Annotated in this window: 91 protein-coding genes and 4 pseudogenes; 21 read left to right on the top strand and 74 right to left on the bottom strand. The window is 36.3% G+C overall.

The genetic code is table 11. The features are described 5' to 3' along the window. Positions 1–16 precede the first annotated feature (16 nt). The 12 genes from CRO45_RS00720 to CRO45_RS00660 all read right to left on the bottom strand — a co-directional run bounded on the left by CRO45_RS00720 (position 17) and on the right by CRO45_RS00660 (position 18,271). Entirely contained in the window at positions 17–1,237 is a 1,221-nt protein-coding gene (locus CRO45_RS00720; protein ID WP_097147710.1) for a DHHW family protein, read from the bottom strand. A gap of 22 nt (positions 1,238–1,259) precedes the next feature. After that, positions 1,260–2,693, bottom strand: coding sequence for an MBOAT family O-acyltransferase (locus tag CRO45_RS00715; protein ID WP_097147709.1), 1,434 nt, complete (start codon positions 2,691–2,693; stop codon positions 1,260–1,262). A 183-nt stretch (positions 2,694–2,876) separates the two neighbouring features. Then, positions 2,877–5,381 carry an S-layer homology domain-containing protein gene (locus CRO45_RS00710; protein WP_097147708.1) on the bottom strand — a complete coding sequence of 835 codons (2,505 nt, stop codon included), beginning with the start codon at positions 5,379–5,381 and terminating at the stop codon, positions 2,877–2,879. A 1,136-nt stretch (positions 5,382–6,517) separates the two neighbouring features. Continuing rightward, positions 6,518–8,050 (bottom strand): stalk domain-containing protein, encoded by a 1,533-nt coding sequence (locus CRO45_RS00705; protein ID WP_097147707.1) that lies wholly within the window; start codon positions 8,048–8,050, stop codon positions 6,518–6,520. Between the two features lie 162 nt (positions 8,051–8,212). Beyond that, positions 8,213–9,646 (bottom strand): hypothetical protein, encoded by a 1,434-nt coding sequence (locus CRO45_RS00700; RefSeq protein ID WP_097147706.1) that lies wholly within the window; start codon positions 9,644–9,646, stop codon positions 8,213–8,215. Between the two features lie 334 nt (positions 9,647–9,980). After that, positions 9,981–12,740 (bottom strand): S-layer homology domain-containing protein, encoded by a 2,760-nt coding sequence (locus CRO45_RS00695; protein WP_097147705.1) that lies wholly within the window; start codon positions 12,738–12,740, stop codon positions 9,981–9,983. Between the two features lie 587 nt (positions 12,741–13,327). Next, positions 13,328–14,182, bottom strand: coding sequence for a hypothetical protein (locus CRO45_RS00690; protein ID WP_097147704.1), 855 nt, complete (start codon positions 14,180–14,182; stop codon positions 13,328–13,330). Between the two features lie 306 nt (positions 14,183–14,488). Further along, positions 14,489–14,770 carry a coiled-coil domain-containing protein gene (locus CRO45_RS00685; protein ID WP_097147703.1) on the bottom strand — a complete coding sequence of 94 codons (282 nt, stop codon included), beginning with the start codon at positions 14,768–14,770 and terminating at the stop codon, positions 14,489–14,491. Positions 14,771–14,835: 65 nt separating this feature from the next. Next, positions 14,836–15,117, bottom strand: coding sequence for a hypothetical protein (locus tag CRO45_RS00680; RefSeq protein WP_097147702.1), 282 nt, complete (start codon positions 15,115–15,117; stop codon positions 14,836–14,838). A 131-nt stretch (positions 15,118–15,248) separates the two neighbouring features. After that, entirely contained in the window at positions 15,249–16,613 is a 1,365-nt protein-coding gene (locus CRO45_RS00675; protein WP_097147701.1) for a TraB/GumN family protein, read from the bottom strand. A gap of 156 nt (positions 16,614–16,769) precedes the next feature. Beyond that, positions 16,770–16,976 (bottom strand): hypothetical protein, encoded by a 207-nt coding sequence (locus CRO45_RS00670; RefSeq protein ID WP_097147700.1) that lies wholly within the window; start codon positions 16,974–16,976, stop codon positions 16,770–16,772. Between the two features lie 788 nt (positions 16,977–17,764). Continuing rightward, entirely contained in the window at positions 17,765–18,271 is a 507-nt protein-coding gene (locus tag CRO45_RS00660; protein ID WP_097147698.1) for a competence protein ComK, read from the bottom strand. Between the two features lie 257 nt (positions 18,272–18,528). On the opposite strand from CRO45_RS00660, the gene CRO45_RS00655 reads away from it, so the two are divergent. Then, positions 18,529–19,488, top strand: a complete 960-nt coding sequence (locus tag CRO45_RS00655) for a 2-hydroxyacid dehydrogenase (RefSeq protein ID WP_097147697.1) — start codon at positions 18,529–18,531, stop codon at positions 19,486–19,488. Positions 19,489–19,659: 171 nt separating this feature from the next. Here the strand turns inward: CRO45_RS00655 and CRO45_RS00650 are convergent, their stop codons facing one another. The 3 genes from CRO45_RS00650 to CRO45_RS00640 all read right to left on the bottom strand — a co-directional run bounded on the left by CRO45_RS00650 (position 19,660) and on the right by CRO45_RS00640 (position 27,130). After that, a complete protein-coding gene (locus CRO45_RS00650; protein WP_097147696.1) occupies positions 19,660–19,890 on the bottom strand; it encodes a hypothetical protein in 231 nt (76 codons plus the stop codon). A 259-nt stretch (positions 19,891–20,149) separates the two neighbouring features. Next, entirely contained in the window at positions 20,150–21,718 is a 1,569-nt protein-coding gene (locus tag CRO45_RS20325; RefSeq protein ID WP_097147695.1) for an S-layer homology domain-containing protein, read from the bottom strand. A gap of 291 nt (positions 21,719–22,009) precedes the next feature. Then, the gene (locus CRO45_RS00640; protein ID WP_097147694.1) at positions 22,010–27,130 is read right to left on the bottom strand and encodes an S-layer homology domain-containing protein; all 5,121 of its coding nucleotides are present in this window, start codon (positions 27,128–27,130) and stop codon (positions 22,010–22,012) included. Between the two features lie 476 nt (positions 27,131–27,606). Between CRO45_RS00640 and CRO45_RS00635 the strand changes: the two genes are divergently transcribed. Together CRO45_RS00635 and CRO45_RS00630 are read left to right on the top strand one after the other, a co-directional pair. Continuing rightward, complete coding sequence (locus tag CRO45_RS00635; protein ID WP_097147693.1) at positions 27,607–27,789, top strand: hypothetical protein; 183 nt, start codon at positions 27,607–27,609, stop codon at positions 27,787–27,789. Continuing rightward, the gene (locus CRO45_RS00630) at positions 27,782–29,197 is read left to right on the top strand and encodes an amidase (protein ID WP_097147692.1); all 1,416 of its coding nucleotides are present in this window, start codon (positions 27,782–27,784) and stop codon (positions 29,195–29,197) included. The genes CRO45_RS00635 and CRO45_RS00630 overlap by 8 nt, the downstream gene beginning before the upstream one ends. 368 nt (positions 29,198–29,565) lie before the next feature. Here the strand turns inward: CRO45_RS00630 and CRO45_RS00625 are convergent, their stop codons facing one another. After that, a complete protein-coding gene (locus CRO45_RS00625) occupies positions 29,566–30,603 on the bottom strand; it encodes a zinc-binding dehydrogenase (protein ID WP_328588566.1) in 1,038 nt (345 codons plus the stop codon). Between the two features lie 150 nt (positions 30,604–30,753). Here CRO45_RS00625 and CRO45_RS00620 point away from each other — a divergent pair, with 150 nt between their 5' ends. Then, the gene (locus CRO45_RS00620; protein WP_097147690.1) at positions 30,754–31,449 is read left to right on the top strand and encodes a response regulator transcription factor; all 696 of its coding nucleotides are present in this window, start codon (positions 30,754–30,756) and stop codon (positions 31,447–31,449) included. 363 nt (positions 31,450–31,812) lie between these two features. Here CRO45_RS00620 and CRO45_RS20245 read toward each other — a convergent pair. Then, positions 31,813–32,175: pseudogene (locus CRO45_RS20245) on the bottom strand (CAP domain-containing protein); the annotation flags it as partial. A 111-nt stretch (positions 32,176–32,286) separates the two neighbouring features. Continuing rightward, positions 32,287–32,853: pseudogene (locus tag CRO45_RS20240) on the bottom strand (S-layer homology domain-containing protein); the annotation flags it as partial. A 254-nt stretch (positions 32,854–33,107) separates the two neighbouring features. Between CRO45_RS20240 and CRO45_RS00610 the strand changes: the two are divergent. The 3 genes from CRO45_RS00610 (at position 33,108) to CRO45_RS00600 (ending at position 36,124) form a co-directional block, all read left to right on the top strand. Further along, complete coding sequence (locus CRO45_RS00610) at positions 33,108–34,355, top strand: flavin-dependent oxidoreductase (RefSeq protein WP_097147688.1); 1,248 nt, start codon at positions 33,108–33,110, stop codon at positions 34,353–34,355. Between the two features lie 10 nt (positions 34,356–34,365). Further along, positions 34,366–34,662 (top strand): Dabb family protein, encoded by a 297-nt coding sequence (locus CRO45_RS00605; RefSeq protein WP_097147687.1) that lies wholly within the window; start codon positions 34,366–34,368, stop codon positions 34,660–34,662. 85 nt (positions 34,663–34,747) lie between these two features. Further along, on the top strand, positions 34,748–36,124 hold the full coding sequence (locus CRO45_RS00600) for an MFS transporter (protein WP_097147686.1): 1,377 nt from the start codon (positions 34,748–34,750) through the stop codon (positions 36,122–36,124). Positions 36,125–36,262: 138 nt separating this feature from the next. On the opposite strand, the gene CRO45_RS00595 is transcribed toward CRO45_RS00600, so the two are convergent. From CRO45_RS00595 to CRO45_RS00545, 10 genes and pseudogenes are all read right to left on the bottom strand, one after another. Then, on the bottom strand, positions 36,263–37,711 hold the full coding sequence (locus CRO45_RS00595) for a hypothetical protein (RefSeq protein ID WP_097147685.1): 1,449 nt from the start codon (positions 37,709–37,711) through the stop codon (positions 36,263–36,265). 305 nt (positions 37,712–38,016) lie between these two features. Beyond that, positions 38,017–41,955, bottom strand: a complete 3,939-nt coding sequence (locus tag CRO45_RS00590; RefSeq protein WP_097147684.1) for a S8 family serine peptidase — start codon at positions 41,953–41,955, stop codon at positions 38,017–38,019. Between the two features lie 570 nt (positions 41,956–42,525). Next, positions 42,526–46,635 carry a DUF4073 domain-containing protein gene (locus CRO45_RS00580; protein ID WP_170949371.1) on the bottom strand — a complete coding sequence of 1,370 codons (4,110 nt, stop codon included), beginning with the start codon at positions 46,633–46,635 and terminating at the stop codon, positions 42,526–42,528. A 215-nt stretch (positions 46,636–46,850) separates the two neighbouring features. Continuing rightward, positions 46,851–46,937, bottom strand: a complete 87-nt coding sequence (locus CRO45_RS20415) for a hypothetical protein (RefSeq protein ID WP_141400312.1) — start codon at positions 46,935–46,937, stop codon at positions 46,851–46,853. A gap of 1,107 nt (positions 46,938–48,044) precedes the next feature. Continuing rightward, positions 48,045–48,364 (bottom strand): annotated as a pseudogene (locus CRO45_RS00570) (JAB domain-containing protein). A 250-nt stretch (positions 48,365–48,614) separates the two neighbouring features. Continuing rightward, positions 48,615–49,148 (bottom strand): tyrosine-type recombinase/integrase, encoded by a 534-nt coding sequence (locus tag CRO45_RS00565; protein ID WP_235864496.1) that lies wholly within the window; start codon positions 49,146–49,148, stop codon positions 48,615–48,617. Positions 49,149–49,530: 382 nt separating this feature from the next. Further along, positions 49,531–49,830: a hypothetical protein gene (locus CRO45_RS00560; RefSeq protein ID WP_097147680.1), complete on the bottom strand. Its 300-nt coding sequence runs from the start codon at positions 49,828–49,830 to the stop codon at positions 49,531–49,533. A gap of 13 nt (positions 49,831–49,843) precedes the next feature. Then, the gene (locus CRO45_RS00555) at positions 49,844–50,308 is read right to left on the bottom strand and encodes a JAB domain-containing protein (RefSeq protein ID WP_097147679.1); all 465 of its coding nucleotides are present in this window, start codon (positions 50,306–50,308) and stop codon (positions 49,844–49,846) included. 192 nt (positions 50,309–50,500) lie between these two features. Next, positions 50,501–51,256 carry a pectate lyase-like adhesive domain-containing protein gene (locus CRO45_RS00550; RefSeq protein ID WP_097147678.1) on the bottom strand — a complete coding sequence of 252 codons (756 nt, stop codon included), beginning with the start codon at positions 51,254–51,256 and terminating at the stop codon, positions 50,501–50,503. Between the two features lie 1,299 nt (positions 51,257–52,555). Further along, positions 52,556–54,703 (bottom strand): S-layer homology domain-containing protein, encoded by a 2,148-nt coding sequence (locus tag CRO45_RS00545; RefSeq protein WP_097147677.1) that lies wholly within the window; start codon positions 54,701–54,703, stop codon positions 52,556–52,558. Positions 54,704–55,746: 1,043 nt separating this feature from the next. On the opposite strand from CRO45_RS00545, the gene CRO45_RS00540 reads away from it, so the two are divergent. Beyond that, complete coding sequence (locus CRO45_RS00540; RefSeq protein ID WP_097147676.1) at positions 55,747–57,756, top strand: S-layer homology domain-containing protein; 2,010 nt, start codon at positions 55,747–55,749, stop codon at positions 57,754–57,756. 240 nt (positions 57,757–57,996) lie between these two features. Here the strand turns inward: CRO45_RS00540 and CRO45_RS00535 are convergent, their stop codons facing one another. Beyond that, on the bottom strand, positions 57,997–58,632 hold the full coding sequence (locus CRO45_RS00535; RefSeq protein ID WP_097147675.1) for a hypothetical protein: 636 nt from the start codon (positions 58,630–58,632) through the stop codon (positions 57,997–57,999). A gap of 247 nt (positions 58,633–58,879) precedes the next feature. Here CRO45_RS00535 and CRO45_RS00530 point away from each other — a divergent pair, with 247 nt between their 5' ends. The 6 genes from CRO45_RS00530 to CRO45_RS19870 all read left to right on the top strand — a co-directional run bounded on the left by CRO45_RS00530 (position 58,880) and on the right by CRO45_RS19870 (position 64,963). Continuing rightward, a complete protein-coding gene (locus CRO45_RS00530; RefSeq protein ID WP_235864495.1) occupies positions 58,880–59,620 on the top strand; it encodes a WecB/TagA/CpsF family glycosyltransferase in 741 nt (246 codons plus the stop codon). Further along, complete coding sequence (locus CRO45_RS00525; RefSeq protein WP_097147674.1) at positions 59,617–61,173, top strand: putative polysaccharide biosynthesis protein; 1,557 nt, start codon at positions 59,617–59,619, stop codon at positions 61,171–61,173. The genes CRO45_RS00530 and CRO45_RS00525 overlap by 4 nt, the downstream gene beginning before the upstream one ends. Positions 61,174–61,188: 15 nt before the next feature. Beyond that, a complete protein-coding gene (locus CRO45_RS00520; protein ID WP_097147673.1) occupies positions 61,189–63,132 on the top strand; it encodes a DUF5693 family protein in 1,944 nt (647 codons plus the stop codon). Between the two features lie 35 nt (positions 63,133–63,167). Further along, on the top strand, positions 63,168–64,247 hold the full coding sequence (csaB, locus tag CRO45_RS00515; protein ID WP_097147672.1) for a polysaccharide pyruvyl transferase CsaB: 1,080 nt from the start codon (positions 63,168–63,170) through the stop codon (positions 64,245–64,247). A gap of 14 nt (positions 64,248–64,261) precedes the next feature. Further along, entirely contained in the window at positions 64,262–64,414 is a 153-nt protein-coding gene (locus CRO45_RS19960) for a hypothetical protein (RefSeq protein ID WP_170949370.1), read from the top strand. 156 nt (positions 64,415–64,570) lie between these two features. Next, entirely contained in the window at positions 64,571–64,963 is a 393-nt protein-coding gene (locus CRO45_RS19870; protein WP_141400307.1) for a hypothetical protein, read from the top strand. A gap of 435 nt (positions 64,964–65,398) precedes the next feature. On the opposite strand, the gene CRO45_RS00505 is transcribed toward CRO45_RS19870, so the two are convergent. The 3 genes from CRO45_RS00505 to CRO45_RS00495 all read right to left on the bottom strand — a co-directional run bounded on the left by CRO45_RS00505 (position 65,399) and on the right by CRO45_RS00495 (position 67,684). Beyond that, entirely contained in the window at positions 65,399–65,872 is a 474-nt protein-coding gene (locus tag CRO45_RS00505) for an IDEAL domain-containing protein (protein ID WP_097147670.1), read from the bottom strand. Between the two features lie 323 nt (positions 65,873–66,195). Next, entirely contained in the window at positions 66,196–66,531 is a 336-nt protein-coding gene (locus CRO45_RS00500; RefSeq protein WP_097147669.1) for a hypothetical protein, read from the bottom strand. A gap of 190 nt (positions 66,532–66,721) precedes the next feature. Further along, a complete protein-coding gene (locus CRO45_RS00495; RefSeq protein ID WP_170949369.1) occupies positions 66,722–67,684 on the bottom strand; it encodes a nuclease-related domain-containing protein in 963 nt (320 codons plus the stop codon). Positions 67,685–67,723: 39 nt separating this feature from the next. On the opposite strand from CRO45_RS00495, the gene CRO45_RS00490 reads away from it, so the two are divergent. The 4 genes from CRO45_RS00490 to CRO45_RS00475 all read left to right on the top strand — a co-directional run bounded on the left by CRO45_RS00490 (position 67,724) and on the right by CRO45_RS00475 (position 73,582). Further along, on the top strand, positions 67,724–68,263 hold the full coding sequence (locus CRO45_RS00490; protein ID WP_097147667.1) for a hypothetical protein: 540 nt from the start codon (positions 67,724–67,726) through the stop codon (positions 68,261–68,263). Then, on the top strand, positions 68,260–69,063 hold the full coding sequence (locus CRO45_RS19865) for a hypothetical protein (RefSeq protein ID WP_097147666.1): 804 nt from the start codon (positions 68,260–68,262) through the stop codon (positions 69,061–69,063). Before CRO45_RS00490 ends, CRO45_RS19865 begins: the two co-directional genes overlap by 4 nt. A gap of 107 nt (positions 69,064–69,170) precedes the next feature. Continuing rightward, the gene (locus tag CRO45_RS00480) at positions 69,171–70,745 is read left to right on the top strand and encodes a hypothetical protein (protein WP_097147665.1); all 1,575 of its coding nucleotides are present in this window, start codon (positions 69,171–69,173) and stop codon (positions 70,743–70,745) included. Continuing rightward, the gene (locus CRO45_RS00475) at positions 70,745–73,582 is read left to right on the top strand and encodes a DEAD/DEAH box helicase (protein WP_408057104.1); all 2,838 of its coding nucleotides are present in this window, start codon (positions 70,745–70,747) and stop codon (positions 73,580–73,582) included. Before CRO45_RS00480 ends, CRO45_RS00475 begins: the two co-directional genes overlap by 1 nt. A 402-nt stretch (positions 73,583–73,984) precedes the next feature. Here the strand turns inward: CRO45_RS00475 and CRO45_RS00470 are convergent. Then, a pseudogene (locus CRO45_RS00470) lies at positions 73,985–74,380 on the bottom strand (single-stranded DNA-binding protein); the annotation flags it as partial. A gap of 247 nt (positions 74,381–74,627) precedes the next feature. On the opposite strand from CRO45_RS00470, the gene CRO45_RS00465 reads away from it, so the two are divergent. Together CRO45_RS00465 and CRO45_RS00460 are read left to right on the top strand one after the other, a co-directional pair. After that, positions 74,628–75,053, top strand: a complete 426-nt coding sequence (locus CRO45_RS00465) for a YwpF family protein (protein WP_097148077.1) — start codon at positions 74,628–74,630, stop codon at positions 75,051–75,053. Positions 75,054–75,189: 136 nt separating this feature from the next. After that, positions 75,190–75,513 (top strand): hypothetical protein, encoded by a 324-nt coding sequence (locus CRO45_RS00460; protein ID WP_141400306.1) that lies wholly within the window; start codon positions 75,190–75,192, stop codon positions 75,511–75,513. 444 nt (positions 75,514–75,957) lie between these two features. Here the strand turns inward: CRO45_RS00460 and CRO45_RS00450 are convergent, their stop codons facing one another. The 13 genes from CRO45_RS00450 to CRO45_RS00390 form a co-directional block, all read right to left on the bottom strand. Beyond that, positions 75,958–76,362 carry a hypothetical protein gene (locus CRO45_RS00450; protein ID WP_097147660.1) on the bottom strand — a complete coding sequence of 135 codons (405 nt, stop codon included), beginning with the start codon at positions 76,360–76,362 and terminating at the stop codon, positions 75,958–75,960. A gap of 236 nt (positions 76,363–76,598) precedes the next feature. Then, the gene (locus CRO45_RS00445; RefSeq protein ID WP_097147659.1) at positions 76,599–76,985 is read right to left on the bottom strand and encodes a hypothetical protein; all 387 of its coding nucleotides are present in this window, start codon (positions 76,983–76,985) and stop codon (positions 76,599–76,601) included. A gap of 171 nt (positions 76,986–77,156) precedes the next feature. Beyond that, complete coding sequence (gene fabZ / locus CRO45_RS00440; protein ID WP_097147658.1) at positions 77,157–77,594, bottom strand: 3-hydroxyacyl-ACP dehydratase FabZ; 438 nt, start codon at positions 77,592–77,594, stop codon at positions 77,157–77,159. 241 nt (positions 77,595–77,835) lie between these two features. Further along, a complete protein-coding gene (locus tag CRO45_RS00435) occupies positions 77,836–78,156 on the bottom strand; it encodes a DNA-directed RNA polymerase subunit beta (RefSeq protein WP_097147657.1) in 321 nt (106 codons plus the stop codon). A gap of 125 nt (positions 78,157–78,281) precedes the next feature. Beyond that, positions 78,282–79,112 (bottom strand): flagellar hook-basal body protein, encoded by an 831-nt coding sequence (locus CRO45_RS00430; RefSeq protein ID WP_097147656.1) that lies wholly within the window; start codon positions 79,110–79,112, stop codon positions 78,282–78,284. A 60-nt stretch (positions 79,113–79,172) separates the two neighbouring features. Then, positions 79,173–80,009, bottom strand: a complete 837-nt coding sequence (locus tag CRO45_RS00425) for a flagellar hook-basal body protein (RefSeq protein WP_097147655.1) — start codon at positions 80,007–80,009, stop codon at positions 79,173–79,175. Between the two features lie 186 nt (positions 80,010–80,195). Continuing rightward, a complete protein-coding gene (mreB, locus tag CRO45_RS00420; protein WP_097147654.1) occupies positions 80,196–81,194 on the bottom strand; it encodes a rod shape-determining protein in 999 nt (332 codons plus the stop codon). 312 nt (positions 81,195–81,506) lie between these two features. Continuing rightward, the gene (locus CRO45_RS00415) at positions 81,507–81,764 is read right to left on the bottom strand and encodes a sporulation transcriptional regulator SpoIIID (protein WP_097147653.1); all 258 of its coding nucleotides are present in this window, start codon (positions 81,762–81,764) and stop codon (positions 81,507–81,509) included. Positions 81,765–82,082: 318 nt separating this feature from the next. Continuing rightward, the gene (locus CRO45_RS00410; protein ID WP_097147652.1) at positions 82,083–82,754 is read right to left on the bottom strand and encodes a M23 family metallopeptidase; all 672 of its coding nucleotides are present in this window, start codon (positions 82,752–82,754) and stop codon (positions 82,083–82,085) included. Between the two features lie 66 nt (positions 82,755–82,820). Continuing rightward, complete coding sequence (spoIID, locus tag CRO45_RS00405) at positions 82,821–83,771, bottom strand: stage II sporulation protein D (protein WP_097147651.1); 951 nt, start codon at positions 83,769–83,771, stop codon at positions 82,821–82,823. Positions 83,772–84,031: 260 nt separating this feature from the next. Beyond that, on the bottom strand, positions 84,032–85,351 hold the full coding sequence (gene murA, locus CRO45_RS00400) for a UDP-N-acetylglucosamine 1-carboxyvinyltransferase (protein ID WP_097147650.1): 1,320 nt from the start codon (positions 85,349–85,351) through the stop codon (positions 84,032–84,034). A gap of 547 nt (positions 85,352–85,898) precedes the next feature. After that, entirely contained in the window at positions 85,899–86,141 is a 243-nt protein-coding gene (locus CRO45_RS00395) for a DUF1146 family protein (protein WP_097147649.1), read from the bottom strand. Between the two features lie 309 nt (positions 86,142–86,450). Next, on the bottom strand, positions 86,451–86,717 hold the full coding sequence (locus CRO45_RS00390) for a hypothetical protein (RefSeq protein ID WP_097147648.1): 267 nt from the start codon (positions 86,715–86,717) through the stop codon (positions 86,451–86,453). A 544-nt stretch (positions 86,718–87,261) separates the two neighbouring features. Between CRO45_RS00390 and CRO45_RS19860 the strand changes: the two genes are divergently transcribed. Then, positions 87,262–87,720, top strand: a complete 459-nt coding sequence (locus CRO45_RS19860; protein ID WP_141400305.1) for a hypothetical protein — start codon at positions 87,262–87,264, stop codon at positions 87,718–87,720. Between the two features lie 124 nt (positions 87,721–87,844). Here the strand turns inward: CRO45_RS19860 and CRO45_RS00385 are convergent, their stop codons facing one another. The 28 genes from CRO45_RS00385 to CRO45_RS00250 form a co-directional block, all read right to left on the bottom strand. Beyond that, entirely contained in the window at positions 87,845–88,252 is a 408-nt protein-coding gene (locus CRO45_RS00385; RefSeq protein ID WP_097147647.1) for a F0F1 ATP synthase subunit epsilon, read from the bottom strand. A gap of 24 nt (positions 88,253–88,276) precedes the next feature. Beyond that, positions 88,277–89,692: a F0F1 ATP synthase subunit beta gene (gene atpD / locus CRO45_RS00380; protein ID WP_097147646.1), complete on the bottom strand. Its 1,416-nt coding sequence runs from the start codon at positions 89,690–89,692 to the stop codon at positions 88,277–88,279. Positions 89,693–89,803: 111 nt separating this feature from the next. Next, positions 89,804–90,667 (bottom strand): ATP synthase F1 subunit gamma, encoded by an 864-nt coding sequence (atpG, locus tag CRO45_RS00375; RefSeq protein WP_097147645.1) that lies wholly within the window; start codon positions 90,665–90,667, stop codon positions 89,804–89,806. A 52-nt stretch (positions 90,668–90,719) separates the two neighbouring features. After that, positions 90,720–92,228, bottom strand: coding sequence for a F0F1 ATP synthase subunit alpha (gene atpA / locus CRO45_RS00370; RefSeq protein ID WP_097147644.1), 1,509 nt, complete (start codon positions 92,226–92,228; stop codon positions 90,720–90,722). A 26-nt stretch (positions 92,229–92,254) separates the two neighbouring features. After that, positions 92,255–92,791 carry a F0F1 ATP synthase subunit delta gene (locus tag CRO45_RS00365; RefSeq protein ID WP_097147643.1) on the bottom strand — a complete coding sequence of 179 codons (537 nt, stop codon included), beginning with the start codon at positions 92,789–92,791 and terminating at the stop codon, positions 92,255–92,257. Next, a complete protein-coding gene (gene atpF / locus CRO45_RS00360; protein WP_097147642.1) occupies positions 92,788–93,309 on the bottom strand; it encodes a F0F1 ATP synthase subunit B in 522 nt (173 codons plus the stop codon). Before atpF ends, CRO45_RS00365 begins: the two co-directional genes overlap by 4 nt. A 238-nt stretch (positions 93,310–93,547) precedes the next feature. Beyond that, positions 93,548–93,772, bottom strand: a complete 225-nt coding sequence (gene atpE, locus CRO45_RS00355; RefSeq protein ID WP_097147641.1) for a F0F1 ATP synthase subunit C — start codon at positions 93,770–93,772, stop codon at positions 93,548–93,550. A gap of 80 nt (positions 93,773–93,852) precedes the next feature. Then, on the bottom strand, positions 93,853–94,566 hold the full coding sequence (gene atpB / locus CRO45_RS00350) for a F0F1 ATP synthase subunit A (RefSeq protein ID WP_097147640.1): 714 nt from the start codon (positions 94,564–94,566) through the stop codon (positions 93,853–93,855). A gap of 14 nt (positions 94,567–94,580) precedes the next feature. After that, positions 94,581–94,964, bottom strand: coding sequence for an ATP synthase subunit I (locus tag CRO45_RS00345; RefSeq protein WP_097147639.1), 384 nt, complete (start codon positions 94,962–94,964; stop codon positions 94,581–94,583). A gap of 484 nt (positions 94,965–95,448) precedes the next feature. After that, the gene (gene wecB / locus CRO45_RS00340) at positions 95,449–96,570 is read right to left on the bottom strand and encodes a non-hydrolyzing UDP-N-acetylglucosamine 2-epimerase (RefSeq protein ID WP_097147638.1); all 1,122 of its coding nucleotides are present in this window, start codon (positions 96,568–96,570) and stop codon (positions 95,449–95,451) included. 123 nt (positions 96,571–96,693) lie between these two features. Continuing rightward, entirely contained in the window at positions 96,694–97,323 is a 630-nt protein-coding gene (gene upp, locus CRO45_RS00335) for a uracil phosphoribosyltransferase (protein WP_097147637.1), read from the bottom strand. A 179-nt stretch (positions 97,324–97,502) separates the two neighbouring features. Then, positions 97,503–99,674 carry a bifunctional diguanylate cyclase/phosphodiesterase gene (locus tag CRO45_RS00330; RefSeq protein ID WP_097147636.1) on the bottom strand — a complete coding sequence of 724 codons (2,172 nt, stop codon included), beginning with the start codon at positions 99,672–99,674 and terminating at the stop codon, positions 97,503–97,505. A gap of 228 nt (positions 99,675–99,902) precedes the next feature. Next, positions 99,903–101,147, bottom strand: coding sequence for a serine hydroxymethyltransferase (glyA, locus tag CRO45_RS00325; RefSeq protein WP_097147635.1), 1,245 nt, complete (start codon positions 101,145–101,147; stop codon positions 99,903–99,905). A gap of 81 nt (positions 101,148–101,228) precedes the next feature. Next, on the bottom strand, positions 101,229–101,774 hold the full coding sequence (locus CRO45_RS00320; protein ID WP_097147634.1) for a TIGR01440 family protein: 546 nt from the start codon (positions 101,772–101,774) through the stop codon (positions 101,229–101,231). An 81-nt stretch (positions 101,775–101,855) separates the two neighbouring features. Further along, complete coding sequence (rpiB, locus tag CRO45_RS00315) at positions 101,856–102,293, bottom strand: ribose 5-phosphate isomerase B (protein ID WP_097147633.1); 438 nt, start codon at positions 102,291–102,293, stop codon at positions 101,856–101,858. Positions 102,294–102,807: 514 nt separating this feature from the next. Continuing rightward, entirely contained in the window at positions 102,808–104,115 is a 1,308-nt protein-coding gene (locus CRO45_RS00310; protein WP_097147632.1) for a methyl-accepting chemotaxis protein, read from the bottom strand. Between the two features lie 4 nt (positions 104,116–104,119). Further along, entirely contained in the window at positions 104,120–104,560 is a 441-nt protein-coding gene (locus CRO45_RS00305) for a low molecular weight protein arginine phosphatase (RefSeq protein WP_097147631.1), read from the bottom strand. 34 nt (positions 104,561–104,594) lie between these two features. Next, positions 104,595–105,098: a manganese efflux pump MntP gene (locus tag CRO45_RS00300; protein WP_097147630.1), complete on the bottom strand. Its 504-nt coding sequence runs from the start codon at positions 105,096–105,098 to the stop codon at positions 104,595–104,597. Between the two features lie 182 nt (positions 105,099–105,280). Beyond that, positions 105,281–105,565 carry a hypothetical protein gene (locus CRO45_RS19855; RefSeq protein ID WP_141400304.1) on the bottom strand — a complete coding sequence of 95 codons (285 nt, stop codon included), beginning with the start codon at positions 105,563–105,565 and terminating at the stop codon, positions 105,281–105,283. Positions 105,566–105,950: 385 nt separating this feature from the next. Next, positions 105,951–106,988, bottom strand: a complete 1,038-nt coding sequence (locus CRO45_RS00290) for an L-threonylcarbamoyladenylate synthase (protein ID WP_097147628.1) — start codon at positions 106,986–106,988, stop codon at positions 105,951–105,953. A 116-nt stretch (positions 106,989–107,104) separates the two neighbouring features. Beyond that, positions 107,105–107,704 carry a stage II sporulation protein R gene (locus CRO45_RS00285; protein WP_170949367.1) on the bottom strand — a complete coding sequence of 200 codons (600 nt, stop codon included), beginning with the start codon at positions 107,702–107,704 and terminating at the stop codon, positions 107,105–107,107. A gap of 68 nt (positions 107,705–107,772) precedes the next feature. Further along, complete coding sequence (prmC, locus tag CRO45_RS00280; protein ID WP_328588564.1) at positions 107,773–108,609, bottom strand: peptide chain release factor N(5)-glutamine methyltransferase; 837 nt, start codon at positions 108,607–108,609, stop codon at positions 107,773–107,775. A gap of 2 nt (positions 108,610–108,611) precedes the next feature. Then, complete coding sequence (gene prfA / locus CRO45_RS00275; RefSeq protein WP_097147626.1) at positions 108,612–109,682, bottom strand: peptide chain release factor 1; 1,071 nt, start codon at positions 109,680–109,682, stop codon at positions 108,612–108,614. A gap of 230 nt (positions 109,683–109,912) precedes the next feature. Continuing rightward, positions 109,913–110,494: a thymidine kinase gene (locus tag CRO45_RS00270; protein WP_097147625.1), complete on the bottom strand. Its 582-nt coding sequence runs from the start codon at positions 110,492–110,494 to the stop codon at positions 109,913–109,915. A 167-nt stretch (positions 110,495–110,661) separates the two neighbouring features. Then, complete coding sequence (gene rpmE, locus CRO45_RS00265) at positions 110,662–110,862, bottom strand: 50S ribosomal protein L31 (RefSeq protein WP_097147624.1); 201 nt, start codon at positions 110,860–110,862, stop codon at positions 110,662–110,664. 383 nt (positions 110,863–111,245) lie between these two features. Beyond that, positions 111,246–112,529 (bottom strand): transcription termination factor Rho, encoded by a 1,284-nt coding sequence (gene rho, locus CRO45_RS00260; RefSeq protein ID WP_097147623.1) that lies wholly within the window; start codon positions 112,527–112,529, stop codon positions 111,246–111,248. A gap of 274 nt (positions 112,530–112,803) precedes the next feature. Beyond that, positions 112,804–113,766, bottom strand: coding sequence for a class II fructose-bisphosphatase (glpX, locus tag CRO45_RS00255; RefSeq protein ID WP_097147622.1), 963 nt, complete (start codon positions 113,764–113,766; stop codon positions 112,804–112,806). 86 nt (positions 113,767–113,852) lie between these two features. Continuing rightward, positions 113,853–115,133, bottom strand: a complete 1,281-nt coding sequence (locus CRO45_RS00250; RefSeq protein ID WP_097147621.1) for a UDP-N-acetylglucosamine 1-carboxyvinyltransferase — start codon at positions 115,131–115,133, stop codon at positions 113,853–113,855. Between the last annotated feature and the right edge of the window lie 210 nt (positions 115,134–115,343).

Raw genomic sequence — 115,343 nt, 5'->3', positions numbered from 1 at the left:
CCAAGAGGATATCCCACTAAAAATCATATGAGTCTGGTTCCATATTGAAGTTATACATTCTAGGGAACACAGTCGTATCATTATATAAAAATACAATCATATCGAATTTATTTTCTTCAAGATATTGATATAATGGTCGATCTTGGTTATGTCGTATATCATAAAATGTCGTTTGATAGAAATGTTGAGATAACCAGAAAGTCATCGGATTGGCATACGAATCTTTTATAAATAAAACCTTCGTCCCCACTTCTGCCTTCGCAGGATTGATAATGCTGAACTCTCGATAATCGTCCGTAAAGATGTCACCATAAGCAACAACACGTTGATTTTTATTTAAACCTGTTCCATATATGTCAGTCCAAGGCACCTGAAACTGTTGCTCAATGGGACCCTTATAAACTTCTACATCGTTGAAATCAAAGTTTGTTGGCATGATCGTACAAACCGCATCATCGGTTTCAATTAATTCATATAATTGACGATTGTAACTTCCGAGGAAGTGCTCGTCCTCATAACAAACTTTCTCAAATTCATTCTCATTAAACGAAGGCTCATCAAAATACGCAGATTCTTCATTTAAAATATTGTAAATCGTCTTATATCCTACAAAGGCACCATCTACATTCCAATGATGGTCAGTTTGATAGTACATATCTTTCAATTCCTCATGTGTAAATTGATCTCTGAACGTCTGTGCCAAATTAAACACACGAAGACCTTCTATTTTGCTAAACTGATTCAAAAAATATCGTTTATTCGCAAATTCAACACCACTGATGACATGGGATGGATACTCCGGATCTAAAATTAAAAACCGATTCGGTAAAGAGAATAACATTAACTCAATGTTCCTCTCTCTCGTATATTCAGCAAACTCATTCATATACTCCACCGTTTTATTTATATTTTTATAAGTTCCGGGTTTAGGGTAAATCCAATCATCTTCGTCGATAAAATAATCTTGTATGAATGTTTGGCCCGTTAATCTTTGCCATTGAATATACCCCTTCACCCATTCCCCTTTTTCATAAAAGTGGTCTGTAAAATACGATTCATAGTCCTTTGAGAAACTAGCGTCCACTACCTTTTCAATAGACAATTCAGGGCTTTTTGCCAATGTCCGATTTTCATAAAACGAGATTTCTTCTTTCTCACCAAACTGCATATAAGCACCGATACCGAAAATAAAGCCTATGAACAATAGAGTGAGCAAATAATTACCTAACTTTTTCATGAAAAAACCTCACATTTTAACGTTAGAATCGGAAGTAAATAAATGGATTGTACGTCGAGTTCACTAAGAACATCGTCACTAAAAGTAATAAAGAGAAATAAACAACCGGACCCGCAAGATAGCGCGCAATCCCTAAAGAAATTTTCCCTTTTCCAGCTTCCATCAATTGATCCATTTTACTAGTTACCCAAGGGTAAATAGGAATGCTGAAGATTACCGCTAATACAAATAAATAAGTGTAATCATGGATATAATGCGCCGCTGTGTAGTTAAATAGCTCCGTACCATTTAAACCAAACATTGTTTGGATAAATTCTGCTGAATACGAGAAGCTATCAGCTCTAAAGAATACCCAACCAATCATCACTAATAGTAATACATAAATATGTTGTAGCGGGCTCCAAAGTTTAGCCAATACTTTTCCAAAACCAAGTCGCTCGATACAAATAATTATTCCGTAGTAGAAGCCCCACGCCATGAATGTCCAGCTTGCACCATGCCAGAAACCGGTAGCTGTCCACACAATGAGTAAGTTCCGATAAGTTTTCCAAGGACCTTTACGATTCCCTCCAAGTGGAATGTAAATATAATCACGGAACCAAGAAGATAATGAAATATGCCATCTTCTCCAGAATTCACTTACGCTTTTTGCGATATATGGATAGTTAAAGTTGATTAAGAATTTAAATCCGAACATCTTCCCTAATCCAATGGCCATATCACTATAACCAGAGAAATCAAAATAAATTTGAAGGGAATACGCTATAATCCCAATCCAAGCAGTTGTCACACTCATATTTTCAGGATTCATCGCAAAAATAGCATCAGCTACTTCACCTAATGGATTTGCAATAATAACCTTCTTAGCTAATCCGATGATAAATTGACGTACTCCGTCTGAAAACAGTTCTACATTATGAATGCGGTTTTTGATTTGATCCGCAATAGTGTTATATCGAACAATCGGTCCTGCAACAAGTTGCGGGAACAGTGAAATATATAATGCTAAGTCAAAAATATTTCTTTGAACTTGTGCATCTTTTCTATAGACGTCAATAACATAACTCATCGCTTGGAAGGTGAAGAATGAAATACCAATTGGCAATGGTAATGGTTCACTCACAATATCTAGTCCAAATACAGCGTTAATATTTTCAATTAAGAAGTTACTATATTTATAGTAACCAAGTATTGCTAGGTTCGCTAAAACAGATATGACTAAATATGTTTTCTTAAGTTTTAGTCGATCTTTTGTCTGCTCAATAAGTAAACCGAATATATAGTTAATTAATATAGAAAAGAGCATTAAGAACACATAGATCGGTTCGCCCCATGCATAAAAGAATAGACTAAAAATAAGTAATATGAAATTTTTCAGAACTTTTGGTACTAAAAAGTACACAAGTAATACAATCGGTAAAAATGCAAAAATAAATACTAGATTACTAAAAACCATGGCTCCACCTCAAGTTTGGAATTAAAGCGATTCTGTTATAAAAACTACAATGATACTACAAAACTTTATGATAAATGTAAAGAAAAGCTCTCTCATTATTCTACCTTATCTTACATCATTCTACATTATATGAATGAAAAAATGGAACCATCTTCTCAGGATGATTCCATTTCTATGGATAAATTACTTTCGATTTTGTAAAGCACGATCTAAAAATACTGCAAATTCCGCACGAGAGATTTGAACATTAGGTCTAAATGTATTATCAGTGTACCCACTTACTAAGTTGTTCGAAACTAACGCTTGAATATTGCCATATGCCCAGTGGGATGAGTTGATATCTTTAAAGTTCACCGTACTCGTTCCAACTAACTTAAACGCTCTTGATAAAATCGCAGCTGTTTCAGCCCGAGTCAGTTTACCTTCCGGACTAAATTTCCCCACTTCACGGCCTGTTAATATTCCATGCTCACTTACTGCCGCGATGGCATTGTAAGCATAGTAGTTAGCAGAAACGTCAGAGAAGCTTGGAGCTTTAGTTGCTTTTAAGTTTAGGGCTCTTGCAATAATTGTTGCTGCTTCCCCACGAGTTATTGTATTACCTGGTTTAAAAGTACCATCAACATAACCTTTAATAAGTTCTTGGTTGTTTAAATTCACAATCGATGCATATGCATAATAGTTTGGATCTGTAACGTCTTTATAAACAATTTCTTGGTGACCATCTTTATACACCGCTTGTAATTGGTCGAAGTAAACTTTGCCTTTATTTTGCAATGAAGCAGTTGGTTGCGCTACATAGATTTGTTCAAACTTCAATGGAAGAGTAATATCTGTAGGAATATTTGCTGAAACATACTTCCAGCCAGTCCAATTCAGACCACCTTCACTAGTGAAATCAATCGTATGTTTTACACCCGCGCCGTCAATAACAGTACCTCTTAACCAATGATTTCCACCTTCAGCATAAACCCAAACACCAATGTTTTTAGGTTTGCCAACAATTGAAATTGGCGTCTTCGCTGCTGCATAAGCTGCTTTCGTTCCAGAATCCGCTGTCGTGAAATCATAGTTCAGTCTTAAACTTGATGAACCTTGACGAATTGGTTCACCCTTTACACTCGTTGCAATTGTTGCTTTGGCTTTTGCTGCCTCAGCTGACCAATTACCAGATGAATCCATGCTATCTAGTAGAATTGGTTTATCGTTACTAATTATTTCTACAGCAATCTCTGCTCTTACGCCTTGGTATTCACCAATGATTTTCCCTTTACCTTGTTTCGTTGCAGTAAAGGTTGCCCCGTTCACTGTACCGATATCGCCTTCTACGTACCAATTCATACTAAATGGATCAATTGTCATTGGATTTAAGAATTCATCATAAGCTCTCGATACTTTCAAATCAATTGTTTCATCTTTCACAATAACACTTGCACTACTATCCACTTTAAAGGACTTCACTTGTCCTTGTGGAGCTGTGTTAACAACTTGTAAAATTGCTGAAACTCTTCGTTCCGAACCATCAGATGATTTATTGACCATCGATGGATATGTGAATCCTGGAGGACGAACTACCATTGTCGTTGAGCCCCCACCATCGAGGTTAATAGCTGAAGTTGCGCCTAATGAAATTAAATAGGATGAAAGATCATTTAGGCTAGCACCTTTACTATGGCTTTGTCTTCCATCAACTGTTACTAAAAATACTCTTGTTCCAGTAGAATCAATAGCTACAGCCGTACGAGGTTGCGGAGTTTTCGCAAATTGACTCGTTGTCGGCATAGAAATATTTACTTGTCCATTTTTAACTAATAAAGGACCTGCAGCTAAAATATATTGGGCATCCATCCATTGTTCATCAATGGATAGAGTAACTTTAATGTCATCACCTGCTGCAATCGTGTTTTGAATTTCCGTTGCTAATGCTTTGTTTTGAACTGAAATAACAAATCCATCAGATGGAATATATGAATTTCCTCCAACGCCATATGTTGTCACATCGGAAACTTGCCCTGTGATAACATCGCCAAAATGTAGCCTCGTCATATCTTGCGATGCAGAAGTGACTACGATTTCGACTCCCCACTCGTTTGTACCAGTGCTACCCTTTTCAGGTGTATAAAGAACATTTTTATCTGCAGTTCTTTCACTATTAATAAGATCTAAAGGATATACTTTTCCGTTCACAGTAAAGTGAAGTTTCGTAGAATAGTAGTCTGCAATGGCTTTTCCGTATTTATCGATCCCGAAAGCAACTCGCTGCTGTGTCGGACTTTCCGTACTAGTTCCGATGATGCCGTAGTTAATAATTTCATTGTTTTCTGCTAATAGGTTCGCAGGAAGGCCATTTCCTAAAAAGTAGGAAGCGTTCACGGCACCAACAACATAATGCCCAGGAGCACTATTTTCTCTTGCTAAGTTCGTCGTTGTTTTCAATGAACCAAATGGATTCGGAAGTCCCATTTCTAACTTTGTATATGTATTTGATAGATTAACATCTAGCACATTTACAAATTGTTTGGTTGAACCAGATTGATAACTTTCTTGAATATGTTTTACCTGTGGCGCGATTTCTAACGTGTTTCCATTCACTTTTGTACCAAATACGGACGCTTGTGCATACGTCTGGCCAAGTAAAATCGACACGAAAAGAAAGGTTACGACAACTATCCCTAATTTCCTTGCCAATGTTTTCACTCCAATATGTAGAAAAATATAATGTTAACTAGAATATACCACACTATTAGGGAATTTTGGCAGATTACTAGAAAGATAGGATTGATTTACTAGTTAATAGGAAAATGTTTTCTATTAGTGGTTTTGATTGGGGATTTGAAGGGGGATTCGGGCTAGGTTTTCGGGGACGAAAATTGCTCGGATGATTGGCGAAGATTTGTAGAAATTAAGTTAGGAAACGCGTTCTGATTGAGAGATATTAGAAAAAATTCGGGGAACTCGTTCTAGTTGGGGGATATTAGAAAATACTCGGGTGTTATTAGAAAATTTGCTGGAGTTATTAGAAAAAATTGATTAGATATTAGAAATGAAATCACGGGTCGCATTCTGATCAAGAGTTATTAGAAAAAATTCGAGTGTTATTAGAAAATTTGATCGAGTTATTAGTGAAATATGAGGAGTTATTAGAATTTAAATCAGGAAACGCCTTCTAATTGGAGGATATTAGAAAAATCTTAGGTGATATTAGAAGATTTGATGGAGTAATTAGAAAAACAAGACCAGTTATTAGAATTCACATCAAGAATCACTTTCTAAATGAAGGATATTAGAAAAAACTTGGGTGTTATTAGAAAGTTTACTGGAGTTATTAGAAAAAGTTGAAGAGTTATTAGAATTTAATAAACGACCATCAGAAAAAATCAGGTGGTTACTATAAATTAGTACGAGTAGTTTGGAAAAATTGATACATTAACAGAATCTCAACAAGTTTTAATAATGCTACAGATGAATATTCGCCAAAATCTGGGTGTTATTCGTCAATCTAAGGAAGTTAATCGCTAGTTTGCATTAGTTATTGGTAAATTAGTCAGTATCCGTTTTTACGAAGATTCGATATTCGCCAAGATTGAAGACTTTTTCGCCAATCCGCGCATGTTATTCGCCAGTTTGCCTTAGTTATTCGCCAAGTTATTAAGTATCCGGTTCCTAAGTCTCGATTTTCGCCAAAATCGAAGTCTTATTCGCCAATCGGCACAAGTTATTTGCCATTTCACTTCTTTTATTCGCCAAAGATTAAACCCAGATTTATTTATACACGGAAAAATAGCCCTGCAAAATGCAGAGCTATTCATCGCAATAAACTTTCATTAATTACCTTCCACATATATCGCTAACGGGAGAAAGCTGCCGCCTGCATGCATGATTTCTAACTCAATTGTTTCAGAGCGGCCGCCTTCTACAGTTATTGGTGGGAGCTCGGCGTAGTTCTTGCCTGGTTTTACATCTGGAATTACATACACTTGTCCATTCACCTTTACAGCTCCACTATAAATGCCGCCTTGACCAGAAAGTCGTACATAAACCTGCCTCGACTCTTTTGTTGGGTTCGCTACGGGGATCTTCACTTTATAATCCACTCCATAATGCCCAATGTTCCCAACAGCTCGATACGTTGGCGAAATGGAATTTTCCTCAGTCAATACATAATCGGTTACTCCATTTGAAATTCCATACCCTACGATTGGTGAACCAATTTTATATTCCGGTAGCTCGGCCTCAATGGCAGAATACTCCCATGCCCCTCTTGGATAACTCAAATCAGTCGGTACAGGATCAGTTTGAATTGCCGTTAAATCACCATTCGATTTAGATAACACAGTTCGAATTTTATAATCCATCTTCTTGCCTTTCACAGTACGAACATCCAAATCATAGTTAAAACCTAGAAGACGTCCATCATTTAAACTAAACGAATCAATAACCTTTGTCTCTCCAGGCTCAATCACAATTGGATCGCCTGAAGCATCCTTTGATTTGTCATGGTAAATAGCATCCACAATCGCAAGACCTACTTCCAAGGACATTCGAACAGTATCACTTGTCGCACTCGCCTCTTTCATTGGCTTAACCTCAATCGGAGTGTTACTCGATGTATTTTCAATCGTAATTCCAATCTTAACGGGGTTACCAAGCTCATTTACATGCCACCCGAAAACACGATGCTCCTTTTTCTTATCAGAAGCTTGAACATGATACATGGACAATGTGGATTCATCCTCAGGCACTAACTCATGCGTCAACGTCTCCGGATTATCACTAACCATTAAATCCCTAGACTCCACGAGTGTTGCATTCGGAACTTTCTCCGCTTTCGGCAAATTCCCTTCCACAACTTTTATAAATGGATTTTTAAACAAATAATCATCTAAATAAACAAGCATTTCCCTACTATCCGTTTTAAATCGTGTATGCCCGCCCAAACTACTCACTATGAAATGAACAGGCACATACATCTTTTCATTATCAATAAACGCCCTAACATCCATTAAAGTAGGAATATCATTCACAAAAGCCACTTGATGGTCATTAAAAAACACAATAGAATTACCTGCTATATTTAAATGAAAAATCTCATCTGATAACCAATCACCAGAAGATTTTTCAATATGTTTGTAAAAATACTCAGCCGGAACAAAATTTCTTCCATGTCTTTGGATGATTGGATCAGACATTTCTACTCTTTGATTGTTAATTTGAAAAATAAAAGGGGCCTCTTTTGAATGGTTTTGTCCAGATTCAGAAGAAGTGATTTCCGGTTCAGCAGCTTCTGCAATTGTCCAGTGACTACCAAAAAAAATCATTACAACAACAGCTAATAAACTCTTGAATCTCTTTCTCATTTTCTCTCCTTTTAATTATCTATTTTTTCATGTCTCTAAACATTGTTTGCAGAAATGATGATATTATCATGACTATTTTTTGGCTCTAAGAGCGAAAAGTGGACATATACTACTGCAAATAAAAAGAGAATAGCTATTCCGGTAGCCATTCTCTTAATGTTTTCATTCATTTAATAAATCTAATGTATCGCTCTTTTTCTTATTGGGAGATATATAAAGGTGCTCATCTTCTTCACCAGCTACATCTATTGTTAGGTAATTTTTCTGCATATTTGCGATTTTCTCTTCATCAGCATTTTCAATATCTTTCTTAACCTGACTTAAACTTGTGTATACTGATTGTTCTTTTCGAAACCAAACATACTTGGAATTAATCTCGTTAATTTCACTATAATTGAAAATGTTCTTTAATATTTTTGCCATTTCATTTGAAGTAGAAGCTTCATTTATTTGTTGTAATTTTTCATTTCTTTCATCGATCATCGGCTGAAGCAAAGCTTGAACTTCAGCAAATGATTGATACTTATTTGATTCATGATGGTGTTGTAGAAAGAACTGTTCACAAATACTAATTCTATCTCTTCCTAAATTAATGTATGGAGCGTACTCAAAGTAGTTAATACCTTTATTCAACTGTTCAAAGTTTGAAGCCTTATTAATTAGATAAATTCCCACTGTTTCATTTATGACTTTATTCCATTCCGTTAAGTCACTCAAGGATTTCCCATTATTTGCTTGAACGAAATACTCCGCAAATTCACCGGAATCTAAAACATCTTGATACATAGGTTCATTAATTAGTCTTAAGATAACCAGGACATTTGAAACATCCAAATAATTGTTCAAAGTCTTAACAACTTGCTCATTGAAGTGAGAATCTGTTTGAGAAAGTTCTTTCAATGCAGCCTTTAATTCTTTTTTCTCCTGTCTATCAACACTTAATGATTGGCTTACTTTAGATTTCACTGATTTTAGTTTGTTTCTAAACTCATATAAAAGATTCAAGAATGACTCTACTTGTGTCATGTTCGACTCAATCTGTTTTACATCGTCTTCTAATTTAGCAATCATTTCTTTTAAATCTTGATAGGTGTAAATTGATTTAAGTTTCTCTTCAAGTTCAACAAGTTTATTCATTAGTTCAGATTTAGTTTTGATTTCTGGGTAGAATTTTAATAAACTCTTTGCCTCACTGATGTCTTTCGAAGCCTTCTTATAAATTTCATGATTTGACTTACCTTGAAGCATACTTTCTAAGTCAACAACGATTTCAGGTAATTTAAGTGACTTTTTTAAATTTGCTATTTCGTAATCTAACTCGTCATATAGGTAGTCATCATAAATTAAATTTATTTCTTTTTCAGCACTTTCAATAGCAGTCTGATCTCCGGTTTCTTTAGCTTGATCGACTATTCTACAAGCATTCGTAACAAGAGTAATTAATGGTTTAGTAATGGTTATATTAAAATCATCTAGCTTTAATGGCTCTAAATTACTTTCAGTAGCAATAGTACCCTCTATCCCCTGTATAATAGGAAATTCTAATTGACTTAACCTGTGTTTTACAAATGGGTATTTTTCTAATACTGAATTCATAGTAAGTAGCCCTCAACTTTCTTATAGATACCTTCTTTTAGTATGTACAAATAGAAATTATTAAAGACATGGAGATAATTGTAATCAAATACTAATACTAATAAATTTAAATTATCTGCATGCACAAGATTAAATAATATAGTTAAAAATTTATTAATCATTATCAATTTGGGTTTTTTAAACTTTATATATTAATTGTAAATATCCTTTTTTATTAATTCTTAACAACAACAATAGAAAAACACCTCATGTTTGATAGAACTGCTAGAAGTTCTTATCATCATGAGGTGTTATCACTTTTTATTTCACTAGATTTCTAGTTTAAGCTTAATAATTATTCAGCAGGAGTCATAGCAGAAACTGCTTCAGTAATTGTTTTAAATTGAGTTGGTGTTTTACTGTTGCGTAATTCATTTAAAGCATCAAGTACATTTTCAGCATCGTCAGATGATACTTTACCAGTAATTGGATCAACTTCATTTACATCTTCTTTATCATACACTTGAAGTGCAACGTCTGCTACAGCTTGTAAAGCATCTTGCATTCCAGTAATTGTTGTAGCAGCGTTAATATCTGCAAGTAATGCTTTGTGAGATGCAATTGCAGCGTCTACAGCAGCTTTAACTTCTGCAGTTGTTGCAAATTCTGTTTCATTAGCAACTTCATTTAAGTAGAAGTTTGTTGCTACTTCTGGACGTAATGTAGAACCAAGGTTAATGAATGCTGAGTATTCTAAAGCATTTAATGCAGTTTCAGTACTTCCTACACCATCAAGTGCAGCATTAACTGGTGCTACTAATTCAGCATCTTCAAATGCTTCTGTAACTTCTTTAATTGAAGTGAATGTTACTTTACCAGCTGTTGCAGCTTTAGCGAATACGCCTGCTTCTTCTTTAGATGGAGAAGTAATACCTGCGTTTCTTAATGCAGCCATTAAATCTGCATTTTGATCACCAGGTTCAGCTACTTTAGCGTTAACTGTATCAAGTAAACCTTTTGAAGCTGTAGCAATTTTTTCTTTAACAGCTGTTAATGTTTTAACGAATTCTGTTTTTTCATCACTGCTTCTTAATGCATTTACTAATGGTTGAACATCATCGAATGTTTCTTGAGCTGTTTTGATATCAGCAATATTATCTACAGATAAACCATTTAAGTTAGTTAATTGACCTTCAATTTCAGCAGTAATAGCAGTATAAGTGCCTTCTAACTTAGTTTCAAGTGCTTCTTGACCAGCACCAGCTACCATAGCTTTTACAGCATCTACACCGTTATAGTACTCACCGATTACAGCAACAGATTTTTCTACTAGATCTTCTTCAGTAGCTGCTTCAAAAGCAGTAATTGCTTTTTCAATATCATTATCTACTGATAATAATTCATTTAAGTAGTCGATAGCATCTTGGATATCTGAAAGTTCTAATGAACCGTTAACATTTGATAAGAAGTCAGCTAAAATTAGACCAGCAGTTTTTCCTTCAAATACAGCTTTTTCTTGTGCTTCTTCACCAGTGTAGCTTACTGGTTTAAATGCAGCGTCAGTATCTTCTGAATCTACTGCTTCTGTAAATCTAGCTTCGTCTTCAATGCTTGCACTTAGAGCGTTAATTGCAACGTCTAATTCGATTAAAGAAGTTTTTAATTCTGTTGCGTTAATTGCGCTATCATAAGCTTTTACAGCTTCAGCAACATCAGCAACACCTTCTGCTACTGTTTCAGCGAATTTTGCGTTAGTGTAGTCAACGATATTTTTTTGTACTTCTGCACGGTCTTTAGCAAAGTTTGCTTTGTTTGCTAAGTAGTTTGCAGCTAGATCTTCGTTAACGTCAACTAAGCTTAAAACTGGAGCATTTAATGCAGCAAGAACTTGGTCATTGTCAATTGCACTTCTGATTGAAGAAATTGCAGTTTCTTCAGCTGTTTCGCTGTAATCAAATTCTTTTTCTACACCATTAATTGATACAGAACCTTTTGTTAAGTATAAGTCGTTTTCTAATTCTACAGTATAAACTGTGTTATCTTCATTAGCTGTTACTTTTACAACTTTAGCAGTTGTTGTTTCTTCGTCAACTGTAACTTCTACTTCGAAGTCTTTAGCAGTTAAGCCTTCAGTTGCTTCTTCTAATGTAACGTTGAAAGATTTAGTGTTGTCTACAGCAGATACTGAAACTACTTCAAATTCTACTGGAGCTACTGGAGCTTGTACTTCTACAGCAGTTTCTAATTCAGTACCGTTAACAGCTACTAAGTTGTAAGTAGAGTCTGCATCTTGTTCTTCAGTAGTTAATACTACAGTTGTAGATGTTGTAGCAGCGAAAGTTTGTACTTCTGCAGCTTTGCGTTCTACTTTAGTTACTTCTAAAGATGGGTCGAATTCGAAAGTTAATGCTGCGATTTGCTCGTCAGTTAATTCACCAGCGATTGTTACTTCCATAGTTGTAGCGTCGATTGCGCTTACTGAAGTTACTTCTGGAACTTCAACAACTGGAGCTTCAGCTGCGTCGATTGCACGTTTGATCATAACAGCAAATTCAGCGTTAGAGATGTTATCAGTTGGAGCTAATTTACCATCTTTACCTTTGATAACGTCGTTAGCTACAGCTGTTTCGAAAGAAGCTTTTGCCCATGTAAGTTCTTTAGCGTCAGCGAAGTTAGTTAAATCTGCAGAACCTTTTAAGTCGAAAGCTTTAACGATGATTTGAGCCGCTTCTTGACGAGTTAATTGTTGAAGAGGATTGAATTGGCCTTGGCCGTTACCTTCAAAAATTTCTGGAGAAGTTGCTACTACTGCTTTGTAGAACCAGTCTTTAGATTCAACATCAGAGAAATCTTCTGTTCCGTCTGCTTTAAGATCTAATACTTTTGCAATGATTTCAGCAGCTTGTGCACGCATTAAAGTGCTAGCTGGTTTGAAGTTACCGTCGTTATCACCTTGTACGAAATCATTGTCAGCTAAGAATTTAACTGCTTCTTTAGCATAACTAGGAACTGAATCAAAATCTTTAAGATCAGCTGCTGATGCTGCTGCAGGTACGATTGCTGATGCAACTAAAGCTGCAGTTGCAGTTGTAGCGAAAAATTTGTTTTTAGACATTACTATATTCCTCCAAATAGGTTTAATAAATTGTTATTCTAGGAAATTAAATTCGTAGATATGTATAGATGTTTCCAAGAAGAATAACAATGTTGTTAGTTGTTTTTCGTAACAGCTCTTTGTTACAAATCTATAATAATACGAATAGAATAATAGGTAAATGCTAAAAACATGGCATGAAATTATATTATTGGTGAATAAGGATTGATTTTCCAAGATTATAACAAACAGATTAATTTCTTATCCTTACAACGACAAAGTTATATTAGAAATAACATTAATTAAACCGAAACAACAATTTATTTTCATAAAGATAAAAAAATAAAGCAAACACCCAACTAATATGGCGTTAGCTTTATTTCAATAGATCAAAAGTCATGGGAAATCAAATAGCTTTCGCAAATAAAACTCCAATTTCCGTTAGTATTTAGCTCATATTTGCAAGAAATTTTAGTTTCTAAAGCAAATATTGCTACTATTTTTTAAAATATTACATTTGAATAATAAAAGTTTTACATAAGCAAATAAAAATAGGAACGGTAATTTCAATTAATTACCCGTTCCCATTTGGAGTTTCTACTATATAATTATTTATACAATTCCTCAACTACATTCAAATTCGGTTTAAATGCAAATTTAAGATTATGTAAGAAAATTGATTGTAAGCTTATGTCGTCTTCAGTAGCTTTAGTCTCTTCTTGTTCAGCTAGAGTTACTTGCTCTGGTTCAACTTTTTCTGCCACTTCGACAGCTTTAGGTGTTTTTACTTCATTCGCAACCTGAACTTGATCGTTGAATTCCTTCGATGTAGGGAAAGTACCTGCAACTAATGTTTCAACATGTTGTTTTAACTCTTTGTCCTCAGCAAAAATTGCGTTGTCGTACCACATGTTTTGTTCGAATTTCCCTTGACTTGCCACAATATTTGAATTCCATTTGCTATCAAAGTAATCATCGCCTGGTTCAGGTACACCATTTGCGGCTGCTGTTTGCTCGTTGTGATTCAGACCAACTACGTAAGGAACAATCCCCGGTGCATTATTGAAATCTTCAATCGCTTCTTCTAAACTTTTCGACCAAATTTCGATTTTCTCTTGATCGTTTTCAGCTTGCGCTTCTTTTAATGCACGAATTTTAGATTCGATCAGGTTGCCGTAATAGACTTTGTTTGGTTGGTACGTTCCATCTACTTTTTCGTACCACGCAGGATGTTGCTTCGCCTCAAATTCGTTATAAGCTGACCAATCGTCATTTTGAATTGCACTTGTGATCAGGTTATTACGACCAACGTTTACATCGTGTAGAGGATTTATTTTTCTCGCTTCGTCACCAAACACGAGCTTCCAACTGTTTTCTTTACCATTGCCATTGTTGGTACCTACATACATACCATTGGAAGGAATACGGTTTCCAGTGATTCCTTGAGTTTGAAGATAACTCATTAAATCCCACCTTTAAACTAAATTACCAATATTATAACATACCTTTGATAGAACACTTTGCGAAAGTTCAGGGGCATACTAGACTATTTTTTAGAGAAAGTGAAGGTTCGTGAGGTAGGCTATTAATAGAAGGTAGTTAAAAAGTCGTGGAAAGATTTGCTGGCAAATGCTTTCCACATTTGCATTTGAAATTACTTTATTGGGGAATTATTCGAAGTAATATAAAAGAAGTCGACCGCCATGATGAAAAATAATAAATCTCATATCATTAATTATTGTCTTTTTATTAGCTCTATTTCTCTCTCGTTATGCACAGCTTTCTCCCAGATAAAATCCTGGTCTGCAGCCATTTTGCATTTCTTTATAATAAAGGTCCAGCTTTTGTTCTAATTGATCTAATCTGCTGTTTGTGTTTTGTAGCTCTACTTTTAATTCTTGAAGTTCTGTTTTCATTCCTTGTTGTTCTAATTTCATTCCTTGCTGCTCATCTTTAATTTCCTTTAATTCTGATTTAATATCTTCTTGACCAGCTTTCAAAGAGCCAACCATTCTTAGCAATTGTTCTAGTAAATCTTCTGTATTGTTCAATTTTCTCACCTCCTTTTTTCTATTATATAGCAGCTCTTAAAAGAATAAAATATCAATTGAACACTCTAACTTTCTTTCCTATTGAATTGAATTACTTTCTGCAATTCCTCATTTTGCTGCTCCATTTTCGACTCTAGTGTTTTTAATTTTCTTTCCATTTCGGATATGTCGGATTTCATGTTAATCTGGTCAATCATTACTTGGAATAAATCAAGTTTTGATTGATCTATATCCGTTGAGTTTTTTGAGGCTTCTTGTGGCGAAGTATTTCCTATCTGTGATTGAAGTAAAAGAGTAACAATATCCAATAGTTTCAATACAAGCTCTTGTGTTTTTTCATTGTCCAATTTAGTGACCTCCTCAATGTAAGTTGCCACTAGGATTTCCAATTGTACATGAAATATTCCAGCCTCTCACTAAGCATCAGCGAAATCAAAAAACCACTTCTGAGCAAAAGTCAAAAGTGGTTTTTGAGATCTTATTGATAAAGCGGTTCTACTGTATAACCACTTTGTTCTAAATGATAACGGATGTTTTTATCAACAATAAAGTGACCAGCACCAACGACTACAAAGTATGTGCCTTCTTGCTCTTCTAGTAAAGTAGCAATCTTTTGTGCCATTTGTTCATCGCGATCGCCGAATAGCATTGCATCGTATTCAGAAGCAGTAGCATTAGCTTCAGCTACTGATGCATTAAAGCTCTCTGTCCATGCTGCCACATCACCATTTTTCCAATAGTCAAACCATTCTTTTAACGAATCATATTCTGATTCTGTCGAAGGGTCTAAAATGCTATCAAGCGCAGCAACTAAAACTTCTTCTTGCGCTTCTGGAGATAATCCAGTAAACATATCTACTTGTGCTTGCATGCCTTCTAATTCAATGACTGGCTTTCCTTGAAGCATTGCATTTAATAGGAAGTACATATCTATACCATGCATTGACATTTCCTGTGGAGATATTCCAAAAGAATCATCCATTGAAAGGATCGCTAAATCACTTGATAATGCCCAAGGTTGGAACATTACTAATTGTTCTAGTGGGATTTGGTACATTTCTGCTACTTGTTCAACCTTTGCAAAAGTTTCTTCACTCACTACATCTTTAAGTGTTGTTCCTTCTTCAAACATAGCATTTTCCAGATAGTATTCCATACCCGCTTGATCTAGTACATTAGCTTCAACTAATAGCGCTTCGGATTCCTCAAAAGCATTTAGTAATTTTTCGTTGAACGGGTACAAATCAGGTGTTCCAAGGTGAATTGAACCTAATAAATACACCAACGTATCCTCATCTTCCACTGTCCAAGCCACACCTTTTGAACCTTCACCAGCTAAATGGTATGTATCTTTAATGAATCGAACAGCTAAAATAACAGCGTCTTCTGTTGTCGCGTTCTTGTCTAAAGCTAAACCAGTCCCAGTACCTCTAAGAATATTTCTTTCTGTCATATGAGCAACAGGATCTGCCCCTACAGGTAAATCATATTGTGCGACTATGTTGTAAAGTCTGTTAACGATATCACCACGAGTTGTATCCTCTTGGATGCTAACTGGTTGAAATTCTGTATTTGCTGGAAGCTGTAATGATGCAATTTTCTGTTCCGTTAAGCTGATTAATTGGTTTACTCGATCAATCGAAGCTTCCGTTCGAAATCCGTCATAGTACCATTCCATTGGGTAAATGCCGTATTTCTCACCTTCGTTCAATGTTTCAATCGCCCAGATACTAATGTCCGGTGCAGTTGCAGTTTCCTCAGCTTGGATTGTTGGAACAACCGTCGACAGAACCAACGTCGCCCCTAGCACTGGAGCCATCAAATGTTTGAGAATTTTTTTCATCGTTTATTCTCCCCTTTCAAGATTTATTGGTACGTATTGAGTATGGTGTTTGGTCAATTCTAGATGGGGAACAAAACTCTTCCTCAATAGTTAAAAATTACCTTAGTTAGTATAACATATACTATTTAGTGAATGTTACCAATTGCTCCTGTTTTTTTAGATTAGTAGAGTTGCGTGATGTTTGTGAGCGAGATTAATGAGTTTACGAGCGACTTTTGCTGGGTTATGAGCAAATTCGGGGGCTTTTTGAGCAACTTTTGGCAATTTATGAGCGACTTTTCGAGCAACTTTTGCTGGGATATGAGCTACTTCCGGGGCCTTTTGAGCAACTTTTCTATGGTTACGAGCGACTTGGGATTTCATCCGACTTTTCGAGCAACTTTTGCTGGGATATGAGCAACTTCGGGGGCTTTTTGAGCAACTTTGGGCAATTTATGAGCGACTTTTCTGTGGTTACGAGCAACTCGGAAATCCATCCGACTTTTCGAGCAACTTTTGCTGGGTTATGAGCAACCTCGAGGGCTTTTTGAGCAACTTACCATTAAACTTGAGTAGATATAGCATCCATAAGCGGAAAAATTCCCTCTATTGGAACAAGTCGAGGCTTTGAAGGCAGAAATAAGAGGAGAAATTCCCCTTATTAGCAAAAAAAAGAGGAGAAATTCCCCTTATTAGCAAAAAAAAGAGGAAAATCCAAGGTTTTAGAGAAGATTAGCGGAAAAAGTGCCCTTATTTTGGGAGAATTTTATGTTTATTTAACTTTAGACGGAATTTTCCCCTTTATTTTCATTAAAGTAAAAGAATTATGAAACAATTCCCTCCGCGGAACAGCTTAACCAAATAGTTTCGCAATCTTTGCAAATACTAGTGTATGAATCATTAAATTGGAGGAGAACTTATGTCTGCTACAAATATAATTGGAATATTGTTTTCCTTAATATTGTTTATTTTTGGGATGATGTTTACGGGAATTGGTATGGCCTTTTTTGTTGTAGGAATAATAGGGTTAGTTTGTACGATTTTTTTTGTCGTACGCATAGTTTCAAGCATTTTGAAGGAGTTTCGTAAAAGAAATACTTGAATATTTTTCAAGTCTGCCCTTATTTTTCAAGTCTGCCCTTGTTTATTGAGCATATTAAAAAAGCGAGAACTTAAAAATTCTCGCTAAAATATTCGTCAACATAGTATTTCAGATACTTAAAAACAAATGAATCTAAAACATGATGGGCTCTATTTTTTTGTTCAATAATGTAAGATTTTGAAACTGGAACGTCAAAGCTTAAATTGGCAATTGTAATTTTACTATTAGATGGTCCAAGTTCCACCACATCGAAATTTGTTGTAAAAATCCACATACAATCCTTTTTATTCCCAGCAACAGGTAATGGCAACGCCACAATATATGTTGGAGATGGAGATGCTAAAACCAAAACAGGTACTGGTTTTTTAGTTTGAAATAAATCTCTGGCAGCGTTTATTCGTCCCTGTAAAGTTGAACCAAAGAGAACGCAAATTTTATTCATCACCACATCAACTCTCTCAACTAAATAGGTAGAACTTTGCTGTGTATAAACGACTGTTGAATAAATGTTGTTATTGAGAGGTGCTACGACTAATACGCTTTTTTGTAATGCTAATTTTTGTACTTCTTTTAACATCAACGAATCCTCCAATTAAAATAGTCTATTCAAGTAACTTCGAATAATAAGAGAATAATTTACCTCCTTAATTTTCACTTCTATGTAAATTAATAAATAATTCTAAATAAATTTTATATTCAGATAAAACTTTCGTCAACGCCTTCATTATTTATGTTTCATAGAATTTTTAGAGGAAAATAAAATTTGATAGTGAATATTAATTGTAGAGAGTGCCAATGTTTATTCTCTGTGTAACAATCGAAAGGGGTCCAAAAATGAAACCAAAAGTAATAGTCTATAAAAAAGTCGATCAAGAGGTACTAGATTTTATCCAAGAAACTTGTGAAGTTGTTAGCTTTGAAAAACTAGATTCAGATACATATCCGCGATTTTTTCAAGAACTTAAAGACGCGCAAGGTTTACTTGGGTCGGGTTTGAAAATTAATAAAGAATTGTTAGACCAAGCCCCGCAGCTAAAAATCGTGAGTAATTTTTCCGTTGGCTACGACAATTTAGATATTGCGGAATTATCAGCACGCGGGATTATGGCGACCAATACGCCAGATGTATTAAATGACACGGTGGCGGATACGATGTTTGGTTTACTTTTAGCGACCGCAAGAAGAATGCCAGAGATGGATCAGCTGGTTAAAAATGGCCAATGGAAAACCATGATTGGTGAAGAGCTTTATGGCGTAGATGTTCATCATAAAGTTTTGGGTATAATTGGAATGGGTGGCGTAGGAAAAGCCATTGCAAAAAGAGCTCACTTTGGCTTTGACATGCCTATCCTCTATCACAACCGCTCTCGCAATGAAGAAGCAGAGGAACTTTTCGGAGCTACATATTGCTCACTTGAGGATTTATTAAAACAATCGGATTTCGTTTGTCTAATGACGCCATTAACTCCGGCTACTGAAAATCTTATGGGTAAAAGAGAGTTTGATTTAATGAAGAAAACAGCAATTTTTATTAATGGATCTAGAGGTAAGACTGTGGATGAGGAAGCGTTAGTGGAAGCTTTGAAAACTGGCGAAATTCTAGCCGCGGGACTGGATGTATTTGTGCAAGAGCCGGTCCAACCAGATCATCCTTTATTGTCATTGAAAAATGTAGTTACATTACCCCACATCGGTTCAGCTGTCTATGAAACTCGTAAGAAAATGGCAATGTTGGCTGCAAAGAACTTGGTGACTGGATTGCAAGGAGAAACTCCTCCGAATTTAATAAAATAAAATGTTTCGGACCGTGGTACGTTCCTACTTTAGCAATCTTAATAATACATGGTTCTACAAAAATCCAGGCGCACATTTCATTTTGTGCACCTGGCACAAAAAAATAACATTGGGAAAATAAAATAAACGAGGCTTGACCGCTTTTATAAATGAAGCGAACGGGGAAAATAATTATTTATTCTTCAACTTTTCAATCTCTCTTTCGTTTCGAACCGCTTTCTGCCAAATGTAATCTTGATCTGCTTTTATTGAGTGGATTGTTCTAAGCAGTTCTTCATGGCGTTCTTCACTTTTCACTTCAGACTGGATTTGTCTTTCTTTCATTTCTTTAAATTCAACTTGAAGACTACCTACCATCTTGATTAACTGAGCTAGCATTTCTTCTGAATTTCCGTTACTCATTTTATATCACCTCCTTGATTTTATTATACTTCGGAATTGTTTTTACACAAATTAATTTTCTAATTCCTAATTTATCACTTAATTACTCAACTTTTCGCTAACAATTAAAAAACCCCGAACTGTGTACTTTATGTTAAAGTATCCACTGCCCGGGGTTTCATTCGTCTAGATTGTCGGTAATCGGTACCGCGCTACTCTATTAGAATTATATTTAATTAGTTTTGAGAGAGTAATGAATTAAAGCTTATATTTTTTGATCTTATACTGCTGGATTTGCAGGTGTTTCATCAGCTACTGGAGTTTCTGTTGGTTCTACTGCTTCCGGAGCTTCTGGAGTTTCTGTTGGTTCTACTGCTTCCGGAGCTTCTGGTGTTTCTGTTGGTTCTACTGCTTCCGGAGATTCTGGTGTTCCTTCTGTTTCACCTTCTCCTGGTGCTTCTGGTGTTTCTTCTTCTACAGGTACCTCAGGTGTTTCTGGTGTTTCAACTAATTCTGGTAATTCTTCTACAAATTCTTGAACTCCTGTAATTTCAGCAGTTGCAACTTTGTTACCTTCTGCATCAGCAATGTAAATTTCTTCAGTTGAAGCAAACTCAATTGTTACATCTTCTAAAACAGTTTCGCTATTTTTCCATGCATCTTCGAATGTTACTGTTAAAGTGTTTTCAGTATCTTCAGATGCATCAGTTGACAGACCTACGATTTCATTAGTGCTGAATAAAGGTGCTACTTCACCTGTAACTACGATCTCTTCAGAAAAAGTTAAAGTTACATCTGTATTTGACACTTCTTCTGCAGATACTAAAACTGGAGCTGCATTGTCAGTAAACTTAACGCCAGAAAGTTTGCCATCTTCTTCAACTGTACCTTCAGCAATATCTAATGCTGCCATTTCAACTGCTGTTTCTTCTGTTCCTACTGATAATACTGCACCTTCAGCAAAGGAGATTAGATTAACTTCTTCATCGCCATTTCCTTCAGAAGATGTAGCAAATTGCACGTCTTCATTAGCAGTAAGAGTTAATTTATTTTCTTCAACAGTTGTTGTGAAGTGAGTGTCTGTTAAATCCTTAGCTTCATTGCCTTCAAAACCTGCAACTGTAATTTTGCTTGCGTCTACTTCAGTACCGATCGCTTCTTTGAATTCGATTACGATTTCGTCATAAGAGTTAAGTGTTACACTTTCAACGATTGGTGCAGATTCTGGTTCTGGAGTTTCAACTTGTTTTTCTAATACACGGTGAACCATTAAAGCCATTTCTTGACGACTAACACCATCGCCAGGGTTTAATGAAGTTCCGTCACCTTTAATAACACCATTGGCTACTGCGATTTCTACAGCTTCTTTTGCCCAGTTTGAAACTTGATCAGCATCTGCGAATTCGCTTAAATCCGCTTCACCTTCTAGTTCAAAAGCACGAACGATTACTGTTGCCGCTTGTTCACGAGTTAATATATCATTTGGGTTGAATTGACCTTGGTCGTTTCCTTCAAAGATGCCAGCTTGTGCTGTTGCAACGACTGCTTCGTAGAACCAATCTTCATTATCTACATCCGAGAAATCTTCAGTTCCTTCTGTTGATAATTTTTTCGCTTTGTAAAGAATTTCTGCTCCAGTTGCACGTGTTACAACGCCAGTTGGATTAAAGTTTCCATTTTCATCACCTTGAAGTACTTCATCATTCACTAAAGCTTCAATCGCATCTTTTGCCCAATCTTTAATTTGATCTGCATCTTGGAATTCTGCCGCTGATGCTACCGGTACGATTGCCGATGCTACTAATGTTACTGCTGCTGAAGTAGTGAATAATTTATTTTTTAAAGTCATTTATATATTCCCCCAAATAGTTTTTTTATAATTAAGTTTATTAAAATCTAATAAGTTCTAAATCTATGTCTCACAGAATTTCTATCACCTCTGCGCTACATGAACTATCATAATACGAATCGAATGATAAATAAATGATAAAAATAATGTAAAATTACCATTTTGTAAGATTGCTAGGTAGTTACTCTCAATTTAATTGAGTTTCTACTATAATAAATAAAACTGACCTTAAATATAAAAAAACTAAATGAAAAAAGTTCCTGCAAAAATTTACAGGAACTTTTGATATTCTTATAAGTTTTCAAGCATCATATAAAGCATTTTTGCTGTTTCAGCTCGAGTTGCATAGTCACTTGGAGCAAAGAATAATTGACCATTAATTTGTTTCCCACTAATAATCTCTAGCCCAGAAGCAAGTAGTACACTTTCCTTTGCATATTCAGGAATGGTTGCTCCATCAACAAAAGCAACATTACTACTTAATACATTTTCTAAAATAAGTGGGTCCACATATTGAATTGCTCTAATAATCATAGTGGCCATTTGATCTCGAGTGATCTTCTCATCTGGATTGAATTTGCCGTTATATCCATTGATAATCCCCACACGATATGCAGCTTCAATTTCATAAACACTCCAAGTCATTGATTCATTAACGTCGAGGAATATCCCTTCATATTCTTTCTTTTGCAAATTCAATGCTCGAGCTAATAGAACTGCAAATTGTGAACGAGTAATAGAGTCATTCGGAGCAAATTCTTCAGAATTGATACCATTAATAATAGATTTTGAGGCAAGTGATTCTATATAGTTCTTTGCCCATGAATTCTTAATATCTATAAATGTTTTGTTGTTTTCAATACCAACAAATTTTGAGAAATGGTTCGTTTTGAACGTTAATTTTCCATCTTCAATTTTACTAACCACATACTCTAATGTATTTGTTTGTTCATTTATATAGTAGACAGCAACCTTCTCTAAATCCTTTATTTCATTTTCGTTTACTGGAATAGACACATCAATATATTTCGAAAAGTTTGTAAACGATGTTAATTCCCCATTTACCTCACCCTTAATTGAAAATTCATATACATCAGAGATAGCTTGTCCAGAACCATCGATGGTATGGTCATGTACTAACTCAAGCAAAAATTGTATATTTCCTTGTTTATTCTGTGATAATTCTTGTAGAATGGCTGTTGGGATTTCTATTGTCACTTCGCCTGTCGAAATGATTAATGTTTTTCCAGTCTCTAAAATTGATTTCAAAGTAGTCGAAGGTACTTCAACAATACTACTCGAATTCTCTTGGGTTAGTTTTTTTGCTGCAACAGTCACTTGCGTACTAGTTGAATCATTTAATTGATCTAAAATATCTACTTTATTCACAACCACTGATTGTTCAGATTGACTTTCCGGAGTAGTGTTAGTGGTATTGCCTCCATTATTACTACCGCTATTGTTCCCAGAACCACCACTATTATCACTTCCAGAATCGTTATCTGTATCTCCTGGATTCCCGTCGTCATTTCCTGAACCTGGGTTTTGTGTAGTAGCTTTTTTAGTCACAATTTTTGAAACACTACTATTACCTGCAAGATCAATTGCAATTATTCTAATACTATAATTAGAACTTGGTTTTAGATTACTTAAAACATAGTTTGTAGATGTCTGTGAAACAACTTCAATAAATTCCCCATCATTTTCAGCTACTTCTACTTTGTAAACCATGAACTCTTCTAAAGCTTCCCATGCAATTCTTAAACCATCTTTATCCTCGATAAGCTCGATATTTTTTACACTTTCGGGTGCTGTACGGTCAACAGTGAACTGAAGGCTATGCTCTATATCTTCATTTGAAACAGTTACTGTATAATTTCCGTCGTGAAGAATCTTAATTGGTACTGAGAATGTTCTTTCACTTGTAACATTAAAATTCTTTGAATCTACTACAACATTTCCTTGCATTACAGTAACGGCTAACATCGCACCCTCATTTGCTTTGCCTTCAATTGTAATAATTTCGTTATTCAGAATTGAGTAAACAGCTGGTGAAGTAATATTAACAAATCTTCCTTGCTCCAAATCAACTGTAAATTGTTTTTCCAATTTAAGAGAATTACGTGGCGAAGTTGGAATTGTTACTTCTAATGTATAGGTATGTTTATCTATTAAATCTGGAAAATAAATATCAAGTTCAGTCAAATTGTGAGCATCACTTGCTCCATTTATAACTTCTCTACCATACTCATCTAAAACACGGTATGCTGCGTGAACTTCATTTAACCTATCGAATAATCCGTAATAATCGCGAATTGGACTTTCTTCAACTGATAATGTTAGTAACTGACGATTTGAATCTTTTACAGCATGGTAAATACCATCAATTGAAAACTGACCAGAGGATAAGTTTATGTGTGCTTGGATTCGGCGATTATTAATGACATTGATTTCATCAATTGCGCCATCAATTATACCTGTAAATTCAAATTGTGTATCCTCTATTATCATTTTGTTTTCTTGTGATAGGATATAAGCCCAAGGTGTATCGTATTGATCTATTATTCCAACTGAGACTTTAAATGGTGCATATTGTCCCTTTGAAATATAATAGCTAGTAATTGGATTATTAGATAAATGTCCGTTAAGATAATTATCTTTTACATTGAAATCAAGTATAGGTAATTCCACACCATTTCTTAAGACCTCAAATTTAGCCAAATCCCTTTTGTTTAAAGTGATAACCTTATCACCAAGTAACTGAAATTCCGGGATATCTATATATTTTTTAGTATTTATATCTTGTAATTTTATGAAACCTTTATAGGTTCCAGGTGAAAGATATGCCTCTATCTTTTCATTGCCAGAAATATCCTGGCTAAAGTTATCACTATCTAAGACATTAAAATTAAATTGGACCCCAATATCATCAAGTAATCCGTCATCAGCATTAACGATTAACTTTCTTAAGTCCCCAGAAATTTCAAGTGGATTATTATCTGATATAGCAAGTAATTCTGTACCAGTTATTTCTCTTAGTTCAATGACAGGAATATATGAATTTTTTCCTTTGACGTGTATCTTTATTAATGCGGTATATTTTTTATTTGGCTCTAGTTTATTTGAGTACCCTGCAACAAAAGCTTGTTCTCCATCATTATAATTATAAGTGACAAGTTGGTAAGGATAGCCAAGGCCTGGATATTGTTCTTCTGGATCAAAAATTTGAATATTTCCGTAATGGAATTTTCCATAAGGTGTATCTGGATTTAGATAGATTTTATCTAGTATCTTTTTGGGAGTGACTTCACCTAGTGTGACGAATTGATCTTTCATTTTCAATTTAACGATTTCTTCATTTATGGTTGCACTAACTAAAGAAACTTTGTATACACCTTCTATTAATTCTTTATCTAAAAGAATACTATTAAAATTATTTGTAGTCAGCTCAGTAATATTACCTGATTCATCTTCGAAACTATAAACAAATTTGAGATTGTCTCCAGAAATATTCATTAATGAGGAAGCAATGCTTCTATATTGAATGTAAATATTATCAGAATTTACATGGATAATTTCACCGGTATATTCACCAAATGCAAGTTCATCTATCCCCTTATCTAGATTAATTAATCCTTCATAAATGATTTCTCCATCTTTAACTTTTAAGGTTAACGGCCAATGTTTTTGTGTCGTATTATAGTGTAAATATTTAGCGTCTTCAAAATCCCTACCAATTGTTGCGTTTTTATATTTAATTGAAGGTTTGTATGAATTCCATTGAATTTCATTATTATTTATTGGCCCAAAATATTCGTAACCTACAGTGCCTTCTATACTTTCTCCATACCAGGTTAAATTGAATGGTAAACTGAAGTCAACTTTCCATTCGGGCGATAAAAAACTTACAGGAATTGTATAATAATAGTTGTAATCTAAAATTAGCTCTACTGTTTTTAATCCTGCAGTATCAAATTGAAACTCATCTAACTCTGATCCTTCAAGATGTATTTGTTTTGTTGATTGGCCTATAAAATCATAGATATAAGCAACTTTATTTTCATCACTTCTAACAACCAAAACATAATCTTGATCTTTTAAAATGTAAGCATCTGGTATAAATACCTCACCAATATTACCGCTAGTTGTCGCTTTTTCTTCTGTAACTTTTTCATATCTTTGTGATACTTTTTGATACAGCTCAACAACTGTATCTTTCATTATTATTCCTTCTTCATTTTCAGCAGTCAGGATTGTCCCTTTTAACTCCTGCCATGGCGAAGTATAGGTAATTGATGTACTTCCTGTAATACTTTCATTTCCTTTTGTCACTGAAACTAATAAAGTATATGTTCCTGATGGATAGTCCCCAAAATCAACTGTTTTATGGTTATAATTCGATTTTGAAATAAACTCCTCGATTACAGCTTCATCCTTCAGTAATTTAGTTGTAAATTCAAGATTATCCGCATGGAAGTTGCTAGAATTTGCCTTTACCTCGTAACCTATAGTAACTTTTGTCGGATCATTGTCATCTGTACGAAAATCTCTTAATGTAACATCTACTTGTGTTGGAATAGAAGGTAAATTTAATATTTCATCATTCTCGATTGTGACTGTACCAGTCCATCTTAAATTATCAATATAATAGTTGATATTATATTTTCCCTTTGAAATATAAATATCCTTCGCATTTTGAGCAGTAAAACTGATTCCAGGCATATTAAAATAGATGGTATCCATTGGTTCTTCTATTTGAAGATGTGCAAGATTTTCCACATAATCACTAATTAAATTACTTTCATTTGAAAAACTAATCTCATCATAAATTAGATACGAGTTTTCCATTGTTCCTTGACCTTGCAGACTAAATTTTATTAGTAAACTACTTTCCTCCTTCACTAATAAATGAATCGGAGTATGATTATCTAGATAATGCCAAGAAGTAGCTCTATTCCCAACTATTAACCGTAAATTGGAAGACTCTATCTCTTCAACGTCATTTACAATACTAGTTTCCCTTAAATTCTCTAAGGTAGGAACACTAATAGTATTAAGTGAGAATATTTCATCACCCGTTAAGGATACTTGGTCGAAAAAAACATAACGTTGACCACTTTCTGAAAACTCCACTCTCCAGGTAACTGTATAGTTTAAATATAAATCAATATTAGAGTCTTCTTCTACAATGAATGATTCGCTTTCCCTATCAAAATTAAATCCTGTTTCATAACCCGTCTCTTCAGATACTATAGAAACACTAGCCCAATCTATTAAACGATTTTCGTCTACTAGATCTACCTTAATAGCTCTATTAACATTCTCATCCGCAAAAGTAAGGTTTGATGTACTTACGGAAATTACTAAAACGGTAAATAATATCCCCAAACCAAGATAATATCGAACTTTCATATTCCCCCTCCATTTCCATTACATTAATGTAATTATCTTACAGATAATCATCCTATATCACTAGTAACATTGCAATAGTATTAATAACAAGCAACTTAAAAGTTTTATAGTTAAATGGATAACGAAGTTGAACAGTTAATAGTATTGAGTTAACAATTAACTCTCTTAGAGCTATTTTTATGATTTGTTGAACATTCCTTGAAAAGAATGTCTCTTATATCTAAATGTATTACAGAAATTGGTTATCCCTCGGTATCTCTCAAACCCTATTTGAGCAATATTCCATAAACTCCCTAATTCTATCACCTAACTCCTATCCTCTTCTCCCTAAAACCATAAAATAAATGTAGAATAATTGCCGATTCATCATACTTAACTATCATTTTACTGAAAATTCTGTAAAATAGATTCGAACTATCTTATAATAGATTTATGCGGTGAAAATCGCTAGAAAACGATAGATGGAGGGAATATTGTTGAGTTTAACAGTAGAACAATTGCTCGTTAGTAAAGGTATTTCTCCGAAAAAAGAACATCTAGAGATCTTAGAAGCTCGTTGGAAGGAAATGGCTGATTTACGAGGAAATCTGGATGGCATTAAAATCGATGACGCAGATATTGCGTTGAAGAACATTGCAGGGGGTGACCACGTTGAGTAATTTACATTTGAAATCTGTTGAGGAACTTGCTCCACTAATCGAATCAAAACAACTATCTCCTGTTGAATTAACTAAAGAAATCCTAAAATTCGCTCACGAAAGTCAGCCAGTCATCAATTCATATATCGAATTTTATGACGATGAAGCTTTAGCTGACGCGAAAAAAGCTGAAACTGAAATCGCAAATGGTAATTACAAAGGGATGTATCACGGGATTCCACTTGCGTTGAAAGACAATTTATACTTTAAAGATAAAGTCACTACGATGGCTTCTAAAATTCATAAAGACTTCAAATCAGATGCAGACGCAACTGTTGTAGAAAAATTACGTGAAGCTGGGGTTGTTTTCACTGGTAAACTAAGCATGCATGAATATGCTTGGGGTATTACAAACAATAACCCTCACTACGGTCCAGTACGTAACCCTTGGGACACAACTAAAATTCCTGGTGGTTCTTCTGGTGGTTCAGGTGCAGCTGTTGCAGCAGGTGCAAGTGTGGCATCTCTTGGAACAGACACTGCTGGTTCTATTCGAATTCCTTCATCAATCTGCGGTATCGTTGGACTAAAACCAACACATGGTCGCGTAAGTAAGTTTGGCTGCTACCCATTAGCATGGAGCCTTGACCATATTGGACCAATGACAAAAACTGTTAAAGATGCAGCAGCTATGCTTGAAATCATTGCTGGTTTCGACCATCGCGACCCAACTGCTGTGAACCTTCCTGTGGACAACTATGTGAATCAATTAACAGGTGACGTGAAAGATCTAGTCATCGGTGTAAATGAAGACTACTTCTTCAAACAAGTCGATACGGATGTTGAAAAAGCGGTTCGTAAAGCAATTGATTTACTAGTAAGCAAAGGTGCGAAAGTAGAAGTTGTAAGCATTCCTTCTCTACAATACGCAGAGTGGGCTGAACTAGTAACTTCTCTATCTGAAGCTTCAGCGATTCACCATTCAGACCTAAAAACAAGACCACAAGATTTCGGTGACGATATCCGTCTATTATTCGAATTAGGTGAACTTCCATCAGCAGTGGACTACTTACAAGCTCAACAAGTAAGAAGACAACTAAAAGCGGAATTCACTGAAATCTACAAAAAAGTCGACGTTCTAATTGCACCAACTCTACCGGTTGTTGCGAATGATATCGGTGACGACTTAGTAGACTTAAATGGCGAAAGAGTTGACCTCATCAACAACATCATTCGCTTCACTGGCCCTGGTAACTTAACAGGACTTCCTGCGTTATCTGTACCAGTTGGATTCAAAGGTAACTTGCCAATCGGCTTACAAGTAATCGGACCAGCATTCCAAGAAGGTAAAGTATTGAATGTAGGTTATGCGATTGAGCAATTCAATCTAATGGAAAATAGAAAGCCTAATATTTTGGTGGCTAAATAATAGAAGAACGTACGAAAAGGGACAGGCAATACCGCTGTCCTTTTTTGTTTGTGTACCAGGTACACAAACAATTCTGACAATTCACTACAATTTAGGGGGAATTGGAAAATAAGCGGAATTTTTCCGTTTAAATTAAAAAACAAACATATTTTCATGAGATTAAACGGAGTTTTTCCGCTTATCTTATTCAAATTGACTGTTTTTCACCTTATTTTTGGCAAGTAACCGGAAATTCTCCGCTTATATCAGCTTATTTTGACCTCTATTAATACATTAGGCGGAATTTCTCCGCTAATGATCTAAAATTAAAACAAGCAAAGGAAAAATCCATAATTTTCCTTTGCCCGTTCTTATTTTAAGTTCCCTAATTATGAGAAATCCGTCACAACAAACGTACCTGTTGTTTTGAAGTTACTCATATCTTCAAAGATGCCTTCTACTTCAGAAAGGCTAATTTCACGAGTTACCATTTGACCTGGATTTAATTTTCCTTGAGCTACTTGGTCAAGAAGTTTGTTGAAACGAGCAGCTGGAATACCAAGCGTTGTGATGAATGACTTTTCATTGATTACCATTTCATCAACTGGAAGAGAGATGAAGCCGCCTTCTTTTTTCGTTGTTACCCCAACTTGTAAGTGGCGTCCACCTTTACGTAAACTGTTAATACCATTTAAACAAGTTTCTGCAATACCTAGTGCGTCTACAGAAACATCGGCGCCACCTTTAGTTAGCTCTTTTACAGCTTCTACTGGATTTGTGTTTCTACTATTAATTACAACATCTGCACCTAACTTCTTAGCTAACTCAAGATTACTGTCGTTTATATCAACACCAATTACTGTCGCGCCCATATTAGCAGCAATATGGATCGCCGATAAACCAATACCACCACAGCCGTATACAACTACACTTTCACCTGGTAAAACTTGTACCCGGTCCACTATCCCATGATAAGATGTCATAAAACGGCATCCTAATGCAGCTGCATCAGCAAAGCTTAGTCCATCTGGTAAATGCATAACGTTACGATCACCTTTTGGAATTGCAACGTATTCCCCGTAACCACCTTGGTATGCAGTTCCAGGTACTAGGAATGAATCACAAAGGTTTGTGTTCCCAGCTTGACAGTGTGGGCATGTGCCGTCACTACCAGAGAAAGGAACAATAACGCGATCTCCGCGCTTGAAGTTCTTTACATCCGGACCTACTTCTTCAACAACCCCACAAAACTCATGACCGATAATTGGTTGAACAATGCCATGATCCCCAACCCAAACGTGCCAGTCACTACGACAAACACCATTCGCCATTGTTTTAATAAGAATGCCATCTCTTTCGATTTCAGGAACCGGTACTTCTTTGACTACAGCCTTTTTAACCCCTTCGATTACTAGTGCTTTCATCATATTCTCCCCCTTTGTTATGTAAATAAAAATGAAAGCTAGTTTCTAAGATAATAATAGTGAGCGCTTTCATACTTTGATGGTATAATATTTTTAATATTTAGTATATTACCATTTTTGCATGAGTACCTACCTTCAAAAGGAGTAGATATAATGGATAATTCAACTACCATTTTAGCTAGAACGAAAGAGTTAGAGACTTTGCCTACACAAGAAAGACGAATGGTAAAAACATTAGAACTATATTTAGAATACTTTCCAGTGAAAGACGCCTGTCTATTTCGTTATTCTCCGATTGGGTTTCTTTCAGAGGGTGTCATCTCGTTTGAGGATGGCCATATTCATTACATACATGATGAACGGTACGACGTTCGAACGGTAACAATCATTTTAGATTCAATTCAAAAGCGAAAAGCAATGTTTTGCGAAGGGGTTGAATTATTCGAAAAAACGAGCAGTCACTATGTCATTGACCGGGATGTTTCGAGTTTTCTAGTAACTCCACTATTCAAAGGATCATTTGTTTATGGATACATTCACAGTTTACATTTACAAGAATTTGCTAAGGTGGATGAAAGTCTATTAAATGAAATGACTAAATTCGGTAACAGAATTGGTAAAATGATTCATTCATCATTCCATTCAGCTGGAGACGACCTATTAAGTAAAAGAGAATTAGAAGTCATGTCGCGCATTGCGGAGGGAAATACAACAAAAGAAGTAGCCGATACCCTTGGCATTAGCGAACTAACAGCCAAACAATATGTGAAATTAGCGGTAAAAAAATTAAATGCAAAAAATCGAGTCCACGCAATTACGGAAATGTTTCGGAGAGGGATTTTGTCTTAGTGGAAACTGTTTATGTACCAGGTACACAAACAATTCTGACAATTCACTACAATTTATGTATTGTAATTGGTGCCTGGCATTAAACGGGTTGCTGGCATTGATAAATAAGTGGATAAATTCCCTCTATTTTAAAAAACGTCCTTATTTCAATGAAAATAAAGGTAGTTTTTCCGCTTATTTTGTAAAAATCTTTAAATTTCGCGATATTTTTAGCGCTTAAGGGGAATTTCTCCTCTTATTTCAACGAATTTCACGTCATTTTTTATAATAGAGGGAAATTCTACCCTTATTCCAGCACAGAATATAAAAAGCATGGCAACCCAAGCGATTTGCCATGCTTTTTCAAATGTGAAGCCCTACTTATTATTTCCCAATAAACATCTGCGTCCAGTTATATCCTTTGGATTCAAAACCAACACCAATATGAGTAAAGTTTACATTTAATATATTTGCTCTATGTCCAGGGCTGTTCATCCAACTTTCTACAACGTCTTCAGGAGTACGGAAACCCTTAGCGATGTTTTCTCCAGCGTACATATAAGTAATATCAAAACTTTCCATCATCTCAAAAGGCGAACCATAAGTTGGGCTGTTGTGATCAAAATAGCCAACCTGATACATATCATCCGATTTCACTTGTGCCACATTACTTAATTTTAAGTCCAATTGTAACGGAGTTAAACCGTATTGTTTTCTTTCTTCATTCGTTAATGCTACGACTTGCTTCACAAATTCATGTACTTCTGACTCTGGCGGTTGAGGAACATGGTTAGCAACCTCGTCAGGACGGAAACTTGGTTCGATCGCATAAGCAAGAATTACTGAAAACTCAGCTCGGGTTACATGGTTATTCGGCTTAAACGTACCATCTGTATAACCATTAACGATTTTATTCGACGCTAAATCTAGCACACTATTTGTATACCAAGTAGTTGGAATATCAGAAAAACTTACTTTCGCGTCCCCTCTTGTCACCTTATAAGCATTATCAATCATCGACGCCGTTTCCGCACGCGTTATGAAGTTATCACCTCTGAAAGTGTCATCTGTAAAACCTTTGATAATCCCTTTCTCTTTGGCAATGGCCACCGCACGATAATAGAAATCACCAGTATGTACATCCGTAAAACCAGGATTTTGTTTGACTGCTTCATTCGGATATAACGCATTTACTAACATTAAAGCAGCTTGTTCCCTAGTAATCTTATCATTCGGTCCAAACTTGCCATTTGGGTAACCACTGATAATGTTCTTTTCGCTAAGGTAATAGATCTCATCCGCTGCCCACTTCACTTTACCCAAATCCGAAAAACTCTTCGCCGCGCCTACATTAGTTGAAAATAAAAATACAAAACTTAAAATTATTACAAAGATAAAACTATATCTATTTTTACTTTTAATCATAATCACTCGCCTCCTTGTTTTTAAATATACTATAAAAATAGCGAAGAAATAATAGAGAGGATTACCTAACTGATAGTTATAAGAAATTTGTCCTTATCACTTTATTATTCTCGACCCGATTCCCCTCCTCTACTAAATTCGACAAATTTTTTAAAAGTTTACTAGTCCCAACACCAAACATGTGTAATAATAAAAACATTATATTATTTTAGAAAAAGGAAAGTATTCAAAATACTTATACAGGAGGGATTGTTTTGCCGAATATCAAAACAGCAATCATCGTCGGAGGTGGAATCGGCGGACTAGTGACTGCTCTCAGACTTCACCGCGCTGGCGTGCTAGTGAAAGTGTTTGAAAGCGTCGAAACGATTAAAGAACTAGGAGTTGGAATCAATCTATTACCTCACTCCGTTAAAGTACTAACAGAACTAGGTTTAACAGATGAACTTGAAAAAGCAGGCTTACCAACAGCTGAACTTATGTACGTCAATAAATTTGGACAGAAAATCTGGCAGGAAGAACGAGGTTTGAAGGCAGGCTATAAATGGCCCCAATACTCGATTCACCGTGGACGCCTACAAATGCTACTTCTGAACGCTGTAAAAGAGCAGTTGGGTGAAGAAACTGTGTTTACAGGTCATCATTTCACTTCCTTTGAAAGTGAAGCAGACGGCGTTGTCGCACATTTTGAAAATAAAAAAACAGGCGAACATGTTGGTTCATACCGTGCAGATATCCTAATTGCAGCAGATGGTATACATTCTGCCGTTCGTAAACATTTCTATCCAGACGAAGGGCTACCAAAATATAGTGGTCGTATTTTATGGCGTGGTGTTACGGAAGCAGATCCGTTTTTAACAGGGAGATCCATGATTATGGCTGGTTTCCAAGATCAAAAATTCGTAGCTTACCCAATTAGTCCGGAACTAGCTAAGGAAGGCCGTTCTCTTATTAATTGGATTGCCGAGCTTACGATTGATGAAATGCCATCCCGCGCAGATTGGAACAAAGAAATCGATAAAGAAAAGTTTGCTCCTGCATTTAAAAACTGGGACTTTGGCTGGTTAAATGTACCAAAAATTATTGAAGAAGCAACAGCAGTCTATGAATTCCCAATGGTCGACCGTGATCCACTACCTCAATGGACATTTGGACGCGTGACATTACTTGGTGATGCGGCACATCCAATGTATCCAATCGGGTCAAATGGGGCGTCACAGGCGATTTTAGATGCCAACGCACTGGGACAAGTTATTGAAAAACAACCAGATGCCGAGCTTGCACTAAAGGAATATGAGACTTTACGACTCGAAGCAACAGCAAATATTGTTTTAAAAAATCGACAAAATGGTCCAGAGCAAGTGATGCAAATCGCTGAAGAACGTGCACCAGAAGGCTTTGATAGCATATACGATGTGATTTCCTACAATGAGCTTGCTGAAATTGCCAATAAATATAAACAAATTGCTGGTTTTGACCAGGAATCTATCAACAACAAATAGGAGTACCGTGATGATTGAACATATCGTGTTAATTAAATTTTTACCAACTACAACGTTGGAACAAAAACAAGAACTCATCGATAGAACGTTGCTACTTAAAGGGAAAATAACAGGTATTATCGATATCCAACAGGGCATCAATTTTTCTGAGCGAAGCAAAGGATATGAAGTCGGGTTAACTGCTCGTTTTGTAGATCGGGCTTCTTTAGAAAACTATCTCCCCCACCCTGAGCATCAGAAAGTCCTTTCTTATCTGAAGGATATTGGCGTAGAAGATACGATTATTGTTGATTTTGAGATTCAGTAATTTTTTTTTACACATAACACTTTAGTGCGCAAACGCGTTGAAGCGTTCATGCACTAAAGTAATTACATTATAGGGGTGTATAGTAATGAATGTTGTTCAAACGAACGAAAAAATTGATAAAAGTCGCTTTCGTTCATTTCATTTTTCTCTAATTTTTTGGTGCTTTTTTATTATTTTAATGGACGGGTACGATGTTGTAATCTATGGTTCTGTTGTTCCTGCCCTTATGGATGAGTGGTCAATTTCGACTGTTACAGCTGGTGCTATCGGAAGCTATACAGCGGCAGGGACAGCACTTGGCGCAGTTATCTTTGGATTATTAGCCGATAAAATTGGTCGAAAAAAAGTCATCATGATCTGTACCATCATGTTTAGCTTGTTTACTGCACTGTCAACTTTCGCTGGAGGACCGGTTATTTTCACAATCATGCGTGTCATTGCAGGTCTTGGACTAGGCGGCGTTATGCCAAATGTCATTGCACTATCTACTGAGTACGCACCGAAAAAAATAAGAGGAGCGATTGTGTCGTTTATTTTCTGTGGGTATTCCATTGGAGCAATTGCTGCAGCCATGTTTAGTAAATCGCTACTTCCTGAACTCGGCTGGAAACCAATTTTTTGGATTGCAGCGATTCCTTTAGTATTCATGCCATTCCTGATGAAACAACTTCCTGAATCGGCAAACTTCCTGTTATCTAAAGGAAGAGACGAGGAAGTACGAAGAATCCTAAACAGACTAAATCCTGAAGAACCACTTGCTCCGGATACAGTCTTTGCAAAACCGGCTAAAAAGATAAAAGGTTCACCTCTAGTACACCTATTTAAAAATAAGCTAGCCCAAAGCACAATTATGTTCTGGATTTCTTGTTTCTCTTGCTTCGTTCTCATCTATGCGATGAATGTATGGTTACCAAAACTAATGATTGAAGCAGGGTACAGTTTAAGTAATAGTCTATTGTTTGTAGTGGCTTTAAACGTGGGGGCTATTTTAGGTACAATCGTGTTCGGGCGTTTAACCGATCGATGGGGCTTTAAAAAAGTGATGGTACCTTTATATTTCTTTGGCGCCATTGCATTATCTGCCATCGGATTAACAAACAACACAGCACTCGCGTATGTATTAATTGGAATTATAGGGGCATCGTCAGTCGGTGTTCAAAATATTAGCAATGCATTCGTATCCCAGTACTATCAACCGGAAGTTCGTTCAACAGGCGTTGGCGCAGCTATGGCATTTGGTCGTGTCGGTGGCATTTTTGCACCAACATTTGTGGGGATCCTCTTAACAATGAATCTATCTGCACAAATGAACTTTACCCTTATCGGCACAGCAGCACTCCTAGGCGGAATTGCCATCATCTTCGTTCAGGAAAAATATGCTCATTATCGACAAGAAAATTCAACAGAAACAGAGATTTCCTCTCAAGCACAAATTCCTGTGATGCAAAATTCACGTTTATAATAGGTACCTGGCACGCAAACAATTCTGAATATTTCGCGTACCAGGTACACAAACAATTCTGACAATTCACTACAATTTCAGGAAATTTAAAAAGCCTGTCTATGAGCTACTCATAGACAGGCTAACTAAAATATTTTGTTATTTAAATAATGTATATTGTAATTGCTCTGGATTCTTTGGAATAGGGTAAACTGGATTATTTGAATTTCGATTAGCCTTGAAGAATTCAATTAAATATTCTCTGACATCCTTTGAATAACTATGTTTGATTCCCTTATCTAATATAAAGATTCCCTTTCCTCCACTTTTTCCGTACAATTCAATTTTTGCCACAGCCCTAGGTAAAACCGGAACTCCCCAAAGTCTCGTCATTATGTTTCTTTCTGTATCTCCAAACGTATCACCATTAGGAAGTGTATTGTTTTGATCATCTTTCCCCATATAAACTAATCTAGCTACATTATTATGGTATGCTAAATTAAAGCTCTCTCCAGTAATTTCCTTATAATCATATGTTCCTAGAGGGAAAATCAATTTCTCATTTTTATATTCAGCCATTGGTAAAAACATGTCATCTAGCGTTCCTCCAGAAGCAACTGCTTTTACCTTGTCTGGATGCAATGCAGTGAAACGATCAGTAAATGTACCCGTTGCAGAATATCCAGTTAAAAACATCTTATCTGTTTCAACTTGATGTCCATATTCATTTAAATACTCTACAGCATGCTCAAACATTGCCACTAGTTGTTCATCTAGATTAGAAAACTTGTCTACATCATATCCTTCTTTTTCAAATGCATCTTCAAGTTGTTTCCTCAGATTTGGATCTTCTAATTTATTGTGAAGCGTAGCAATATCTCTATCTAAAGCATGTTCATAAAATGTATTACGCTCACCATTATTTTTATAACTAGAACCTGTTCGAGGAAATGCTGGCATAAGCATTGGAGTCCATAACTTTTCAGCGACTTCTACAGAGTATTCACCTCTATTTGTTAAGGTATCCTTCACCCACTTCTCAAAGTCTTCTAAATTACTACCGTTCGTATTAGGACCGTCTACTAGTAGATATCTCTTAAAATCTTTATTTTCTTGTTTATATTGATTTGAAGGAATTGCAAGATAATAAGGCCAATTAAAGCCTTTTTCAGGCATTGCTGGAACTTTTACTATTATTCTTTCACCAGTTTCATAGATTACTGGTAAACCGTTCGTCTTAAATTTAATTTCAAATTTATGTTCATTTGTAATGACTCTTAATGAATAATTGGAATTTAGCTCAAGCTCAGTTTTAAATATGAACTTTGTCTTTGCTACCTTATAATCTTCATCGACTCTCTTACCATCTTTTAGAATATCAAATCCTATAAAATCATCTTCACCTAATTTGATTTCAGCTAAATCCAATACTCCGTTATAAGGGTCAACTTCCTTTTTCCACTGAATCGTTTCAAATTTTGCTGAAGAAGTTGTTGAGGCAATCAGAGTTTGACTTTCCTTTTTCTCAAAGGCAGTCGCGAAACTCACTTGAATTGTATTGGCTAATATTAGTACGATTAATAAAAAGCTAACAAATATTCTTTTCACTTTTATCCTCCTACGGTTGTTAATATTGTTTGGTAATAAACAAATCTATAATATAACACTCTGTTATTAGTAGTAATCCAGCATCACGATACCAGTTTACTTTGTAAATTTTTACAAATTTTTACATACCTAATATTATATTTAAATGAAAATATTTACAATAATAAAAATAGAGTGCGAGGTACACAAACAATTCCGACAAATCACTACAATTCGTGTTTATCGTTTAAAACATCTTTTGCTGTAAATAAAAAAAGTCCCTCGACCGATATCCTCGATCAAGGGACTAAATTTTATAACTAATATTACTTCCCTGTAACTGTCACTTCAACAGTCACTGTATTCCCACCATAAGTAATGGTAATTGTTTGATTTCCTGCTTTATTGGCTTCAACTAATCCGCCTTTTTTTACGTTAACAACGGGACCCTGAGTTTTATAATCAGCATCTTTTGTTACATCTACTGTTTCGCTACCATCAGCTGTTGTTGTTACTTCTTTTACTACCAAGTTTACTTTATCTCCAGCTTGTAAATTCAGTTGCGTTTGTTCAACGATTAGTGTCACTGTTGGTTCCGGATTTGTTGGATCTGTTGGGTCTGTTGGGTCTGTCGGATCAGTTGGATCTGTCCCTTCAGCTTCTTTAACTGTCACATTGATTATCAATTCTTGTACATTCTTACCGTTTGTAACAGTAATTGTTGTAGTTCCTACACTATTTGCTTTGACTAAGCCATTTTTTACCGAAACTACTTTTTTATCTGCTACACTATATTTTGCTGATTTGGTTACATCTTTTTCAGTGTCGCTACCATCAGCCGCTGTTGTCACTTCTTTAATCGTTAGTTGCGTTTCTGTTCCTAATTCCAACTCAAGTTCAGTTGTATCCGCAACTAGTTTCACTCCTGGTTCAACAACTACAGAATCTGTCACAGTCACCTGAACTGTTACTTCATTTTCACCATGAGTAAGCGTAATTATTGTTGATCCCTTACCTACCGCAGTTACTAAACCGTTAGATACCGTTGCAACCTTTTCGTCAGCAACTACATACGTAGCTTCTGCAGTTACATCTTTCTCTGTCGGTTGACCTTCTGCTGGTGTGGATGTTTCAGTTACTGTCAGTTGTGCTGTATCGCCAGTTGTTAAATTAAGTTCTGATGGATCTACAGCAAGTGTCACTTCTGGTTCAGCTTTACCTTCAATAGCTAGTTCCCCAACGTTTCCTGCAGCGTCAGTAATTACGACTATTACCGATTCAGCACCCTCAGGCATTGGGAATGTAAATGTTCCGTCTTGCGCTAATTCGAACTCCACTGCAGCCGCATCGACTCCATCAACGGTTGCAATATATGAAGCTTTCAGTTTTTCATTTAAATCATAGTCTAAGCCATATCGAACTAACGCTGTATTGTATTCAATATATTTGTCTGTTACTTGTCCAGTGACCGCACCATCTGCCACCGTACCAGCGACTTCTGGTTTTGTTGTTTTCACTACGATTGGTCCTACATAGTCACTGATAACTCCTGATGCTGATTGAGCAGTAAAATCAATTGTATATAATCCATCAGGGATTGCTGCTTTAGTTGAAGTGCCCCACGGTGTATATTGACCAGTAACACCTAACCTCCACGACCCTGCTCCAAGTGAAGAACCAGCATGTAAGTAACCGATGTAGCCGTCGCCGTAATACCCACCATCTGGATTCATAATATCCCAAAGCTCAATATAGTTTGTAGCTACATCCCCTGTAAGTTTGAATGTAAGATCAGCTGAATCCTTAACTCCATCTCCATTAAAGGACAGGTCTGTTTCAGTTATCGCCATATCTCGAATTTCTGTTTGAGCAACTCCACCAAAGTCAGCTGCAAATGGCAATGAAATCTCTGAGCCTCCACCGTTAATATGGATATATCCTAGAATTTCAGATCCTGCTGGTGCATCCGATTGGGAAGCCGTTAATGTAACATTCAACATCTCTTCACCATTCAATGTGAATGAAGGCTTGTCCACTGTTACTTGAGCATCACCATATGATTTAGTAGTCTGGACTGTCACTGTGTAATTTCCGCCAATTCCCTTTAAATCTTTAACAAGAACTTGCTTCGTAACCGAAACATCACCATCTTTTAATGGCTGCGGCCCAAAAGTAACAGTTCCCTTCAAGTTTTCAACTACTGCTCCACCACCATCTAGTACTGCCGTATCCAATCCATAAGCAAGTACACTTGCGTGAGCTGCCGCATAAGCATCTACACGACCTGCACCTTGGTCGAACACATCATATTTAGAGGTATCCAGTAGCTTTGCAGTATTCGATAAAGCAACCTTAACATCGAAAGCATTCCAGTCAGGATTTGCTTGCTTAATTAATGCTACAATCCCTGCAATATGTGGTGTTGCCATTGATGTTCCCGTTTTTCGAGCATATGCTTCATCATAAACAGCTTCCGGGTAATCTGCTTTGTACATTGGAATTGTAGACATAATATTCGTACCAGGTGCAGTTACATCTGGCTTAATATCAAAGTTCGGCGTAGAAGGTCCACGTGAACTTGAATCGTTTACCTCATCTCCAGCTGTCGAAGTAGAGCCAAAGTTACCAAAATTAACAGTACCCTCTCCACCATTTAAAGCCGCGCGTATTGCATCCCCGTCAGTTTGAGACATATCAAACGTTGGAATAAATTCAAAAGCATCACCTAAAAATGTGCCAGATGCATTCGGTGCATTTGTACCACCAGCAAAGTTATGAATAATCGTTGCGATTGCACCATTCGTTTTCGCATTGGCAATCTTATCAACAAAAGGAATTTCACCACGTGAAATTAACGCAACCTTCCCGTTTACATCAATTCCGTCAAAATCCGTCGCTACTCCAACTCCAGGAATCGCAACTAACTCAAATTCCCCTTGAAGTTGTGTCGCTAAGTCTTGTCCAAACGTTGTTGCCATTAACTGAATTTGTTTTGTTAAGTTATAAGAACCAACCGTAACATTGACTTCTCCGTTGTACATCGTTTCTGGATTCGTTGTATTACCTACAGCAATTCCTAGACGAGATGTCGATGGAGTGCCCATCGTTCCACGGTTTGGACCTGAATTTCCTGTCGCAACAACACCAATCGTTCCAGCCATCATTGCGTTATTAATGGCAAATGAACTAGCATCTGTTTCTGAGTTAGATCCGCCACCAAGTGATAGATTAATAATATCCATTTCCTGTTGAACAGCATATTCAATTGCTGCAATGATTCCAGAAGTCGATCCACTTCCATATGCACCAAGTACTCGGTACGCATAAAGATCAACTTTTGGAGCAATCCCTTTAATTCCATATTCATTAGCACCAATTGCTGCAATCGTTCCAGCAACGTGGGTCCCATGACTCGTATAGAATGATCTACCGCTAGCATCGAATTCCGGTCTATGTGCTGGCCTATCTAGTGGAGATGTTTCTGATGCATCATCTTCAGCACGAGTTCTTGCGTAATCAGTTCCTGTATGAGGTACGAAGTTCTTACCACCCTTATAAATCCCTGCAAACTCTGGATGATCTGCATCAATTCCCGTATCTAGTACAGCAACTTTAATGCCTTGTCCTTCAATACCTTCAGCCCAAAGTTTTTCAATCCCTAAGAAGCCGATACTTGTATTCATCATTGCATCTACATTGCCATCTTTTGTTGGCACGAATGCTTCTGGTTCCTCCATTGCATAGACAATCGTATCAGGTTCAACTAACGTAATCCCATCAACAGTTAGTAACTCAGCGAGGTCATCTGCTTTAACAGTAGCAGCAATACCGTTCAACACTGTATCAAACTCATACCCTGTTTGAATATTAACCTTTTTTGCATTTAATTCTCTTTTAACCTTAGCTTGCTGGGCTTGTACTTTTCCTCTAACAGAATTTTCTTGTGATTTTGAAAATCCTTTTCCTTTTAACTGGCTTAAGCCCTTTTCAAGAGCAACAGGCTTTTCAGATAAATGAATAATGACCGGAACATCCTGATCACCGGTTAATCCTTCCAAATCTCTGTGCAGCTTTGGCCCACCATCGATTACATTTAATTGTTCCGCAATCGCTGCCTTTAACTGCATCGTGCTTTCGCTTGGACTGTTTTGCTTAAACGGCTGAGTTCCCTCATTTGCCGAAACAGTCACCGCTGGACTAAACATGGACAAGACCATAGCTAGTACGAGAAACGCACTAAAGAACTTACTCACTAACTTCTTCATCAATACCATTCCCCCTTTTCCACTGACGACTTTTTGACTATATCACTCTATGAAATGAAGTAATCTATACATAGAATGAGATTTAACTATATATGCGCTTGTCCAAACTCGTATTCAAAATTATGGTAAATTTGATTCATTTATCATAAAAATAAAAAAAGCACTTACATCTAAAGTAGATGGAAGTGTTGATTCAAGGTGAGACTATGTACTTATTACATTTATAATCGCTCAATGATTCCATAGTGATACAAAACTATCATCACAGACAGCCTCCTGTAAAGCGAACTAGGTACCCTCGCTAATTTCTCACTCACAATATTCACTCGCCTCGCTGGGGCCCGCTTCTCCTCCCTTACAACATCAACAAACAGGACCCTACGCTCGGTGTAATCATACTTTCTCATTTCACATTCCTCCTTAAATAAAAATAGCTCTAATCCCTCGAAAGGAATTAGAGCTGGATAAATTAGAATAGCTTTTCTATGAATATAATATATGGTTGTAATGTAGGGTGATACGGTTTTGTAATGGAAAAGAGTTACCATAAATGTAGATACTCTCTAAGTTTTAGATAAACTTCAGGATACCATTATTAATAGTAAAGTTGACACCCATACTTAACGTTGATGAAGCTCGAATTACACCCTTTGAATTAATAATTTCTTGAATTGCGTTTACTATATTTTCAGTTCCAAAGAAGGCTTTTTCTGTCGTATCTAATCTCTTTTCCAACAGTTGTTTAGCTAATTCTAATAATGATTCATCATCGACCATCTCGTTAACAGTAGCCAAAACTGTTGTATACTTAGTTATTTCTAATGCTTCAGCCTCGGCAGTCATCCCTTTTGCTTTAAAATCTGCTATTAGTTCGACTCGATCTGCATGTAGTGTTGGGATATAAGTAGTAAGTGCTGTTTTCATTTCTTCCGCACTATTTGCTCCATCCACCGCATTGATAAATTCAAACTTATGAAACTCTTGATTTACTGCATATTCGAAAACTTCTTTAATTGTATCAGCATCTGCAAATTCACCTTGGAAATATGCAAACACTGCTTTTTGACGTCCTGCATCTTCTGGTAACGCCATAAAGTTATTTTTGATTTCTTCCGAAATCCCTAGTTCTTCCCAATTTGCATCGATTGCTTCTCTGAAGCTTGTTACATCATCTGCATTATTTACCGCTTTAATTGCCTGTGTTGGGATTGGGGCTGCAATCACAATTATGTCAGACTCTACTCCACTTGAAATCGTGATTACTACATTACCGATATTTTCAGCTGTTCCCTCGGCTGCTACTGCAATTACTCCATCTGGTAAAGTTGCTCCTTCAATTGCTTGATTTACTAAAGTTACTGTTGTTACTGCATCAGTATCCCAAGCAATATTTAAGCCTTGAATCGTTGTTTTTGCAATTGCTACCTTTTCAGAGTCTGTTGGTGTAATTTGATCTTCATCATTTTTCATCACATTTACTTTATTAATTATTTCTTGCAATTTACCAATATCCGTAAGTGTATCGATAGAAGATGTTATCTCTTCGATGTAGTATAGAGCAAACAATTGATTATAACTGTGAATTAATTCCCTATTTGTACTCATATATAATAAAATTTCTTGACTGTTCCCATTTGTATCTAATTCATTTAATTTAATCTCTTCTACAAGTAAATCAAGTAACTCCGAATCGGTTGCCTTATAAAGTGCAACATAATCAAATCCAACCCAACCGTTCAACTCTTCTAAACTTCTAAGGCTAAAACTTACTCCTACTGCTTCTTTCATATTAATTGGCTCTTCTAATGTAAAAGCTGATACTAATTTATCACCGTTAATATTCCATGTAACTCCTGTTATTTTAATGTCTTTACTACCTAATACATGTAAAATATTTTGGTTTTCGTAGAATAAATTGTCCAAAGTTTTTCCATTTAAAGAAATAATAGTTGATTCATCAAGTTGATCAATATTATGCCATGCAAAAGAAAGTGAATTAGTAGGGTTACCATTCTTAGTATCTTCGTCTAATAAGAAATTTAAATTAGAAAAACCAAAATATGCTGTGTGGCTAGGTGGTTTTTCGTTTGTTGCCGAGTATCTTACCGTAATAGATATTTCTCCAGATAAATCTGGGGGATTATTCTCATCATATTTAATCCAATTATCAGTATCTTCTATTTTGTACTCCATTGTACTATCCATTCCAACAATTACATCCAAAATATCGTCTAGGATCAAATTCGGAGCAGCTGGAAGAACGCTGACTAAAATGGTTTTACTCCAGCCATTTACTTTTACAGTTACTTTTTGATCGGTTATATAATCACTACTATCAAACCCAATTATTTGAATATCAGCTTCATTTATATCAATTTGATTTCCATTTTTATCAGTAAATTCAAGGAATTCATAGTCGAACTCTTCTTCTAAAAGATAATCCGTTTTATATGAGCGTAGATATAGTTCAATTGTTGGCTCTGTTTGCTCATCTAACATTACAGGAACCGCTTCATAACCACGAATATTGTTGTATTCATCGAAGAACAGTACAACGACAGTATATTCTCTACTTGCAATATCACTTATATTAAAAGTAAATATTGATTTATCGCTATTACTTAGTTCTATTCCAACCCCACCGCTAGTTTCAATAAATTGACTCGATAATCTAAATGTTTTTGATTCGATAATTGTAATTTTATAGCTATCTGTACCATTTGGAACAGCACTATTAGTTATTATGGTATCTATAGTTAAGTTATTAACTTCTACATTTACTGCTTCAGTTACTTTGTCGATTATAGTAACTTGTTTTGGTGTCGAGAGATTTCCAGAGTTGTCTACTGCAATGACTTTATACTCACCAGGGGTCAGATTTAATGTAGGGATATTTATATCCCTCTCCACTTTTTGAACTGTTACATTAACAGCATTACTTGCATTTACTAATTTATCTAGTTCACTTTTATTTTTAGGGTTTAATGAATTAGGAACTAAATATACTGTTCCGATTTCATTACTTTTAACATAAACACTATCACCTTCACCTATTATAGTTGAATGTATTGTTATCGTCGGTGGAGTTCTATCTACCGGTGTTGATGAACCACCACCGCTTTCCGATGGTGGTGATACTGGTGATTTTGAGCCTCCATCATCACCACCTAAACCATCTCCCGATGGTGATGACGTTTCTTGCACGGTTGATCCAGTAGTGTCTACGACTTTACTAATCTTATCTTTTATCTGTTGATAGTTTGAAATAACATTTTCAGGTTTTGAATCTGTTGGTAGAATTACTTGTTCAATGTCAATTTTTGTGCCTACTTCTAGTTTTGCTGCAGTTGATTGAACAAGTAGTTCACGTACTATCCCTTGGATTTCAAGTGCAATTTCAGCTGCTGCAGCAACAGCAAGTTGATCAATTGTAGCATTCCCTGTTATTTCTAGGGCAATATCCACATTAACAGTTAAATTTCCTACTTCACCGTCTACTTGAATAGAAGAAACGCCTAAATCAATTAGGATTTCTGGTATTTTTGTATCTGAAATAATTGCTACATTGTCACGTTTAGCTAGAATCCCTTGTAAAAGTGAAGTAGCGTTTAGTGTTATTTTTGGACCTGTAGTAGTTTCCGCAACTGGTATTAATGATGCAACTGTTGTATCGGCAGATTCAATTAGTAATTGTCCATTGGATGTAACTTTGTTTAATACAACTTCAGTTGTTACTTTATTGGACAAGGTAATGTTTCCAGCAACATTTAATGATTGGATGCTCACAAAATCAGCATTTACAATCAGCTCATCAATGGTTCCTTCACCACCATCAAATATAACCGGAGATTTTGATTGGCCTGATTCGTTTAATGTGATCGATTGAATAGAAACAATACTACCATTCTTAACTGTTGCAGTCACTCTTGCACCCTTTAAGGCAACCTCATTTGATTCTTTGAAAATAGTTGATAGTTCACTAGCAACAGTAAATTTACCTTCATTTGATTGAATTGTGTTATGAGATATATTTTCAATTATTAACTCTATTTCTGTTGTTAAAGAAGCCTCAGCTCTCGTAACAAACACCGCCATTTCACCACGGCTTACTTTTTTATTACCATCAAACGTAGTCGGTGTTGTTCCTGTTGTAATCTCATTTTCATATAGAGCAGCTATATAAGATTGGTAGCTTGCATGTACATCGTTAAATGGCAATACAATTGTAGATTGTGATTCTAATTGAAACGCATTAGCTATGATTTTTGCCATATGGTCACGGATAATAGGATCGTTTGGAAGGTATTTTCCATTGTAACCATCAATAATTCCTGCATTTGCTAATGTGGCAATCTCTCCGTAGAATGGATGGTTTTTTGGAACGTCAGTGAAATTTGGATTTGTTACATTTTCAGTATCTAAACCTAACACACCTGCAATAATTTTTGCTGCTTGTCCACGTGTAATTACATCCTCTGCATGATACTTCCCATCAGGGTAACCATTAATAATATTACGTTCTGCTAAACTTGTAACAGCTTCATAGAAATAGTCAGATGGAGTTACATCTGGAAAATTCATACTAGCATCTACAGTAGTTGGAGCAATTGCTACAATGCTTGCTACAGTTGCAACAGATACTGCAGAAGCCGTAAACATTATTTTATATTTTTTACTCATTAAAATACCTCCAATACATAATGTTACCATTACAATTATACTATGGAAGTATTTTACAAACAACACACAACAACCAATTATTTGGAAGATAATTAGTCTATATATTCTATGTTCTATTAAAATATTACTTATTATTATTTTTCACTATAACTATTATACTAATATGTGTTAAATTGTTTACTAATTATACAGTCGATTTACTGCATTTTGTTTCTCTACTTTTGATGTACATGTATAATTAAGACTGAACTGATTTCAACACCTTTTCTTATCAATCTAGTACAAAATGTATGTCGTAGCATGTGCGGGTAATGTGAAAGAGTAGCTGTTTGCCTGTTTCGTTAAGCCAACTTCTGATTTCATCTCTTTGCACCTTCCCTGCACGTTGACTCACCAATAAAAATGGACTTTCAGGAAACTTGGAATTGCCCCTTTCGCCCAGCATGTAGACCTGTATAGATTCGAGAACATCTTTTCTCAAAGGAATCTCTCGAATTTTGCCCCCTTTGCCCCGAACTGTGAGATGTGAGGGTTAGTTGATCCACGTCTGAGATTTTGATATTCACAATTTCAAACACTCGAATGCCAGTGTAGAGCAGCAAGTAGCCAAGCAGTTTGTTTCGTTGTGTTTCCTTCTATAAGTGTAAAAAGAAACTGTTCTTCCTTCTGGTCATTCAAAACACTCACTTCTGCTTACTTATATACCTTCGGTTCAAAATGTTTCATGTAACTAGTAAAGTAAATTCGACTAAGCAACACATCATGATCACATTCTTTTCAACTAGATAAGCGTTGAATTTTCGTATTTCGTTCATGTAACTTTTGTAGCGGCTTCCTTACCATCTTCTATGAGCCAACGTTGAAAGGATTCTAGTATTTTAACTATCATCATATTTCCTCCAAACAAAAAAAGAGTAGTGAATTCTTCCCCCACCACTTAATCCGTTATTTACCAAAGGCAATTTTTGAACGACAATTTTTACATCTATTTTCTTTCAATTAACATGGACAAATTATCATTTAATTTAATCTCCTTCAATAATTTCTTTTGCAATAGGATCTACATATGAGACCACTGCAGTTACAACTATTTGTTACCACATACCCCCCTTTTCTACTTAGCGACAGTTATATAAATAATGACGTCAGTTTTTAGGCATGCAAAATGAGCACATGTTATGAGTCGCATGCACTTTCCAATTCCGACACCATTAGCATTTATTATTGTTGTGAGTTTATCATTAGTTTTGTAGTGAGTATACTAAATCTATCCATCTAAAAAATCAGAAACAATTTCGTCATTTACCAAACAAAACTTCCGATAAACGATGTTCTGCTGACATTGATTTTCCCCCTCACATGTATCCTGCTTCTTTTAAATTTATCTTCACAGATAATAAGATGACCGATTACATACCCACAATTTGACCTGCCTTCAATAATCTTTGTGTAACTGCGATATCTTCTGATGAGGGAGTTGTATCATTGCTAGGATGGTTATACTCACAGATTATGCTAGCTGAATTACTTAGTATTGCAGACTTTAACACTTCTCTCGGGTGTACAATATTTGAGTAAGAGAACCTATGTGAACTTTTTGAATATTTGTAGACTGATTTTTTGTATCCATGCAAAGAACTACAAAGTGCTCACGATCTACTTCCCCTAAAAATTCTTTCTTCAATTCATAGGCATCTTGAGGTGAACGAACTCTTCGATTCTTGTACATCATCGTTTTCTCTTTGACTAATTTAACCGATTCAATATCAACTCGTTTTGCTGGTATGTTCTTTTGACTCTCTGCCATGTAATTCACTCCTTGAATTGTTTAGTAAATACAAAAAAGCCCTAACACCTGTAATAGATGTTAGGACTCATTCAAGGAAAAAATATATGTTTAAAAGTTTACCTAAAACGGTATTAAAACTGTATGTAATAAGAAAAGCTCTTGTACAAGTCATTTCTCATACAAGAGCTCTCTATATAATAATTTTGCCCCCTTTGCCCCGAACTGTGAGATGTGAGGTCAGTTGATACACGTCTGAGATTTTGATATTCACTAATTCAGACACTCGAATGCCAGTGTAGAGCAGCAAGTAGCCAATCAGTTTGTTTCGTTGTGTTTCTTTCTCTAGGTGGAAAAGGAACTGTTCTACCTGCTGGTCATTCAAAACACTCACATCTGCTTCTGAACCATGTGCAACCTTCACTTTGTCTCTTTTGATACTAATGAAAATATTTTCTACCAATCTATTTTTGAACAACCAATCGTTGTACACCTTAAGCGAATTGACCTTTTTGTTTCGAGTGCTTACAGACATACCTTCTGATTCGAGATGTTTCATGTAACTTATAAAATAGAATCGACTAATCAACACATCAGGATCACAGTCTTTTTCAACTAGATAGGCGTTGAATTTTCGTATGTCGTTAAGGTAGCTTTCAATTGTTGCTACTGCTTTACCATCTTCTATGAGCCATTGTTTAAACGATGCTAATACATTTCCTATCATCATATTTCCTCCCAAACAAAAAAAGAGTAGTGGATTCTTACCCCACTACTCGATACTTATTTACCATAAGACTATTTTTGAACCACACTTCTTACATCTACTTTCTTTCAATAAACATGGACACATTATCATTTTCTTTTAATCTCCTTCAATAATTTCTTTTGCGATAGCTCCTACAACTGCGACCACTGCAGTTACAACTATTTGTTGCCACATACACAATACCCCCTTTCTACTAAACTAGCGACAGTTATATAATAATGGCGTGAGTTTTTAGGCACGCAAAATAAGCACATGCTATGAGTCGCATGCACTTTAAAATTCTGATGCCATTGGCATTTACTTTTGCCGTGAGTTTCTTGTTAGTTTTGTCGCGAGAATACTAATCTATCCCATCCAAAAAATCAGAAACAATTTCGTCATTTACCAAACATACTTCATAAGGTATTGGTAATCCTGTTTCTACACTTATTAGAAGATAGTAATTGCCATTGGCATCTGTATAACTTGCTGAGTCTGCAACAATTGGATCGCCAAGGTTATCTAAAAGGTATTTCGGTATTAACTGTGTATCAACTTCATCTTTCATTAACCAAATAGTTTCATAACCAATTTCACTTACAGGTACATAGTAACCAAGTTTATTTGTTAATACTTCCGATAAACGATGTTCTGTAGACATTGTAATTCCTCCCTTACATATACCCTAATTCTTTTAGAGAACGAAAGTTATCTTCACACATAATTAGATGGTCAAGAACTTCAATTCCAATGATTTGACCAGCTTCTACTAATCGCTTTGTAACTTCGATATCTTCAGGACTTGGTGTACTGTCATTTGATGGATGGTTATGACCACAGATTATGCTAGCAGAGTTACTTAGTATTGCTGACTTTAATACTTCTCTCGGATGAACAATGCTCGAATTGAGAGAACCTATGTGAACTACTTGGATATTTGTAGGCTGATTTTTTGTATCCATGCAAAGAACTACAAAGTGCTCTCGATCTACATCACCTAAAAATTCTTTCATCAACTCGTAGGCATCTTGAGGGGAACGAACTCTACGATTCTTGTACATCATTGTTTTCTCTCTGACTAACTTCACTGATACAATATCAACTCGTTTTGCTGGTACATTCTTTTGATTTTCTTCCATGTAAATCACTCCTTGAATAGTTTAGTAAATACAAAAAGCGCTAACACCTAAAGTAGATGTTAGCGCTCATTCAAGGAAATAATATATATTTGTACTTTGTTTTGTTTCGTTATGAGAAAGACTCTACACAGCCTAAGCCATGTAGAGTTTTCTGGTTATACTACACCAATTTCATAAACTGACAGTTTAATCTTAATTATCTCTAGCAGATACTTTATAATCACCAAGTTCATCGTTAAAACTATTAGCGTCAAGAACATACGCCTTAGTCTCTTCTCTAGTTTTATCAGACATTGATGCACTATTAAATAATGATACACCTACCCATGTCCCGTTAAACTCATTACCTTTAATATCAACTACATTACCAACTTCAGAATGATCAATAACAATTCCAGCAGCTCCATTAAATTTGGAATTTGTTACTTCAATTTTACCGTAAGTATAAATTGAAGAATCTGCACCTTCTTGGAACTCATTCTTTACAAAGAATGTAGAATTTCTAACAATAATATAACTACTTGGACTTGCTGTTGAGATACCTGAAACCATGATACCTTTGTTTGTTGTATAGTTAATTTTTACACCATCAAATGTAACTGGTTTACCAGCAGTATCTCTTACATAAATTGCAGAATCTCCGGAAACATTATCAGTAAATCCTGATCCAGTAACAGTTAAATTATTTATTACTACATCTCCAACAGTTATATCGAAACCAAATGCTAATTCTTGATTATTTCCATCAATAGTTACAGCTCTATCAATTACTACAGGTGCAGTAACAATAATACCTTCTCCTAAGATAATCTTAGAAACAGCAGGATTGTCAATTGCAGCGTTTAAAGCTACTTCTGTTGTTACTGTTACAGAATTAATTTCACCTTCACCTGTAACTGTAGCATCACCTTCAATTGCTTCAACAGTTGTTCCTGCTTGTGTATTCACTGTTGAAGTTTCATCAGCAGTAATTGTACCTACTGTTCCAGATACAGTTATGCTAGCATCTGCATCAACTGCTAAATTAACTGAATTTGTTGCTTCTTGACCATCAACATTAATTGAAGCACCATCAGTAATTCTAACATTCGCTACACCATTAGATTGGTTAACAAAACGTCCTCCATTTGTATCAGACCATACGATGTTAGATGAACCTTTATAATGATAGCTATTTCCATCAACATCTTCTACATTAATAGTACCACCAGTAGTTAAATCTGTTACATTTGAAGTTGGGGCATTTACTGTAAATGTTTTACCAGCTAATGCACCTTTAAGTGTAATATTTAAGCTTTTCCCTGTAACTGTAAGTGTTTCTCCACCATTGAAACTACTTAAATCAACAGTTAATGTATCACCATTTTGCGCAGATGCAACAGCGCTATTGAAATTAGTTAGAGTTTTAATATTGCTATTCTCGTCTTATATCACATAAATGTGACTTTCGTATCGAGCCTTCACCGTGCAGGCGGCTTTCACCGCACACGGCGATCCGCCAATAGTAGTGATTCGATTAATTAATAATAGTATTATATAACTATTAAAGTTCCAAAAGGATACCAATCATATTTTCATATGATTGGTCCACTAACTTATTTTGGGGAAATAAGTTTTATTAGAATTCTACTACTGACTGGGTTCCTTCGCTCCAGCTAGTTTTACCCTCTTGTGATGTTACCACCACAATACAAACGGCTAGCTATCAACACTACTATGAACCCGCCGCCATCTTACTAGCTTCACTGGTGCTTACCCACCTCTTCTAGTAAGACTTCAAACGTTCCATTACTTCTATCCCTTCTTTTGATGACCTTAGGCTTCCACTATTCAGGAATGAGAACGACTAGTTTAACAGTCAATTGTTCTAATCGCCATTATTTGATTTCACAAATAAGGATGAATACTAAACTCCTAGCTTCTACGTAATATTCACTAACTCACCCTGGATCAACATGGATTCGTCTCCTAACCATAGACACCTTTTAAGGAGCCCCGCCTCAATTCTATGAGTACGACTTCACCTGACTTCATCCCTTTGACTGGCAAAGAGTCTCACTGGATGCAGGAGGATTAGGCACTTGCTTTTAACTGTTAGCAAGGATAGGGATTTCACCCATCATATGGAAGTAACAGTTAGAACAAAACCTCATGATAGAGGCCAATTAAGCATTTCATGAGGTCTCGTTCCACTTCTTTCATTCAATTAAATACTGAATTTATGAAGTAACGTTTCGTTTATTTTTATTAAGAAGTTGCATCAGTAACATCAATAGTAGTAGTTGATGAATTACCAGCAGCGTCAGTAACAGTTACAGTAATTTTTTGATCAGTATATGGTGTATTTTGAGCAATAGTATATTTACCAGCTGTATCTTTGTTTACAATAATATCACCATATTTTACTACTGTTGATACAACATCAGTTGAAGCAGATTCAGTGAATGTAATTTCACCAGAAACTTCACCTTGATCAGTATCTAAGTCATTGAAAGTTAAGTTAGTAACTTCTGCTGGAGCAGTTCCATCAAAAGCAGTTACAACTTTACTAATGCTTAAAGCACCTGTAGTTGCATCTTTAGTTACAGTAACTGTAATTGTTGCAACTTCATCATCAGCACCATCTGCACCTAAATCAGTAGCAGTAATAGTTGCAGTACCAGCACCTTTAGCTGTTAACTCTAAGCCAGTTGCAGTTACTTTAGCAGTAGCAACAGCAGCATTAGATGTAGATACTGTATTAATTTCAGTTAAGTTTAAGTCAGCAAATGTAACAGAATCAGTTACTGCTTCACTTAAATCTGGAGTTGATCCTGTTTCAGTTGTAATAAGTTCAAATGAAACTTTACCATCAGCATTTTTGATATAAGTAGCAGTTACGCCTGCTTTAACTGCAGTTACAAATGCTTCTTCATCAATTACGTTACCAGATTCATTTTTGAATGAAGCACCATCATAGCTTACTGGTAATTTACCAGAGAATGTTACTTCTTTATTAGCTGTATCGATAGCAACAATTGCACCTGTGTAAGTATCTGCAACAGCATTTACATTAGTGAATGCAATAGAACCTGTAGTAGTTAAACCATTGTAAGATGCATAAACGTTTGCAGTTAATGCTTCATCTGTAGAAAGTTCTAATTCTGCAATACCATTAACAACGTTAACTAATTTAACAACTCTATCTTGAGTTACATCAGTTGAACCAACTGTTAATACTTTAGTTGAAGTATTTTCAACTTCAAAGCGTGCTTGGTAATCAGAAGCAGATGAGTTTTCATTTACTTTAACTTTACCATTTTGGTCTAATACGCGTAATTGTACTGTAGCTGCACCTTTAGCTGAAGTAATTTCATTATCATTAGCATCAAAGAATTTAATTCCAACACTTGTTGAAACTGGAGCTTTGAAGTAAGTAATTTCGTTAGCTTCTGCTTTTAAGTCAGCTGAATTTAGAACATTACGGTTATCAGTTCCACGATCTAAGAATACAACTGGTGTTGCATAATCTGTTGCACTCTTACCATAAACAGTAAATTTAGCTTCACCTTTGTCGTTAGATACTTTAAGTTTTACCACTTTTGCAGAATTAGTACCATTAGATTCGTAAACTGCTGCTTTGTTAGCATCTAAAATGTATGCACCTGATGATGTACCAGCTTCATCTAAGAATACGAAGAATTCTTCACCTTTAGCAGCTGGTTTACCATCTTTACCAGTAATAGTTACTAAGTAATCACGTCCACCATTACCATTAGTGTTTGATTCAACACCAGGAGCTACTGCAGCTTCAACAGCACGGAAGATCATTGTTGCGAATTCGGCTTTAGAGATGTTAGCTTTAGGATTTAATTTTCCGTCAGCACCTTTGATTACTTCGTTAGCTACAGCTGTTTCGAAGTAAGTTTTAGCCCAACCAGCTACTTTAGAAGCGTCGCTGAAAGAAGAAATGCTTTCAGAACCTTTTAAACCGAAAGCTTCTACGATTACTTTCGCAGCTTGTTCACGAGTTAAGTTGTTTGTTGGGTTGAATTTACCGTTGTCATCACCATTGAAGATCTCTGGAGATGTAGCAACTACTGCATCATAGAACCAGTTTCCAGGTGCTACGTCAGAGAAGTTTTCTGTTCCAGTAGCTTCAAGACCTAATTCTTTAGCAATGATAGTAGCAGCTTCTGCACGAGTGATGTTTGCAGATGGTTTGAAGTTACCATTTTGATCACCTGTTACAGATCCGTTATCTACTAAATATTGTACTGCGTCTTTAGCCCAAGTTGGTACTTGGTTGATGTCGTTTAATTCTGCTGCTGAAGCTACAGGCACGATAGCAGATGCTACTAATGCTGCAGTTGCAGTTGTCGCGAAAAATTTACGACCTTTGTTTTGCTTTGCCATTAATTTTTTCCTCCCTAAAAATGCTAATTAATATTATTCGTTTGAAACTAGATTACTAGAATCGTAGTGTCAACCAGCATAGTGGTATGTATCGTAGTTTCTCAGAATAATAATCAAATCTTGTTTAAGAGTAGTAAGTATACTTACTAGTCTTTAACTAGATTAGTATTCCTACTTCAAAACTATAACATTAACAAATTTTAATTTCAATACCACATCTTGAGAATTTTTGTTACTATTTCATTAAATGGATTGCAGTATTGTTACAGGTCTATCCATAGATGTTAATTTTTTATTATATTTCCATGTTATATCCATCTACATAATAGATTTTTAACCTATTGAGTTGGATTATGGAAATAAATTTTTACATTTATTCACCTATGTGTAATGAATTACCATTATTTGCGTCTGTAAACAACTTCCTATTTAACTAACAATAGTTAATTTTTTTCTCAGGATTTGTAACCAGTGTCCAATATTTCCATTGACTCACTTAATCTACCGTGCTTTTTGAAATTTTCATTTATTAATTGTCACATTATCTTAGACGTACCATGTTTTAGAAAGTTACACTTTTTATGCCTAAATTTATAAACTTTTTGGGCTTTGAATTATGTGGTATTAGATACCGGTACTTCCCTCCAGAATACAGATCATTAAACCTGCACCAAATATATATCTTTTCTTTTTATATAGGAATTCTTCAAATGTTAATTTCATATAATTCTTAGTCCCTTTTCAGTTATATTCATCGAATTTTAAAATATGCCTTTTTATTTTTGTTTTAATCCCCCTATTTAATAAGTAGAAACTCCATACAACTTAAATTTCATTTATCTCATAAGTATTATTTTTTTATTTCAATCTTGAAATACGGATTGTTTCGAAAAATTGACTTTACAAATAGCAAATTAGTCCCCTTTTCATTAACGTTTTGATTACAAGTCTATTTTTTCTAGCAATAGTTTGATAGATTTATATATTGAGAGATTATTTTGCTCAATTGTCAAAGTAATGCTAATGAAGGAGGAATTTGTAGAATGAAACGCCGATTCGTTGCTGCATTCGTACTAATGTTCGGAATCAGCTACACAGCACCAAAAGCAGCATCTGCGGAAGATATTTCTGGCCATTGGGCGTATACGGAAATGAACTATCTTATTAATGAAGAGATTATGAAGGGCGATGACACAGGTAGTTACCGTCTTAATGATTCTGTAAACCGCGCAGAGTTTGCTACATTTCTAGTACGAGCTTTAGAGTTACCTGGAGTTGATACTACTTCTACTTTCAATGATGTGAAAGCTGGAGATTGGTATTATGACGCAGTTAACCAAGCTTCTTACTATGAACTGATTAAAGGCGACGACAAAGGGAACTTCAAACCAAATGATAAAATCACTCGTCAAGAAATGGCTGCCATGATGAAACGTGCACTAGATCAGCTAGGAATTGAATCATCTGCAGGAACGATTTCATTTAATGATAATGCACAAATCGCTAATTGGGCATATGATGATGTTCAACGTGTTGTTTCTGCTGAATTGATGAGTGGAAAACCCGGAAATTTATTTGCACCAAAAGCACAAGCATCTCGTGCAGAGGCTGGGGTTGTTTTATACCGTTTGTTAGGTTTGGAGACTGATCCTGGGAATGAACTGGAACCTGAGGAACCAGGGATTGAGCCAGAACCTGAAGAACCTACAACAGAACCTGAAGTGCCAGGTACAGAGGAACCGGGTACTGAAGAGCCTGGAACGGAAGAACCTGAGGAGCCAGTAACAAGTCTTGAGCCAATCTATGAAACATCTAATTATCCAGTAGATTTTTCTCATGTTTTAAATCTACAGGCTAATCATAGACCGAATCAAGATGGCGGTGGCGTATTTATCGCTACACCTGCATTTGTTGCATATCATTTAAATTCTAATAACTTTGCAGTGAATAGTCCTGAATACTATCAGTTCTTAAAACTTTCTAAACCTGTACAAGGTTTAGATGCAAATGAGATCAACCAAAAAGAACTTTCTGACAAATATATCTTAAAGGGTACTGCTGCTTCCTTTATCGAAGCTGGTTTAACTCACGAGATTAATGCGATTTACTTAATTGCGCATGCTTTACATGAAACAAATCTTGGTAGATCCAAACTAGCAAATGGGATTGAAGTTGGTTTAAATGCTGAAGGTAAGCCAGAAATGGTTACAGATGAAAATCGTGAAAGTTTAAGTAACATTAAATTAACTTACAACTTCTATGGAATTGGTGCGATAAATAAGGATCCAAACAAATATGGATCTGAAAGAGCTTATTCTGAAGGTTGGTTTACAATTCATGATGCGATTGTTGGTGGAGCTAAGTTTGTTAGAGAAAAATACATCGATGAAGGACAAGACACTTTATATAAAATGAAGTGGGATCCAGATCAACCAACTAATCATCAATATGCAACCCATGTACAATGGGCAATCATTCAAGCAAGAAAAATTCATGACATCTATGCAAAGACTGGATCTGACAAAACGACTCAATTAGTTTTCGATGTCCCACAATATAGAAATCAACCAGCGACTTCTCCACTTCCAGCACCTGAAGCACAATATGCAGTATTACCTGCGTTGCAAGGTGGAGTTGGTTATATTAACTCAACTGATGGAGATGTGAGATTAAGATCATATCCTGCAATCATTAACACAAACATTATTACTCAATTACCACATGGCACTAAAATTTCCGTTGTTGGTAGTAACGGAAATTGGTACCGTGTAGTTGCAAATGGTAAGGAAGGTTGGGTTCGTAACGATTATACGAAATTGACAAACCTTCTGAAGGTAGTTGATTTATCTGCGTATGCAGTTAAAGTAGTAAACTTGAGAAGCGAACCAAACACATCAAGTACAAGTCTTACTACTGTAGCACATAATACAGTACTGGCTGTTGTTGTTGATGGGGATGGCAACCTTGTAAAAGATGGCGATTGGTATCAAGTCATTGCAAATGGTAAAACAGGTTGGATTCGTGGAGATTTGTTAGAGGAACTTAAGAAGTAAGTGTTAATGGCCCAAGCGGAGTTTCGCTTGGGTTGTTTTTTGTTTGGGGCGTTTATTTCAAGTTAGGTGTTTTACAAATGCTGAAAACGCCGGCTGACGGAATCGGGATACGACATATTCGGAATTATGTGCAGGTTGCGCTTAATTTTGGTTATGTCGTGTGTTGATTTCGGTGAATGAGGGATTTGAGTTATATATATGTAGATTTACATGGAAAGCTGATGGATTTTGTTTGCAGACTTAGAAATTGCAAATGGATCTCCGAGATCCAAATTGAATGTGTGATTTCGCAAATACCTTCCGCTGATTCGCAAGTATTTCTGCCGAATTCGCAAGTAAACTCAATTTCGCAAATGGATCCCCAAAATTCGCAAATTGATTGAGCATTTTCGCAAATACCTTCCGTTGAATCGCAAGTATTTCCTCCAAATTCGCAAGTAAACTCATTATCGCAAATGGATCCCCGAAATCCGCAAATTGAATGGGCGAATTCGCAAATAGCTTCCACAGAATCGCAAGTATTTCTGCCAGATTCGAAAGTAAACTCAATTTCGCAAATGGATCCCCGAAATTCGCAAATGGAATGGGCATTTTCGCAAATACTTTCCACAGAATCGCAAGTATTTCATTCAAATTCGCAAGTAAACTCAATTTCGCAAATAGATCCCCGAAATTCGCAAATTGAATGGGCATTTTCGCAAATACCTTCCATAGAATCGCAAGTATTTCTTCCAAATTCGCAAGTAAACTCATTATCGCAAATAGGTCTCCGAAATTCGCAAATTGAATGAGCAATTTCGCAAATGCCTTCCGCAGAGTCGCAAGTATTTCAGTCAAATTCGCAAGTAAACTCAATTTCGCAAATTGATCGCGCAAAATCGCAAATATTCTCCACAGAATCGCAAGTATTTCACCTGAATTCGCAAGTAACCAGATTTACTGTACTAATCATGCAATTTAATAAGCCAGCAATTTTCATACCGTAACAAATTTAATCTTTGCCACACCGTTTTTACACGCATGAAATCTACATTCTGATAGATTATAAATATATTCCTGCTAATTCATTTATGGTATGATTGTTGGCAGTATGAAGGTTATAAGATGAAAGGTTTGAATTTTGATGAAATTTGTAACGATTATGAATGTTCCGTTTTTACATACGACACAAGAAGACTTTGTCACGCTCTTAGAGAAGCGTGTTGACGAAAAACAGAAAACATTTGTTATTACAGCGAATCCAGAGATTGTGATGCGCGCAAATGAAGATCCCGAGTTAATGAATTACGTGAAACAAGCTACATACATCTGTGCGGATGGGATTGGGGTTGTAAAAGCCGCGTCTATGCTTGGCACACCACTACCTGAACGAGTGACGGGTTATGATACGATGGTTCGCTTACTTGAGGATGGCGACAAAAAGCGCTATAAAATCTTCCTATTAGGAGCGCAAAAAGAAACGATTGAAAAAACTGTCGAAAATATTCATGCAACCTATCCAGGTATTGACATCGTCGGATATCATGATGGATTTTTTGACTGGGATAATAACGATATTGCCGAAAAAGCTGCAGCATTAAAACCTGACCTTATTTTCGTTGCTCTTGGTGTACCTAGACAAGAAAGATGGATTACTCAAAATATGGACAAGTTTGACCATGGTGTGTTTATTGGTGTTGGAGGTTCTTTCGATGTAATCGCTGGTACGGTGAAACGTGCTCCAGTTATTTGGCAAAAAATGAATCTTGAATGGCTTTACCGCCTTCTGAAACAACCAAGTCGTTTTGGTAGAATGCTTGTCCTACCAAAGTTCGCACTAAAAGTTCGTAAGATGAAACGTACTGGTCAGGGGTCTACAAAATGAGTCAATCCACTTTTGTCAAAAGTACGCTAATCCTGACAGTAGCGACTCTCCTATCAAAGATCTTGGGTAGTGTTTTCCGCATTCCTTTGCAAAATATCGCTGGAGATGAAGTGCTCGGGATTTTTAGTATGGTGTACCCCGTTTATATGGTTGCACTTTATTTATCGGTGGCAGGGATTCCTGTTGCGATTTCGAAGTTGATTGCCCAAGTGAATGCGAATAATGAGCCTGACAAAGTAAGGGACATTTATGTTACCGCAAGTATTTTGGCCCTTTCTTTTGGTGTGCTAAGTTTTTCGATCATTTATGGATTCTCCAATGAAATTGCAAATGCCCTTGGTGGACCATCGACTCGTATTGCATTAATTGTTGTTGCACTTACTTTGTTAGTTGCTCCGTATATGGCCGTGTATCGTGGATTTTTCCAAGGTTACGGCAATATGCAACCGACAGCGATTTCGCAAGTACTTGAACAATTAATACGTGTTGGGATTATTTTGGTCGCTGCTTATGTACTTGTTTCAATGGATTATTCTAACGACATGGTCGCTGGTGGCGTGATGATTGGCTCTGTATTTGGTGCCCTTGCTTCCCTTGTCTATTTACGATTGAAGTTTAGTCGTTCGAAAGACAAAGTGAAATCGAAGACGAAATATTCAGTTGGTGAGTTCTCTAATTGGAGTAAAGTGATCTTAAAGTTATCGATTCCGATTGCCATCGGTTCTGTCATGATGGCCTTATTTAATTTTGTTGATTCCTTTACTGTTACAGCAAGTTTGAGAAATATTGGTGTGGAAGCTGAACGAATCAATTATTTATACGGTATTTATGGACGTGGACAGACGATGGTGCAAATTGCTACCGTTTTTGCGACTTCGATTATTCTGCCGTTAATTCCGTTGATTACAAAGAAGCTTGCGGAAAATGATTTAATAGGAACTCGTTCCGTTATTGAACGTACTCATAGAATGACACACCTTATATCTTGGCCAGCTGCCCTTGGTTTATTCGCTTTAACATTGCCATTGAACTTAGCTTTGTTTACGAATTTAGAAGGAAGTTCGATGTTAGCAATCATCAACATAAGCTCTGTGTTTACTTCGTTAACGATTTTAGGAACGGGAATTTTACAGGGGATGGGTTCTGAGCGAATGGCGGCGACGATCATTATTGGCGGGGTTTTATTGAAAATCGTGTCTAATATGTTCTTCATCCAACTGTACGGATTAGATGGTGCAGCGATTTCGACTTTATTTGTATATGTTGTGTTATTTATTGTAAATTCGCTATTTATTTTCAAAAGAATTCGTTATTCTATCATTAATAGACAAGTGATCATGATCGTACTTTCTTCTATTGTAATGGGATGCGTTGTGGGGATTCCTACGTTGATGTTTGACCTGGTGGATTGGTCACGAATCCTCGCGTTAGCTTACGTATTTATTGCAATGGGTGTTGGTGGAATGATTTACTTTGCTCTTTTATATGTAACAAAAACCATTACAAAACAAGATTTGAAACAACTGCCGGTGATCGGTAAAAAAATTAAATAGGAGAGGAACACATTTATGGTAAAACAAAAATGGCTATGGTTAGTCGTCGTTGCCCTACTAATCATATCAATTCCCGGCCTAGTCAATAGGTGGAATGTTGAAACATCGAGCAACAATTATGAAATTATTATTCCTTATGATGAGATACTGCATGTAGCAGAAAATAGTGAACTATCTGTTGATACTGTCCTCTCTAGATTGAAAGAGGCTGGGCTGACGACGGTGAGTATTGAGCCTTCTTCATTAGAAGAATTAGAAGAACAAGGTGTATTAGCTGTTTATGATGAGTATGAACTAAAAAGTTTATTGCTATTTTCACCTTTTAAAGATGAGTTTGATGGCAAAAAGGGTTTATATGTTAGCATCCCTGAAGATCCGGATTTCCGAGACTTCTTAAAAGATGTCATTCAACCTGATGAAATAGTAATAGGTGATGTGCCTTTTTATTTCTTACCTAAGAACAATGGCAATTACTATATAGACACGCCGATTGGCTATAACGTTGCTGCAATTGAAAAAATTAATAGTCATGGTCTTATGCATATTTTCCGAGCGAAAAATGACGAAGAACATGTGAATGAAAATATTGTTGACCAACTTGTTTCTTTCAAAAATGAAAATGTTTCAGGTATTTTAGGCATTGGAGAAGAAATGATTGGGTATGGGCTTAGCGTTGAAGATAAAAACATTCATCATCAAATAGTCAAGAGATTAAAAGATGCTGGGTACTATTATTATTCCATTGATGGTGATAATAAAAAACAACGAGGCGAAGAGGTCTTTGCCAAAGCAACAGATTATGACATTATCCGTTTGATCAGTATGGATATCAATAAAGAGTCTAAGTTGAATGTCCCAGAAGGAGTTGACCGATCCATACGTGCAATCAAAGAACGAAATATTAAATCGTTTTTCTGGCACATTAGAGAAAAAGGAAATGCAGAAGAGAACTTAGATGAAACTATTCGTTATATAACAGATGTTCAAGCAAAAATGGAAAAAACGGCTCCTCATTTTACACCAGGGGCACCAATTCTGTTTGATAAAATTTCTGTCCCTTCATGGGTAACAGCACTGGTTTTACTTTCTGGAATTATCTTTACATACATCATGTCTGAGTTAGTAAGAAGTCAGATTTTACGTCTTCTTGCAACAGGATTTATGGTGTTATTGGCTGGAGCTTATTTTGTGCTCGACCGTCTATTATTTATCCAAGCATTTGCTTTAGTGATTGCCTGCATTACACCGATTTATGCAGTTATAAAAGCTTCAAATGGATCGACAAAGATTAGAAATATTTTAGTTCAATACGTAAAAGCTGTCGGTATTAGTTTGATAGGAATTGCGATTGTTATTGGTTTATTGAACGGCAATGGATTTATTTCTGGTTATGAAGCATTTAGAGGGGTTAAACTTGTTTATATTGTCCCAATTGCAGGAATTGCATTATTTGTATTATTGAACTGGACAAATATTGGTTCTGGTGGTCTGAAAACAGGTATTAAGCAAACAGGATTGTTGTTAGATAAAGAAATTAAGTTTTGGCATTTACTAGTTGCTGTAATTGTTGCTGCTGTAGGTATGTTCTATATGATGAGAACAGGTAACTTTGGGCCGGTTAGCGGTTTGGAGTTAAAACTTAGACAGCTTATAGAAGACATTTTATATGTACGTCCAAGAACGAAGGAATTTTTAATCGGCTTCCCATTATTTGTTTTGGCACTTTATGTGATGGGAATTCATCGTAAGCTGGGTATGATTTTCTTAATCCCAGGTGTTATCGGTTTCTTATCAATTGTTAATACATTTACACATTTACACATTCCAATTGGTATATCACTACTACGTACATTTTATAGTGTTGTCTTAGGATTTGTAGTGGGTCTTGTGTTTATTCTTATTTACAAAGTTTTAAGCCATTATTATGCAAAGGCTAAGAGATATATGGAAACTCCGTAATGGTGATTGCGGAGTAGTGTTTGGAGGGGTGCTTAGTGCACATCGTTTTATCTGGCTATTACGGGTTTGATAATGTTGGTGATGAGGCGATTCTCTTCTCAATCATTTCAGCATTTCGTAAGTTAGATCCAGAAGTTAAGATTACGGTATTATCGAATAATCCGGAGTCCACTGCCGCGACTTATGGTGTGAATGCGGTGAATCGATGGAAGTTTGCTGAAGTCGGCGCTGTGCTGAAAGAAGCGGATGGTCTTGTGAGTGGCGGCGGTAGTTTGCTACAGGACAAGACTGGATTGAAGTCGATTCCGTATTATACAGGAATTATGCGCATGGCAAAAAAGCATGGCAAGCCGGTGTTTATTTACGCGCAAGGTATGGGCCCGATTGATAAATGGATTAGTAAGTTTATTACTAAGGGTATGTTAAATAAAGTTGACGGTATTACGGTGCGTGATGAAGCGTCACGCGAATTGCTTCGCGGGATTGGCGTGAAGAAAGATATTAAGGTTGTACCTGACCCAGTGATTGGGCTGAGCGGTAGTGACTTCCGAAGTGATTGGTTGGCTTCGCAATCGTGGGCTGACGATTCATATGTTTCTGTCAGTGTGCGAGATTGGCCATCGTCAGTACCGTTTATGGAAAAGATTGCGGATGGATTAGATCGCCTTGCTGCGAGCGGTGTGAAGATTGTGTTTGTCCCGATGCACGGTGAACATGATGCGAAAGCTTCTGCTTCTGTTGCTGAGATGATGAAGGAAGCTAGCGTCATTGCACCTGCGGATCTCTCGATTGAAGAGAAGATTGCGGTCATTGGTGAATCGGCGTTATTGATTGGACTAAGACTCCATTCTTTAATCTTCGCGGCAATCCAATACACACCATTCATCGCTCTATCATACGATCCGAAAATCGATGCATTCGCAGATATCGTTTCCCAACCGGTATTGGGACATGTGGAAAAGGATGATTGGAGCGGACAAGCTCTGTATGATCGTTCTACTGCTGTGCTATCTGATCGAAGCGCTGCTGAAGCGGCAATCCGTAGTAAAGTTGAAAAGTTGCAAATCGGAGCGCTTGAAACGGCGAAGCTTGCTTTGGAAGTTTTTAAAAAGTAATTGAAGAGTTGAATTTGAGTGTCCTGAAAGCTTGGCTTTCAGGGCATTTTTTTGATGGGGATTGTTTATTTGCGAAAACTTGGGGTTTACTTGCGATATTGAGAGGGTTACTTGCGAATTTAGAGGGTTTATTTGCGGGTTTCGGTAGTTTATTTGCGAAATCCTGATTACTTGCGATTTCTGATGATTTACTTGCGATATTACAAGGCTTACTTGCGAATTTAGAGGGGCTATTTGCGGGTTTCGGTAGTCTATTTGCGAAATCCTGATTACTTGCGATTTCTGATGATTTACTTGCGATATTAAGAGGATTATTTGCGAATTTGAAAGGTTTATTTGCGGGTTTCGGTAGTCTATTTGCGATATCCCATTTACTTGCGATTTCTGATGATTTACTTGCGATATTGAGAGGGTTACTTGCGAATTTGGAGGGTTTATTTGCGGGTTTCGGTATTCTATTTGCGATATCCCATTTACTTGCGATTTCTGATGATTTACTTGCGATATTACGAGGTTTACTTGCGATTCTGCGGGGTTTATTTGCAATTTCCACACCCTATTTACGAAATCCTGATTACTTGCGATTTCTGATGATTTACTTGCGAATTTGCAGGGTTTATTTACGGATTTTGATATTTTATTTGCTATCATCACCTTCCTTGCAAACACCTCGCCCATCCCCAATAATCACCAATACCATTTTCGAACAAATCTAACTTTTAATTGAATAACCTCCCTCCATTTTGGTAATAATAGGGATAATCTATAGAAGGTGGGATAGGTGTGAAGGATTCTAAATTCTATTCATTGACGAAGGAAGATTGGCTGTTTGGGATTATTGGCTCTGGAATTGTTGTTACAATTATTCACCTTTTTATTTTATAAAATTTGTTGTTTTTTGCCATCGCTATTAGTTTTGCTTTCCCCCTCCCTTTTTTAGAAAGTCCAAAGACCAATCTTTAAATGAGTAAATTTTCACACCAACCATACTGAAATAGTAAAAGCACCTGCGATTTATAAAAAATCGAGGTGCTTTTTTATTGTTGTTGAGACATGCTGTTTGTTCCTCCGTTATCTGCCAGTCATGTATGCTATTGAGAAAAAGGATTTTAACTAACTAGCTATCATACCCACGGAATTCTACAACGAAATTAACCACTTTTCGATTGGTACTTCTCTCTCTTCCCTACTAAAGCGTAGAAAAGTTCTTCATTGCGCTCGGCTAAAGCCTCGTCAATGAGCCTTTCCAAGTTTTGTTCCTCTAAAACAGAAATGATGTCATCAATCTCTGATTCTTCCTTCCCAGTGACAAGATTTACAGTTTCCTTCTGCGATACAGCCTCATCAATGATTGCCATTAAGTGATCGTGTACATCAGATTGCACCAGCAGTTGGTACAAAGGATAACGGACAAAACGGTTGCCGCGCTGGAACACAAAAATTTCCGATAAGTTTTCAATTTGCATCGTGTTTAGGTTAATAATCATTTCTTTTCCATCCACTGGAATGAAGTGGTACAACTCATCGTCCTTGGTTATTGAAAAATATTGATACGCGAACACTAAACGCAAAGTATTATCTGTTACTTTTGTGTAGAAAGGTTTCATATACTGAACATGTATCATAATTCCCCTCCTAAAATAGAAGTTCTAACATCTGACCTTGTAAGCGATTGCACTTTTTCTTTCTTTTTATGTGGTGTTTCGCTTACAAATCCGGCGTTTATTTCTCTGTAGAGATAATCCGCTTATTTATTTATACGATTGTAAGATGCCGATAATGATATGTTCTCCACACTTTTCTTCTTTCAAACTTCAACAGAACATCGAATTTTGAAATATTGTGTAGTTATCATGTTTTAGGATGCTTCAATTTTAGGTTCATTTTTAATTTCACAGGTGAAGTTTTTACATTGCGGGGTCTTTAGGTGGGGCATCCTCTATGTACATTACAAAACTCCATCGCTTTTCTTAGAGTTTAAGAATATCATACGTGATGTGGGTGATATTTTGACTGTAAAGTATTTTAGGATTCTAAGTACTTTATTTCTTTCTCTTTCATTGGTTTCAAGAATTAATTTTCCTTGAATAAAATCAAATATAACACTTTCATAAAGTACATCATCCACTTGAATCTTAGTAAATTCTTTATAAAGTTCAGAAGATGAGTATTGTGCGCGACACTCATTTACAAGATCCTCATATACCGTAAAAGTCCATTGAAAGTCAGAGTGTCGTAATTGTCCAATATTCGATTGTGGAATTGTAATTTCATACCTTCGCAATTGCGATTCCTCCATTTCCAAATGTGCTAATTTATCCATTATTTTAATAAATTTGTAGAATTTTGTAAATATTATATTTACGAATATTGATTGTTTTTTAATATTCCTTGCAATATTTTGTATTTTATTATGCTTATAAAACTGATTATTAACCTATTTTTCATTACATTAGTAAGTATTTTGAACTACTTTACTTTCTAATTTCATCTGGTATTTTATATTTTCTATTTCTATATGATCCGCTAGTTTCAAAGTTTAGTCTCGTTAATAACCTTGTTGTTGAATATATGGATTTAATGTTTAAAAATTCTCTTATTTCACTATTGGTAAACGAATTACTAAACAAATATTTATAGTCATATATTGCTTCCAAAAAGGCGTTTTTACTTTTTCTATTACAAAGTGGACATATAAATGTACCGTGTTTAAATTCCATTGCTGTTCTATAATTGCAATTTCTACATAGAACACCTCTGGCTATATCCCTACTATCAACACTTGGTCTCCATATTTTACGTTTCAATCCAACTAATAATCTCTTCTTTATCTCATTATATTGAAAATCGGTTATATATGGATTTGGATGTTTTTGAAACAGTTTGTTAAGCTTCGATTGTAAACCACTTAAATGAAAAACGGGTACAAATTTGGGAGCATTCTGAATGATTGTTGAATCTTTTACTATAATGACAGCAACTTCTACTGGTAAATTGATTCCCCACTTTTTGAATAGTCGGTTAATGAACCTTGCATGTCTTTCAATTTGATCAACTGGGTTATAATAACCATTAATGTCCCCCTCAAAATCCTTTCGCAAAAATTGACTTTTATCTTCATCAAACATTAATATCCCAGAAAAATTCTTTATATCAATTATCCAAATAAAATGTTGACATAGAAAGACCGTATCCATTTGATGAGATCTCCCAATATCGCTTAACGTTTCATAATTGTGAAGTAATGAATAATTCACTGGAATTTCTAACTCATCCCATTCCCGATCAGCCTGAAGTTCCCCCTCATATCCAACATTCAATTTTATATATTCATCCCTATAATTCTTATATTTTGTAGGGTCATTTGTTTTTAATCTTCTAAATAAAGACTCAAGGGCTAGATGTGAAAATGATTTTGTTCTTTTTAAAATTATCAATTGTGATTCCTCCAGTACTTGTGAATTGGATACGCTTATTTGCGGTTTTCACGTGGTCTATTTGCGAATTTTAGTACTCTATTTGCGATTCTTATTTTATTTGCGATATCGGGTGGTTTACTTGCGAATTTACATAGCTTATTTGCGATTTCCTGGGGTCTATTTGCGATTTCCGGAACTCTATTTGCGATTCTTATTTTATTTGCGATATCATGTGATTTACTTGCGAATTTACATTGCTTATTTGCGATTTCCTGTAGTCTATTTGCGAATTTCGGAACTCTATTTGCGATTCTTATTTTATTTGCGATATCATGTGATTTACTTGCGAATTTACATTGCTTATTTGCGATTTCCGGTGCTCTATTTGCGAATTTCGGAACTCTATTCGCGATTCTTATTTTATTTGCGTATCGAGTGATTTACTTGCGAATTTCAGAACTCTATTTGCAATTCTTATTTTATTTGCGATATCGGGTGATTTACTTGCGAATTTACATTGCTTATTTGCGATTTCCTGTAGTCTATTTGCGAATTTTAGAACTCTATTTGCGTTTCTTGATTTACTTGCGATATTGAGTATTTTACTTGCGTATTTCATATCCTTATTTGCGATTTCCGGTGCTCTATTTGCGAATTTCGGAACTCTATTTGCGATTCTTATGTTATTTGCGATATCGGGTGGTTTACTTGCGAATTTACATTGCTTATTTGCGATTTCCGGTGCTCTATTTGCGAATTTCAGAACTCTATTTGCGATTCTTATTTTATTTGCGATATCGGGTGGTTTACTTGCGAATTTACATTGCTTATTTGCGATTTCCTGGGGTCTATTTGCGAATTTCGGAACTCTATTTGCGATTCTTATTTTATTTGCGATATCGGGTGGTTTACTTGCGAATTTACATAGCTTATTTGCGATTTCCTGTGGTCTATTTGCGAATTCCGGAACTCTATTTGCGATTCACAGTTTATTTGCGATATCGGGTGAGTTACTTGCGAATTTACATTGCTTATTTGCGATTTCCCGGGGTGTATTTGCGATTTCCTGGGGGCTATTTGCGAATTTTAGAACTCTATTTGCGATTTCCGGTGCTCTATTTGCGAATTTTAGAATTCTATTTGCGTTTCTTGATTTACTTGCGATATTGAGTATTTTACTTGCGAATTTCATATCCTTATTTGCGATTTCCGGTGCTCTATTTGCGAATTTCAGAACTCTATTTGCGATTCTTATTTTACTTGCGATATCGGGTGATTTACTTGCGAATTTACATTGCTTATTTGCGATTTCCGGTAATCCATTTGCGATTTTTAAAACTAGTGCTAACACCTCTCCCTCTCCTTTTACTTATCATTCGGTATTTTTCAAGGTATAATGAAAGGAAGGGCTTTTTTTGATAAATTTAAGGTTTCCGGCGGGCTGGCCAACCAAGGTACAGCCCGCCTAACGAAAATATAAAGCAATAGTTTAGGGAGAGGTCAGATGAGTTTATCGGTTTCAGAAATTGCGCGAGAACATTCGGCATTTATCTATGAACAGGTCGATCAGATTGAACGGACGCTCCATCCTTCTGTGACAGAGGATGAGGAGCTTGTTCGACGTGCACTTTTTGCGGTGCGCAATAAATCTGTTTTGTTTCAACGATATATTCCGACGCAGAAACGACTTTACATATTTGTACAAGATGTTAGTCCACCGGATGTGACCATTGATTTTAATCACAAACTTATTGTTTGCAGTTGTCCACAAGATGGAATGTGCCGTCATAAAGTAAGTGTGATTTTGTCGCTCTATCAATATTTAGATTCCGTACAGGATTGGGCTGCAAATTGGCGGGAGAAGAAAAATGTTTCCCTACATGTGTTAGCAGGAGAACGGAGTCCAGAGAGCTGGCAAACGATGGTCGATGAAGTCATGTCACACATACTACGAGGGGAAGCACGTTTAGATAGCTACCTTATTTCAACAATGGCTGACAACGCACTGTCTAAATTGAAAAAACACTTACCTTTTGAGCGTGAATGGCAACCGCTTTACAATATTTTCATGGAACTTTCCGTGTTGAATATAATTTGGGAATATCTCACAAAAACAGGTTCCCGAATGGAAAATGACTATTTCGAATACTTTTTCGATCGACGTTATGACTCATTACAGAACCACATTCAAGAAATTACAGCACGGTCTCGTCTATTTGCCATGGATCCGTTTTATGATGTTCTTCAAAAAATGGTGCGCGAATTCATTACTCAACGCGAAGGCCATATTAACCGAAGAATGAACCTTTATTTATTATTCTGGGATACGATGTTTATCGAAAGACGTCGGGCCATTGAAGAGCTTGAACTTATTGAAAATGCAACTGCGCTCGAAAATGACGTTACAGCGAAAGTTATTAAAAACATGTTTTTTATTATTTTGAAAAACTATGACGAGTTAAAAGCGAATTTAGCAACGATTTACGAAGAACAATTATTGTTATATTTCGGTTTAGCAAAGTTTTCTGTTTCCAAAAACGACTCACTTGCGACTGAACTAATCTTAAAAGCGATTTTACCTTATTTAAATAAATTCCTGAACCATTATTTGCAACCTGGATTCCGCCAATCCTATGTAAAAAAAGTAAGTAAATTATATGAAAATATTGCACTCACTGAATATGAAGAACAATCTTTATATTCCGCATTTGGTGTTTACGGGATCCAACCTTTTTCAATGTATTTGTTAAAAAACAAACGTTATGAAGAGTGGGCTGCCCTTCATCAACTGCATCCATCTTCTATTTCGTATTTGGAATCTTGCGGTTTACGAGAAGTGATAGATGAAGCTCCACATGCAACACTCCCTCTATATCACTTTTATGCGATGGAGGAAGTGAATCAAAAATCTCGGTTAAACTACAAACAAGCAGTTCGCATTTGGAAAATGATGAAATCTGCCGCTAAAAAAAGTGGAAAAGTTAACTTTTGGTCAGACTATATTCAAACTGTGAAAGAGCAAAATAAACGATTGCGTGCACTTCAGGAAGAGTTAGAGAAAGGAAATCTACTATTATGATGCAGATCACCTCACCTTTTACAAAGTCCATAAGAATCCAGCTAGTTGAGCGGGAACCAGGTTTCTATACTGTAAAGGCTGTTTCAACATCGGATGACTCATTTACATTACCGGTGAGCTCGTGGGCGCATCTGTTATTTTATCGATACGAGCAAAACTTTTTCGGGCTCAGTGCAAACACGGAAGAAAACACAATCTTTTTGACTTTAAGTGAGTTGATGGATTTAATGTCACCTAAGATTGCCCATCCTTTTGTGCAAATCGATGGTGCTGATGAGAATTCAGATAAGCTCCTACGAGTAGTGAAATCCGTTCAACAACTATGGAACAGTTCCGCGCTTTGGGATTATGCTCTACTTACTGAAGAAGACGGGCTCAAGTTCGAGCTACCCGAAGTTTTTAGTAAAGATGAATACGTAATGAGTAACTTTTATCCTTCCGAAGTGGATCTGCCAAAATGTCAAGAACTACTCAATACTGCAACAAAGCAAAAATTAATTTATGCTGGTTTAACAAATGAAGATATCCCGGCGCTCATCCCGTTCTTTAAAGAAGGTGGCTGGCCACTAAATAACGAACGTACCATTGGAGATGTACGTGTTTCACTAAGGTTAAGCGAACCAGAAGATACTCAAGAAGTTTGGTTACTTGAAACTGTCATTAGTTCTGTAAAAACAGCAAAATTATGGACTCCTCCAGTTCGAAAACGCCATTTGCCAATTAAGCAAGTACTTCCAATGAAATGGGAAGCTTACGCAGATGAAATTGAATCTATGCAAAAGCAAATGCTGGAGTTGATTCAAATAGATCAACCTGGTATTTCGCAAGATGTCTTGTTGCATGCGGAATTAGAAGACACTCAAGTACGTTCATTATTACGTAATGATTTCGCTAAATTACAAGCACTTGGATTTGATGTTATCTTACCGGCTTGGTTAAAAGAGTTAAAGCAATCTAAAATGCGCGTTCGAGTTAGTGCTACTAGTCAAACGACACGAAAAGTGGCCGGACTTGATGATATCTTAACGTTTAAGTGGAATCTTTCACTTGGTGGTTCTAAAATTTCTGAAGAGCAATTCATTCAAATGGTAAATGAAAAACGTGAATTCATCCGTGTTGGTACGGAGTGGTTCCGCTTAGATGCTGAATGGATGAATGAAATCCGTGAACTTATGGATCAAGCGGAAAAGGAAAATTGGACAGTTCGTGAATTATTATTCCGTGAGTTACCTGAAGAACTTACTGCTCCTTTGCAAGAAGACGATGACTTAGAAGATGATGAGCGGGACGATCCTTTATTTACCTTTGAAATGCAAAGATCTTTAAAAACTTATGTTGAACAACTGCAAGATAAGAAAGGTTTACCACTAGTACAACTTCCGGATTCATTACAGGCTGAGTTACGACCATATCAGCAAGAAGGTTTGGAATGGCTAGTATTTATGAGAGAACAGCAGTTTGGCGCCATTTTAGCTGATGATATGGGACTCGGAAAAACAGTCCAATTAATTAGTTATGTATTGCATACGGTTGAAACACTTGGAGAAACTGCACCAACCATTATTGTTTGTCCGACATCTGTATTAGGAAACTGGCAAAAGGAATTAGCACGATTTGCTCCGAGTTTGCGCGTTTCTACACATTACAGTAGTTCACGATTAAAAGAAGATGCTTTCCGTTCATTTGTAGAAGATGAAAAACCACATATTATATTAACGACTTACGGGACGATTTCTCAAGATGTCGACTTTTTAGAAAAGATTCATTGGTCAACAATAGTTTTGGATGAAGCTCAAAATATTAAAAATATGCAAACACTCCAATCTAAATCAATTCGTAAATTAAAAGGACTACATCATATTGCATTAACAGGAACACCGATTGAAAATAGATTATCTGAGTTGTGGGCGATTTTTGATTTTATTCATAAAGGTTATTTAGGTAGTTTCGGAAAATTCCAAGAGCAGTTTATATTGCCTATCGAACGTGATGAATCAGAGCAACATAAAGAGATCTTACGGGCTAAGATTCGTCCCTTCTTATTACGAAGAACGAAAAATGATCCGGATTTACAATTAAACTTACCAGATAAATTAGAGACGAAAAAATTCTGTCCTTTAACTAGCGAACAAGCCGCGCTGTATGAAGGATATATTCAAGATACAGTAACTCAAATGGAAAACATGACTGGGTTTGAGAAAAAGGGTCGAATTCTACAGATGTTAAGTAAGTTAAAGCAGCTATGTAATCACCCTGCCCTTTACTTAAAAGAACCTTTTGAAGATGCAAATTCCATGATGGAGCGTTCTGTGAAATTAAAGAGTATCGTTGAGCTTGCCACTGAAATTGTTGAAAATGGTGAGCAATGTTTAATTTTTACTCAGTACATTGGTATGGGGAATTTACTACAACATTGTTTCAGTGAACTTTTAGATTTGGATGTTCCGTTTTTGACTGGAAGTATGCCAAAAGGTCAGCGAGATTCACTGGTTGAGTCATTCCAGGCAAAAGAGTTCCCTATTTTCTTACTGTCTTTAAAAGCTGGAGGAACTGGTTTAAATTTAACGGCTGCGACTCACGTTTTACACGCAGATCGTTGGTGGAATCCTGCCATCGAAAACCAAGCTACTGACCGAGCTTATCGTATTGGTCAAACTGAGTTTGTGCAAGTGCATAAATTTATTACGATTGGAACTATCGAAGAAAAGGTTGATAAAATGATTGAAATTAAATCAGCCCTTTCTGAAGAGCTTATCCAATCAAGCAACTGGTTGACAGAGTTACAAGATGAGGAATTAATGGATCTGTTAACACTTGATGCTGCAGTTTTAAGGTAATCAGAGTCGAAGTCGCAATGGCTTCGACTCTTTTTTTAGCCTCGTGTTTGTCTCTTACTTTCATTATTCAGTTGTCATACTCTAGCTATGTAGAGTTGGAGAAATGGTATCACTACTGGGCGGTCAGTCAGTAATGATTTTTATGTTAAAACCTCCTTTCTAGGGGCAAATTATTTAGAGGAATACATATATAGCTCGAAAGCTAATTTTGGAATTCAGTTCTGTAATTTTTATCGGAGTGAGATTTTTATTTGATTGAAAAAGTTATGGATTTTGTTGTTCCTTCAACATGTTTTATTACCTGATTGGTAATGCTTCTTCTGTTTTTGGTAATTCAAAGCTGTTTAATAATTCATTTGAACCACTTGGTGTTGTTCCAACTGCAATTGTTTGATTTTCCCCAAAATCAAATGTTGCGCTGGATTCTGCTACTTGAGCACCTTCACTTACATTCTTTTCCTTCTGTACTTTGTTTGCTGGAATTTTTAATATATAGAATCGGACATCATCGATTTGTACTTCAGTCGAATACACTTTTTTGTTTTCTTTATTCGTATAGGATCTAGATTGTAACCTTCCATTCACTCCAATAAGTGATCCCTTACCACAGTATTCAGCAATTCGTTCAGCGAGCCTTCCCCAAGCACTACATTGAACGAAATCTGCCTCAACTATTCCTTCGTTGTTTTTGTAGTTTCTGTTGATAGCGATTGTAAAACTGGCGTGTATTCGACCTTCTGATAATTGTCTAAGTACTGGATCTTTAGTTACTCGACCTACCAGTCCGACTTGGTTCATTTTTAGCACCTCCTTTCGCTATCATCATACTTTGAAAGGTTCATTTTTGGCAAAATCTGAAAATCTACTTTTGGCATGTTTTCAGGGGGTGAAATTTTAATTTTGAAAGGGCATATTTTTGCCCAAAATAGGGGAAATTGTTGAGAAATATGAGCTCAAGACGTTTTTTAAAAAACCGCCAAATAAAAAGTTTCGCAATTTTCTATGTTATACTAAAAATATCTATTTTTTGAAGGGGGAATGCGATTTGAAGACGTTTAAAATGCTCTCTTTTGCATTGATTAAAGAGGATAGCAAGCAGAACTTTCCTTTGATTGACGGTATTGTCATTAATCAAGAAAACAGTCACAAATCATGGGTGTTAGAGCTTTTCATCTCAAAAGAACATATAGCTACCTTCCAGCAATTACATAAATCAGGTGAAGTAGTTGACGTACATGTGGTCATTTCATTCCCAGATAACGAACCCGCTCCATTTTCTGTTGTAGTGAGCGACATACGCGAAATCCGCGGAAATTACTCTGTCTTGTTAAAAGGTGCGGTTACGCAGCTACGTAAGAAATATGCCGAGCATCTACTCAAGTTGCTTCTTGAAGAAGATCTACCAAAAGAAGAGCTGATTGACCGTTTTGAAAAAGGGATGAAGGAAAGGCCGAAGTTGAGGGAGATTTAAATATAGTTTTTATTTGCGAATTCGGGGACTTTATTTGCGATTGTTGACTGTTTATTTGCGATTTCCGGCACTTTATTTGCGAATTACAGGATTCCATTTGCGATTTTTTATTTACTTGCGAATCCGGGTACTTTATTTGCGATTATTGACTGCTTATTTGCGAATTTCGGCACTTTATTTGCGAATTACAGGATTCCATTTGCGAATTTTTATTTACTTGCGATTATTGACTGTTTATTTGCGAATTTCCGTATCCTATTTGCGATTTTTTTATTTACTTGCAAATCCGGGTATATTATTTGCGATTATTGACTGTTTATTTGCGATTTCCGGCACTCTATTTGCGATTTTTATTTTACTTGCGAATCCGGGTATTTTATTTGCGATTATTGACTGCTTATTTGCGAATTTCTGGATTCTATTTGCGACTTTTATTTTACTTGCGATTCCGGGTACTTAATTTGCGATTATTGACTGCTTATTTGCGATTTTCCGGATCCTATTTTGGGTTTTTATTTTACTTGCGAATCCGGGTACTTTATTTGCGATTTCCGGTACTTTATTTGCGAAATTTCCGGATTCTATTTGCGATTTTTATTTTACTTGCGAATCTGAGTACTCTATTTGCGATTATTAGCTTATTATTTGCGAATTCTAGCACTTTATTTTCGATTTTTAATTTACTTGCGATTCCGAGTACTTTATTTGCGATTTTCAGCAATTTATTTGCGAATCCCGACACTCTATTTGCGATATTGATCGTACGCCGATCTCCCGCCCCGCAATCCCCTCCCCTAAAAGAAAATCAGAAACGCGCTCTAGAAGCCTTGCCGCCTCCAGAAATTGCGTTTCTGATTTTTGTCCTGTTTCATGCTATTCAATTGTGTTACGGGTTAGCTAATGGTTATTTTTCGTCGTCTGTGATGCGCTCATCATTGTTGTTGATGACGCCAGAATCACCATTTTGGCCAGCACCGTTGCTGTTTTGTACACCATCGGCACCACCATTCATGCCGTTATTCGTAGTACCTTCTAAGCCACCGTTGTTAACTTCTGGGCCCGTTAAGTTCCCATTGTTATCGTTAACTGTGCCATTACCATTGCCATTGTTGTCCATTAGGCCATCATTACCATTGTTCCCGTCAAGAACATCATTCACGCCATTTTCGACATCACGAGCACCCTCTTGAATGTTATCCCCAAGGTCCTCTACAGGTGTATTGTCGTTATCGTTTGCGGCGTTATCGTCCGTATTACACCCCACTAATAGAGCTGATCCCATGATAAATGCGTACAATGGCTTTTTCATATAAAAAAGCTCCCTCCTTTCAAATAATCATTAACATCACACACTTTGGATGTGACTGTTCATAGATTACCCGGGAAAAGAGGGAACTATCCTTGACTAATTTATGCAACTTTCCATTAAATTATAAAGTATACGAACAGGACGGGAAAATTAGTTACCCCAATAAGGATTTCAACTTACTGAATGTATGTTGTGCTTATCACCCATACTTAACCAATGTCAGTAAGTTAAGATTCTTATTGATTTAACTGATTTTTTAATAATTGCTCAACATAAGCAGCTTCTGCTTTACAACTATAAGTATATTCCGTTCCTAGCTGTTGTTGCATTTTTTCAATGGAGTCGATCTGCTTTTGTGTTGGTTCTTCAGTTAGAACTTTTTCGATCACTTCATCAATTTTTTGTGCAATTTCTTCATGGAATTGTGGGTTGACTAACACTTCTTGTGGAATTTTATCATACCAAGCGGCACTTTCTGTGAAATAACTTTGCCAGTATTTCATGTAATCTTCCATTGAGAATTTTTCTTCATCCCAGCCAATTGACGCTAAATATAATTCAAACGATGTCGAAATCGAACGTGTAAGACTTATTTTAACTCCTGAAGATAAATCTTTGTACATTATTTAATTACCTCCTACGTATATAACCGCAACTACTACTAAACCATTTATTACCAATCGATTCAAATCACTAGTATATTGTATCCTTTATCAAGTAAAATTTCAAATTCCGACTTTTTTACTATGCATATACATGTAACGTAAAGGAGATATAGTGACGAATAAACAATTTTACTTTGGTTGTTCTGGTCCGATTGCAAATAGAATGTCTGCTTCACAAGCAATTTCACCATCTACAGTTGCGACAGCGTGTCCTTTACCCATTTGGCCCCTCATTCTAACAAATTCTACTTCTAAGCGCAACTGGTCTCCAGGTACTACTTGACGTTTAAAACGAGCGTTATCAATACCTGTTAAGAACGCAAGTCTTCCTTTAAATTGTTCAGATTTTAGTAAAGCAACTCCGCCCACTTGAGCTAATGCTTCAATAATTAGTACTCCTGGCATTACCGGATATCCAGGAAAATGGCCGTTAAAGAAATCCTCATTAATAGAAACATTTTTTAAACCGACCGCGCGTTTTCCTTCTTCCACTTCAATAATTCGATCTACTAATAAAAATGGATAGCGATGTGGTAAAATCGCCTGAATTTCATCTGCATGTAACATTTGATTTCCCCCTAATTTGTATTTATATGTATAAGTTATCCCATTACTAATATAAAATTGCGATTACTATACTTATCATATCATAATTAATAAATGAATTTCCTTTAACGGAGTATAACAGATTTATGACATCATTAATAAATTATTACAAAATAGTATGTGTCAAAAATACCGAATATAGAAGAAAAAAGTGGGAAGAATATGTTTCAAGTTTAAATGCTTTAGCACTTAAATGAATGCATTACTCTTTCCCATTGATGATGTCTAACATATGTTGCCAAGTATCCCAGTTTAATGCATCAACTGGATTTCCTTCACCGATTACCCCATATCCAATCATTAAACCAGCAATTGCAACAAATAGAAGAACTGCAAAGAAGACAATTACCTTAATAGCCGTTGCAAGAAGTCTTGAAAATAGAATTTCTTTTGTTGTTTGAGGTTGTTTTACTTCCTTCTTTTGCTTACTTTCTTCTCTTCGCATCCGCCGACGACTTGTCTTTTTTAGTTGAGATAAATCCTCACGCGGATTGGAATTATCATTTATTAATTCATTTGTCATTGGTTTGTACTCCTTTAGAATTACGTATTCACACGGTATCAGGAGTTGATACCATGTGAAATTAGATGTATTTATTATAAACTTTTTCTATCTCTATTAAACATAGTAGAATTAAGACCGAAAAATTATCTTATTCCATTGATCAAGCCAAGCATTTGATCGGCCAATGTAATTGCACGTGATTGGAATTGATATGAACGTTGAGCTGTAATTAGGTCTGTCATTTCTTTTGAAATATCAACATTTGACTGCTCTAAGGCACCATTTTGAAGACCGATTTCTGTACGAGCAGGACCTAGTAAATCAATTAAAATATCTTCTCTTAACCCAGCAAAGTTTTCTGGAATCCCAATATATGTATTAGAAATATGCTCCATAGCTTGCGGCTTTTGGAGTTCTGTAATACCTAATTCTGCAGTAATTGTTTCACCAGTTGGATAGTTAACTCCTAGAATTCCTTCATCTGTTAATGTGAAATTTTCAAATCCTTCTGGGAATAAAATCGGATTCCCTGTAGAATCTGCAACCGCATAGCCATCACCGTTTACTAACATAACAAGTCCATCTTCAACTGGAGAAACGTAAAAATTCCCCTGTCTTGAATAAACTAAATTTGTTCCATCGGCACCGTTTGGCATTAAAATATTGAAGTATTGTTTTTCTTTATTAAAAGCAAGGTCAAGATCACGATTTGTCGATTGCAAACTGCCTTGTGCATGATTTGTTTGAATTTGACCTAATTTTGCCCCAACACCGTAACGAATTCCCGCTGGTGATTGACGCTGTGCCTGGTCTAATTTGTCATTGTTATATTGTTGATAAAGAAGCTCGGAAAATTGTGCTTCTTTTGCTTTGTAACCCGCTGTATTACTGTTTGCAAGGTTATTACTTATGTTGTCAATTTGTTGCTGCAGTTGATTTAATGTGTTAGTTGCAGTAACCATTGTTCGAAGCATTTTACAACTTCCTTTCGTTCTTTGTTTTTAATTTCAACTGTAAAATTGACTCAAGTTGTACTAAACTCGACCAATTTCGTTTACCGCTTTTTCCATACTCTTATCGTAAGCTTGAAGTACTTTTTGATTTGCTTCAAAAGCACGGTACGCTGTTAATAAGTGTGTCATAGATCTAGCTGAGTCAACATTTGACCCTTCTAAGTAACTTTGTTTTAGTCCAAATACAACGCCTTCTTGTCCGTATGCGGAAGGTAAAACTCCTCCGTCTTCAGTACGGAATAAGCCATTATCTTGTTTTACTAATAAACTAGGGTTTGCTGAAAATGATACACCTACTGTAGCGATTGGAACGTTATCAATAGAAATCGTTCCATCTTCTGAAAGCTGGAAGTTATCATTTGGTACAACAATTCGTTCTCCAGTTTCAGATAATACATAATAGCCATTTCCATTTACAAGATAACCTTGTGGATCTAAAGTAAAGTTTCCGTTACGCGTATACGCTTCTCCACCGTCTGGATGTTCTAATCTGAAAAGGGCAGTTCCCATATTACCTGACTCTTCATCAATTGGATAGGTTCCATCAATAAGCGCCATATCTGTAACCATATTCGTCTCAATTAATGAACCTTGTGCATAATTTGCAAGAGTTTCTTGCATATAAATTCCAGTACTTAAAGAGCCAATTTCTTGAATCAATGGTACATTTAAATTTTTCTCAGTTGGTATATTTGTTTTATCAACCGCAGATAGTAACATATCAGGGAAAGAACGTATTGTCGTTTGATCGGCTTTAAATCCAGGTGTATTTGCATTTGCCATATTGTTTGTAATTACTTCTGTTTTTCTTTGTTGTGCAATCATCCCGGTAGCAACAGTGTAAAACCCTTTAAACAATACGATTCACCTCTTTTTCATCAATTTCACCTTGGTGTGGAGTTTTTGAGCTCACTCGAACTCGATCAAAATCTAAGTGCATCTAGCACCATAGGCTACTTCATTCAGCAAGTGGTTGTCCACATACTGAATGATAATCCTATGCAATTAACTTACCACCTATGGCTGTTGAGTTTATAAATGAAGTTAAAACTTTGCTGTTGCTGCTTTATCGATGTTATTTAACATGATGCCTGTTCCAACCGCTACACAATCAATCGGATTTTCTGCAACAAAAACAGGAACTTTCAATTCTTCAATTAATAACTGATCCATACCATGAAGCAGTGCTCCACCACCAGTAATAATTATACCACGGTCAATGATGTCGGCAGATAGTTCTGGTGGCGTTCTTTCTAATACATTTTTTGCAGCTTGTACAATCATGTATACTGATTCATGTAGTGCTTTTTCAATTTCTTCTGATTTAATTGTAATCGTACGTGGTAATCCTGATACTAAATCGCGACCTCGGATTTCCATTTCGTCGTTTTTAGAACCGTGGAACACTGTACCAATGTTTATTTTTATTTGTTCTGCAGTACGTTCTCCGATTAACAATTTATACTGTTTCTTTATGTATTGTAAAATATCGTTATCAAAGACGTCCCCCGCTACTTTAATCGATTCGCTTGTTACGATATCACCCATTGATAGAACTGCAACATCCGTTGTACCGCCACCTATATCGATGACCATATTTCCACTTGGTTGGAAAATATCCATACCTGCCCCAATAGCAGCCACTTTTGGTTCTTCCTCTAAGTAAACCTTTTTACCACCAGACTTTTCGGCAGCTTCTCGAATTGCTTTTTGTTCCACGCTTGTAATATTTGTTGGACAGCAAATTAGGATGCGTGGTTTTGCTAAAAACCCTTTTAAGTTCAATTTTGAAATAAAGTGTTTTAACATCGCTTCTGTAACATCAAAGTCTGCAATGACACCGTCTCTCATTGGACGAATTGCAACAATATTGCCCGGAGTACGTCCTACCATTTGTCTTGCTTCCTCACCTACAGCAAGTACACGGTTTGTATTTTTGTCAATTGCAACAACTGATGGCTCATTTAAAACGATACCCTTTCCTCTCACATAGATCAGGACGTTTGCAGTTCCTAAATCAATACCAATATCTTTGGAAAACATCTATGAAAAATCTCCTTCCCGCCATATCCAACATTTTTCAAACTTTTATATATCATTATCTAGAATATTTTATCATATTCAAATAATAAATACATCTTTAATTTAGTACTATCGTTCCACTGATTGGAAAATTTTGAATCCCAATTTAGAGCTCACATTTAGAGTACCAGGTACCCAAACAATTCTGAATTTTTAGAATTGTTTGGGTACCTGGTACACACACAATTTACACACAATTTATATACAATCTATGCGCAAATCACAAAAAAAAGCATTTAGTTGGCCAATGATTTAGCCAAACTAAATGCCTTTTCATTTTTTTTGTTGGGCCTGCCACTTCTGACGTGTCGCCTCGCCCCCTCGCAAATGACGAATTGATTTATGATAAGCTAGTACTTCTTTCACTTCATTAGCAAGCTTTTCATTCACTAGGTATAATCTTTCCGTCAAGTCTTTATGAACAGTACTTTTTGAATAGCCTGTCATTTTTGCAAGAACGCGGACCGTTTCACCAGTTTCAAGGAGCAGTTCACCAAGTCGAACGCAGCGATGTCGAATGTGCTCGTGCACGTTCTCTTCCTTTCTATCGGATATAAGAAAGTGCCGTTTTGCTAACGATAAGCGTAAATTTGACGTGGTCATATTGCGATCATTTCATAGACGTTTGCAACTAGCGATATTAACGTTTATTCACAATATGATAATTCGACTGCATTCAGAACATCAATAGGTAAATTGTCTGCTGTAACCTTGCAGGTGCCTGGCACTAAAACAATTCAGAATTATCAGAATTGTATAGGTGCGTGAACTACCACAACTCGTCGGAATTGTGGTAGTCATTTTTGCGAATTGTGTGGGTGACTGGCACTCACACAATTTCACCTGGCATTAGAAAGCAAGGAAGTTTCTAGGGTTTACGTGTTCACCATCTTGCAACACTTCGAAGAATAAATGAACTCCAGCATTTGGATTCCATGAATTTTCCATTGTTGTTGCAAGTGATTGTCCTTGAACAACCTTGTCGCCTTCTTTTACAAGGATGTCCGTCACAGAACTATAACGTGTTTCCATTCCGTTTGGATGTGTAATGATAATTTGATTACCTGTAAATGCATCCAATTTCACTTTTGTGACTTCACCACTCATAGCTGCTTTTACTTCGAATGGTTCGCTATTCACTGAGATTGACACACCTGAAGACGTTGAGAAAGTTTGATTGAATACTAGTAATGCTTTTTCTCTTGTTGCTTCATCAGCTTCTAGATCGTAGAAATCTTGAAGAATAGCAACTTGATCTTTCATAGTTTCATCAAATGGATACTTCAAAGTCTCAACTTGAGCATTTGTTTCGATTACTGTGTCTTCCGTATTATTTTGTGTTTGCACAGCAACGTTTTGCTCTTCTTCATTATTGCCAATTAATGCGTTATAACTAAAAATTAGACCGATTAGCGCAACGGCAATAGCAGCATATACAGTTGGCCAAAACCAAGGTTTGTTTTGCAACCCGTCTTTTTTGTTAGTTGGAGAAGGAATTTTAGATTTGTTATCTTCTCTCATGTTCATCACCTCTAAAAGCAGTGTGAACAGTTTATTCCATTTTTAATCATAATTTTTCCAAAAATTTTACCAAGAACAAGATATTTTCTCAATTTTTGTATTTTTGTAGTAATGATTGATAATATGATGTGCTGATGAACCTTGTTTTGCCATTGCATCTGCACCGTATTGACTCATTCCAACACCATGACCATACCCTTCTGTTGTGACAACAATTGTTTCCCCATTTACATCAATATTAAAGTCTGTTGAACGCAAATCTAGTAAAGTTCGAAAATCGCGTCCTGTCCAAACTTTATCTTTTAATGTTACCTTGTCTACCCTCCCCGTATCGTTTCTCGTCAATTTCAGCTGATCTACTTGACTAAGTGTAAAGCTACCACCTAATTTTGCATTCCATTCTTCAATAGTAAAAGTTTCCGTCACTTCATAATTCGTCGCATATTGAAAATCAGTACTTGCCACAGGTTGTAAATAAGGCAAGTCATTCCCACTATAATTTTTTGCACTTTCTGTCATACCGTTACTCATTGAATGGAACATAGCCGTGATCAACTCTTCGTTGTAAACAATTACTTCGCCTTCTGTACTTTTCACTGCTTCACGTATTTTTTGTTCATTTTCAGAAAAAGCACTTTGCCAATTGTTCTGACGTACTGTTTGATCGTAGTAAACTTGTCTAGCTACAGTAGGCTCAATCTCCGTTTCCCCATAGTTCGTCGATTGTAATACATAAGTTCTTGCAGCGATTGCTTGGGCTTTTAATGCTTCTGGATGGAAGTTGGCAGGCATTTCAGCCGCCACTACCCCAACGACATATTCTTCTAGTGTAATAGGATTCTCCTCATCTGCAATTTTAATAAAGATTTCACATGTTTTCTGTTCAGGATCAAGCTCTACAGTGGTTGATGATTGCACTTGCGATCGAAACAATAATGGCATAATAAATAATACAAGGATAAAAGCTCCTATTAGTATGATTGGTATCCATCTGCTCATGTAATTTATATTTTTCATACTACTATCCATATGTATGAAGTTAGCAATTTAGTAGTAACAAAAGGTAAGAAAAAACGACAAGTACCATTTTTAGATACATGTCGTTATTCGTTACATTTTATTTAATTGTGCTTTTAACTGTAATCTGTATGGTTTATCTTATTTCAGGATTTACCCGAAAATTCAACGTTACGGCATAAAAATTTTTTTATAACTATTTAAAACTCGCTCATATTTGTATTAATAATTACATAGGTTAAGATAATTAAATTCTAAAATTAGACTAATTGATTTTCTGTCGCAAGATTTGGCTTTACTTCTTTCTTCACTTGCTCATCGTTCACACGAATAATGTTAGCTCCTAAGGAAGCAAGTTTTTCATGGAAGGCAACATAACCACGGTCTAAATGATGTAAGTTTGTAACTCGTGTTAAACCTTCTGAAACTAGCCCAGCTAAAATTAAAGCGGCTGTCGCACGTAAATCAGTACCAGCTACTTCAGCGCCTTGAAGTTTAGTAGGGCCATCGATAAACACTGTTCTACCTTCGATTTTCATTTCAGCATTCATACGTCTAAATTCTTCCACATGCATAAAGCGGTTTTCAAATACAGTTTCTGTAATGATGCTTGCTCCATTAGCTGTTAACAATAGAGCCATCATTTGAGCCTGCATATCTGTTGGGAAACCAGGATGTGGCATTGTTTTAATATCAATTGCTTTTAATGGATTGTTTGCACGCACACGAACACCATTGTCTTCCTCAATGATTTCAACACCCATTTCGCGAAGCTTCGCAATTAACGCTGTCATATGTTCTGGAACAGCATTTTCAATGAATACATCGCCACGAGTAATTGCTGCAGCAATCATAAATGTTCCACATTCAATACGGTCAGGGATTACATGATGTGTTGTTCCATGTAATTCTTCGACACCTTCAATACGGATTGTGTCTGTTCCTGCACCTTTTACACGACCACCCATACTATTGATAAAGTTAGCTAAATCGACAATCTCTGGTTCTTTAGCCGCATTTTCAATAATTGTTGTCCCTTTAGCTAGTGCAGCTGCTGACATAATATTCTCTGTAGCTCCAACACTGGGGAAATCTAAATAGATTTCAGCGCCTTTTAAACGGTCTTCAACTCTTGCTTCAACATAACCATGACCAAATGAAATCTTTGCACCCATTGCTTCAAAACCTTTAAGGTGTAACTCAATCGGACGTGATCCAATCGCACAGCCACCTGGAAGTGCTACTCTTGCGTATCCATTACGAGCTAATAAGGATCCCATCACTAAAATGGAAGCGCGCATTTTACTTACAAACTCAAATTGGGCCTCACTATTTAATGTGTTCGTTGCATTTATGTTAATTTCATTTTTTTCTACGTCATATTGTACATCAGCATTTAAGCTTCTTAATACTTCATTTATAATGTGAACATCCGCTAAACTTGGAACGTCCTTTATTGTTGTACGATCTTTAGATGCTAACAATGATGCTGTTAGAATTGGTAATACTGCGTTTTTAGCACCTTCAACCTTTACGGACCCTTTTAACTTTTGGCCTCCCGTAACAATAATTTTCTCCACAATTCGTCCCTCCGAATTCAATTGTCCGTAACTACTAATCTTATTTCTATCATTCATCTATTTAAAAATAACTAACCATCAATATGTTACAGTTTTTAAGCTCTATAAACAAGCTCTCAACTAACTATTTTACGTTATTTTTAAATATTAATCTACAATTTATATTACGCTGAAGAAGACAGTTTGGTGAATTCATAACAAGCTTTAACACCAATTTGACACCTTTGACAATTGTTGTAAAAACGGTATGTAACAAAATTCGGTAATTTCCCAGGGAATATTGACTTAATATGTACTGTAACGACAAAACTGGTTGTCGTTTTTTTATTTTTGTAAGTGGCAGCGTCTGAAAAAATCAGCAAATTTTTTATATTTTTCTGCGAAATTTAACAATAGGCATATTATTTATTTATGAGCATTCTAGTGAATTTATGTGAACTTTATTAAATATTATACAAATTACTATTAATATTCTCTTAAGTTGGGACTAACCGCACCTGAATTTTATAGTTTCATTCTATTATATATACGTAGCTTCTCTATTTACTTATGTAAATAGATATGGTAATTGTCTAGACCACCCTGTAATATCTAGAATAAAATTCGAAACGCTAGATCCAATGGCAATACTTAATAGTATATAGATGAGTTGAATCTGGAATGTCCTTCCCTTCTTAAACAGTTGTTCCATGCGGAATGCCTGTAATGCATAAAACGTCACTCCAATAAAAAAGATATGCGAAAAAATACTAATTGCCGCATCCATTCCTAATGAATTATATATTTCCATAATGTATTTCCCTCCAAAGGTTTTTTGATTAATTGTCGTTATGTTCTTTATAACATGGGCGTAGTATTACTGGTATATTATTTTGCTTGTAGAATTGGGCGATTGTGTATCAATGTTGGATGATTGTATTTGAGTGATATCTGTTTCCTTATTAATAGATGTGTTTTTTGGTAGGCGTTGTTGGTTTCTTGAGCGAGTTTCATTGATTAAGTGTGAGTTGTTTTTTATGAGCAAGTTTCTCTTTTACTCAAAGGGGATCTTTATTTCTGCGTTCTAATTTTCGATAATCGGAAGTCTTACTTGCGAAATCTACACATTCATTTGCGATTTTGCTAAACTATTTGTGAAAATCAGGAGTTTATTTGCTTTTCCTGATTTACTTGCGAAATCTTCATATTTACTTGCGAGTTTCGCCTTCCTATTTGCGAAAATCAGGAGTTTATTTGCGATTTCTATTTTACTTGCGATATCACCATACTTACTTGCGATTTCCACGGTCCCATTTGCGAAAATTGGAAATTTATTTGCGATTTCTATTTTACTTGCGATATCACCATATTTACTTGCGAGTTTCACGTTCCTATTTGCGAAAATCAGCAGAGTATTTGCGTTTCACATTTTAATTGCGATTTCATCATATTTACTTGCGAGTTTCGCGTTCCTATTTGCGAAAATCAGAAGTTTATTTGCGTTTCCTATTTTCATTTGCGAAAGCTCCAGACTTACTTGCGATTTTCGCATACCTATTTGCGAAGATCGGGAGTTTATTTGTGATTCCTATTTCATTTGCGAAAGCTCCAGACTTACTTGCGATTTTCGCGTTTCTATTTGCGAAAATCGGAAATTTATTTGCGAAAATCAGGTGTCTATTTGCTTTTCACGTTTTATTTGCGAAATCTTTATATTTACTTGCGATATCACCATACTTACTTGCGAGTTTCGCCTTCCTATTTGCGAAAATCGGAAATTTATTTGCGATTTCTATTTTACTTGCGATATCACCATATTTACTTGCGAGTTTCGCGTTCCTATTTGCGAAAATCGATAGTTTATTTGCGATTTCTATTTACTTGCGATATCACCATATTTACTTGCGAGTTTCGCGTTTCTATTTGCGAAAATGGGTAATCTATTTGCGATTTCTATTTTACTTGCGATATCACCATATTTACTTGCGAGTTTCGCGTTCCTATTTGCGAAAATCGGTAATCTATTTGCGATTTCTATTTTACTTGCGATATCACCATATTTACTTGCGAGTTTCGCGTTCCTATTTGCGAAAATCGGTAATCTATTTGCGATTCATAATTTACTTGCGATATCACCATATTTACTTGCGAGTTTCGCGTTTCTATTTGCGAAAATGGGTAATCTATTTGCGATTTCTATTTTACTTGCGAAATCACCATATTTACTTGCGAGTTTCGCGTTTCTATTTGCGAAAATGGGTAATCTATTTGCGATTCCTATTTTACTTGCGAAATTTCGATTCTCAATTTACTTGCGAAATCTCCATACTTACTTGCGATTTCCATGTTCTTATTTGCGATATCCCCATATTTACTTGCGAATATCATAACTCTATTTGCGAAAATCCCGCCGCCTGCAAGCCCAGCAGCGGCGCCACAACCCGCACGCAACGCCTCCCCCACTCACAACCAAAAAAAGCGGACAGGCTGGCTGTCCGCTTCTTACATGTTCTATTACACATTACCCTCATGAACGTTGATACGATTAATGGCACGTTTTAATGCTAGTTCAGCACGTTGGAAATCGACATCGTCTTTTTTCGCTTTCAAACGTTCTTCGGCACGAGCTTTTGCTTCTTGAGCGCGAGCTACATCGATCGAAGATGCTACTTCTGCAGAAGGAGCTAAAATCGAGATTTTATCAGGACGTACTTCGATGAAACCACCGCTAACTGCTACAAAATTACTTTTGCCGTCAGCATTTTTTAATTGAACCCCACCAATTGAAAGTGGAGCAACTAAAGGAATGTGGCCAGGAAGAACCCCAATTTCCCCCGAAACTGTTTTAGCAATGACCATTGCAACTTCAGAATCGTATACTGGGCCGTCGGGAGTGACAATATTGACTTGTACTGTCTTCATATTTTTTCCTCCTCGTCCCTAATATTATACCTCTACGCCCATAGCTTTTGCTTTTTCAACAACTTCTTCAATGCTACCAACTAAACGGAAAGCATCTTCTGGTAAGTGGTCATATTTACCTTCAAGAATTTCCTTGAAGCTACGTACAGTATCTTTAACTTGTACGAATGAACCTTTTTGACCAGTGAATTGTTCCGCAACGTGGAAGTTTTGAGATAAGAAGAATTGAATACGACGAGCACGTTCAACTGTTTTCTTATCTTCGTCAGATAACTCATCCATACCTAAGATAGCGATGATATCTTGTAATTCACGGTAGCGTTGTAATGTAGATTGTACACCACGAGCTACTGCATAGTGTTCTTCACCAACGATTTCAGGTGATAAAGCACGAGAAGTTGATGCTAAAGGATCCACCGCAGGGTAGATACCCATCTCAGATAATTTACGCTCTAAGTTTGTTGTTGCATCTAAGTGAGCGAAAGTTGTTGCTGGAGCTGGGTCAGTATAGTCATCGGCTGGTACATAGATCGCTTGGATCGATGTAACAGACCCTTTGTTTGTTGATGTGATACGCTCTTGTAAGTTACCCATTTCAGTTGCAAGAGTTGGTTGGTAACCAACGGCAGAAGGCATACGACCTAATAAGGCAGAAACCTCAGAACCTGCTTGTGTGAAACGGAAGATATTATCGATGAATAAAAGTACGTCTTGACCTTGTTCATCACGGAAGAATTCAGCCATTGTAAGACCAGTTAAGGCAACACGCATACGTGCACCAGGTGGCTCGTTCATTTGACCAAATACCATTGATGTTTTGCTAATAACGCCTGAGTCGCTCATTTCGTGGAATAAGTCGTTACCCTCACGAGTACGTTCACCTACACCAGCGAATACGGAGATACCACCGTGTCCTTGAGCGATGTTGTTAATTAACTCTTGAATTAATACAGTTTTACCTACACCGGCACCACCGAATAAACCTACTTTACCACCTTTAATGTAAGGTGCTAATAAGTCTACTACTTTAATACCTGTTTCAAGGATTTGTACTTCTGTAGTTAATTCTTCATATTTTGGAGCTTCGCGGTGAATTGGGTCACGGCGAGATTCTTTTGGAATTTCTTCTCCTAAGTCGATAATATCACCTAGTACGTTGAATACACGTCCTAAAGTAACGTCACCAACTGGTACAGAGATTGGATTTCCTGTGTCAGTAACTTCTGCTCCACGTTTTAAACCGTCAGTAGATGACATGGCAATTGTGCGGACAGAGTCGTCACCTAAATGAATAGCTACTTCTAACGTTAAAGTTACAGCTTCTTCGTTTGGACGTTCAATCTTAACTGTTAACGCGTTATAGATTGCTGGTAATTGGCCGTTGCTGAATTTTACGTCAACAACTGGACCCATTACTTGGCTAACGTGTCCTATGTTCATTTCTGTGTGCCCTCCTATCGAGTTTGGTAATTTAGCGAATCTATGTAATGAATATAAAGTAATTCGATTAAGTTTCGCTTTCACCTTAAACGGACATTGGGAAGCGCAGACCTATTCTAAGGCTGCCGCTCCACCAACAATTTCTGTAATTTCTTGTGTAATCGCCGCTTGACGCGCACGGTTATATAAAAGATCTAATGATTTAATTAATTCGTCTGCGTTGTCTGTTGCAGCTTTCATCGCTGTCATACGAGCAGCATGTTCACTTGCTTTACCATCTAAAATTGCACCGAAAACTAAGCTTTCTGCATATTGTGGTAATAACACTTCTAAAATTGCCTCCGCACTTGGATCGAATTCATAAGAAGCAGTTACCCCTTCAGAAGCTGGTGCTAAATCAGTAATTGGTAACACCTTTTTCTCAGTAACTTCTTGTTGAATAACACTGATATAGTGGTTGTAGTACATATATAATTCATCGAATGTACCTTCAGCGAACATACCAACAGCTTTACGAGCGATTGCTTTTACGTCTGAGAATGAAGGTTGGTCAGGAAGTCCTACTACACTGTCAACAACGTTGTAATCACGTTTTGCAAAGTAATCTTTACCTACACGACCAATCGCTAAAATGACATACTCATCTTTTGACTTATGACGTTGATTTAACGTATTAACTAATCCACGAATAACGCTTGAGTTATAAGCTCCTGCTAAACCACGGTCAGAAGTAATAATGATATAGCCCGTTTTCTTGACAGGACGAGATACTAACATTGGATGTGAAGCATCAGTTGTACCTGAAGCAATTGCACAAACAACATCTTGTACTTTCTCCATGTAAGGAACATAACTTTTAGCATTTTGCTCTGCACGTGTTTTCTTAGAAGCAGAAACCATTTGCATCGCTTTCGTCATTGCTTTCGTTTTCTTCGTAGAGTTAATACGATTTTTGACCTCACGTAAACTTGCCACCGGTATTTCACCACCTTTTCATTTTTAATCACATTGTACTAGCGAATCGACCTTATTCTGATTTTGCAAAAGTCTTTTTAAATTCGTTAAGAGCTGCTGCCATATCAGCATCAGAAGGAAGTTCTTTTGTCGTACGAATATGATCTAAAACGTTTGTGTGGTTAACTTCTAACCAGCTGTATAATTCAGCTTCAAAACGAGTGATATCTTGTACTGGAATATCATCTAAGAAACCTTTTGTTAATGCATAAAGAATTGTTACTTGCTTTTCAACTTTAATTGGTTTGTTAAGATCTTGTTTAAGAACTTCAACCGTACGTTTACCACGCTCAAGTTTTGCAAGAGTTTGTTTATCTAAATCTGAACCAAATTGAGCGAACGCTTCAAGTTCACGGTAAGCAGCTAAGTCAAGACGTAGTGTACCAGCAACTTTTTTCATCGCTTTAATTTGAGCAGATCCACCAACACGTGATACAGATAAACCGGCGTTAATCGCAGGACGTACACCTGAGTGGAATAAGTCAGATTGTAAGAAAATTTGTCCATCAGTGATTGAGATTACGTTTGTAGGGATGTAAGCAGAGATATCCCCAGCTTGTGTCTCAACGAATGGAAGAGCTGTAATCGAACCATTTTTGTATGTTTCGTTTAATTTTGCAGCACGTTCTAATAAACGACTGTGTAAGTAGAATACGTCACCTGGGTAAGCTTCACGACCTGGAGGACGACGTAATAATAATGAAAGCTCACGGTAAGCTGCTGCTTGTTTAGATAAATCATCATATACGATTAATACGTGTTTACCTTGTAACATGAACTCTTCAGCCATAGATACACCAGCATAAGGAGCTAAGTATAATAATGGAGCTGGTTGAGATGCAGATGCAGTTACTACGATTGAGTAATCTAGAGCTCCGTGTTTACGTAATGTTTCAACTACGCCACGAACTGTAGATTCTTTTTGACCAATAGCAACGTAGATACAAATCATATCTTGGTCTGCTTGGTTAAGGATTGTATCGATTGCAATCGATGTTTTACCAACTTGACGGTCACCGATGATTAACTCACGTTGACCACGTCCGATTGGAACAAGAGCGTCAATCGCTTTAATTCCTGTTTGTAATGGTTCGTGTACTGATTTACGAGCCATAACACCGAAAGCTGGGCTTTCGATTGGACGAGATTTTGTAGTATTGATAGGACCTTGTCCATCCACTGGTTGTCCTAGTGGGTTTACAACACGACCAATTAGTTCTTCACCAACTGGAACTTCCATGATACGACCTGTACGACGAACTTCATCGCCTTCTTTGATGCCAAGGTAGTTACCTAGAATAATGATACCAACGTTACCTTCTTCTAAGTTTTGAGCCATACCCATAACACCGTTAGAGAATTCTAATAATTCTCCAGCCATGACGTTGTCGAGGCCATGAGCACGAGCGATACCGTCACCGACAGTGATAACCGTACCAACTTCGCTTACTTCTAATTCAGATTGGTAATTTTCAATCTGCTTTTTTATCAGCACGCTGATTTCTTCAGCCTTGATGCCCATGAATGTCACCTCTCACATTTCTTTTATTAACCAACTAACGTACGTTTTAATCCCTCTAGCTTACTTGCTACAGTGTTATCAAAAATGTAGTTGCCGATTTGAACGCGTACTCCACCTAAAAGTGAAGGATCGATTTCGTTTGTTATGTTTAATTTTACTTTACCAACACGAGTTGCAAATGCAGATGAGATTTCACTTAATTCTACATCTGATAATGCACGAGTCGAGTAAACTTTTGCGTCAGCTGCGCCTTCTGCTGCAGCTGCTAATACTGAAAACTCTTCTGCTAAGTTTGTTAGTTCATTGACTCTTTTCTTATCGATTAATAGTTCAAGAGTATTTACTACAATTTTATGAGCATTTGAGAAAATTTCAGCTACGATTTGTTTCTTACGTTCAATAGAGAACTTTGGATTAGCAAGTAATGAAACTAACTCTGGGTTTGTGTCAATTACTTTAACTAATTCCTTCAGATCACTACTTACTTCTGCAAGAGCCTTTTTTTCTTGAGCTAATTGAAATAGAGCTTCTGCATAACGTTTAGCTACTTGCGATCTACTCATTTCGCTTCGCCCGCCTTCGCAATCGTTTCTTTAATTAATGCGCTATTGTCCTCTTCTGAAATTTCTTTACCAAGAACTTTAGATGCCGCAAGAACTGATAGTGAAACGACTTCTTCTCGAACAGCAAGGATTGCTTTTTCTTTTTCTGTTTCGATTTCACGAACAGCAGATTCTTTTAAGCGGTTTGCTTCCGCACGAGCTGCTGAGATAATTTCATCACGTTGAATATCGCCTTGTTTTTTCGCACTTTCAACAATTGTTTGAGCTTCTGTGCGAGCTTCTTTTAATAATGCTTTTTGTTCTTCTAATGTTTTTGCTGCTTCCTTGCGAGCGTTTTCAGCTGCATCAATTTCACTAGCAACTAATTCTTCACGTTGTTTCATGACGCCCATTAATGGACCCCAAGCGAATTTTTTAAGAAGGAACATTAATACTAAGAAGATAACAAGAGTAGCAACTACGTCACCGCCATTGAATGCTTCAGCACCTGCATTCAATACAAATTTATCTAAAAACACGATTGTTTCACTCCCTTCAAGAGCTTAAATTCACTTTGCGTCTTTCAATGTCGCTCGCACACAGATGGAACTAACTATTTCCATAAATATTTGAGCTAGAAGACGCTCATTCTATTTTAAAAAATCACATTACATTCATTTTCATAAAACAAATAGGCGCTTGCCTATTTTCAATAAAATGAATGGCGAAGTTTTTGTGAAAATAACGCTTCGCCATTCTTATCAATAAGAACAACAATTATTGGTTCATTACGATAAATGCTACTACTACACCGATGATCGGTAATGCCTCTACTAATGCAACCCCGATGAACATTGTAGTTTGAAGAGTACCTTTAGCTTCTGGTTGACGAGCGATACCTTCTACTGTACGTGATACGATCATACCGTTACCAATACCTGCACCTAGTGCTGCTAAACCGATAGCAATTGCTGCTGCTAATAAACCTATTGAACCTGTCATTTGTAAATTTCCTCCTTGGAATTGTGTTTGGTTTTATTTTTTTTAAAGCATCTAATGTGAAACACTAAAAGCTTTTATTATTAATGGTCTGTACTCACTTTGTGTGAAATATAAACCATTGTTAACATAGTGAAGATGAACGCTTGGATAAATCCAATGAAAATCGAGAATCCAAGCCATGCCATCGTTGGAACAATTGCACCGATGAAACCTAAAATACCTGACCCTGCTAGTCCAGCAAGTAAACCAAGTAAGATCTCCCCTGCGTAAATGTTCCCGTAAAGACGTAGACCTAATGTTAATGTGTTTGCAAATTCTTCAATAATTTTCAGTGGGAACATGAATGGCATTGGTTGGATAAATGTTTTAAAGTAGTGTTTTGCACCACGCATACGAATTCCGTAATAAGTGGCAAGTACCATTACCATCGATGCTAAAGTCATTGTAACAACTGGGTCAGCTGTCGGTGATTTCCACCAAAGGTCACCGTAGATGTATACCCCTCCGAGTGGTAACCCTAAAAGGTTGCCGACTGCGATAAACATAATAAGTGTAATACCTAAAATGTGGAATCTACCACCTGTTTTCCAGTCCATGTTACTATTTATAATTCCTCTAACAAAATCCATAATCCACTCAAAGAAGTTTTGCATACCTGTTGGCTTTAGTTTTAAATTACGAGTGGCAACAACCGCGATAATAAATACGATAGCCGCTGTAATTAATAACATTAAAACTGTAGATAAGTTAAATGTTAAAAAGCCTAGTGTAATCTCTGGAACTCCATGACTCATTACTACATTTCACCTCACTTTCCATTGTTACTGTTTTTAACTAAAGATACGAATGATCCTATAAATAGGACTACGTACGGAATCATTAGCCCAATAATTGTGCTAATTAAGTGAAAATATTTTGGCAACGTAAGCGCGACAGCTGCTGCTGCAACACCTGACCCAAAGCGTAATGCTGTTCCAAGAGAAGCGGTTTTCTTCCCTTTTTCAAGGTTCCGATCAAACCTGTCCATACGTCGAGTAAGTATCCAAAAGTTATATGTACCAAAGAATGCACCTAAACCTATTCCCAGGAATATGGATCCGAAAGGCGTTAATCCCCAACCTAAAATACAGAGTGCTAGCAAAAAAAAGAGCGCTTTCTTCTGTATTATAAAAATGTGATGCAAATCTAGCATTGGACTATATCTCCTGAACATTTTTTCGAGTAAACATGCAGTCGGTTATCACTTTTACGTGATATCAAGTGAACGTTTACATTTTAGGATTTAAATAGCGTTTAGACTATTAGAATTTCGTATACACAAGGTCGAAATATCTCGAATAAACAAAATCCTAATTATTTTTGTAAACTTTGCACAATACACATAGCATTTATACGCTAGATGACGTTGCAATTTGACAATAAATGGTTTTGACTGCCAATCTAGTAGAAACTTGATATAACAAGTGTTCAGAGGTTATTAAACCTCCCCAAAACCCTTATCATACTTACCCTTTGTAAGCATACAATAGTGAAAAATTGATGTCAATTGGTAATAGTGAAAATCTTCACAACTCAAGAAAGATTGTCAATTTGTTGACAAAATTTATGAATTATTGACTTTATTATTCTTTGTCACTTTTGATGAACGCTTTGTCGAATTTTGGAATCGATTAGTATTATTTACTACTTTCCAAGAAATTAATCAATGCTTCTACAATTCTACGTGATGCAAAACCATCTCCATAAGGATTCGATGCATGTGCCATTTTTTCATACGCACTTGAATCTTCTATTAATTCTTTTGCCATAGCATAAATTGTTTCCTCATCTGTACCTGCAAGCTTTAATGTTCCTGCAGCAATTCCTTCTGGTCGTTCTGTTGTATCACGTAATACAAGAACTGGCTTTCCTAATGATGGCGCTTCTTCTTGTACTCCACCTGAATCTGTTAAAATCATAAACGATCTTGCCGCGAAGTTATGGAAATCTAACACTTCTAACGGTTCAATTAAATGAATGCGTTCATCATTGCCTAAGATTTCATCTGCTACTTCACGAACCGCAGGATTTAAGTGAACAGGATATACCACTTGTAAATCATCATGTTCCGAAAGTAACCGTTTAATAGCACGGAACATATTGCGCATTGGTTCGCCCAAGTTTTCACGACGGTGTGCTGTTAGTAAAATCATACGATCGTCACCTATTTTATCTAATACCGGATGACTGTATTGCTCACGAACCGTTGTTTTTAATGCATCAATTGCTGTATTTCCTGTTACAAAAATCGTATCAGGATTTTTATTTTCCTTTAATAGGTTTTCTTTTGATTGTTCTGTAGGTGAAAAATGAAGATCAGCAAGAACACCCGTTAACTGACGATTCATTTCTTCTGGATAAGGTGAATACTTATTACCTGTACGTAAACCAGCTTCTACATGTCCAATCGATATTTGGTTATAAAAAGCTGCTAAACTTCCTACGAATGTTGTGGATGTATCTCCATGTACAAGGACTATATCTGGCTTTGCTTCCTTCATTACTTCATCAAGGCCTTTTAACGCATTTGTTGTAACGTCAATAAGCGTTTGGCGATCTTTCATAATATTCAGATCGTAATCAGGAGTAATCTCAAACGTTTCTAATACTTGGTCAAGCATTTGACGATGTTGCGCAGTAACCGCAACGATCGATTCAATCTTATCAGTATTCTTTTGAAGTTCTAATACAAGAGGAGCCATTTTAATCGCTTCTGGTCTTGTACCGAAAATGGTCATGACTTTCCACTTTTTACTCATGACACTTGCACCACCTTTTTTATTTTCATAGAGAAACGCCCTTTTTTAAAAAAGGACGCGATTCTCTATCGGTATGGAACACTTTCCAAACAACTCTATCTTAACATAAAACGTAAGATACTATTATTTCGTGCCAAATAAACGATCCCCAGCGTCTCCTAATCCAGGAACAATATAACCGTGGTCGTTTAATTTCTCGTCTAGTGCTGCAATGAAAATATCAACATCTGGATGTGCTTCTTGCATCGCTTCTACCCCAACTGGAGCAGCAACTAAGCACATGAACTTAATGTTTTTTGCACCGCGTTTTTTCAATGCATTAATCGCTTCAACAGCAGAGCCCCCAGTAGCAAGCATTGGGTCAACTACGATAAATTCACGTTCCTCCACATCTGCAGGAAGTTTCACGTAATACTCAACCGGCTTTAAAGTTTCTGGATCACGATATAATCCAACGTGCCCAACTTTTGCCGCTGGAATAAGTTTTAAAACACCTTCAACCATACCAAGACCCGCTCTTAATATAGGAACAATTGCTAATTTCTTCCCAGATAATACTTTTGTTTTGGCAGTTTGAATCGGTGTTTCGATTTCGATTTCTTCTAAAGGCATATCACGAGTAATTTCAAATGCCATAAGTGTTCCCACTTCGTCAACTAACTCTCTAAATTCTTTTGTTCCAGTATTTTTATCGCGAATATACGTTAACTTATGCTGGATTAATGGATGATCAAATACATAAACTTTGCCCATTGTGGGAATCTCTCCTATCTGTTGTTAATCTAAATTAGTATAACAAAAATGAATGCAACCCTAAAGTATAGATTGAAACTCAATTTTCAACAAGATTGTGTACAGCTCCAATAACGACTATACATTTTAGGAAAACAAAAAGATGTGACAATTTCTAGCATTGCCACACCTTTTTATAATCATTCGAGTTTATCGTCGAATTCCTCTACAGGCAAAGGTTTACTAAATAAATAACCTTGCCCTGTATCGCACCCAAGCTCATTTAAAATTCTAGCCTGTTCTTCCGTTTCAACACCTTCAGCAACAGTGTCAATATTCAATGCATGGGCTATTTGAAGTATCGCTTTGACAATTGCATAAGTCCCCGAGTCTTGAAGCTTCATTGTAAAGTTACGATCTATTTTTAATTCTGCTATAGGGAGCTCTTGTAAATAATTTAAAGAGGAATAGCCCATCCCAAAATCATCAACACTCGTTTTAAATCCTCTCTTGTTTAAATCTTGAATAATATGTCTTGCTTTTGCTAAATCCACTAGGCTCATATTTTCTGTTATTTCTATAATGATGTTTGATGGATCTGCGTTATATTTTTTTACTAAATCAACTAATTGCTTAACAAATCGCGGATAATAGAAATGTTCTGGTGAAATATTTACCGCAACAGGGACAACTTTTTTATTTTCTTTCTTACGACTTTCAAACCACTGTAGTACTTGTTCAATCACTTGTAAGTCTATGTCTCGTATAAGTCCCGTTTTTTCAGCAACCGCCATAAAATTTTGAGGTGAAATAAACCCTAGTGTTGGAGAGTTCCATCTCGCCAGTGCTTCTATGCTACTAATTGTTCGATTTTTTAAATTGACCTTAGGTTGAAAATAAACGATAATCTCTTTATTTTTTACTGCTTCAGTTAAATGACTACTAATTCTTAAATTATCTTTTAAGGTTTGGTCCATTTCATTTTTATATTTTACGACTACGTTACCAGCATTATTTTTCGCCATTCGAAAAGCATTTTCAGCAAAACGAATCGAGTCATTATAAGATACCTTTTCATTGAATGGGGCCACACCGTTCTTTAACGTAATGTATACCGGACTGTTTTGAATGATGAATGGCGTTTCTACTAAAATATCCATAATCGCTTCGAAATCAGGGACTTTTTCTCCGACAACAATGTTAGTAAAAGCAATGATCTTTGAACTAGAAAATCGTCCTATAAAATCCACTTCTTTTCTGCGCAACATTTTCATTTTTCTACTAATCTGTTTAAGTAACTCGTCGCCTGCATCTCGGCCATATAACTCTACGATTTCCGTAAACTCTGTTGGCTCAATTATATGTATATACCCAAAAATTTGACGTTCTTCTAACTCTCTTAACTTCTCAGTAAACCCTAATCGATTAGGAATTCCTGTTGGCACATCGTTATAAGCAAGGTAAGAAATTTCCCTTAGTTTTTGATCGTATATGTATGCTAAAGAAATTAAATCATTAATCTTATGTATAAATTTTTTGTATACAAACTCATCATGTGAAATTTCCCCATCAAAGTACATAAAAATAACACCAATTCGATCATTGGCATGATTTTTTATAGGAATAATTAAGCACTTTGATAATTCTTTTACTTCAACGATTTTTTTATGATACTTGTGCACTTTTAGATCATTGGTTTGTTCAATTCGATATGAATCTATTAGTTCTATAAATTGTTTGTAATACTCAATTTCTGATTTTCTTTCAATAATAACCAGCTGATCGAGCTCATGGTTATGTGACATGACCATTTGTAGCGCAGGTTCTTTATCTTGTTTAATAAAAATAGTTGAAAGTGTATTAAATTGGAATGCTTCGTTTAAACCGTTACAAATAATTTGTAGCTTATTAAACAAAGTTCGTTCTTTTTCAATCGCTGTATAAATTTGTTCTTCTAGGTAATGCAACGTATGGTTTAAGTGATACTTAGAGAAATCATCAAAAAGTAATAAAGTTAAGTAGCTATTACTAGTGGCATCTCGAAAGGGAATAGACATCACATCAACTAATGATGGCATTCCATTTTTATGATTTAGTAAAATATCTACCTTTTTAAATTGCCCGTGCTGCATTGTTTCTTCGAACATTTTTAAGTTTTTATTATTTTCATATGAAAATAATAATTTATGACTTTGATTTAACAATTCCACTTTATCGTATCCAGTCATTTGGCAAAACGCTTCATTGACTAATACAATTAAATATTCGTTATTCCTTTCTTCCAAAAGCACGTAACTCTTATTGGTATGATCTCCAATGGATTGAATCGATTGAAAGAGGGCCATTCTGTTTTTTTCAATTGGTTGAATCATTACGTTTCCCTCCAGGAAAATAAAACATATGTAAGAATATTTTACCTTTTAATTAATTATTTAGTAAATGCGCATTATGTAATAGAACGGTTGGTATAAATTGTCTAATAAAATAGAAAAGGGTGACCCTATTTCGTTATTTTTAATAACTTTTTGAGTCACCCTTATATATCGGTTCTATGTTGTTTAATTTTAAGAAAAATTCAAAAAATATTTGATACCCAATTCTTAAGCGTATAGTGGGTATTTATCAGTAAGAGCCTTCACACGTTCTGCAGCTTCTTTTTTCGTTGCTTCATCTTCTGGATTTTTAAGAAGTTTCGCAATAATTAAACCTACTTCTTTTAAATCTTCTTCTACGAAACCACGGCTCGTAACAGCAGCAGTACCAAGACGGATACCAGATGTTACAAAAGGTTTTTCCTCATCGTAAGGAATTGTGTTTTTGTTACATGTAATACCTACTTCGTCTAGAACATGTTCTGCCACTTTACCAGTTAAGCCAACTGATTTAACGTTTACTAATAGTAAGTGATTGTCTGTACCATCTGAAACGATCTTTAAACCTTCAGCAATTAACGTTTCAGCTAATGCTTTTGCGTTTTTCTTTAATTGAATAGTATATTCTTTAAATTCAGGTTGTAATGCTTCGCCAAATGCTACAGCTTTTGCAGCGATTACGTGCATTAATGGACCACCTTGAATTCCAGGGAATACTGATTTATCAATTTTCTTCGCTAATTCTTCGTCGTTTGTTAAGATTAAGCCACCACGTGGACCACGTAATGTTTTATGTGTAGTAGATGTTGTGAAATGTGCATAAGGAACTGGAGATGGATGTTCACCTGTTGCAACTAATCCAGCAATATGAGCCATATCTACCATGAAATATGCACCTACTTCATCAGCAATTTCACGGAATTTTGCAAAGTCGATTTCACGTGGATAAGCTGATGCTCCCGCAACGATTAACTTCGGTTTATGTTCTAATGCTTTCGCACGAACATCCTCATAATCTATTACATTCGTATCTTTTGTAACACCATACTCTACGAAATTATATAGAACCCCTGAGAAGTTAACAGGAGAACCGTGAGTTAAGTGACCACCATGAGAAAGATTCATCCCTAATACTGTGTCCCCAGGTTGTAATAGTGTGTGGTATACTGCCATATTTGCTTGTGCCCCTGAGTGAGCTTGCACGTTTGCAAATTTTGCACCAAATAATTCTTTTACACGATCGCGAGCGATATTTTCAACTACGTCAACGTGTTCACAACCGCCGTAGTAACGTCTACCAGGATATCCTTCTGCGTATTTGTTTGTTAGAACAGATCCTTGTGCTTCCATTACTGCTTCTGAAACAAAGTTTTCAGATGCGATTAATTCGATATTTGCTTGTTGACGTTTTTTCTCTGCTAAAATTCCTTCAAGAACAGCTTTGTCTTGTACTGCTAATTTTTCATAAGCCATTTTCACAAGTTCCCCCTTTTTTTGTATGTGCCTGGCACTCAAACAATTCGGAATTTTCCAAATCGTTTGAGTGCCAGGCAGCTATTCATAAATAGCTCTTGGTCCACCGATAAGTTTCGGGCGAGTTTTTGCCACCGTTACGATCGCTTCACCAATCTGTTTTACCGATGTTCTAAGTGGTATAGCTACCTCTTTTAAATGCATTCCAATTAGTGTTTGTCCAATATCAATGCCTGCGTGGGCACGAATATGTTCAACTACGACAGGTTGACGTAATTGTGTATATGCATATGCTGACATTGAACCACCAGCATGTTTAACTGGAACTACTGTAACTGGTTCATAGCCATATTTTTCTGCAGCTTCATATTCTAATGTTAAAGCTCGATTGATATGTTCGCATCCTTGGAACGCTAGGTAGATGTCGTGCTTTTGTGCAAAATGTTGTAGTTCTTTATACAGTGTTTCTGCAACTTCCATCGCACCTGCAGTTCCAATTTTCGAACCTAGCACTTCAGAAGTAGAACAACCAACGACAAAAAGCTGTTTTGGTTTAAACTCTACTTGTTTTTCTAGTTCTGATAATAGAAGTGCCATCTCATTTTGAATTCCATCTAAAGTCGCCATCTTAACACTTCCTCCTTTTGTGGTACCAGGTACACAAACAATTCAGAATATTCATAATTGTTTGTGTACCTGGTACTTGTATTAATCTTCTAGTTCTGAAATTTTTTCTACGCGACGTGAATGGCGTCCGCCTTCAAAATCAGTGTTCAGCCAAGCTGTTACGATTTCACGGGCTAATCCAGGTCCGATTACACGTTCACCCATCGCTAGAATATTTGAATCGTTATGGCATCTCGTTGCTTTTGCACTAAAAACATCATGTACTAATGCACAACGAATCCCTTTTACTTTATTTGCAGCAATGGACATACCAATTCCAGTACCACAAATTAAAATTCCACGTTCAAATTCTCCACTTGCAACTCCATCTGCAACTGGTTTTGCATAGTCAGGATAGTCAACAGAATCTGTCGTTTGTGGACCAAAGTCTTCATATTGTATTTGAAGCTCATCTAAAAGCTCCATAATTTCTCTTCTTAAATTATTTCCACCATGATCAGATGAAATGGCTACTTTCACAAAATTACCTCTCTTCATTCTATTTCTTCTTATAAGACTAATTCTTACATAAATAGAACTGTCTAAACACGTATTATTATATTATGTTGATAAAACAGAAAAACTTTTTACTCTTTATCATCAACAGTGTACCACTTTTTAATTAAGAATAACATGAAATTTCGTTCTTTTCCTAAAAATATTTGAACAAAATACGAATATTAATTCACTATATTTATATATCGTTCACCTTTAAGGTACATTACTTCCCGCTGAGCTAATACAAATTCGGATTTAGAAACTTTTTTATAAAATTTCGTCACACACATGATTTCTAAGCACCAATAAGTTGTATACTATTATCTGATTATTCAGAATTGTTTGTGTACCTGGTACCCACACAATTCTGAATTGTTCGCGTACCTGGTACCCACACAATTCTGAATTGTTCGCGTACCTGGTACACAAACAATTTGGTGCTCGCACAATTGTGCCAAAGAAAAAGCACCCAAAACTAGTTGGGTGCTTGAATCCTTTAGTTTGTCCGGTCAAACTGTTGGATAACTTTGTATAGTTGATCGGATTGTGATTTTAGATCACGAGATAATGTTTCAATTTGTTCAATTGCATAGGCTTGTTCTTCTGTTGAACTGCGTACTTCTTGAGCACCTGCCGAAGTTTCTTCAGCAATAGCTGCTACCTCTTGAGATTGGTGTGCGGTTGTTTGGATGTTTGTCATTTGTTTTTCTATTAAACCTGATATTTCCACAACGGCATCAGCCATACCTTGAACATTAGTAGACATACTTTCTACTAATCTCGTAGTATCTGATACTTTCGCAGACTCTTTAACAGCAAAAGTAACCTGTTCGTTCATTTGTTTTACAACGATGTTTACATTTTCTTGCATCGTATGAATTAATGAAGTAATGCCTTGTACAGCTTTTGCACTTTCATCGGCTAAACTACGAACTTCTTCTGCCACGACAGCAAACCCTTTTCCATGTTCACCAGCACGAGCGGCTTCGATGGATGCATTTAGAGCTAATAGATTCGTTTGGGCTGCAATATCTCCAACTAAACTAATAATTCTCTCAATCTGTTCTGCATTTTTCTCTAAATGATGGATGTTTTTCAATGCTTCTTCGTTTCCAGTTACAATTTGACGAATACTATTCACTAACCCTTGGATCGAACCCGTAGTAGTTTCTAGCTCATGAATAATTTGTTTTGACTGAGTAGCTGAATTTAATGCGCGAGTATTAACTTCAGAAGCTAAATCACGCACATCTTCAATAGCCACTACTGTTTCCTGCACTGCATCTGCTGACTGTTCTGCACCTTGAGAAATTTGACTAACTGTTAGTGCAATCCCTTCAGCTTGTTGGGATGCTGCACTTGTTTGCTCAGACAATTCGATAATCGTTGTATTTGTCTTTTGGAAATTTGTATCAATACTTTCAACCATTTGACGTAAGTTTACTAGCATTAGTTGGAATGCCTCAGCGACAGATTGAATTTCATCGCGCGTTTTCGGCATAATTACGTCTTGTCCAATTTTACCTTCTGCAACACGCGTCGCTGTTGCCTCTAATTGTTGTAATGGTTTTGTTAATACGCCAGCCAAAATTGCCGCTAAAATACCTGACCATGCAATACCTAAAACGTATGTAAGAATTTCAAACAAAGCCTTGTTCGAGAGGAAATCAAATTGGGCGAAAATGATAGGATGTAAATAATGAATAAATACAAAACTAGTTGAGTAGGTAATTAGTGCTAATAATGTTACAAATAAAACAAGTTTCTTTCGTAAACTAAACGTTTTGTTAGTCCGATGGTTCATCAACTTATCCTCCAGTGATTTTCGATTCTAGTTCATCAATTAGTTTTTTAAGTTCTTGGTATGTTTGTGAGTATGTGTAAATATCGCCTCCGAAAGGATCTGATACATCCTTCGAACTATAAGGTGTTACATATTCTTTCAATGTAAATGTTTTACCTGCTGCATTTGAAAATGAATGAAGTATCATTTCTTTATGAGCTAATGTCATTGTTAAAATAAGATCCGCCCATTCAATATCATTTGCGTTTACTTGGCTTGTTTTATGATCGAATTGTATGCCTTCTTTCGTTAGTACGGCTCGAGAATTTTCGGAAATTCCTCCTCCTTCTAATGCATAAATTCCTGCAGATTTCACTTCAATTCCATCAAGATTTTTATGTTTTAATATCGCTTCAGCCATTGGGCTTCGACAAGTGTTTCCAGTACAAACAAAATAAATATTCATGCTGCGATTCACTCTTTCTCAAATATTTTGTTTATTAATTATTTACTAATGCATAAATACTAAATAGCATTAATGAGATTCCGGCAATCCATTTTAAAGAGTTACCTTTATATTTACGTTGGCCTTTTCTTGCTATAGTTAACGATATATAAGATAGGAAGAAAGTCCAAATTCCTGCACTTGCTATAAATAAATATTTCTGTAAATTAAGCATACCAAAAGAAACGCTCACTGAAAAGGTGTCTAAACTAGCAGATATCGCTAAAATTGAGACAGGAATTGGATTTATTTGTCTATTCTGTGTAGATAGAATTAAATGTAACCCTATAAAAAATAGGATAATACTCGAAATAACATTGGACCATTGCATTAATAGCGCAACCATCATACTTCCTATTGTAAACCCAATAATCGGAAATAACATATGCAGTAGGGCTGTCCAAAGTGACAATAAAAATCGCTGCTTTACAGTAGGTAGCAGTAGATAAAGCGCTACTACATCAAGTGCCACTACGAGGCCAATTAGAATTTCTTGCAAACTCGTCCTCTTTCCTTTTGTAATGTTTTTACCATATTATGCAGAAAGGACATGCAATATCAGTTGAAATCCGGTAATTGTGTTTAATAGATTTAAAGACGATAATCCTATTTTACATTTGAACTTGGAGGTTAGAGGTTTTAATGTTTATTAGTTACACTTTTAGGGCGTTTCTTCATTTTTTAGTCTTGTAATTCAGTTTTGCGGGACACTTTTCTATCCTTTGCCCACTTTTTGTCACGCAACTCAGTTTTGCGGGACACTTTTCTATCCTTTGCCCACTTTTTGTCACGCAACTCAGTTTTGCGGGACACTTTTTCATCCTTTGCCCACTTTTTGTCACGCAACTCAGTTTTGCGGGACACTTTTCTATCCTTTGCCCACTTTTTGTCACGCAACTCGGTTTTGCGGGACACTTTTTCATCCTTTGCCCACTTTTTGTCACGCAACTCAGTTTTGCGGGACACTTTTTCATCCTTTGCTCATTTTTTGTCACGCAACTCAGTTTTGCGGGACACTTTTCTATCCTTTGCCCACTTTTTGTCACGCAACTCGGTTTTGCGGGACACTTTTTCATCCTTTGCTCATTTTTTGTCACGCAACTTAGTTTTGCGGGACACTTTTTCATCCTTTGCTCATTTTTTGTCACGCAACTCAGTTTTGCGGGACACTTTTTCATCCTTTGCTCATTTTTTGTCACGCAACTCAGTTTTGCGGGACACTTTGCCGACGACTTCCTATATTTTGTCTCGCAAATACTTTACGTTCATTTTTTCGATGCGATTTACGAAGACGCTCCCCTTAAAAACCTCAAAAAACCCCACCAACTAATATGGTGGAGTTTACAAATACTTAATCATTTTGAAACCATTTTCGCCCAGCGGCTTTTTCCAAACGATTCATAATTGCAGCCCCTACGCCTTCATTTGAAGTAGTTGTTGCTAAAATAATTGTGGCGTTTGTTTTGTCGCACGCGCGTAATGAATCATAAAGATTTGCTGATATTTCATCAACATTTCCTTCATGTCCAAACGAAAAGAAATGGTCGGATTTTAATTCTTTATATTCACTTGGGCCAAGTAAAGCTACGACCTCGCCCGCTTGGTGCAATTTATGAATTGCATTCCCTACTGTCTCTTTGTCTAACTCAACTAGGTATACTGGAGCATTTGGTGCATAATGCGTATATTTCATCCCTGGAGCTTTCGGTGTTTCTTTGCGATCTTGTTCAGACAATGTCGGTTGAGTGACTTCGCCAATAACCTCTTCTAACATTTCCTTAGTCACTCCACCAGGACGTAAAATTGCTGGAGGATTAACAGTTACGTCTAAAACTGTTGATTCCAAACCAATACCCGTAGTACCACCGTCCAGAATTAAGGGAATTAACCCATCCAAGTCTTCTTCAACATGCTTTGCTTTTGTTGGACTTGGTTTTCCACTTTTGTTTGCGCTCGGAGCGGCCACTGGTTTTTTCAATGTTTGTAATAAGCCTAATGCTACAGGATGATCAGGCATTCGTATACCTACAGTTGAAAGGCCTGCAGTCACACTTGGTGCAAGAATCCCCTCTTTAGCTTTCATCACAATCGTTAAAGGACCTGGCCAAAATTGGTCCATGCATTTTCTGGCATTCTCAGAAATTTCCTCTACATAACTAGAGACTTCCTCAAACGTTCCTATATGTACGATGAGTGGATTATCTGAAGGACGACCTTTTGCAGCAAAAATCTTTTTCACTGCTTCATCATTTGTTGCAACTGCCCCAAGACCGTAAACAGTTTCAGTTGGGAATGCAACGACTTCCCCTTCATTTAACAAATCCACAGCTTGTGAATAATTTTCCATATCATCCACATTTATGTCCACAGAAATACAAGATGTTTTCATACTGACACTTCCTTATTTCACTCGTGTTCACTCATACTTATTCACAACTTGTGGATAGTTTAATCTAAAATGTGAATAAGTTTTCTAAAAAACGCGAATTATCTAAAAATTAACCATTAAAATCCAAATAAACTTAAAATCCATTCCCAAATAACAAATACAACTTTCGTATCTTCTTTTTCTTCAACAGTATCTTCAGCGGCACTCGGTCCTTCACAAACATCTGGGAAAATCGTACACCAGAAATTGTCTCCACGCCCACTTCCTATTGTAACAACTAAAGAATTATATAAACTTTGTGGGTAAAAGTAATTTACATCTACTTTTGCAGGAATTAGATGTTGTCCAATCGTAATTTTCACATCTTGATCTGCATAGTCTTGCTCAATTACAGTTGATAATTTCGCTAATGCTTCATCATTACTTAATGCTAATAATTCATTTTGCTGAATTTCATGGAAAATCGGAGATAAGTTTTCTACCATTTCTTCTTTTAATCTTTGATCAGCAACCGTATTACTATTTGCAACTACTCGAATTTTTAATGAGTCATCTACAAAACTTTCACGAGTTTCATAGATTTGGTCCATTACTTGTGGAGCCATTAAAATTACACAGTACACAGCCACTGCGCTTGCTATTAATCTAAGAACACTTATAATCGGATGATAGTTTATTGGATTGTTTTCTCTTTTAATCTCGTAATCGTTTAACATAGTTTCATTCCTCCCTGACACCATGATTGTCAGAAAGGAATGTTTTTATTCATTTATTTCACAAAAAATCATTCTATTTTTTTGTTAATATCTTTAACAATTTCAATTTTCGCTTGTGGAAAACTATTTTTAAAGAAATTCGCGACCTCTTCACCTTGTGTATAACCTATTTCCAAACCAATTAATGCTGGTTTATTTAATAAATTTGGCAAAGATTGTGCTAGTTTACGATAAAGGATAAGACCGTTTTCTTCAGCAAATAGAGCGGTATGTGGTTCATGTTCCAAAACAACTTCTGACATTTCGCGTGCTTCATCAAAAGCGATATAAGGTGGATTGGATAAAACGACATCCCACTTCTCATTTTGAATCGGTTCAGTTAAATCTCCTAAACGAAAATCAACCTGGGCATTTAATCCGGTAGCATTTTTATTAGCTGTTGCGAGTGCCTCTTCAGAAATGTCTGTTGCAGTTACACTTGCTGAAGGATACTCAAGTTTCATCGTTATCGCGATTGCCCCACTACCAGTGCCGATATCCGCAAGCTTTACCTCACTATTCGATCCAAATAGTCGACGAATACGCTCCAATGCCCCTAAAATTAACTCTTCTGTTTCAGGTCGGGGAATTAAAACCGATTCATCCACATGAAATGTTCTACCGTAAAATTCTTCAACTCCAGTAATGTACTGGACTGGACAACCGTTTGCATGCTCAATAACATATTGTTCAAATAGCTTAATTTGCTCTTCGGAAAGTGCATCTTGTATTCGCATCATTAAACCGGAATAGTTTGTTTGAAGGATATGTTGCAATAAAATCCGTGCTGCATTTTCATCACGACCATTTTCCACTAAAAAAGAAGAAGCCCAATGGAGGGCCTCAAAAATTGTTTTATGCTTCATCATTAATCATTTAAGTGAGCTAGTTTAGCTGATTGGTCTTCTAATACTAATGCGTCCAATACTTCATCTAGCTTACCTTCCATAATTTGGTCTAACTTTTGAATCGTTAATCCAATACGATGGTCTGTAACACGGTTTTGCGGATAATTGTATGTGCGAATACGTTCTGAGCGGTCACCAGAACCAACAGCAGATTTACGTGTTGCATCCACTTCTTTTTGAGCTTCTTGCATATACATGTCAGCTACACGTGCACGTAAAATCTTTAATGCTTTTTCACGGTTTTTAATTTGTGAACGTTCGTCTTGCATAGACACAACAACACCTGTTGGTAAATGGGTCATACGAACAGCGGACATCGTTGTATTTACCGATTGACCACCCGCACCAGAAGATGCAAATGTATCAACACGGATATCTTTTTCATGGATTTCAACGTCTACTTCTTCTACTTCAGGTAAACATGCAACTGTTGCAGTTGAAGTGTGAATACGTCCTTGTGATTCAGTAGCTGGTACACGTTGTACACGGTGTGCGCCATTCTCATATTTAAATCGTGAATACGCACCTTGACCGTTAATCATAAAGATTACCTCTTTATATCCACCTGCAGGGTTTGGGGTAGCTTCCATAATATCAATTTTCCACCCTTGCGCTTCAGCATAACGAGTGTACATACGGAATAAATCCCCTGCGAAAATGTTCGCTTCGTCCCCACCAGCAGCACCACGAATCTCCATAATAACGTTTTTGTCGTCGTTTGGATCTTTAGGGATAAGAAGAATTTTAAGACGTTCTTCTAAATCTGGAATTTGCGCATTTAATTCATTAAATTCTTCTTTTACTAGGTCATGCATTTCTGGATCTTTTTCGTTCTCCAGCATTTCTTTCGCATCTGCTAGTTGTTGTTTTACTTGTTTATACTCACGATAAACTTCAACCATTTCTTGAATATCTGATTGTTCTTTTGAATATTCACGAAGTTTTTTACTATCGCTAACGATATCTGGATCGCTTAGTAATTCGTTTAACCGTTCATAACGATCTTCAACCGCTTGCAGTCGATCAAACATGTACTTCACCTCTATTTAGACTGTTTAATTTGTTTATTTATCATCGGTTATTAGCCGTGTATCTATTGAAAAAACCACTACATTAGTATATAGAAAAATGCGCTATATCGCTAGTGTTATGGAAAAAATCTGTTAAGTAATTGTTAAGATTTTCGTAAATGAACTGGGAAATTTCACAAGTATTTTGGGTAAAAACTTGCTAGTTGATCATTCACCATAATAGACAAATATTAAAGTGGTGGATTCCCATGACATCTTCGACAAACAGGATAGTATGTATCATTTCCACCAATTTGAATTTGTTCTCCTGTGTACACTGGCTTGTTATTGTCATCTACTCGTAAATTCATTGTTGCTTTTTTATGGCAGAACCAGCAAATCGTCTTCATCTCTTCAATTTTGTCCGAATAGATCAGCATATAACGACTGCCTTCGAAAAGTTCGTTTTGGAAATCGTTTTTCAACCCGAAGCCCATTACAGGGATTTTTAGCTCATCGACAATTTTTGTTAACTGTAACACTTGTTCTTTTCTTAAAAATTGAACTTCATCGATGAGTACACAGTATAGTTTTTCATTTTGCTCGTGATGATGCTTTACATACTCGTAAACATTTGTGTGATCAAACACTGGAATCGCTTTTCTTCGTAGGCCTATTCTACTTGATACATAACCTACTTCGTCTCGATCGTCTATTCCTGAAGTAAAGAGTAATACTGGTTTGTTTTGTTCTTCATAGTTATGTGCAACTTTTAGAATTTCAATAGATTTTCCGCTATTCATTGCGCCATGTTTGAAAAATAATTGCGCCATTAAAAACAACCTCTTTCTTATCATGAACTTACCGTTTCTTTTTGATTCCCGCCTTCAGGAGGTTCACTTTATATAATTTCACATTCAAGTCCATCATTTCGTACTTGTCACTTGAATGAAGTTAAAAAATGCCTGCCATTAGGATGGCAGGCATTTTGTGTTTCATATTATTTAAGACCGTATTTTTTGTTGAAACGATCCACACGTCCGTCAGCAGACGCGAATTTTTGACGGCCAGTATAGAATGGGTGACATTCGTTGCAAAACTCGATTGCAATCTTTTCTTTTACTGAACCAGTTTCAAAAGTGTTACCGCAAGAGCAAGTTACTGTTGCAGTTTTGTAATCTGGATGAATTCCTTGTTTCATATTCGTTTTCTCCTCTCGCCCTGAACCATCTGGAACAGAGTTATATTCGAACTGCACCTTACATAGCCCGAATATGTCGACTACATATGTGCACGTTTCATACTGAATTAGGATAGCATAATCGAAAAAAATACTCAAGTATAAATAATATATTTTAAAAATTACCAATACCGATTTTAAAAATAAATAAACTTTCAGAAAGCGAAATTCACATAGGACATATCTGAAATTATGTGCAAATACACATAATTTTTAATAAGTCGTATACTAATTTCGCCAATTAGAAGATTTCAAGTTTTTATTTTACACATTCAAATTGATTTCTAAAAATAAAAATACAAGTAGCAAAATATAATTGTGATCCGCTACTTGTATTTATTATTTTATATTAATCCTTTACCTTTTGTTGCCTTTTTCATTTCTTCATTTAACTTTTCAAAGAATTCTTCGTTTGTTTTTGACCCACGTAATTTCTTTAAGAAACGTTCTGTGAAATCAGGAGCATCTGTAAAGGTTTTGCGAATTGCCCAAAGCTTTTCTAATTGTTCACTTGGAATTAATAACTCTTCTTTTCGAGTACCAGAGCGTCGAATATCTAACGCTGGGAATATACGACGTTCCGCTAAATTACGATCTAAGTGAAGCTCCAAGTTCCCTGTACCTTTGAACTCCTCGTAAATAACCTCATCCATACGAGATCCTGTATCAACTAAAGCAGTTGCTAAAATCGTTAAACTTCCACCATCTTCAATATTACGAGCAGAACCGAAGAATCGTTTTGGTCTATGGAATGCCGCAGGGTCAATACCACCTGAAAGTGTTCGACCACTTGGCGGAATGACTAAGTTATATGCACGGGCAAGACGTGTAATTGAATCCATTAAAATGATTACATCACGTTTATGTTCAACTAAGCGTCGCGCTCTTTCTAACACTAATTCTGCTACCTTTACATGGTTTTCTGGTAGCTCATCAAATGTTGAACTAACAACATCTGCGTTTACAGATCGTTCAATATCCGTTACCTCTTCAGGACGTTCATCAATTAATAAAACAATCAATTCTGCTTCTGGATAATTTGTTGTAATTGCATTGGCAATTTCTTTTAATAAAGACGTTTTCCCTGCTTTTGGCGGTGCAACGATTAACCCACGTTGACCAAATCCTACAGGCGCAATTAAATCCATAATACGAGTTGATAATTTATTTGGCTCTGTTTCTAGTTTGATATGACGGTCTGGGTAAAGTGGAGTAAGCGCTGGGAAGTGAACACGCTCTTTAGCAATCTCAGGATTTTCACCATTTACAGCATCAACCTGTAATAAACCGAAGTAACGTTCATTTTCTTTCGGTGGTCGTACTTTTCCTGATACCTTGTCCCCATTTCGAAGATCAAATCGACGGATTTGTGAAGCGGAAATATAAATATCTTCTTTAGATGGTGAATAGTTAATTGGACGAAGGAACCCAAATCCTTCACTAGATACAATTTCTAAAACACCTTCCATGAAGAAAAAGCCTTCTTGTTCAGATCGAGATTTTAAAATAGCAAATATCAATTCTTTTTTTGTTAATTTACTATAATAGGAAATTTTATAATCGCGCGCTAAAGAATATAATTCTTTTAAAGTCATATTCTCAAGCTGAGCTATAGTAAGTGCAGACATAGCATGACTCCAGTCTTTTAATTTTTAAGTTTACTACTCATTGGATAATTCAAATTGTAGGGTTTTTTGAAAGTTTTGTAGGAAGGATGTCTGATAAATAGAAACTTCCATCATAGGATTTTTCAGTCCCTATGTAGATTAGTTAACCATTTTGGGTGTAAGCATCCGTTAAATCCCACCTATTTTTTGTCGGAGTTTTACGGACGGTTACATCGGGATAACTATATCATATTATCAGACATCGTAGTTTAGAAGTTATTTATAAATATCTAGATTATTTAACATATCTAGGTTTTTTCTCGATATTATGACGACCTTCGATAAATCGAACGGTACCAGTTTTTGCACGCATAACAAGCGAATTAGTTAAACAATATGCCCCTTTATATTGTACACCTTTCATTAACTCACTATCTGTTACTGCTGTTGCCGCAAAAATTGCGTCATCGCCTTTTACTAAGTCATCTAAGTATAATACTTTCTCTACATCGATGCCCATTTTTTGACAACGTTCAAGTTGTGCTTCATCTTCTGGGACAAGTCGTCCTTGGAAATCGCCACCTAAACATTTTAATGCAACAGCAGAAATAACTCCTTCTGGTGCTCCACCTGTTCCAAACATAATATCAATACCAGTCTCATCAAATGCGGTATTGATGGCAGCACTTACATCTCCATCTTGAATGAATTTGATTCGAGCACCAGCTGCTCGAATTTCATCGACTATATGTTGATGACGTGGACGATCTAATAGAATTGCTACCACGTCTGAAATATCTTTGTTTTTCGCTTTTGCAACTGCATGTAAATTTTCAGTTACCGATGCAGTAATATCCACTTTACCTCGAGCTTCAGGTCCAACTGCTAATTTTTCCATATACATATCTGGTGCGTTTAATAGATTGCCACGATCTGCAATAGCTAGTACCGTCATGGCACCATTTGTACCTTTAGCAACAATATTTGTTCCTTCAAGTGGATCTACTGCGATATCTACTTGGGGTCCACCATTACGAAGACCTAATTCTTCCCCAATATATAACATTGGAGCCTCATCCATTTCACCTTCACCAATAACAACGGTTCCGTGCATTGGAATCGTGTCAAATAAAGCACGCATTGCTGTAGTTGCTGCATCGTCTGCTTCATCTTTTAATCCGCGTCCCATCCATTTTGCAGATGCAATCGCTGCTGCTTCTGTGACGCGGACTACTTCCATCGTTAAACTGCGTTCCATTTGTGTGTTTCCTCCTGATTCGGTTACCCGAATGTCTTTATGTCACATTTAATTGTAACATAAAATAATTTTTGCATTTATGAAATTTATTCTTTTAGTTCGAGTGAACTAACAGCAATTGTTTCGCGGCGAATATTTGCACCGAGTGAATTTAATTTTTCGATTAAGGAGCTATATCCACGTTCAATATGATGAATTTCGTGAACAATTGTTTCACCTTCTGCTAATAGTCCAGCTAAAACAAGGGCTGCACCAGCTCTTAAATCTGTAGCCGTAACAGATGACCCATGTAATTGGGTAGGTCCTTGTATAATAGCAGTATTGCCTTCTACCCTAGCATTTGCGTTCATACGACGTAGTTCATCGATATGTTTGAATCTTGCTGAATAGATCGTATCTGTTACTTTTGAAGTTCCAACAGCTTGAGTCATTAATACGGATAGTGGTTGTTGAACATCTGTGGGGATTCCCGGGTATACAAGTGTTTTTACATCAACAGCTTGTAGTGAATCTACTCTCGGAATGAACACACTTTCTTCACCCTCGATTACTTTTACACCCATTTCTCGAAGTTTTGCAATGACTGCTTCTAAATGTAAAGGAATAATATTATCGATTGTAATTCCATCACCTATTGCTGCGGCCATTACCATATATGTTGCTGCTTCAATGCGGTCTGGGATTATCGTATGTTTTGTTCCGTGGAGCTCTTCCACACCTTCAATTCGGATGACACTCGTACCAGCACCTTTAATGTTCGCACCCATATTCGTTAATAGTGTTGCTACATCAATGATTTCTGGTTCTTTAGCGGCGTTTTCAATAACTGTACGTCCTTTTGCTCGAACTGCTGCAAGCATTATATTGATTGTGGCACCAACACTAGCCACATCCAAATAAATCTTTGCTCCCCGTAACTCATCTGCACGCAAATAGATCGCACCGTGTTCATTTGTCACTTTGGCACCTAATGCTTCAAACCCTTTAATATGTTGGTCTATCGGTCTTGGCCCTAAGAAACAACCACCTGGTAAACCGACAACTGCCTTTTTAAAACGACCAAGCATGGCACCCATTAAGTAATATGAAGCACGTAGCTTTTTAACATTACCATTAGGTAAAGGGATGGCAAGCATATTTGACGGATCAATAGTCATTTGTCCGTTTTCAAAATTTACTTCCCCACCGATTTCTTCTAATAATGCTTTTAACGTCCAAGCATCTGCAATTTCAGGTATCCCGCCGATGGTAACTGACGAATTTGCCAGAATTGATGCTGGAATTAACGCTACCGCACTATTTTTGGCACCGCTGACTTTAATTGTACCTTTTAGACGATTCTCGCCAATAATTTTATAAACATCCATAACGCGTTCTCCCTCGTAATTGGAAAGTTTCCCTTATTATAGTCAACTTCAACAATTTTTGTATGTGTACCTATCCGTGAAATTCGTTTAAATTTCACAAAAAATAGGAACGAAACGAGATTTCATTACATTAGAAAAACACTATTCGGTCATAATACGACGAAATGATGTTTTTCTAATGTGAATTCCATTACTTATACCTAAATAAAT

The sequence above is a fragment of the Ureibacillus acetophenoni genome, from assembly GCF_900220965.1.
Classification (GTDB): Bacteria; Bacillota; Bacilli; order Bacillales_A; family Planococcaceae; genus Ureibacillus; species Ureibacillus acetophenoni.
The sequence above is the reverse complement of the archived record's forward strand: the minus strand, read 5'-3'. Positions and strand labels throughout refer to the sequence as shown.

Excerpts from the sequence above, each read along its gene's own strand:
- CRO45_RS00270 (WP_097147625.1), bottom strand. The coding sequence starts at position 110,494 with ATGGCGCAATTATTTTTCAAACATGGCGCAATGAATAGCGGAAAATCT.
- prfA (WP_097147626.1), bottom strand. The coding sequence starts at position 109,682 with ATGTTTGATCGACTGCAAGCGGTTGAAGATCGTTATGAACGGTTAAAC.
- rho (WP_097147623.1), bottom strand. The coding sequence starts at position 112,529 with ATGTCTGCACTTACTATAGCTCAGCTTGAGAATATGACTTTAAAAGAA.
- atpA (WP_097147644.1), bottom strand. The coding sequence starts at position 92,228 with ATGGGCATCAAGGCTGAAGAAATCAGCGTGCTGATAAAAAAGCAGATT.
- spoIID (WP_097147651.1), bottom strand. The coding sequence starts at position 83,771 with ATGAAAAATATAAATTACATGAGCAGATGGATACCAATCATACTAATA.
- CRO45_RS00640 (WP_097147694.1), bottom strand. The coding sequence starts at position 27,130 with ATGAAAGTTCGATATTATCTTGGTTTGGGGATATTATTTACCGTTTTA.
- CRO45_RS00290 (WP_097147628.1), bottom strand. The coding sequence starts at position 106,988 with ATGAAAACATCTTGTATTTCTGTGGACATAAATGTGGATGATATGGAA.
- CRO45_RS19860 (WP_141400305.1), top strand. The coding sequence starts at position 87,262 with ATGGGTAATCTATTTGCGATTTCTATTTTACTTGCGATATCACCATAT.
- CRO45_RS00715 (WP_097147709.1), bottom strand. The coding sequence starts at position 2,693 with ATGGTTTTTAGTAATCTAGTATTTATTTTTGCATTTTTACCGATTGTA.
- CRO45_RS00625 (WP_328588566.1), bottom strand. The coding sequence starts at position 30,603 with ATGATGAAAGCACTAGTAATCGAAGGGGTTAAAAAGGCTGTAGTCAAA.
- mreB (WP_097147654.1), bottom strand. The coding sequence starts at position 81,194 with ATGTTTTCCAAAGATATTGGTATTGATTTAGGAACTGCAAACGTCCTG.
- CRO45_RS00285 (WP_170949367.1), bottom strand. The coding sequence starts at position 107,704 with ATGTTAAACGATTACGAGATTAAAAGAGAAAACAATCCAATAAACTAT.
- CRO45_RS00590 (WP_097147684.1), bottom strand. The coding sequence starts at position 41,955 with ATGAAGAAGTTAGTGAGTAAGTTCTTTAGTGCGTTTCTCGTACTAGCT.
- CRO45_RS20325 (WP_097147695.1), bottom strand. The coding sequence starts at position 21,718 with ATGACTTTAAAAAATAAATTATTCACTACTTCAGCAGCAGTAACATTA.
- prmC (WP_328588564.1), bottom strand. The coding sequence starts at position 108,609 with ATGAAGCATAAAACAATTTTTGAGGCCCTCCATTGGGCTTCTTCTTTT.
- rpmE (WP_097147624.1), bottom strand. The coding sequence starts at position 110,862 with ATGAAACAAGGAATTCATCCAGATTACAAAACTGCAACAGTAACTTGC.
- CRO45_RS00580 (WP_170949371.1), bottom strand. The coding sequence starts at position 46,635 with ATGAGTAAAAAATATAAAATAATGTTTACGGCTTCTGCAGTATCTGTT.
- glpX (WP_097147622.1), bottom strand. The coding sequence starts at position 113,766 with ATGGAACGCAGTTTAACGATGGAAGTAGTCCGCGTCACAGAAGCAGCA.
- CRO45_RS00555 (WP_097147679.1), bottom strand. The coding sequence starts at position 50,308 with ATGGAAGAAAATCAAAAGAATGTACCAGCAAAACGAGTTGATATTGTA.
- atpE (WP_097147641.1), bottom strand. The coding sequence starts at position 93,772 with ATGACAGGTTCAATAGGTTTATTAGCAGCAGCAATTGCTATCGGTTTA.
- CRO45_RS00655 (WP_097147697.1), top strand. The coding sequence starts at position 18,529 with ATGAAACCAAAAGTAATAGTCTATAAAAAAGTCGATCAAGAGGTACTA.
- CRO45_RS00520 (WP_097147673.1), top strand. The coding sequence starts at position 61,189 with ATGGTAAAACAAAAATGGCTATGGTTAGTCGTCGTTGCCCTACTAATC.
- CRO45_RS00345 (WP_097147639.1), bottom strand. The coding sequence starts at position 94,964 with ATGCTAGATTTGCATCACATTTTTATAATACAGAAGAAAGCGCTCTTT.
- CRO45_RS00605 (WP_097147687.1), top strand. The coding sequence starts at position 34,366 with ATGATTGAACATATCGTGTTAATTAAATTTTTACCAACTACAACGTTG.
- CRO45_RS00445 (WP_097147659.1), bottom strand. The coding sequence starts at position 76,985 with ATGTACAAAGATTTATCTTCAGGAGTTAAAATAAGTCTTACACGTTCG.
- CRO45_RS00525 (WP_097147674.1), top strand. The coding sequence starts at position 59,617 with ATGAGTCAATCCACTTTTGTCAAAAGTACGCTAATCCTGACAGTAGCG.
- CRO45_RS00305 (WP_097147631.1), bottom strand. The coding sequence starts at position 104,560 with ATGAATATTTATTTTGTTTGTACTGGAAACACTTGTCGAAGCCCAATG.
- CRO45_RS00435 (WP_097147657.1), bottom strand. The coding sequence starts at position 78,156 with ATGACAAATGAATTAATAAATGATAATTCCAATCCGCGTGAGGATTTA.
- upp (WP_097147637.1), bottom strand. The coding sequence starts at position 97,323 with ATGGGCAAAGTTTATGTATTTGATCATCCATTAATCCAGCATAAGTTA.
- CRO45_RS00620 (WP_097147690.1), top strand. The coding sequence starts at position 30,754 with ATGGATAATTCAACTACCATTTTAGCTAGAACGAAAGAGTTAGAGACT.
- CRO45_RS00475 (WP_408057104.1), top strand. The coding sequence starts at position 70,745 with ATGCAGATCACCTCACCTTTTACAAAGTCCATAAGAATCCAGCTAGTT.
- CRO45_RS00410 (WP_097147652.1), bottom strand. The coding sequence starts at position 82,754 with ATGAGAGAAGATAACAAATCTAAAATTCCTTCTCCAACTAACAAAAAA.
- CRO45_RS20415 (WP_141400312.1), bottom strand. The coding sequence starts at position 46,937 with ATGCTACGACATACATTTTGTACTAGATTGATAAGAAAAGGTGTTGAA.
- CRO45_RS00365 (WP_097147643.1), bottom strand. The coding sequence starts at position 92,791 with ATGAGTAGATCGCAAGTAGCTAAACGTTATGCAGAAGCTCTATTTCAA.
- CRO45_RS00540 (WP_097147676.1), top strand. The coding sequence starts at position 55,747 with ATGAAACGCCGATTCGTTGCTGCATTCGTACTAATGTTCGGAATCAGC.
- CRO45_RS00450 (WP_097147660.1), bottom strand. The coding sequence starts at position 76,362 with ATGAAAAAGCCATTGTACGCATTTATCATGGGATCAGCTCTATTAGTG.
- CRO45_RS00250 (WP_097147621.1), bottom strand. The coding sequence starts at position 115,133 with ATGGATGTTTATAAAATTATTGGCGAGAATCGTCTAAAAGGTACAATT.
- CRO45_RS00430 (WP_097147656.1), bottom strand. The coding sequence starts at position 79,112 with ATGCTTCGAACAATGGTTACTGCAACTAACACATTAAATCAACTGCAG.
- CRO45_RS00675 (WP_097147701.1), bottom strand. The coding sequence starts at position 16,613 with ATGAAAAAAATTCTCAAACATTTGATGGCTCCAGTGCTAGGGGCGACG.
- CRO45_RS00565 (WP_235864496.1), bottom strand. The coding sequence starts at position 49,148 with ATGATAGGAAATGTATTAGCATCGTTTAAACAATGGCTCATAGAAGAT.
- CRO45_RS00600 (WP_097147686.1), top strand. The coding sequence starts at position 34,748 with ATGAATGTTGTTCAAACGAACGAAAAAATTGATAAAAGTCGCTTTCGT.
- CRO45_RS00480 (WP_097147665.1), top strand. The coding sequence starts at position 69,171 with ATGAGTTTATCGGTTTCAGAAATTGCGCGAGAACATTCGGCATTTATC.
- CRO45_RS00545 (WP_097147677.1), bottom strand. The coding sequence starts at position 54,703 with ATGGCAAAGCAAAACAAAGGTCGTAAATTTTTCGCGACAACTGCAACT.
- CRO45_RS00695 (WP_097147705.1), bottom strand. The coding sequence starts at position 12,740 with ATGTCTAAAAACAAATTTTTCGCTACAACTGCAACTGCAGCTTTAGTT.
- CRO45_RS00720 (WP_097147710.1), bottom strand. The coding sequence starts at position 1,237 with ATGAAAAAGTTAGGTAATTATTTGCTCACTCTATTGTTCATAGGCTTT.
- CRO45_RS00690 (WP_097147704.1), bottom strand. The coding sequence starts at position 14,182 with ATGAGTTATCTTCAAACTCAAGGAATCACTGGAAACCGTATTCCTTCC.
- CRO45_RS00320 (WP_097147634.1), bottom strand. The coding sequence starts at position 101,774 with ATGGCGACTTTAGATGGAATTCAAAATGAGATGGCACTTCTATTATCA.
- fabZ (WP_097147658.1), bottom strand. The coding sequence starts at position 77,594 with ATGTTACATGCAGATGAAATTCAGGCGATTTTACCACATCGCTATCCA.
- CRO45_RS00660 (WP_097147698.1), bottom strand. The coding sequence starts at position 18,271 with ATGTTAAAAGAAGTACAAAAATTAGCATTACAAAAAAGCGTATTAGTC.
- glyA (WP_097147635.1), bottom strand. The coding sequence starts at position 101,147 with ATGGCTTATGAAAAATTAGCAGTACAAGACAAAGCTGTTCTTGAAGGA.
- CRO45_RS00530 (WP_235864495.1), top strand. The coding sequence starts at position 58,880 with ATGAAATTTGTAACGATTATGAATGTTCCGTTTTTACATACGACACAA.
- CRO45_RS00650 (WP_097147696.1), bottom strand. The coding sequence starts at position 19,890 with ATGAGTAACGGAAATTCAGAAGAAATGCTAGCTCAGTTAATCAAGATG.
- CRO45_RS00670 (WP_097147700.1), bottom strand. The coding sequence starts at position 16,976 with ATGAAATCCCAAGTCGCTCGTAACCATAGAAAAGTTGCTCAAAAGGCC.
- wecB (WP_097147638.1), bottom strand. The coding sequence starts at position 96,570 with ATGAGTAAAAAGTGGAAAGTCATGACCATTTTCGGTACAAGACCAGAA.
- atpB (WP_097147640.1), bottom strand. The coding sequence starts at position 94,566 with ATGAGTCATGGAGTTCCAGAGATTACACTAGGCTTTTTAACATTTAAC.
- CRO45_RS00395 (WP_097147649.1), bottom strand. The coding sequence starts at position 86,141 with ATGGAAATATATAATTCATTAGGAATGGATGCGGCAATTAGTATTTTT.
- CRO45_RS00560 (WP_097147680.1), bottom strand. The coding sequence starts at position 49,830 with ATGTCTACAGAACATCGTTTATCGGAAGTATTAACAAATAAACTTGGT.
- CRO45_RS00705 (WP_097147707.1), bottom strand. The coding sequence starts at position 8,050 with ATGAGAAAGAGATTCAAGAGTTTATTAGCTGTTGTTGTAATGATTTTT.
- CRO45_RS00700 (WP_097147706.1), bottom strand. The coding sequence starts at position 9,646 with ATGAATTCAGTATTAGAAAAATACCCATTTGTAAAACACAGGTTAAGT.
- CRO45_RS00310 (WP_097147632.1), bottom strand. The coding sequence starts at position 104,115 with ATGAACCATCGGACTAACAAAACGTTTAGTTTACGAAAGAAACTTGTT.
- CRO45_RS00505 (WP_097147670.1), bottom strand. The coding sequence starts at position 65,872 with ATGATACATGTTCAGTATATGAAACCTTTCTACACAAAAGTAACAGAT.
- atpD (WP_097147646.1), bottom strand. The coding sequence starts at position 89,692 with ATGAACATAGGACACGTTAGCCAAGTAATGGGTCCAGTTGTTGACGTA.
- CRO45_RS00385 (WP_097147647.1), bottom strand. The coding sequence starts at position 88,252 with ATGAAGACAGTACAAGTCAATATTGTCACTCCCGACGGCCCAGTATAC.
- CRO45_RS00330 (WP_097147636.1), bottom strand. The coding sequence starts at position 99,674 with ATGATTCAACCAATTGAAAAAAACAGAATGGCCCTCTTTCAATCGATT.